The sequence below is a fragment of the Kitasatospora sp. NPDC096128 genome, from assembly GCF_040303105.1.
Taxonomy (GTDB): Bacteria; Actinomycetota; Actinomycetes; order Streptomycetales; family Streptomycetaceae; genus Kitasatospora.
The window spans coordinates 1-105,876 of sequence record NZ_JBEOSP010000032.1 but is presented as its reverse complement, the minus strand read 5'-3'; the positions used below and the strand labels follow the sequence as shown (position 1 = coordinate 105,876).

The window sequence follows — 105,876 nt, the reverse complement described above, 5'->3', positions numbered from 1 at the left end:
CGTCCCGGAGGAGCCCGACGAGGACCGGCCCGGCGACGGCCCGCGCAGCGAGGACGGCCGCCCCAAGCGCTTCGCCTACCCGCCTCAGCTGCCGGCCGTCCGACGCGTCCCACCTCCCGCCGACACCGGGGGAGTTGAGGCCAATGGCCGCCAGTCGTACGGAACGTGCGGGACGTGCGGGATTCGGCCCGCGGGCCGCCGCCACGCTCGGCGGCGTCGTGCTGTTCCGGCTCGGGCAGAGCCTGCCGCTGCCCGGCGTCGACCCGGTGGTCCTGCGGCGGGCCGCCGACCGCGTCCTGCCGGGCGACCAACTGCGCGGCCTGGTCGACCTGGTGACCGGGGGCGGGCTGTACCGGCTGGCGGTGCTCCCGTTCGGCGTCCTGGTGGTCTTCCTCGCCCGACCGCTCGTACTGGCCCTCACCCGGCTGCACCCCCGGCTCGCCGCGCTGCGCCCCGAGCACCTGGACGGCAGCCGCGCCGGGATGCGGCGGCTCGAAGCCCGGGCCACCCTGGCCCTCGGCCTGCTCGGCGGCCTGGCGCTCGGCCTCGCCGCCGACTCCGGCCGGCTGCTGCCGACCCCGGCGGCCGGGGACGGCGTGCTGCGGCTGCACGGCGCGCCCGCCGTCGCGGTGATCACCGGCTGCACCGCGGCCGGCGCGATGGCGGTGCTCCGGCTCGCCCGGTGGATGAGCCGGCGCGGCCTCGGCGACGGGGTGTCGGTGCTGCTGCTGGCCCAGGTGCTGGCCGTCCTGCCCGGCCAACTGTGGTCGGTGGAGGGGGAGTCCGGCCCGGGCGGCTACGCGCTGGTGCTCGCGGCGGTGCTGTTCGCCCTGGTGGCGACCAGCGCGCTGGTGATCGCCGGGCGCAAGGGCGAGCGGCGCGTCCCGGTCCAGTACGCGCGGCGGATGATGGGGGCGCGGTCGGGCCGGGAGCCGGGCTACCTGCCGTTGGTGCTCAGCCACCGCGGGTTCATCCCGGCGGTGGCCGCGGCCCTGTTGCTCGCGCCCTTCCCGCTGTCCCGGCTGCCGTACCTCGCACTCCTGTTCACGCTCACTGCCGTGGGCGCCGGGCTGGCCGTGGCGGCCGGGCGGTCCGTGGCGGCCGACGCGGACGCGCTGAAGCGTGCCGGGGGGTTCGTGCCCGGGATCCGGCCCGGCCGCCCGACCGTCGAGTTCCTGGACCACCTGCGCGGTCGGCTCGCCGTGGCGGAGGTGCTCGGCACCGGCCTGGCCGCCGTGCTGCCCACGCTCGCGCTGACCGCCGTCGACGCGGCCGACGGGTACGCGTTCAGCGGCGCGAGCCTGCTGGTGGCGGCCGGTACGGCGCTCGGCACGGTCGGCGGGTTCATGGCGGACGTCCAGCGGACGGTGGCGCTGCGCCGCTACGCCGAGTAGCTGACGTGATGTCAACCGGAGGTGTTCGAGCGCCTATCATCGCGCCATGGCCACCGCTGAGCTGATCCGCATCGTGTCCCGCTCCTCGCCCATGGCGCTCGCCCAGGTCGACCGGGTCCGCACCGAACTCGCCGTACTGCACCCGGGGTTGCGCACCGAGGTGGTGCCGGTCACCACCTCGGGCGACCGCTGGACCGGGGACCTCGCCGCCCTCGGCGGCAAGGGCGCGTTCACCAAGGAGGTGGACGCCGCGCTGCTCGCCGGGGAGGCCGACGTCGCCGTGCACTGCCTCAAGGACGTGCCCGCCGACCGCCCGCTGCCCGCCGGCACCGTCTTCGCCGCCTACCTGCGCCGCGACGACATCCGCGACGCGCTCGTCCACCCCGGCGGCCTGACCCTGGCCGAACTCCCGCCCGGCACCCGGATCGGCACCTCCTCCGTCCGCCGGATCGCCCAACTCGCAGCCTCCCACCCGCATCTGGAGTGCGTGCCGATCCGCGGCAACGCCAACAGCCGGCTCGCCAAGCTGGCCGCCGGGGACGTCGACGCGCTGCTGCTCGCCGTCTCCGGACTGGAGCGGATCGGCGAGCGGGCCAGGATCACCGAGGTCCTCCCGATCGAGGAGATGTGCCCGCCGATCGGCGCCGGGATCCTCGTGCTGCAGTGCCGCGAGGACGACGCCGCGACCATCGAGGCGGTCACCGGGCTCGGCCACCACGACACCTGGCGCGAGGCGGCGGCCGAGCGGATGTTCCTGCACGTGCTGCAGGGCCACTGCAACAGCCCGATCTCCGGCTTCGCCCGGGCCGAGGCGGACGGCCGGCTCTCGCTGCGCGGCCGGGTCTTCACCCCGGACGGCAAGCGGGTGCTGGACGCCCACGAGTGGGCGGGCGCGCTCACCCCGGAGGACCTCGGCACCTCCGTCGCCCTGGCGCTCAAGCGGCAGGGGGCGCACGAGCTGATCTCCTCGATCCCGCACTGAGGCCCGGCGCGGTCCCGCGTGCCCTGTGGATCTCGCGGCAGGGGTGGCGCCATCTCTTTGCCTTCGTGAACTGGCTCCGAAGACGTACGGCTGAGATGATTCCCCGTGCGGGGAAAAGCAGCTGACGTGTACTCAGCTGCCGTCGGCCCCGCGGACCGTGGAACGCGCACGCCGGGGGTGGACGTGGAGGCGTTGAGACCCACCGACCCGACGACGGTCGGCGGCCGCTACCGGCTGCTGGCCCGGCTCGGCAGCGGTGGGATGGGGGTCGTCTACCTCGGGCGCTCGCCCGGCGGGCGGCTGGTCGCGGTCAAGTGCGTGCACTGGGACCTCGCCACCGACCCCCGCTTCCGGCTCCGCTTCACCCAGGAGATGGAGGCCGCCCGGCGGGTCGGCGGCTTCCACACCGCCCAGGTGGTCGACGCCGATCCGGACGGCGACCCGCCCTGGCTGGTCACCGCCTACATCCCCGGCCCGTCCCTGGAGGCGGCCGTCGCCGCCCACGGCCCGCTGCCCGAACCCGTCCTGCGGGTGCTCGGCGCCGGGCTGGCCGAGGCCCTGGCGGCGATCCACGCGGTCGGGCTGGTCCACCGCGACCTCAAGCCCTCCAACGTCCTGCTCAGCGACGACGGCCCGCGGGTCATCGACTTCGGCATCGCCCGCGCCCTCGACGGCGCCTCGATCACCCGCACCCAGACCGTCATCGGCACTCCCGGCTACATGGCCCCCGAACAGATCGCGGGTGAGCCGCTCAGCCCCGCCTGCGACCTGTTCAGCCTCGGGCGGGTGCTCTGCCACGCCGCCGGCGGCGCCCCGTACGGGCACGGCGGCGACCCGCAGGTGCTGCTCTACCGGATCCTGCACACCGAGCCCGACCTCAGCGAGGTGCCCGAGGCGCTGCGCCCGCTGGTCGCCGCCTGTCTGTCCCGCCGCCCCGAGGACCGGCCCACCCCCGCCCAGCTGGTGGAGCGGCTCGGGCCGCCCGGGTACGACGGGCCGACCGGCTCCTGGCTGCCGGAGGCGCTGCGGGTGCGGCCCGCCGTCCCGGAGGCGCCGCTGGTCGCGCCCGGCCCGGGCCCCGGGGCGGTACCGCCCGGGCGGGTGCCGTCCACCCGGGTGCCGACCCTACTGGGCGCCGGCCCGTACGGCGCCGGCGGCTGGGCGCGCACCGAGCCCTCGGACGCGGTGGCCCGGCGGCGCCGGGCGCGGCGGCTCCGGATCGTGCTGCCGAGCGCGCTGGCGCTGGTCGCGGCCGCGGTGCTGGTGCCGGTGTACCTGCAGCACGACAAGGGCGGCGGCAGCGGGCTGGACAACGGCGGCTTCGTGGTCGCCAAGGACGACGGCGGCCCGCCGGACTGCGTGACCGGCGGCTCCACCGGCGGTTCGGGGGGCTCGGCCGGCTCCGGGGGCGACGCGAGCACCAACCAGGGCCCGCCCGCGGCGGTGCCGAACGGCACCCCGCACGCCTCCGGCCTGCTCACCCCGGCCGACCGGGACACCCTGACGCTGGGCCGCTCGCTGGTGCTCAGCTGGAACAAGGCCGGTGCGGTGACCAAGGTCTACACCCGGCACGGCACCCAGCCCTGGCAGGCCTCCGGCTGGCTCACCTCCGCCGACTGCACCTTCAAGCCCACCGAGGCCGGCGTCTACCAGTGGGCCGTGGTCGGCGCCAACGCCGCCGGCGGCAGCATCGGCAGCGGCTGGAGCGCCACCCGCTACCTCAACGTGCAGACGGAGCAGGACCAGGCGACCACCAACCCGGTCAAGTCCGCCCCCTCGGCCCCCATCCCGGTCTTCCCGAAGGACCAGCAGGTGGTCCCGGTGGGGAAGCCGGTCGAGTTCGACTGGGCGACCGCCGGCACCACCTCCACCGTGAACATCCTGACGCCGGGCGCCACCGACTGGGACCGCCTGCCCTGGCAGACCGCGCTGAGTACCACGTACACGCCGAAACTGCCCGGGGTGTACATCTGGACCGTCTTCACCTCGGGGCCGGGCGACTGCAGAGGCGGGCCGGTCGCCGGCGGGGGCTGCGTCAGCGGGGGGAGCGAGCAGCGGTACCTGGTCGTGCAGTGACGGCGCTCAGCCCGCGGTGCGCGCCCGGGCCACCCGCCGGACCACCGGTCCCAGCGCCAGCCCCGTCGCCGCCCCCAGGACGACCCCCTGCACCCCGTCCCAGACGTCCTGCACGTCACAGGCCCGCCCGATCGACGGCACCGCGTACTGCACCGCCGAGACCGCGAACGGCAGCACCGCCGCGCCCAGCAGCGCCGCCACCGCCCGCCGCCTGGTCCCGGCCAGGGCGGCGGCGAAGCCGACCGGGGCGTAGGTCGCCAGCTTGAGCTCGATGTGCCGCACGTGCAGCAGCTCGTGCGGCGAACGGGGCCGCGCCCCCTCGACGGTGCAGTGCCGCACGGCGTCCGCGGACAGTCGGAACGCCTCTGGCAGCAGCGTCGCCACGACGACCCCGCCGAGGCCGAGCAGCAGCAGGAAGCCCACCACCCAATGGGCCCGCAGCAGCCGCCCCACCTGCCGGTTCAGCAGCGCCGCCGGTACCAGCGAGAGCAGCAGTCCGGGCCAGAACATCGGCATCCCGCCGAGCACCGCACTGATCACGCCTCAAACGGACGCGCCGAACGTCCGTCCGGTTCTGGTGTCGGCCCGGCGGTCTCAGTGCCCTTCCAACAGGGGGAAGAGCCGGGTGACGGCGGCGACCGGGCGGGCCCCGGCGGGCCGGACGGCCGGGTCGGCCTCGCGGTCGCGGTAGCGCGCGAGGATCCGGCGCACCTCCTCGCCGACGGCGGCCATTTCGGCCGGGGTCAGGTGGACGACGGCGCTGAACGCCTCGTCCCGCTGCCACTCGGCGGGGGCCTCGCTGCGCCGGGCGAGCCAGCGCCGGTGGCTCTCGTCCTCCAGGCCCCGGGCCAGTTCGCCGAACTCGTCTTCTCGGGCGGGCGGTTCGGCCTGGGCTTCGGTCCGGGGGAGGCGCCAGGGACGGGCCCGGCCGTCGCCGGCCGGGGCCTCCTCGATCAGCCCGTAGCGGGCGAGCTGTCGCAGGTGGAAGGAGCACAGGCCGGAGCTGAGGCCGAGTCGGGCGGCCGCCTCGGTGGAGGTGAGGGTGCCGAGCTCGGCGAGCAGCTCCAGCAGGGCGGTGCGCACGGCGTGCTCGGCGAGGGCGCCGGATCTGACGAGGTGTTCGGTCACTTTGCAAAGTCTGCTACTTTGCAAAGCTGACAGCAAGTCCATCGAACGAGTCCATTGGACGAGTCCATCGAAGGGGAGCACCCGTGTCCGAGTTGCGCGAGCGTCCGACCGTCCTGCGGATCACCGAGGTGGGGGAGGAGATCCTCGGCCGCACCTGCCGCGCGGCCGGCGAGGAGGACTTCGGCAGCCCGGAACTGGCCCGGCTCGTCGACGACATGTTCGCCACCATGTACGTCGCCGACGGCTGCGGCCTCGCCGCCAACCAGGTGGACGTGGACCTGAGGCTGTTCGTCTACGACTGCACGGACGAGGACGGCGTCCGGCACGTCGGACACGTGCTCAACCCGGTGGTCGAGGACCAGGAGCCCGGCCGCCGACTGATCGAGGACATCGAGGGCTGCCTGTCCGTGCCCGGCGCCAACACCCGCCTCGCCCGCCCCGCCCGCGCGGTGGTGCACGGCGTCGACCAGCACGGCGAACCCGTGACGATCGAGGGCACCGGCTACTTCGCCCGCTGCCTCCAGCACGAGACCGACCACCTGAACGGGGGCCTCTACCTCGACCGGCTCTCCGCCCGCGACCGCAAGCGGATGTTGAAGCAGACCGCCGACCGCCGCGCGAAGGTCTTCGCCGAGCGCGCCGCCAGGGCCGCAAAGGCCGCCGAGGCCGCGATGGCCGCCGAGACCGCCGAGGCCGCGATGGCCGAAATAGGGTGACGCGATGACCGAACCCGCCCACCTCACCGCCGTCCGCGAGTCCTACGACACCGTCGCGGCCGACTACCTCCGCCGCGTCGTCCCGCCCGAGGGCATGGACCCGCTCTCGCGCGCGATGCTCGCCGCCTTCGCCGAGTTCCACCGGGTGCTCGCCCCCGGCGGGCACCTGCTGCTGGGCGGGCACACCGGCGACGAGGAGCCCCGGCCGAGTTCGGCGTACGGGCACCCGGTGACCTGGGCCTCCCACCTCGTCCCGGCCGGACGCCTGGTCGCGCTGCTGGCCGGGGCGGGGTTCACCGTCACCACCCGGCTGGAACAGGCCCGGCCGGAGCGTCCGGAGCGGGGGTACGTCAGCCTCCTGGCGCATGCGTAGATAGCCCTGCCGGGGGAGGGGGTTCGGCCGCGCGGTCGAGGTGGCGGCGGGGTGGCCGGGGCGAGGGTGGACCCATGCTGAAGAACATCCCCGTCGGTGACACCGAACGCCCCGTCCCCCGTTGGGCCCTGCGCTCGGCCAGAGCCCTCCCGCTCATCCTGCTGCCGCACTGCCTGTGGCGGCTGCCGTTCGCCTTCGACTTCTCGATGGGCACGGTCGACCCGAACCGCCCGCCCTACGTCTGGTGGGCCACTCCGTACGTGTTCGGGCTGAGCCTGATCACCGAGGCGCTTGCGCTGCTCACCCTGGGCCTGGTCAGCGGCTGGGGCGAGGTGTTCCCGCGCTGGGTGCCGTTCCTGCGGGGGCGCCGGGTGCCGCCGCTCGGGCCGCTCATCGCGACGCTGCTGGGCGGGCTGGTGCTGTTCGGGCTCTTCGGGCTCCAACCGCTGGCCTGGGCCGGGGTGTTGGATGAGGTCGGGTTCAGCAACGGCTGGTGGGAGGCACTGTGCCGGGTCTGCGTCAGCCCGGCCGCGCTCTGGGGTCCGATCACCATCGCCCTCGGCGTCGCCTACTACCGCCGTCGCACCGCTTGAGCGCCCGGTCGGCGCCTGCCTCAGCGCCTGCGCGGGAAGTCGGACCGGCCGGACTTCCCGCGCAGCCGCGCGTGCGTCAGTGCGTGAGTGCGTCGGCGCGTGAGTGCGTCGGCGCGTCGATGAGCCGGTGCGTCAGTGCGTCCGGTAGTACTCGCCGACCGCGGTGAAGGCCTCCTTCGGCTCCCAGGGCAGGCCGGGGAACCTGACGCCCGGGCGGTCCTCGTACACCTTGACGACACCGTAACTGGCCAGGTCGAGGTCCTCGCGCGGATCGCCGTCCGGGCGGTGGACGAAGTCGTACAGCGCGAAGGTGAACACGAAGGCGGCGTCGACCCCGCCCGCGTCGAAGGCCGCCAGCAGCTCGCGGACGTACCCGGCCTGGGCGGGCTCGTCGCGCTCGTACGCGCCGTCGAGGCGCACCGGGCCGTCGGCGTCCGACTCGACGATCTCCAGGCCGAGCGCGCCCCGGTCGCCCGCGCCCCGGTAGGTGGCGGAGCCGAACTCGGTGATGGCGACCGGCTTGCCCTGGCTGGTCAGGTCGCGGACGCCGTCGGCGAAGCGGTCGGCGATCTCGGCGGAGCGGTACAGGTCGAGGGAGATCAGGTCGAAGGGCGTCCAGTCGACCCGCTCCAGCGGGACGGCGGCGTAGGTGAGCGGCCCGTTGAAGTGCTCGCGGACGGTGGCCACCGCCTCGCCGAGGAAGGCGTTGACCCTGCCGCTGACCGTGCCGAGGTGCTTGCGCACCTCCTCCGGCCGGGCGAGCAGCGCGACCCGCTCGTCCGTGCTGTCGCCGGGCAGGAAGCCCGGGTTCATCAGGCTCAGTTCGGCGCCGGCCACGAACACCACCTCGGCCCCGCTCCGCCGCAGCCGCTCGGCGCGCTCGGCGCAGTCGGCGAACAGCCGCAGCATCTCCTCGGTGGTCAGCTCCAGCGGGTACGGGGAGAACCAGACCTCCAGCCCGAGCGCGGCGGCGTACCCGGCGGCGAGCTCGATCCGGTCCGGGTCGCCGCCCATGATCCGGACGGCGGTGCAGTGCAGCTCGTCGCGGATGATCCGCAGCTCGCGCTCGACGACCTTCGGGTCGAACAGCTTGCGAGAGTACGATCCGTTCCTGATGAATCCGGTGTCGTAGCTTATTCCCTTGGCGCGCATGGTCTCCTGCCTTCGGAGGATCGGAAACTTACGGTACGGCGAGTACCGTAGTTGCCCTCGGGGCGGGATGGCAAGTAAGCATGGGGGCGGTACGGGCGGCAGCGAGGGCGGAGCGGGAGCATGGCCGGGCAGACGCGGCGGCGCGGGGCGGCGCTGGAGGAGGCGATCCTGGCGGCCGCGGTCGCGGAGCTCACCGAGTCCGGGTACGCCGGGCTGACCATGGACCGGGTCGCCGCCCGTGCGGGCACCAACAAGAACGCCATCTACCGGCGCTGGCCGAACCGCCTCGCCCTGGGCGTCGCCGGCTACAAGCAGCTCGCCAAGGCCGCCCCGCTCCCCGACACCGGTGAACTGCGCGGCGATGTACTGGAGTTGCTGCGCCAGGCGAACCGGCACTGGAGCTCCCCGCTCGGCGGCGTGCTGCGCGACCTGCTGGCCGCCGCGGGCGGCGCGGGCGAGGTCCTGGCGCAGCTGCAGGACCAGTCCGGCGACGCCGCGGCCGCGCCCTGGCTCACCGTGCTCGGTCGGGCCGTCGCCCGCGGCGAGGCGGCGCCGGAGGTGCTGCACCCCCGGGTGGCGACGGTGGCGGTGGTGCTGCTGCGCAACGAGTTCGTCGTCCGGGGCGTACCGAGCGCGCCCGACGACGTGCTGGTGGAGATCGTCGACGAGGTATACCTGCCGCTGGTCCGGCGCCGGGGCACGCCCGGGTAGGGCGCCGCCCGGTCGGGGCCTGTCCGGTCGGGGCCTGTCCGGGGGGCGGCCCTCGGTCATTGCCGGACGGTCGTTGCCGGTCAGTCGTTGCCGGCGACCAGGGTGTCGGCGAGGCGGTCGGCGGCGGCCGCGTCCAGCGGGCCGTGGCCGAGCAGGAAGCGGTACCAGAACACCCCGTAGACCTGGTCCACGATCAGGTCCAGGTCGGCGTCGCCGGCCAGTTCGCCGCGCTCGCGGCCGCGGGCGAGGAGCTCGTGCAGCGCGCCGCGCCGGGTGGCGGTGAAGGTCTGCATCAGCTCGGCCAGGTGCGGGTCACGGGCGGCCTCGTGGACGAGGGTGCGCAGTGCGGAGGCGGTGGTGCTCTGCTGGGCGGCGTCGAAGGTGGTCCCGATGAAGGCGCGCAGGTCGGTGCGCAGGGCGCCGGTGTCCGGGTGGTCGCTGACGTCCTGGTCGGCGCGGTCGGTGAGGGCGTTCAGCAGGACGGCGCCCTTGGAGGGCCACCAGCGGTAGACGGTCTGCTTGCCGACGCCGGCCGCGCGGGCGATGGCGTCGATGGTGACGGGCGTGCCGTCGGATTCGGCGAGCAGCTGCAGTGCCGCGTCCAGGATCGCCCGGTGGGCCGCCTCGTTGCGGCGGCGGCCGGTGTGCGGCCGGGCGGCCTGGGGGTCGGTCTCGTTCATGGGTGAGGTCTCTTTCTTCCTGCCCGGTCCTTCTGCTCCCACTTGACAAGACTAGCAGTCTCGACAAGCATCATTACCGAAACCGTTGGTCTCGACAAGTTGCCGAATGCGCCGGAAGGGCCAGAACCATGAGCACTGCAACGAACCTCTTCACCGGACAGCGCGTCGTCGTGATGGGCGGCAGCTCGGGCATCGGCGAGGCGAGCGCCACCGCCTTCGCGGCCGACGGCGCCGAGGTCGTGGTCACCGGCCGTGACCGCGAGCGGCTGGACGCCGCCGTCGCCCGGATCGGCGGCAAGACCACCGGCCACCCGGTGGACGCGACCGACCGGGCCGCCGTCGCGGACTTCTTCGCCGGACTCGGCGCCGTCGACCACCTGGTGGTCGCGGTCAGCGGCGCGGCCGGCAGCGGCCCGTTCGCCCGGCTCGACCTGGCCGACCTCGCCACCGGCTTCAACGCCAAGTTCTGGCCGCAGGTGCAGGTCGTGCAGGCGGCCCTGCCGCACCTGCGCGCGGACGGCTCGATCACCCTGATCACCGCCGCCTCGGCCCGCGCCGCCATCCCCGGTACCGCCGGACTGGCCGCCATCAACGGCGCCCTGGAGGCGATGGTCCCGCCACTGGCCGTCGAGCTCGCCCCGCTGCGGGTCAACGCCGTCTCGCCCGGCGTCATCGACACCCCGTGGTGGGACCGCGTCCCCGCCGAGCAGCGCACCGCCCTCTTCGACGGATTGGCCGCCACCACCCCGGTCGGCCGGGTCGGCCGCCCCGAGGACGTCGCCCGGGCGATCCACATGCTCGCCGCCAACACCTTCGTCACCGGTGTGGTGCTCGACTGCACCGGCGGGGCCAACCTGCCGACCGGCCGCTGACCGCTGACCGCTGACCGCTGACCGCTGACCGCTGACCACCGCATGATGTGACGGCCCGGCCCGGCTCGGGAGCACCCCGGCCGGGCCGTCCCCACAGGTCGGGCCTAGGGTTCGAACATGAACGTACCCGCACTGATCCCGATCCGGCACGAGCCGGACTGGCGCACGGACACCATCGGCCGCTGGCAGGGTGGCCAGTTCCTCGCCTCGGCCGTGTGGGCCGAGGGTCGGCCGTACGCCGTGCTGCACCGCTTCGACCCGGCCGGCCGGCACCTGGAGTCGAGCATCCGGGCGGTCGGCACGGCGGCGGAGGCCCGTCGGCTGCTGGACGAGTGGCTGGACGCCCTGCCCGGCCGCGCATACGGGGACATCGCGATCGCGCAGTTCTCCGTGGAGGCCGACGGCGTGATCTTCGGCCTCGTCCTCGACGAGGACGAGGCCGAAGAGGACGAGGCCGGCGAGGAGGACGAGGGCCCCTGGGTCGAGCTCCGCCCCGACGGCCTCGGCTTCCACGCCCCCTGGGACGGCTGCTACGACACCTGAGCCGTCACCACCTCACCACGTCACCACTCCGCGACCCGGTAGTCCTTGAGGAACACTCCCGACACCGGGCGCCCGGCCTCGCCGCGCACGATCGGGTCGTACACCCGGGCCGCGCCGTCCACGATGTCCAGCGGGGTGCGGAAGCCCCGGGCGGCGATCCGGGTCTTCTTGGGCGCCGGGTTCTCGTCGGTGATCCAGCCGGTGTCGACGGCGCACATGTGCACGCCCTGCGGGGCGAGTTCGGCGGCGCTGGTGCGGGTGAGCATGTTGAGCGCGGCCTTGGCCATGTTGGTGTGGGGGTGGCGCGCGGTCTTGTTGCGGACGGCGAACCGGCCCTCCACCGCCGTGACGTTGATGATGTAGCGGGCGGGGTGCGGGGAGGCGAGCAGCAGCGGCAGCAGCCGGTCGCAGAGCAGCGCCGGGGCCAGCGCGTTGACCAGCTGGGTCTCCAGCAGCTCCGCCGGGTCGAGCGAACCGAGCGTGGCGGACCAGGAGTTGGCGGGCGCGAGGTCGGGCAGCAGTCCGGCCTCGTCGGTGAGGTCCAGCAGGGACCCGGCCCCGGAGGGGAGTTGGCCCGAGATGGCCGCCGGCCGGAATCCGGGCGCGTGGGTGATCGCCCGGCGCTCGGCGCCCGGCAGGGCCGCGGACTCGCCCGCCGCCAGCAGGGCGTAGGACTCCGGCGGGCGGCGCAGGGTCTGCGCCGCGTTGTTGACCAGGATGTCCAGCGGCCGGCCGTCGGCGCGCAACTGCTCGGTCAGACCGAGGACTTGACGCGGGTCGCGGAGGTCGATGCCGACCACGGTCAGTCGCTCCCACCACTGCCCGCTGCCCTCGGCGGCGCGGAAGCGGCGGACGGTGTCCTGGGGGAACCGGCTGGTGACGATCAGCTCGGCGCCGTCCCGCAGCAGCATCAGCGCGAGCTGGAAGCCGATCTTCACCCGTCCGCCGGTGAGCAGTGCCCGCCGCCCGCGCAGGTCGGTGGAGAGGTCGCGGCGGGCGGTGTTGTCGGCCGCGCAGTCCGGGCACAGCATGTGGTAGAAGCCGTCGACCCGGCGGTACTGCTGCTTGCAGACGTAGCACTTGCGCGGGACGAGCAGTTCGCCGACCGGCCCTCCGGCGGGGGCGAGCGGCGCGTCCTCGCGGCGCTGCCGGGCGCCGGTCGCGGTGGCGGCGAGCAGTTCGTCGTCGGCCTGCCGGACGGCCTCCTTGGCCTCCTGGCGGCGGCGCTTGCGGCTCTCCATCACGAAGGAGCTGAGCTGGCGCTCGGCGGCCAGCCGGGTGCGGTCGTGGGAGGGGAGGCCGCGCAGCCGGCCCAGGGTGCGGCTGAAGGCGCCGAGTTCCTCGGGGGTGAGGCCTGCCGCGCAGGCGGCTTCGCTGGTCGCGGTGTTGGTGGTCAGCTGTCTGTGGTCGTCCCGGACCGTCATGTCCGCCCCCTCGTTCCGTACAGGTGGGAGGGACTGTAGTTGACGGTCCGGGAGGATGGGATGCCAATTAATCCGGGCCGTCGGCCCGATGGCACGTCGTACCGTCAGCCCGCGTACCGGCCGAAGATCTTCGCGAACTCGTACGGCTGCTGCGGGATGTTGGTGCACTTGGCCAGTGAGCCGCCGGTGCAGGCGTTGGCGTCCCGGGTGGCGTCCCAGAAGGCGAGCAGGCCGAGGTGGTTCTGCTGGGCGAAGGTCACCAACTGCTGGGCGGCGGCCTGGTTGTAGATCTGGTGGTCGTCGTTCTCGCCGATCATCGGGGTGACCCCGACCATGGCCCACAGCTGGGCGTCGGTCTTCGCCGGGTAGAGCGACTTGAGCTGGCCGAAGGTCGCCTGGGCGGCCTGGACGGCGGCGTTGCCGTAGTCGCTGCCGGAGCGGTAGTAGTCCATCGCCATGATGTTGACCAGGTCGAGGTTCACCCCGGCGTCCCGGGCGGACTTGACGATGGCGACGCCCTCGCTGGTCAGGCCTTCGGGCAGGACGGGCAGGGTGAGCGAGACCTTGAGGCCGGGGTGGGCCTGCTGGAGTTTGGCGAGCGCGGCGGAGCGGCGGTCGTTGGAGGCGGTGTCGGCGATCGCCGCGCCCTCGATGTCGTAGTCGACGTAGCGCAGGTTGTAGGCGTTGACCACCGCGTCGTACTGGTTGAACAGTGAGTCCACCGAGGTGCAGGCGGCGGCGAGTTCGGTGCCACTGGCGCCGCCGAAGGAGAGCTTGACGTCGCCGCCGGCCGCGCGCAGCGCGTCGACCTGGTCCTTGGCCCAACCGCTGCGCGGGTCATAGGCGTTGAACCAGCTGGCCTTGCAGCCGACGCCGGTGACGAAGCCCATGGTGTAGCCCTTGACGGCGCCGGCCTTGGCCATGTCGGGCATGGAGGGGGTGGGCCAGGCGCCCATGTCGATGTACGGGGCGACGGGCAGGGCGACGTTCGGCGGCGGGGTGCTCGGGCCGCCGGTGGGTGTGCCGGTGGGCGATCCGGTGGGTGTTCCGGTCGGCGGGGTGGACGGGCCGCCCCCACCGGGGCCGGTGAGCGTGACGTCGTCGGCGAGGTAGGCGCCCTGCCCGTACCAGCCGTGCAGGTAGACGTTGACGCTGGTGGTGCTCGGCCCGGTGGTGAAACTGGCCGACAGCCGCTGCCAGTCGGCGCCGCCGGGGGTCCACACGGCCGGGTCGGTGACGCCGCTGCCGGTGGCGCCCAGGTAGACGTACTGGCCCTGCACCCAGGCGCTGAGGGTGTAGGTGGTGTCGGGCTGGACGCTCACGGTCTGGCCGCACTGGGCGGTGTCGCTCGCGCTCGCCGCCCCCTTGAGCGCGTAGCTGCCGCTGTGCGTGCCGGAATTGACGATGCTTCCGGTGCCGGCGGAACAGCTCCAGGGGTCGAGCGTGCCGCTCTCGAAGCCGCCGTTGGCGAGCAGGTCGGCGTCGGCCGCGCCGGCGTTCCCGGCGAGGGTGGCGAGGCCGCCGGCCGCGAGCACGGTGGCGGCGGCGAGGCTGAGCAGTTTGGTCCGGCCGGCGGGGCGGCGGAGGGTGGGGGCGTGCTGGGGCGCGCTGGGCATGGGGGTGCCTCTCGGGACGTGGGGCCGCCCGCGCCGCGAAGGGGGGGAGACGCGGGGCGGGCGGCAGCATGGGGGCTGGTCCGGTGCGGGAGGAGCGCGGTGCTGAGGATCAAACTGGACTAGACCAGCTGTGCACGTCAAGCACTTCCCGGCTTCCGGAAGCCTTCCGAGGGCAGGTTTTAGGGAGGGTTTAAGGACGGCCCGGCGGTCGGTCGGTCAGCCGCCGCAGCAGGACTTGCACTCCTTCACCCGGACGTCGTCGAGCACCGGCCCGAAGGGGCCCCGCACGGTGCTCTCGAAGGTCAGCGTGGTCGAGGAGTTGTACGCGACGAAGCTGAACTGCCGTCCGACGTAGCCCATGGCGGCGCGGGTCCTGCCGGTCACGTCGAAGGAGAAGTCCTGGAAGTCCTGTCCGTCGATCAGCACCCGGCCGGTCCGCAGGGCGGGTCCGCCGCCGGGGTTGCCGGCCAGCGCGTAGCTCACCGAGTAGGTGGCGCCGGGGGTCGTGGTGAAGGTCTGGGCGATGGTGCCGCTGTCGGCACCGTTGAGGTCCACCGACTGGTCGCCCTCGGCGGCCTGCCAGAAGCCCGCGCCGATCAGGTCGACGCTGCCCCTGGTGACCTGCCACGGGCCGATGCTCTGGCCGGCCACCGGCTCGGTGAAGCTGTTCGCCGGGATCTTGGGGGACTCGAAGCTGCCGTCGTCGAAGTGGCTGAACGTGCGCTTCCCGCCGGCCGCCTGGGCCGGGGCGGCGAGACTGGTGGTGGCCAGTGCGGTGGCGGCGGTGACGGCCAGGGCGAGCGCGGCGGCGCGGGTGCGCGAGAGCGACATGGGTTCCTCCCCGAGGTGGGTGGTGGCAGGCGACGTCCTCGGTCGCCTCCCGTGGTGGCGGGCCGGGTTGATCGGCCGCGGACAGAGCGTCGGCCGTCGCGGTGAGCCGTGCCAAGACCGGACCGGCGGCGCCCCGTGGCGCGGTGAGCCCGCCGCCGGGCCCCCGCGCGCCGGTTTGGCGGCGGGGACGTCCACCGGGCCCGGGCGGACCGCTCCGGGGGCGAACCACGGGGTCGACGGCCGGGTACGGGGGCCCGGTGGTGAAACCGGAGCCGCGCGCCCCGTTCGCGCCGCGCTGCGGTCCGATGACCGTACCGGGGCGGAGACTTGACCTCGAGTGCACTCCAAGGGGGAAGCTGGACGCGTTGATCCACTGCGGCACCACGGCACCACGGCAGGCCGGAACGCGGCAGGCCGGAACGTGGCAGGCCGCCACCAGAGATCGGAGCACCGTCATGCGCACCGCCTCGTTCGGCACCGACGGCCCCGAGGTCGGCGTCATCGGCCTCGGCTGCATGGGGATGACCCACGCCTACGACGTCCGGAGCCGGGACGACGAGAAGTCCGTCCGGGTGGTCCACCAGGCGCTGGAGCTCGGCGTCACCCTGATCGACACCGCCGACGTCTACGGCCCGTTCAGCAACGAGGAGGTGGTCGGCGCCGCGCTGTCCGGCCGGTACCGCGAGCGCGCCTTCCTCGCCACCAAGGTCGGCATCGTCCCGGGCGGAGGGGGCCAGCACGACCGCGACGGCAGCCCCGGGCACGTGCGCCGCTCGATCGACGACAGCCTGCGCCGGCTCGGCACCGACCACGTCGACCTCTACCAGCTGCACCGGGTCGACCCGGCCGTCCCGATCGAGGAGACCTGGGGCGCGCTCGCCGAGACCGTCCGGGCGGGCAAGGCCCGTCGGATCGGGCTCTCCGAGGTCGGCGTGGAGGAGATCCGGCGGGCCCAGGCGGTGCACCCGGTGGCCTCGGTGCAGTCCGAGCTCTCGCTGTGGACCCGGGACGTGCTGGCCGAGGTGCTGCCGTACACCGAGGAGCAGGGCATCGCCTTCCTCCCCTTCTCGCCGCTCGGCCGGGGCTTCCTGACCGGCAGCATCTCCTCCTTCGACGAGCTGCCCGAGGACGACTTCCGCCGCAACCTGCCGCGCTTCCAGCAGGACGCGCTGAAGGCGAACCTGGCGCTGGTCGCCAAGGTCCGGGAGATCGCCGAGCGGATCGGCGCCACCCCCGCGCGGGTCGCGCTGGCCTGGACGCTGGCGCAGGGCCGGTACGTCTTCCCGATCCCGGGCACCAAGACGCCGCGCTACCTGGAGGACAACGTGGGCGCGGCCGCGCTCGAGCTCTCGGCGGCCGACCTGGCCGAGCTGGACGCCCTGCCGGCCGCGACGGGCGGGCGGTACTGAGCCGTTCCGGAGGGTCCTACCGCTCCATGACCCAGACCAGCTGCCGCCCGGTCTCGCCCGGAGCCCGGACGGCGGCCTCGGCGACCCGGTCCAGCCGGTAGCCGAGCTTGCGCGGGACGGCCGCGCTGGCGCCGTTCGCCTGGTCGCAGCGGATCTCCACCCGGGCGATCCCGGGCAGCGCCAGCGCGGCCTCGGTCAGCGCCCCGGCCGCGGCGGTGGCGATGCCGCGGCCGACGTGCCGGGCCGCGACCCAGTAGCCGATCTCCAGCGCGCCCGGGCCGATCCGCCCGTGCAGCCCGAGGGCGGCGACCACCCGGCCGGGGGCCTCGGCCAGCTCGGCGAGGTACATGAAGTCCGTCCCGGCCTCCCAGGCGGCGGTGCCGGCCCGGGTCAGCTCGGCGGTCCGGGCCCTGCTGGGGGCTTCGCCGGCCCACTCCAGCCAGGGCCGCAGGTGCTCCAGGTTGTCGCGGACGGCCCGGTTCAGCGCCGGTGCGTGGGTGCTGCGGCGGCGGTGCAGCGCGAGGCCGCCGGGCAGCCGCAGCAGCTCGGGCGGCCGCCCGGTGGTCACCTCGGGTGCGGCCCGGACGGGCTCGCAGGACTGCGGCAGTGCGGGGCTCATGGCGGCGATTATGTCCTTGGCCAGGACCTGCCACATCCGGACGGGGGCGCATCCGGGCCCGCCGGTCGGCGGGGGAGCGAGCGGCGCGCCCCGGCGCGTCAGAGCCGGACCATCACCTCGTCGAGCTCCTTGCGCCGCAGGTCCGGCACGCGCGCGCCCTCGGCCGGGTAGCCGACCGGGATCACGTAGGCGGCGCGCTCCTCCGCCGGGCGCCCGCACACCTCGTTGAGGAACCGCATCGGGCTCGGCGTGTGGGTCAGCGTGGCCAGCCCGGCCTGGTGCAGCGAGGCCAGCAGCAGCCCGACCGCGATCCCCACCGACTCCTTGGTGTAGTACGGGCGCGGCGAGTCGGGGCCCTTGTGCACCTCGAAGACCACGATCACGGCCGGCGCGTCCTCCAGGAACGGCTTGTGCCAGTCGGTGCCGATCGGCGCCAGTGCGGCCAGCCACTCCTCGGACGCCCGGTGGCCGTAGAACTCCCGCTCCTCCGCCTCGGCGGCCTCGCGCAGCAGCCGCTTGCGCTCCGGGTCGGTGACCACCACGAAGCGCCAGGGCTGGACGTGGGCCCCGCTGGGCGCGGTGGCCGCGGTGCGGACGGCCCATTCGACCACCCCGTCGGGGATCGGCCGGGTGGAGTAGTCGCGGACGGTCCGGCGCTGCGCCATCACGTCGTGGAAGGCCTTGCTGCGGGCCTCGGCCTGGTGGGCCGGCACCGTCATCGGGGTGAGCGGGACGGTCGGGTACGGCGTCCCTGCCACTGCGCTGTCAACCATGGGCGACAGCACAGCACATGACGGCCGCTCCGGGAAGAGGTAGAGACCAATTCCCGGAGCGGCCGTCATGGCTGCGCGGCCGATCGCAGGCGGGGCGGGCGGGTGTTCCGGCGGCCGGGCCTACAGCTCGTGCACCCGGCCGTCCCGGACCTCGATCCGCCGGTTCACCGAGACCGTGTCCAGCATCCGCCGGTCGTGGGTGACCAGCAGCAGGGTGCCGGTGTACGAGCCGAGCGCGGACTCCAGCTGCTCGATCGCGGGCAGGTCCAGGTGGTTGGTGGGCTCGTCCAGCACCAGCAGGTTGACCCCGCGCGCCTGCAGCAGCGCCAGCGCGGCCCGGGTCCGCTCGCCGGGGGAGAGGGTGCCCGCCGGGCGCCTCACGTGCACCGCCTTGAGGCCGAACTTGGCCAGCAGGGTGCGCACCTCCTCCTCGGTGAGCTCCGGCACGGCGGCCGCGAAGGCGTCCGCCAGCGGCTCGCCACCCGAGAAGAGCCCGCGCGCCTGGTCCACCTCGCCGACCACCACACCGGAGCCCAGCACGGCGCTGCCGGAGTCGAGCGCGAGCCGGCCGAGCAGCGCCGCCAGCAGGGTGGACTTGCCCGCGCCGTTGGCCCCGGTGATCGCGACCCGGTCCGCCCAGTCGATCTGCAGGTCCACCGGGCCGAAGGCGAAGTCGCCGCGCTTGGCGGCGGCCCCGCGCAGGGTGGCCACCACCGAGCCGGAGCGCGGCGCGGCGGCGATCTCCATCCGCAGCTCCCACTCCTTGCGCGGCTCCTCGACCACGTCCAGCCGCTCGATCATCCGCTGGGTCTGCCGGGCCTTGGAGGCCTGCTTCTCGGTGGACTCGGTGCGCTTCGCCTTGGCGTTCTTGTCGTTGTCGCCGCTCTTGCGGCGGGCGTTGCGGACGCCGTGCTCCATCCAGTTGCGCTGCATCTGGGCCCGGGCCTCCAGCGAGGCCTTGGTGTCGGCGTACTCCTCGTAGTCCTCACGGGCGTGCCGACGGGCCACCGCCCGCTCCTCCAGGTACGCCTCGTAGCCGCCGCCGTACAGGTTGACCTGCTGCTGGTGCAGGTCCAGCTCCAGCACCTTGGTGACGGTGCGGGCCAGGAACTCGCGGTCGTGGCTGATCAGCACGGTGCCGGTGCGCAGGCCCTTGACGAAGGCCTCCAGCCGCTCCAGGCCGTCCAGGTCGAGGTCGTTGGTGGGCTCGTCCAGCAGGAACACGTCGTAGCGGGAGAGCAGCAGCGAGGCCAGGCCCGCGCGGGCGGCCTGGCCGCCGGAGAGCGCCGTCATCGGCAGGTCGAGGGAGACCTTCAGGCCGAGCGAGTCGGCCACCTCCTCGGCCCGTTCCTCCAGGTCGGCGCCGCCGAGGTCCAGCCAGCGGTCCAGGCTCGTCGCATAAGCATCGTCGGCGCCCGGGCGGCCCTCGACCAGGCCCTCGGTGGCCTCGTCCAGCTCGGCCTGGGCGGCCGCCACGCCGGTGCGCCGGGCCAGGAAGTCGCGCACCGACTCGCCCTCGCGCCGCTCCGGCTCCTGCGGCAGATGGCCGACGTTGGCGCTCGCCGGGCTGAGCCGCAGCGACCCGCCCTCCGGGGTGTCCAGGCCGGCCAGCAGCCGCAACAGGGTCGACTTGCCGGCGCCGTTCACGCCGACCAGGCCGATCACGTCACCGGGGGCGACGACCAGGTCCAGGCCGGTGAAGAGGGTGCGTTCGCCGTGGCCGGCGGCGAGGTCCTTGACTACGAGTGTGGCGCTCATGATGGAGCCGATTGTAGGAGGAGCGGGCCCCGAGCCGGAAAAGTCCGCGGGCCGGGGCCGCAGGCCGGAAACGCCTGCGGGCCGCGGGCCGGAAACGCCCGGGGGCCGCGGCTGTCGCAGCCGCGGCCCCCGGGATCACTCCTCAGCGCCTCACTTGGCCTTCTTGGAGAAGTAGTCGAACATGTGCGCCGCGACGTCCTCCAGGTAGGGGCCCGCCTCGTAGGTGTTGGCGCCGTTGCCGACGGAGGTGTCGCTGACCAGGGCCGGCTTGCCGTCCTTGGTGGCGTACCAGCCGCCGCCGCTGCTGCCGCCGGTCATGTTGCAGCCGATCATCAGCATCGCCGGGCGGCTCGGGTCACCGGGCTTCGCGGCCGGCTTGCCGCCGTCGCAGTGCTCCAGCTCGACGCCGTCGAACGGCTTGCCCTCCGGGAAGCCGTAGTTGGCGACGGAGGCGATCTGGTCGCGCGGGGCGTTGAACCACAGCGGCACGGAGCCGCCGACGGTCTCCTCCAGCGACTTGCCGTTCGGGTCGGGGTTGGCGACCTTGATGATGCCGAAGTCGTACTGGCTCCACGGGCCGCCCTTCTCCGGGTCGGCCTCCTGGGTCCACTGCGGGGAGACCATGCCGGCGGTCGCGCCCCACTCGCCGTACGGCTCGGCGTCGTCGAGCTTGGACTTCACCTTGTTGCCGTTGCTCAGCACGCCGTTGCTGTTGAAGGCCGGGGCGAAGGTGATGTCGGTGTAGTACTTGTTGCCCTTGCCGCCGTGCAGGCAGTGGCTCGCGGTCCACACCAGGTTGCTCTTGCCCGGGTTGGCCGGGTCGGAGACGACGGTGCCGGAGCACACGTAGTCGTCGTTGCCGTCCTTGAAGAAGATCTTGCCGTTGACGTGCATGTTCTTCGGGAACGGGTGCGCCACGGGCTTCGCGGCGACCACCGAGGGCAGCTGGTCCGGGCCGGTCGGCGGCTGGGCGGCGGTGGGCTGGGCCGGGGCCGCGCTGGTCGGCTGGGCGGTCGGCTGCGCGGTGGGCTGGGAGGGCGCCTGGGGCAGCGGCTTCGGCTTGGCGTTCAGCAGCTTCTGCAGGGTCCAGTAGCCCTTGGTCGCCGGGGTGATCACATTGGCCTGGGCCCACTTGTCCCAGTCCTCGAGCTTCCAGGTCTTCAGCTCTTCGATCGTCGGCAGCTTGATCGGGGCCGCGCCCGGCTTCCCGGAGGCGCTGGCCGCGACCGACGGCGCGGCGGTCTGGGCACCGGCCGGGTCGCTGTTGTCCGGACCGCAGCCGGTGGCGACCACCATGGTCAGCGCGGCGACGGAGGCGCCGAGGACGGCACGGCTCGGCCGGGATATCGGTGACATGAGTTCAAATCCCCCTGTTTGACTTCCGCCATACGGCCCGGTCCTCGGGTACGGCCGCCAGGGGCCGCAGGTATGGCAGGTGAGGAGTCTGCCATGCGGATAAGGAACTCCTTACACGCGGCCCCGGCCGGTACGAGGCTGTCACCGGATCGGCACCGGATCGGCACGGAGGCTTTGCCGTCACCGAATTCACCCCCGGGCTCGGCCCCGGCCGGAGCAGCCGGAGCGAGCGGCCGCGTTAATCGGTTGCACGCGTCCGGCGGGGCTCCTAGCGTGGTTCGCGTCATCCGCCAGACAAGGAGAAGGCCGTTGCTCTACTGAGGTCCCGGGACACCGCCCCCGCCACGCAGGCCCCGCTGCCGCAGCCCTGATTGCTGCCGCAGTTGTCGTCCCTGCCGCGTGGCGTGCGAGTGTGCGACCTCAGTCACGGCCCCGTGGCGCGTCATCGCGCCGTCCCGTCCTCCGGCCGTCCCGGTCCGCACCCGCGGTGTCTCCCCGTGTTGCTCATCACCCCTTCAGCAACCACCCGGGAGGCCTTGCATGGCACAACCCACCACCGCCGTCCTCTGCACCGAGCTCGCGTTCGAGTGGCCCGACGGCAAAACCGTCCTGGACGACTTCCACCTCGCCGTCGGCCCCGGCCGCACCGGACTGATCGGCCTCAACGGGGCCGGCAAGTCCACCCTGCTGAGGCTGATCGCCGGCGAACTCACCCCCACCGGCGGCACCGTCCGGGTCGCGGGCGAACTCGGCTACCTGCCGCAGGGCCTCACCCTCGAAACCGACCTGCGAGTCGACGAGGCGCTCGGCATCCGGGCCGCCCGGGAGGCCCTGCACGCCATCGAGTCGGGCGACACCGACCAGCGGCACTTCGACGCCCTCGGTGACGACTGGGACGTCGAGGAGCGCGCCCGCGCCACCCTCGACCGGCTCGGCCTGCAGCGCCTCGGCCTCGACCGCACCACCGGCGAACTCTCCGGTGGCGAGGCCGTGTTGCTGCGGCTGGCCGCCCTGCTGCTGCGCCGCCCCGACGTGCTGCTGCTCGACGAACCCACCAACAACCTCGACCGGGCCGCCCGCGAGCGGCTCTACGAGACGGTGGCGGGCTGGCAGGGCGTCATGGTGATCGTCAGCCACGACCGCGAACTGCTCCGGCACGTCGACCAGATCGCCGACCTCCGGGACGGCGGGGTCACCTGGTACGGCGGCAACTTCGACGCCTACGAGCGCACCCTCGCGGCCCAGCAGGAGACGGCCGAGCGGCTGCTGCGCAACGCCGAGGCCGACGTCCAGCGCCAGAAGCGGGACTTGGTCGACGCCCGCACCAGGCTGGACCGCAGCGCCAGCTACGGCAAGAAGCGCTCGGTCACCCGCAACGACCCGCACATCTTCGCCGGGATGCTCAAGCGCAAGGGCCAGGAGACGGCGGGCCGGCTCACCGGCATGCACGCCGAGCGCCTGGAAGAGGCCAAGGCCCGGCTCACCGCCGCAGAGGAGGCGGTGCGCGACGACGCCGAGATCCGGATCGACCTGCCGCGCACCGCGGTGCCGGCCGGGCGCACCGTGCTCACCCTGCAGAAGGTCCGGCTGCCCTTCGGTGCCACCGTCGACCTCGACCTGCGCGGCCCCGAGCGGATCGCCCTGGTCGGGCGCAACGGCTCCGGCAAGACCACGCTGCTGCGCACCATCGCGGGCGAACTCTCCCCATTGGAGGGGCAGATCACCACGCCGGAGGGGCTGCGCCACCTGCCGCAGCGGCTCGACCTGCTGGACGACGGACTCACCATCGTGGAGAACGTCAAGCGGTTCGCCCCCGCCGCCGGGGACAACGCGATCCGCGCCCGGCTCGCCCGCTTCCTGTTCCGGGGCGCCCGGGCCGAACAGCAGGTCGGCACGCTGTCCGGCGGCGAGCGGTTCCGGGCGACACTGGCCGCCCTGCTGTTGGCCGACCCGCCGCCGCAGCTGCTGCTGCTCGACGAGCCGACCAACAACCTGGACCTCGCCAGCGTCCGCCAGCTCACCCAGGCGCTGGCCGCCTACCAGGGCGCGCTGATCGTGGTCAGCCACGACCTGCCGTTCCTGCGCGGCCTGGGGCTGACCAGGTGGCTGGAGCTGGACGGCGAACTGAGGGCGGTGGATCCGATGTAGGGCTTACCGCCGCAGGTCACCCCCGGCGTCCCGGGCGAGCACCCGGCGGGCCGTGCTCAGGGCGGAGTCCTTGAGTGCGGCCAGCTCCTCGGGGCTGTAGACCGGGGTCCGGAGGTCCGGTGCGATGCCCGGGCCGTCGAAGGTGCTGCCACTGCGGGTGAGGTACTCCTCGTTCGGTAGGACCACCGCGAAGTCCGGCGAGAGGGGCTTGATCAGGACGTCCGAGAAGACGCCCTGGGTGTTCTCGCCGATCCGGGTCACGTGCGGGGAGCGGCCCATCAGCGCCTGGGTGAAGGTCTCCGCCGCGCTGGCCGAGATCGAGGAGGTGAGCAGGGCCACCGGCCCGGTGAAGTGCTCGCCGTCCGAGGGCTCCACGGGGACGGGCACCGGCCGGGTGAACTTCGCCGGGTCGGCCGGGTCGTTGCGCGCCACCTTCCGGTAGGCGAGGTACGGGCGGTCGGTGAGCCGGGCGGCGATGTGCAGCCCGAGCGCGTCCGAGCCGCCGCCGTTCAGCCGGACGTCGAGCACCAGTGCGGTGAGCCCGTCCGGATCGGCGAACAGGGCGTCCAACGCCTTGTCCAGCTCGGCGACCTGGCTGCGGTAGTCGCCGTCGGTGTAGCCGTCGAAGCTGCCCACCCGCAGGTAGCCGACGTCGTCGGGAAGCCGGCCCACGCCGAGCTTCCCGCCGGCGAAGAGCTGCTCGGGGCCGGTGAGCTGGGCGGCGACGGCCTCTCCGGCCCGGGTGGTCAGCTCCTTGGTGCGCACCGTCGAGCCGGGCCGCCGCCCGCCGAACACCCCGGTCGGCTGCCCGTCGACGATCCGGGCCAGCCCGGTGTGGGCGTCGCCGAGCGGCCGGAGCATGTCGACGAGGACCTCCTGCAACTGCTCGGTGGTCGTCGCCGGGGTGATCCGTCGTCGCTGCTCGTCCCGGACGGCGCGCCAGTCGATCCCCTTGGCGGCGAAGAAGGGGTAGTTCTCCGCGAAGTCCTCCCAGAACCGGTCGAAGACCGCGAGCGGGTCGTTCGGTGCCGGGGTGGTGCACAGCGCCGGCAGCGCGGGGATCCGGTTCAGGTTCTTGGTGCCGACCCCGCCCTCCTCGCGGTCGACCAGCCGGTCGCGGCCCTTCGGGGTGAGGGTCACCGCGTTGGTGCCCATGACGTAGCGGACGGTGCCGTCCGGCCCGGGCGGGCCGGCCTGTGTCGCGGTGATCCAGCCGGGCACGCAGCTGTGCGCGGTCACGTCGTAGGTGGTCAGTCGGCCCCCGTCGATGGCGACCACCGTGCCGTAGCCGTCCATCCGCCAGACGCCCGTCAGCGGACCTCCCGGCCGCCCCTCGGCGGCCGCCGTGCCCGCCGCCGTCCCGGTCACCGTCCCGATCACCGTCGCGAGCGCCACCGTCGTCGCCAGCCCCCTCGTGGTGGCCGCAGCCCTGCCGATCTTCCGGTGCCTCATGTCCGGCCTCCGCCGACCGTGTTCCATCCTCGGCCTCCGTCGAGCTTCCGGCCTCCCCCGCGGAACCCCTCCGCCGCCGTGCTCCCGACGCTACGGGCGCCCGGGCCGCCGGGGCGTCATCCGACGCGCCGCCCCCGTACCCTCCTCCGGGCGTACTCGCACACCAGGCCGAACCGTCTCGGGAGGGATGGACGGCAAACCCTTTTGACGGCGGGTGGAAATCCGTCACGGCCCTGCCAACTGCCGTGCACTGCAGTACCATCGGCGACATGCCTGCGCTCAACATCGAGTACACGGAGCACGAACTCGCCGCGATCCGCGAGGCCGCCGCCGCGGACGGCAAGAGCGTGAAGGCGTACGTCCACGACCTCAGCGTGCGGGAGCAGCAGCGGCGGGTGTTCGTGGACCACGCGGTGGCGTTCTGGAAGGACCACCGGGCGGAGTTCGACACCGCGTTCCCGGAGGACGCCCCCGCGGCGTGAGGCGCCTGAGGCGGGTGGACCCGGTGTGGTGTCCGGGCCGCAGGGGCACGGCCCGGCGGGCGGCGAGGACGTGACGCTGCTGCACGTCGACCTGCGCTGGCTGCTCGACGTGCAGGAACGGGCCTCCCCGGAGGACCTCAGCGTGCGGGACTACTCGGCGCTGCAGGCCGCCGTGGCCCGGCACCGGGTGAACACCGCCCAGCTCGGCCACGACGCGGACCCGGCCTGGTGCGCGGCCACCCTGATGCACACCATCGTGCTGCTGCGCCCGCTCCCGGTGCGCAACAACCTGTACGCCTGCATGACGACGGCCGCGTACATGCACGCGGCCGGGGAGGGCATCGACCCGCCGTACGGCGCGCTGGTCGAGCTGGCCCGGGACGTCGCCGAGGGCCGGGCGGACGTGTACGCGGCGGCCGACCGGATCCGCTCCTGGCGGATCTGAGGCCGGCCGCGACTGCCTACGCCTACGCCTGCTCCTGCTCCTGTGCCTCTGCCTGCGCCTCGGCCCGGGCGGGCCTCAACCTGTCCGCGACCAGCGTTCCCAGCCGGTCCAGCCCGACGACGGCGGCGCCGAGTACCACGAACTCGACCGTCAGCTGGGCGATCTGGCCCCAGACGTAGCCGTAGCCCTTGGTGGTCGGGTCGAAGAAGAAGTACGGGTAGGGCCTCGGGAAGTCGGCGAACAGCGCGTTGCGGCCGAGCACGATCGCCGCGTAGCCGAGCGGGAAGGCCAGCCACAGCGGGAGGTCCTTCCAGGCCGACGCGTTGCGCGGCTTGAGCACCAGCCAGTCGACCAGCACCATCACCGGTGTGACGTAGTGCAGGAAGAAGGAGGACCAGTGCGCCAGCCGGTCCGGCCCGCCGACCAGTCCGGGCAGCGGGCTGGCGCCGTGCTGGAGCAGGATGTGCGAGACCAGTCCGGTGATCAGGATGTACAGCGTGGCGGCCCCGCGCAGCCGGGGTGCGGGCGCGTCCACGGTGTCGCGTTGGAGCATCCAGTACACCGCGCCGATGAAGTAGCCGAGCACGATGACGTTGCTCTGCACGGTGAAGTACACGAGCGACGCGTCCCCGAGGGTCAGTCCGAGACCCGCGGAGAGCACGATGCCCGCGCGCCACCACAGTGCGGGACGGGTCCGGACGGTCATGCGGCCACCAGTTCGTTCCAGGCGATACGGGAGGTATCGGGCAGATGAGCGGAATGTCGCACTCTACTCCGTAGTACCCACCGATGGAACTCGTGAACGAACTCCCGCTGCGGAACCGCCGCGGCTCCGCGTCGGAACCGCTGCGGACCCGTCGCGGAACCCCGGCCCGTCAGCTCGGCAGGACGAACCCCGACTCGTACGCCGCGATCACCGCCTGGGTCCGGTCCCGGGCGCCCAGCTTGGCCAGCACGCTGCCGACGTGGGTCTTCACCGTCTCCTGGCTCACCACCAACTGCCGTGCGATCTCCCCGTTGTTGAGCCCGGTGGCCATCAACCGCAGCACCTGGCCCTCTCGTTCGGTGAGCCGCCCGATCGGCCCCCGGCCCGCGGCGGCCTCCCGTCGGCCGTCCGCGCCGTGCCGCAGCGCGAGTTCGCGCACCGCCGCCGGGAACAGCAGCGAGTCCCCGCGCGCGACCAGCCGCACCGCCTGCACCATCTCCTCCGCCCGCGCCCGCTTCAGCAGGAACCCGGCCGCGCCCGCGCGCAGCGCGTCGTACACATGGTCGTCGTGCTCGAAGGTGGTGACCACCAGGATCCGCGGCGGCTCGGCCATCCCGCCGACCAGCTGCTCGGTGGCCCGGATCCCGTCGATGCCGGGCATCCGGACGTCCATCAGCACCACGTCCGGGCGCAGTTCGCGCACCAGCGGGACGACCTCGGCGCCGTCGGCGGCCTCGCCGACCACGGAGAGGTCCGGTTCGGCGTCGATCACCACCCGCAGGCCCATCCGGACCAGCCGCTCGTCGTCCGCGATCACCACGCGGATGGGCTCGTTCCCCGAGCCGTTGCCGTCGTTCATCCCCCGGTCCCTCCCAGCGGCAGCCACACGGCCAGCCGCCACGTCGTTCCGTCCTCGTCCGGCCCCACGGTGCTTCCGCCGCGCAGGGCCGTCGCCCGTTCCCCGATCCCGCGCAGCCCGCGCCCGCCGCCCGGGCGGCTCGGGCGGGCCGGGCCCAGCGGGTTGGTCAGTTCGATCTCCAGTCGGCCCGTGTCCAGCCCGACCCGCAGTCCCGCCGGGGCCGGCCCGGCGTGCCGCAGCACATTGGTCAGGCCCTCCTGCACGATCCGGTACGCCTCGCGGGAGACCTCGGCGGGCAGCGTGCCCAGGCCGGGCGCCAGCTCGGCGTCCACCGTCACGCCGGTGCGGGCGAGTTGGCGCAGCAGGTCGTCCAGCCCGGCCAGCGTGGGCCCGGCCGGACCGGCGGCGCCGTCCTCCTCCTCGCGCAACAGCCCCAGCACGGTGTCCAGTTCGGCGACGGCCCCGCGCGCGGTCTCCTCGATCGCGCGCAGCGCCTCCTCGGCGAAGTCCGGGTCGGTGCGCAGCACCCGGGCGGCCGCCGAGGCCTGGATGCCGACCGCGCTGAGCGCGTGCCCGACCGAGTCGTGCAGCTCCCGGGCCAGCCGGTTGCGCTGGGCGAGCACGGTGGCCCGCCGTTCGGCGGCGGCCAGCCGCTCCTCCGGGGTCGGGCCCAGCAGCCTCGGTGCCCAGCGGGCCAGCAGTGCGCCGCAGCCGGCGTTGCTGCCGACGATCAGCAGCAGGACGGCCAGGCCCAGCGCGGGGCCGGTGAACACCCAGTCGGGGAAACGATCCGTCCAGTAGCCGGCGAGGTCCTCGGAGCCGAGGAGGCCGAACAACAGCACCACCGAGAAGGGTGCCCCGGCCAGCGTCATCCCGGCGACTACCCCGCCGGCGAACAGGTGCAGCACGAAGAAGAGCGAGGTGCGCCACCGGGCCGCCCAGGACCGGGACGGCCCGGTGGCCAGCTCCTCCGGCCTGGCCACCGCGCACAGTGCCCGGGCGGCCGCGCCCTCCAGTCCCCGTACGGTCGGCACCAGGGCGGTGATCGCGGCCATCGGCAGCGAGGTGAACAACCCCAGGAGTTGCAGCAGGACTTGGCGCGTGTGCCCCTGGTTCGGGTTGAGCGCCCCGAGTGCGACCACCGACAGCAGGTAGTAGGGCATGAGCAGCGCGCCGCCCAGCACCAGATGCACCCAGCGCAGTCGGGCCCGCCGCCCGAACAACGCCTCTCCCGCCCGCCGGATCCGCCCGCCCCCCGTGCTCACCCGGGTGACTCTACGTCAGCGCTGCCGGGCCCGGCTCCCCGTTCGGTCAGGGCCACCGCGCCCGCGGCCAGCGTCAGGACCCCGGCGGTGAACTGCCCGGCCTCCACCAGGGCCAGGAACCCCGGCACGGCCCGCGGCAGGTCCGGCACCGTCGTCGAGGTCCCGAACGCCACCAGCAGGAAGCCGCCCCAGCCGAACAGCGAGCCCGCGCCGGTCCAGGCCACCAGCAGCGGCAGCCGCAGCCGGCGCCGCGGCCCGATCCGGAAGACCAGCACCAGCAGGGCCAGTGCGGTGGCGACCGCCGTCACCGCGGTCGCCGCGTCCATCGTGACCAGTGACCGGTTGTACTCCTCGGCCATCCGCAGCGGCAGCCCCACCCGCCCGCCCGCCGCCCAGTACGCCCGGGCCGCCGCGACCCCCAGTGCGATCAGCGCGGCCACCACGGCGAAGGCCCGCTGCACATTGCGGGTGGGGGAGTCGGGCAGGTCGCCGATCCGGCCGCGCAGCAGGCCCGCCCAGCGTCGGCGGGCGTACAGCGTGAACGCGGTGAACAGGGCGGCGCCCTGCACCCCGAAGCCGCCGTAGACCACGGCGTACACCCACCCCGCCAGGCCGTCGTCGGCCTGCTGCGCCGGTGTCCGGTGCTCCGCGCCGAGCACCAGCGAGCCGAGCAGGTCCAGCGGGACCACCACCATGATCGTCCCGAGCAGCCCGCTCGCCACCCACATCGGGACCGCCACCAGCCCGGCGGGCAGCCGCCGCCCCCACGGCCGGACGAAGGCGAGCGCGAGCAGCAGCGCGATCACGTCCATGCCGAAGGTGAGGAGGTTGAGCGTCCACAGGCCGTCCAGCGCCTTCGCGTCGCGCGCGCCCACGTGGGAGCCGGCCAGCCACAGCAGCTTCAGCGTCAGATAGGGCACCGTGGCGGCCATCGCGATTCCGGCCGCCACCCCCCGCACCACGTCTTCTTTGTGCCTCATGCCCCCTACGCTGCCGCCGCGGCCCGGCTCCCGGCCTCCGCCCCGGGGGCGATCCCGCTCCCTCCTGCGGGGGATCTTCGGGTCCTGCCCGGCCGGGGGCGCGCGGCGGGAGTCGTCGGACCGGCCTCAGGCCATCCGGTGGATCAGCCGGTCCTCGTGGTCCACCCGCCCGTCCGGGTCCGCCACCAGCCCGAGCCGACCGGCCAGTCGGCGGGACGGCAGGTTGTCCGCCCTGATCAGCGCCGTCACCGGAATCCCGGGGAAGCGCGGCAGCGCCTCCGCCATCGCCGCCCGGCACGCCTCGGCCGCGTACCCCTTGCCCCAGGCGGACGGCCGGAACCGGTAGTACAGGTTGAACACCGACTCCCCGTCCAGCGTGTGCAGGAACAGCCCGGCCACCCCGATGATCAGCTCCGGCTCCTCCCGGGTCGACACCATGCAGTACCCCACGCCGTCCCGCGGCCAGTCCGCCACGAACCCGGCGAGCTGCTTCCGCGCCTGCGCGATGTCCCGCTGGGGCCCGTCCGGGTTGTACCGGTTGGTCTCCGGATCCCCGTGGATCGCGAACATCGCCTCGGCGTCCCCCTCCTGCGGCCGGCTCAGCACCAGCCGCTCCGAGACGGCGACGACGGTGCGACCGCCGGTGGTTCGGGTGGCGGGCCGGTCGGTGGCGGGCCGGTCGGTGGGCAGCTCGGCGGGCAGGTCGGTGGCGGTCATGACGGTTCCCCCTGTCGTGCGTAATGGTCCGAATGCACGATAGGCCATTACGCCGACATGTGCCCGTCCGTTGTCGCGCGAGAGCCGGGCCCGTCGCCGCCGAGGTCTTGTTACCGACGGGTCGCTTCCCTATCATCGCGAGTGTTACAGCTTTACTGTCAAACCCCGAAGGGTTCTGCAGCCAGTGCGTGACACGAGCAGTCCGACGGCCGGTGGACGCAGTCCGGGCCCGTTGGCGGGTGTGCGGGTGGTCGAGCTCGCCGGGATCGGTCCGGGGCCGTTCGCGGCCATGCTCCTGGGCGACCTCGGGGCGGACGTGGTGCGGGTGGACCGCCCGGACCCCTCGCCGCTCGGAACGGATCCGGCGTACGACCTCACCAACCGGAACAAGCGGTCGGTGCTGGTCGACCTCAAGTCGCCCGAGGGGCCCGGCCTGGTGCTGGACCTGGTCGAGCGGGCCGATCTGCTGATCGAGGGCTACCGGCCGGGCGTGGCCGAGCGGCTCGGGGTCGGCCCGGAGGCGTGCCTCGCGCGCAATCCGGCCCTGGTGTACGGGCGGATGACCGGGTGGGGCCAGCAGGGTCCGCGGGCCGCCACCGCCGGGCACGACCTCGGGTACGCGGCGGTGGCCGGGGTGCTCGGGCTGGTCGCCGGGCCGGGCGGGGCCGACGCGCCGCCCGGGATCCCGGCCAACCTGCTCGGCGACTACGCGGGCGGCTCGCTCTACCTGGTGGTCGGCCTGCTCGCCGGTCTGCACCACGCCCGCGCCACCGGCGCCGGCCAGGTGGTCGACGCCGCGATCGTGGACGGCGCGGCACACCTCGGCAGCATGCTGTGGGGCCTGCTCGCGGCCGGCCACTGGCAGGACCGCCGGGGCGTCAACCTGCTGGACGGCGGCGCTCCGTTCTACGCGGTCTACCGGGCCGCCGACGGCGGGCACCTCGCGGTGGGCGCCCTGGAGCCCCGGTTCTACGCCGAGTTCGCCCGGCTGCTGGAGCTCGGCCCGGACGCGCCCGGCCAGTACGACCTCGCCCGCTGGCCCGAACTGCGCGCCCTGATCGCCGCCCGGTTCGCGACCCGGAGCCGGGGGGAGTGGGAGGCCGTCTTCGCGGGCTCGGACGCCTGCGTGGAGCCGGTGCTGACGATGCGTCAAGCCGCTGATGAGGAACACCTGTTGGCGCGTGGAACGTACGTCGAGGTGGACGGTGTGACCCAGCCCGCCCCCGCCCCGCGCTTCTCCGCCACCCCCGGGGCGCTGCGCCGCCCGCCGGCCCGGCCGGGCGCGGACACCGCCGAGGTGGCCCGGGACTGGGGCGTTCCGCTGCCCGGCTCCGAGGTCGCCGACGCCGAGGTCACCGACGCCGAGGTCGCCGACGCCGACGCCGACGCCGACGTCGAGGCCGTGGGCTCCGGCACCGGCTCCGGCTCCGGCACCGAATCATCCGACCCCGCGACAGAACAAGGGGAGTAGCGTTGCAGCGCGAGATCTTCACCGAGCAGCACGAGGACTTCCGGGCCACCGTGAAGGCCTTCCTCGCCAAGGAGGTGCTGCCGCACTACGACCGCTGGGAGAAGGCCGGCATCGTCGACCGCTCGGTCTGGCTGGCGGCCGGCCGACAGGGCCTGCTGGGCATCGCCGTGCCGGAGGAGTTCGGCGGCGGTGGCGCCCCCGACTTCCGCTACGCCGCCGTGGTGGCCGAGGAGTTCGCCAGGGCCGGCGCCTCCGGGCTGGCGATCGGGCTGCACAACGACATCATCGGCCCGTACCTCACCTCACTCGCCACCGAGGAGCAGAAGCGGCGCTGGCTGCCGGGCTTCTGCAGTGGCGAACTGATCACCGCGATCGCGATGACCGAGCCCGGGACCGGCTCCGACCTCCAGGGCATCCGCACCCAGGCGGTGGACCGGGGCGACCACTTCCTGCTCAACGGCGCCAAGACCTTCATCTCCAACGGCATCCTGGCCGACCTGGTCATCGTGGTCGCCCGGACCACGCCCGAGGGCGGCTCACACGGGCTGAGCCTGCTCGCCGTCGAGCGCGGCACGCCGGGCTTCGAGCGCGGCCGCAACCTCGACAAGATCGGCCAGAAGGCCCAGGACACCGCGGAGTTGTTCTTCGAGGACGTCCGGGTGCCGAAGGAGAACCTGCTCGGCGAGCTCAACGGCGGCTTCGTCCACCTGATGCAGAACCTCGCCCAGGAGCGGCTCACCATCGCCGCGGCGGCGATCGCCGGCGCCGAGCACCTGGTCGAGATCACCACCGACTACGTCAAGCAGCGCGAGGCCTTCGGCCGTCCGCTGGCCAAGCTCCAGCACGTCCGCTTCGAGATCGCCGAACTGGCCACCGAGTGCGCGATCACCCGGACCTTCGTCGACCGCTGCATCACCGAGCACAACCGCTACGCACTCACCCCGGCCGACGCCTCGATGGCCAAGTGGTGGGCCACCGAACTGCAGAAGCGCACCGCCGACCGCTGCCTCCAACTCCACGGCGGATACGGCTACATGAGCGAATTCCCGGTCGCCCGGGCGTTCACCGACGGCCGGATCCAGACGATCTACGGCGGTACCACCGAGATCATGAAGGAGATCGTCGGCCGCTCCATCCTCGACTGAGCCTCCCCCCGGCGTCCGGCCTCCGCAGGACCCTCAGGAACCCCCCTGCCCCGAAAGGCATCCCCATCGTGACCACCGAAGCGTACGTCTACGACGCGATCCGCACCCCGCGCGGCCGCGGCAAGGCCACCGGCTCGCTGCACGGCACCAAGCCGATCGACCTGGTCGTCGGCCTGATCCACGAGATCCGCCGCCGCTACCCCGAGTTGGACCCGGCCGCGATCGACGACATCGTGCTCGGCGTGGTCAGCCCGATCGGCGACCAGGGCTCCGACATCGCCCGGATCGCCGCCATCGCGGCCGGCCTGCCCGACACGGTGGCCGGCGTCCAGGAGAACCGCTTCTGCGCCTCGGGCCTGGAGGCCGTCAACCTGGCTGCCGCCAAGGTCCGTTCGGGCTGGGAGGACCTGATCCTGGCCGGCGGCGTGGAGTCGATGTCCCGGGTCAAGATGGCCTCCGACGGCGGCGCCTGGTTCGCCGACCCGATGACCTCGTACGAGACGAACTTCGCCCCGCAGGGCATCGGCGCCGACCTCATCGCCACCATCGGGGGCTTCTCCCGCACCGACGTGGACGCCTTCGCCGCCGAGTCCCAGGCGCGCGCCGCCAAGGCCCAGGCGGACGGCCTGTTCGACCGCTCGGTCGTCCCGGTGCGCGACCGCAACGGCCTGGTCGTGCTGGAGCGCGACGAGTTCATCCGCCCCGGCACCACCGTCGAGACCCTGGCCGGCCTCAAGCCGTCCTTCGCCGCGATCGGTGAGGCCGGCGGCTTCGACGCCGTCGCCCTGCAGAAGTACCACTGGGTGGAGGCCATCGACCACGTCCACCACGCGGGCAACTCCTCCGGCATCGTGGACGGCGCCGCCCTCGTCGCGATCGGCAACCGCGAGGTCGGCGAGCGGTACGGGCTGCGCCCGCGCGCCCGGATCGTCTCCGCCGCCGTCTCCGGCTCCGAGCCGACCATCATGCTCACCGGCCCCGCCCCGGCCACCCGCAAGGCGCTCGCCAAGGCCGGGCTCACCGCCGCCGACATCGACCTGGTCGAGATCAACGAGGCCTTCGCGGCGGTCGCCCTGCGCTTCATCGGCGAACTCGGCTTCCGGCACGACCAGGTCAACGTCAACGGCGGTGCGATCGCCCTCGGTCACCCGCTCGGCGCCACCGGCGCGATGCTGCTCGGCACCGTCGTCGACGAGCTGGAGCGGCGCGACCTGCGCTACGGCCTGATCACCCTGTGCGTGGGCGGCGGCATGGGCGTCGCCACCATCGTCGAGCGCGTCTGACCCCCCTTCCTGACTCCCTCCCACTCTCCCCGGTAGACCTGGAGACCCTGAACTCATGAGCGACACCACCACCATCCGCTGGGAGCAGGACCAGGACGGCGTGGTCACCCTCGTCCTCGACGACCCCACCCAGTCCGTCAACACCATGAACGAGGCCTTCACGGCCGACTTCGAGGCCGTGGTCGACCGGCTGGCCGACCTCGGCGACGCGTTGCGCGGCGTGGTGGTCACCTCCGGCAAGAAGACCTTCTTCGCCGGGGGAGACCTGCGCATGCTCTCCGCCGCCCGCCCCGAGGACGCCGAGGCCGTCTTCGAGAAGTCCATGCGGATCAAGCGCTCGCTGCGCAAGCTGGAGACCCTGGGCAAGCCGGTCGTCGCCGCCGTCAACGGCAGTGCGCTCGGCGGCGGCCTGGAGATCGCCCTCGCCTGCCACCACCGGATCGCGCTGGACACCCCCGCCAGCCGGATCGGCCTGCCCGAGGTCACCCTCGGCCTGCTCCCGGGCGGCGGCGGCGTGGTCCGCACGGTGCGGCTGTTCGGCATCACCGACGCCCTGCTGAAGTTCCTGCTGCAGGGCCGCCAGTACCGCCCCGGGCAGGCGCTGGAGCACGGCCTGGTGCACGAACTGGTCGACACGCCCGAGGAGTTGACCGCCCGCGCGAAGGCCTGGATCGAAGCCAACCCGACCGCCGTCCAGCCCTGGGACGTCAAGGGCTACAAGATCCCCGGCGGCACCCCCGCCACCCCCGCCTTCGCCGCCAACCTGCCCGCCTTCCCGGCCAACCTGCGCAAGCAGCTGAACGGCGCGCCCTACCCGGCCCCGCGCAACGTGCTGGCCACCGCGGTGGAGAGCAGCCAGGTCGACGTCGACACCGCGATGGTGATCGAGGCTCGCTACTTCACCGAGCTGGCCTGCGGGCAGACCAGCAAGAACATGATCCAGGCGCTGTTCTTCGACATGCAGGCGGTCAACTCCGGCGCCGGGCGGCCCCAGGGGATCGAGAAGCGGCCGGTCCGCAAGGTCGCGGTGCTCGGCGCCGGGATGATGGGCGCGGGCATCGCCTACGCCTGCGCCAAGGCCGGCATCGACGTCGTGCTCAAGGACGTCAGCGCCGAGGCCGCCGAGCGCGGAAAGGCCTACTCCGAGGGCCTGTTGAACAAGGCCATCGCCCGCGGCCGCTCCACCGAGGCCAAGCGCGACGCCCTGCTCGCCAGGATCACCGCCACCTCCGACACCGCCGACCTGGCGGGCTGCGACGCGGTGATCGAGGCCGTCTTCGAGAACACCGAGCTCAAGCACAAGGTGTTCCAGGAGATCGAGGGCGTGGTCGCCCCCGACGCGCTGCTCTGCTCCAACACTTCCACCCTGCCGATCGGCGTGCTCGCCGAAGGCGTCCAGCGCACCGGCGACTTCATCGGCCTGCACTTCTTCTCGCCGGTCGACAAGATGCGCCTGGTCGAGATCATCCGCGGCCCGCAGACCGGCGACGAGGCGCTCGCCCGCGCCTTCGACCTGGTCCGGCAGATCGACAAGACCCCGATCGTGGTCAACGACTCCCGCGGCTTCTTCACCTCGCGGGTGATCGGCCAGTTCCTCAACGAGGGCGTCGCCATGGTCGGCGAGGGCATCCACCCGGCCTCCGTCGAGCAGGCCGCCGCCCAGGCGGGCTACCCCGCCAAGGTGCTCTCCCTGATGGACGAGCTCACCCTCACCCTGCCCCGCAAGATCCGCGACGAGTACCGGCTCGCGGTCGAGGCCGCCGGCGGCACCTGGACCCCGCACCCGGCGGACGCGGTGGTGGACCGGATGGTCGACGAGTTCGGCCGCCCCGGGCGCAGCGGCGGCGCGGGCTTCTACGAGTACGGCGAGGACGGCAAGCGCGGCCGGCTCTGGCCGGGGCTGCTGGAGCACTTCTCCGTTGCCGGCGACCCCTCCGAGGTCCCGTTCGAGGACCTCAAGGAGCGGATGCTGTTCAGCGAGGCCATCGACTCGGTGCGCTGCCTGGAGGAGGGCGTGCTGACCTCGGTCGCCGACGCCAACGTGGGCTCGATCCTGGGCATCGGCTTCCCGGCCTGGACCGGCGGCGTCTTCCAGTACATCAACGGCTACGAGGGCGGCCCGGCCGGCTTCGCGGCCCGCGCCCGCGAACTCGCCGCCGCGTACGGCGAGCGGTTCGCGCCCCCGGCCCTGCTGGAGCGGATCGCGGCGGAGGGGCGGACCTTCACCGACTGACGTCCGCTGACTGGCCCGGGTGCCGGGTGGGGCCGTGCGCGCGAGGGCGCGACCCCACCCGGCACCTGCTAGTCGCCGGGCTCCTCGCCCGATTCCTCGCTCGCTTCCTCGCCCAGCTCGTCGCCCAGCTCGTCGCCCAATTCCTCGCGCAAGGAGCGTTGGAACGCGGTGACCAGCGCCTGCGCCACCATCGGCTGGATGTGGTCGGTCAGCTCCTTCATCCGGGCCAGCTCCGCCGGATCCGGCTCGCTCTCCCGGTACGGCTTCCACACCGTCTCCCGGAACAACCGCTGCAACTCCCGTGCCGTCGCCCGGCTGTGTTCCACCACCACCGCGCGGGCGGCCAGCAGCGTCTCCAACGGGATCGGCACGTCCAGGATCCGCACGCCCAGCGGCAGCAGGCCCGGATCCGCCCGGAACACCTCGGGGTCGGCCGTGCGCTCCAGCGCGCCCATTGCGACCAGGCGTTCCACCTGCTCCTCCGACAGCCCCCGGCCGGCCCGCCGCTCCAACTGCGCCCGGCCCACCTCCTCGGGCGTCTCCGGCGTCCAGGACGCCACCAGCGCCCGGTGGATCGCCAGGCCCAGCGGGGTGCTGTCCTCCGGCAGCCGGGCCAGGTACCGCTCGATCGCGGCCAGGGTCAGCCCCTGCCGCTGCAACTCCTCGATCAGCCCCAGCCGGTCCAGGTGAGCCGCCCCGTAGAGGCCCACTCGCCGCGGACCCAGCTCCGGCGGCGGCAGCAGCCCCTTCGTACCGTAGAACCGCACCGTCCGCACCGTCACCCCGGCCCGCGCCGCCAACTCGTCCACCGTCAGCCGCACCTCACCCACCCCGGCGCCGTGCTCCCCCATCTACTGCCTCCCGCGCTGGCACACTCCTGCTGTGACAGCAGCAGTGTGACAGTGCGGTGCGATCAGGTCCATCGGATGCGGGCCGGGCGGGGCCGGGAACGGGCGAACCGGCACGCGCCCCGGTGTCCGGGGTCGTGCCGGTTCGGCCGGCCGTGGTCCGATCGTCAGCCGTCAGCCGTCAGCCGTCAGCCGTCAGCCGTCAGCGGGAGGCGGGCTCGGCGAGGGCGGCGTGGTGGCGGCGGGTGACTTCGGGGTGGGCTCGGGTATAGCCCTTCCACTCGTTGAAGCCGAAGTCGGCGAAGAGCGGGTTGGCCGGGTCTTCGGTGGCGCCGGGGGCGTGGTGGGCCAGCGGGAAGTCGAGCGGCTCGATGTGGGCGTCGAGGCGGGGGTTGTAGAAGAACGGGACCGAGTAGCGCTCGCGGGCTCCGGGCGGGCTGACCACGCGGTGGCTGGTCGCCTTGAGGTATCCGTCGGTGGCCACCTCCAGCAGCTCGCCGAGGTTGACCACGAAGGCGCCCTCGAGCGGCGGGACGTCCAGGAAGGTGCCGTCCGGGCGCTCGACCTGGAGACCGCCGACGGTGTCCTGGAGGAGCAGGGTGATGAACCCGTAGTCCTTGTGGGCGCCGACGCCCTGGCCGGAGCCGTCCGGTGCGGTGCCGGGGTAGCGGACCAGCTTGAGCCGCAGGTGGGGGTGGCCCGCGAAGGCCTCGTCGTAGAAGTCGGGGCGGGCGCCGATCGAGGCGAGCAGCTCGTGCAGCAGGCGGCGGGCGACCGCGCCGAGGTGGTCGATCCAGCCGAGCGCGGCGGTGCGCAGCTCGGGCAGCGCGGTCGGCCACTGGTTGGGGCCCTCCAGCCACCAGTACGGGGGCTCGCCGCTGCCGGGGGTGTGCGGGGGCAGCTCGGCGCCGATGTCCAGCTGGTCGCGCCAGTCCTGGCTGCCGCCGGTGCGCTCGTCGCCGGTGCGGGTGTAGCCGCGGTAGTGGGGGGAGTTGAGGTTGCTCACGGAGAGCCGGTCGGCCTCGGGGAGGGAGAAGAAGGCGCGCATGGCTCCGGTGAGCGCGGCCGTCTCCTCCGGGGTGATGCCGTGCCCGATGAGCTGGAAGAAGCCGACGCCGGTGGCGGCGGTGCGGAGCTCGTCGTGCAGCCGGCGGCGGTCCTCGGGGCTGCCGTCGGCGAGCGAGAGGTCGATCACCGGGAGGGCCTCGGGGTGCGCCTCGGGGTGCGCCTCGGAGGTGGAGCCGGTTCCGGATATGGGGGTGTGCTGCTGGGGCATGTGTGACATCCGCTGGTCTCGTCCCGGCTGGTCCCGGTGGTCGACCAGGGGTGGTCGGAGCCGCGCCTGGTGCGGCGGGTGCTCCGGTAGCCGGGAGGTGGTGGCGGCCGTTCGGGGGCTGCCGTGAGGGTGGGTGGCGCGAGGTTCAGCCGGAGCGTCGACAGGACATGCTCGTCACGCGGAGCAGGTCCACGTGGCGGCGGCGAACAAGGATGAGCACCTCACCAGGGTAGAGGACCCGTTCGCCGGCGGGCGAGCCCCCCTACCGCGGAAGGCTGCCCCCCACTTGTCCGAGCCCTGTCAAAGCTGCGCGCCTCCCGGGCTGTCGAGGCGCTCAGTCGTTGTTGAGGTAGGCCAGCACGGCCAGGACCCGGCGGTTGTCGTCGTCGGAGGGCTGGAGGTCGAGCCGGACGAAGATCGACGCGGTGTGCTTGGCGACCGCCCGCTCGGTGATCACCAGTTGCTGGGCGATCGCCGCGTTCGAGCGGCCCTCGGCCATCAGCGCCAGGACCTGCCGTTCGCGCGGGGAGAGGGTGGAGACCGGGCCGGCCGAGGAGTTGTGGGTGAGCAGCCGGGTGATCACCTCCGGGTCCATGGCCGTACCGCCCTGGGCGACCCGCTGGACGGCGTCGAGGAACTGGGAGCCGTCCAGCACGCGGTCCTTGAGCAGGTAGCCGATCCCGCCGGAGCTGCCGGCCAGCAGCTCGCGTGCGTAGAGCTGCTCCACGAACTGCGAGAGCACCAGCACCGGCAGGCCCGGGTGGGCCTGTCGGGCCGCGAGCGCCGCGCGCAGCCCCTCGTCCGTGAAGCTCGGCGGCAGCCGCACGTCGACCACGGCGATGTCGGGCCGGTCCGCGGCGATCGCGGCGAGCAGCTGCTCACCGTCCTCGACCGCTGCGGTGACCTTCATGCCGTTGGCCTCCAGCAGCCGGGTCAGCCCGTCCCGGAGAAGGAAGAGGTCTTCGGCGATGACAACGCGCACGGGATCTCCAGGTTCACGATGGTCGGCCCACCGGACGGACTGCTGATCGCGAGCACCCCGTCGAAGGCGGCCAGTCGGCGTTCGGTTCCGCTGAGGCCGGTGCCCCGGGACGGGTCTGCGCCTCCGCGCCCGTCGTCGGTGACCGATATCCGCAGCAGCCCGTCACTGTGCCCTATCTCGATCCACACGTGCGAGGCCCCGGCGTGTTTCACCACGTTGGCCAGCAGCTCGGTGACCGCGAAGTAGGCGGCCGACTCCACCGGCGCCGGAGCCCGGCCGGGCAGGCCCCCGGTGAAGGTGACCGGCAGCGGCAGGTCCAGTGCGGTCGCCTCCACCGCGTCGGCCAGGCCGCGGTCGGCCAGCACCGGCGGGTGGATGCCCCGGACCAAGTCCCGCAGTTCGCCGAGCGCCTTGACCGAGGACGTTCTGGCCTCGGCCAGTAGCGGCCCGAGGGCGTCCGGGTCGTGCTTCACCTGCTCGGCGACGGTCAGCAGCATGCCCAGTGCCACCAGCCGGGCCTGTGCCCCGTCATGGAGGTCCCGTTCGATTCGGCGCAGCTCGGCCGCCCCGGCGTCGATGGTGTCCGCCCTGGTGCGCGCCAGATGGCTGACCTGGCGGGTGAGTTCGGTCCGCCGGGAGGGTCCGAGCAGGGACCTCGCCGCCCGCTCGTGCACCCGCAGGACGGGCGGCGCCGCCCACAGGAGCGCGAACGGCGCCACCCAGAAGCCCATGCCGTAGACGACCACCAGCGGGAACAGTAGCCCGTTCCGGCCGAAGATCTCCATGGCGATCGGCGTCAGCACCACGATCGCGGCCGTGAACAGCACGGCGAACCCGGTGAGGAACGCCCAGGTGAGGTCCCGCCAGGTCGCCGGGTCGGTCAGCCAGCCGCCCGCCGACAGCCGCTGCCAGGCGCCGACCCCCTCGGCCGGGCGGCGGTACGGCGCCGGGATCGGCCGCCCGGTCCACCGCTCGACGACCCGCCGGCTCTCGGTGGCGATCCAGCGCGCACCGAACAGCCCGAGCACCACCAGTGACGGTGCCAGCCAGAGCGAGACGGACCGGCCGCCGGGCGCGGCGCCGCCGTACAGGTGGGTCGCCGTCACCGCGAGCGCGCCCGGGGCGAACAGCACGGCCCCCACCGCCCGGCCGGAGCCGCCGGTGGCCCAGCAGAGCGCCCAGAGGGCGACCGGCCCCAGCGGCACCGTCAGGATCAGCGGCCCGCCGAGCCCCGAGTGCCCCGACTCCTCGGGGCCGAACAGCGCGGCACCCAGGAGGACCGGCCCCGCCAGCAGCGAGATCAGCCCCGTCACGGCCATTGTCGCCACGTACCACGCGCGCACGCCGTCCGCGCAGGCCCGGCCCATCCTCCGGGGCACCCCGGTGATCACCTCTGCCTTCATGCCGCTCCCCCTCTCGGTCCTGAGCACCCGTCAAGGCGCCCTAAGCCTCGGCCTCGGAGCCCTGCGGGCGTCCGTTCCGATCTGTCGCGGAGTCAGTCTGCCCCGGGTGATCGTCCGACGCTCTAGGCCTGAACACCCAGTTCGGGGTGTATCTGGATACACCCCCTGGACGCCGCCTAGACGGCTGTCAGGGCCCGGCCGCGGATTCGTAGCGTGATGTTCCGTCAGCCGGTCCGGGCTTTCCGGAGCCGGACCCCGAACCGTGGAGGGCCCGTGAACGCGCCGATCATCAGGATCCGCGGCGTCAGCAAGACGTACGACCGATCCGACGCCGCCCGCCCCGCCCTGGCCGGGCTCGACCTCGAGGTGCGGGCCGGCGAGGCGGTGGCCGTGCTCGGCCGCTCGGGCAGTGGCAAGTCCACCCTGCTGAACCTGATCGCCGGCCTCGACCGCCCGAGCGAGGGCGGCGTCGAGGTGGACGGCGTGGCCGTCCACGAGCTCGGCGAGGCCGCGCTGGCCGAGTACCGGCGGGCGCGGATCGGCATGGTGTTCCAGTTCTTCAACCTGCTGGACGACCTGAACGTCGAGGACAACGTGCTGCTCCCGGCCCAGCTCGCCGGGCTGCGCCGGGAGGCGGCCCGGGCCCGGGCCGGGGAGCTGCTGGAGCGGCTCGGGGTGGCCCGGCACGCCAAGGCCTTCCCCGGCCGGCTCTCCGGCGGTGAGCGCCAGCGTGTCGCGGTGGCCCGGGCGCTGATGAACCGTCCGCCGCTGCTGCTGGCCGACGAACCGACCGGGGCGCTGGACACCGCCTCCGCCGCCGACGTCCGAGAGCTGCTCCGCGGGCTCAACGCCGAGGGGCAGACGATCCTGCTGGTCACCCATGACACCGCGCTCGCCGAGGCCTGTGCCGACCGGACGATCGAACTGCTCGACGGCCGCCTGGTCCGGGACACGGCCGACGCGTCGCTGCCCGGTCGCCGGAGCGGGGTGGGCGCATGAGTGCGATGGGCAAGGTGGTCCGGGCGGGGGTGGGCCGCAAGCGGGTGCAGACCCTGGTGATGGTGCTCACCACGATGATGTCCGTGACGGCGTGCATCCTCGCCCTCGGGCTGGTGGTCGCCGCCCAGGGCCCGTACGAACGCGCCTTCACCGACCAGCACGGCGCTCACCTCAACGTGCTGTACGACCGGACGAAGGCGAGCCCCGCCCAACTCGCCGCGGCCGCGCAGGCACCAGGGGTGACGGCCTCGGCGGGCCCGTACCCGGCGGTCACCCTCCAGCCCCGGGTCGGCCAGGACACCAAGATCCCGCCGGCTGGCAGCCTGCTGCCGCCGATGACGCTGGTCGGCCGGGCCCAGGGCGGCCCGATGGACGGCCTGCGGATCACCATGGGCCGTTGGATCGCGGGCCCCGGCGAGGTGGTGTTCCTGAACGGGCACTCCCCGCTGGCGGTGGGCGACACGGCGCAGTTCCCCGACCTGCCCGGGCACCCGACGCTCAAGGTGGTCGGCCTGGCCGACTCGGTCTCCTGGAGCGCGGACGGCTGGGTCGCCCCCGAGCAGGTGGCGGGGCTGACGGCGCCCGGCACCACGCCCGCCGCCCAGTACCTCTACCGCTTCGCCCACGCGGGCAGTGACGCCGAGGTGGACGCCGACCACGCGGCGATCGCCGCCGCGGTGCCGAGCGGTGCGGTCACCAAGGCGACCACCTACCGGCCCGCCCGGGCGGAGGCCAACCGGACGGCGTCGACCTTCGTCCCGTTCGTCACGGCTTTCGGGGTGCTCGGCCTGGCCATGTCGGTGCTGATCATCGGTGTCGTGGTCAGCGGCGCCGTGAGCGCCGCCACCCGGCGGATCGGCATCCTCAAGGCCTTGGGCTTCACCCCGGCCCAGGTGGCGCGCGCCTACGTCGGCCAGGCGTTGATCCCCGCCGGGGTCGGCACCGCGCTCGGCGTGCTCGGAGGCAACCTGCTGTCCGTACCGGTGCTGGGCGTGGCCCACAGAGCTCTGCGCGGCGGTCTGCTCGGCATCCCCGTCTGGGTGGACGTGGTGGTCGCGGTGGCGGCCCTGGGCGCGGTGGCCGGCACCGCGCTGGTGCCGGCGCTGCGGGCGGGACGGCTGCGCACGGTCGAGGCGCTCGCGGTCGGCCGGACGGCACCGGGCGCCAAGCGGGCCACCGCCGAGGGCGCGGCGGGCCGGGCCGGCCTGGCGGGCCTGCTGTCCGCGGCGCAGAACCTGATCGGCCGCCTGCCGGTGCCCCGGGCCCTCAGCCTCGGGCTGGCCTCCCCGTTGAACCGGCCGGGCCGATCGGCCACCACCGCCGCCGCGGTGGTGCTCGGCACGGCCGGAGTCACTCTCTGCGTCGGACTGACGCTCTCACTGGGGTCGATCCAGGACGGCCTGGCGGCCGACCGCGCGGGCAAGGTCCTGGTCCAGGTCCCGATCGACGGCTCCGTACCGGTCGACCACGTGGACGAGGCGGCCGTGGTGAAGGCGATCGAGTCCCGTCCCGGGACCAGGGCCTGGTACAGCAGCGCGCCCGCCACGGCCACCGTGGCCGGGGCCACCGATCGCTACGAACTGGTCGCGTTCGCCGGCGACAGCTCCTGGAGCGGCTTCCAACTGGTCACGGGCCACTGGTTCCACGGCGCCGGCGAGACGGTGGTCAGCGCGGCCTTCCTCCAGGCCAACCAGAAGAAGGTCGGAGACACCGTCACCCTCACCGACCAAGGGCGCACCTCCCCGGCGAAGATCACCGGGGAGGTCATGACCACCCAGGACGTGGTGTTCGTGGACCGCGCCTCGCTGGAGCCGCTCGGGGGAGCGATCCACGCCGAAGCGGTCGCCTTCCACATCGACCTCACCTCGGGCACCGCGGCGTCGTCCTACGCCGACGGACTCGACGCGGTGGTGAAGCCGATGGGTCTGAGCGCCGATCCCGGTGGGGACCGCCTCAACATCGTGGTGCTGGCGATGAACACCCTGGCGGGCACGCTCACCCTGTTGCTCTCGGTGGTCGCGGGGCTCGGGGTGCTCAATACCGTGCTGCTGGACACCCGGGAACGGGTGCACGACCTGGGGGTGTTCAAGGCCCTCGGGATGTCGCCCCGGCAGACCGTCGGCATGGTGCTCACCTCCGTCTGCGGTAGCGGGTTGGTGGCCGGGCTGATCGGGGTCCCGATCGGGATCGGGGTGCACCACCTGGTGATGCCGGCGATGGCCCGCGCCGCCGGGGTCGGGGTGCCGGACGAGGACCTCACGGTGTTCGCCCCGTCGGTGGTGGGGCCGCTGATACTCGGCGGCGTGGCGCTGGCACTGCTCGGTGCCCTCCTGCCGGCCACCTGGGCCGCCCGCACCCGGACGGTCACGGCGCTGCGGACGGAGTGACGGGGAGGGAGAAGGAGTTGCACCCCGGAGTCCCCCCGTGCCCCCGGGACGGGCTCAGCTCCTTCCCACCCCACCGCCCCCGCCGCTCTGCCCCCCCCCGCCGCTCTGCCCTCTGCGGTTCCGCCCCCACGGGTCCGGAGCCTCAGGTCCGAGCCCGGCTCAGGAAAGCCGAGCCGCCGCGTACGCCTCCATGGCAGCGCGCTGGTAGGCGGCCAGTCCCGATGCGATGGCCTCGTACGCGGCCCTCCACTGCCCGTTCTCCGTGCACGAGCGCGCGATGGCGAGGTACTCCTCCAGGGCAACGGTCCGGAGCCCGTTGAGCAGCTGGTACTCCTCGTCGATCATGTGCTGAGCGGGCTCGGCGTCGGCCGGGTGGCCGGAGGCCATCAGCTCCGCCAGGCGGACCATCCGCGCGGTCCGCTCGCGCTGTCCGGCCTCGATCTCGGCCGGGGTCATCCCGGCGGTGGCCTGCCGGGCCGCCTCGGTGTGCTCGGGGAAGTCACGCAGGCTGACGTCGATGTCGGCGGGCTGGATTCCCTCGAACAGGTTCTCGGGTCGGTTGATGCTGATCATGGGTGTGCCGTCCGTCCGGGAGCGTTCCAGGTCGGTGATCGTGCGCGAGACGGTGGTGGCCAGGGCGTCGAGCCGGTCGCGCTCGGCGACCAGTCGGCGGTGGTGGCTTCGGAGGGACTCCAGTTCGTCGACTTGGGCATCGATGATCCGGGAGATCTCGGCCAGCCCCACGCCCAGCGCCCGCAGCACGAGGATCTGCTGCAACTGCAGCAACTGCCCTTCCTCGTAGTAGCGGTGGCCGTTGGATCCGATCCAGGCCGGAGGCAGCAGCCCGATTTCGTCGTAGTGCCGCAGGGTTCGGGCGGTCACGCCCGACATCCGGGCGACGTCCGCGATCGGCCAGGCCACTGGTCGGCTCCTCTCTCGGGGCTCCCGCCCCACGTCCTCGACGTGCACGTTCACTCGACCGGGGCCGGTTCCTCCGGCCCTGGTCAGGACCGTAGAAGCTGCCGCTGCGGCAACCGCAAGCCCGGACTTTACGTCCTGTCCCCGCCTTGCGCCGAAGGCCCCGCCCCCACGCGCCGGTTCACGCCTCGGCCAACCACCCCAGGGACTACCGGTACCGGTACCGGTCCGGGTACGGGCAGAGCCCGGCCGAGGCTCCCCCCGATCAGCGCGCCAGCGTCGGTGGCTGCCGCTTCGCCTCCGGCAGCCCCTCCAGCAGTCCGAGCGACTCCGCGTCCCCGGCTGTCCGTTCGGCCTGGTCCTGGTAGCTCGCCGAGTCGCCGCGCGCGTTCCGTTCCGCACCTGCCGGGTAGGCGTTCCCCGCAGCGCGGTCCATGATTCGTACTCCCTTTCTCCCGAACGGATTTGGCGCAGCCTTGGCCGTGCCTTTGCCTTCCGCTGTACGGGTGCTGACCCGCCGCTCGCGAGAGTGGGCCCACCGGAGAAACGGGCGCCCGGAGAGCGGCCGACCCGCGCACCCGGGGAACGGTCGCCCGGCGGACGAACCGCCGGGCGAGTCCTTGACTCCCTCTCGCAGGAGGCCCGATGAAGTCCACGTTCCGTACCCGCGCCGTGCTCGGCACCGCCGCCGTGGTGGTCGCCGTCGGGACCTTCACCGCCGGGGTCGGGGCGGCCCAGGCGGGGGAGGAGCGGAACCGGCGCGGCAAGGCCTCCGAGCGCGAGATCGCCGCGCTCTTCGACCAGTGGAACGCGGCGCTGCAGACCAGCGATGCCGGGAAGGTCGCCGACCGCTACGCCCCGGACGCGGTGCTGCTGCCCACCGCCTCGCCGGTGATCCGCACCGACCGGGCCGGGATCGTCGACTACTTCGAGCACTTCCTGGCGAAGAAGCCGCGCGGCGAGAAGGTCCGGTCGGTGATAAACGTCCTGGGCGCCACCTCGGCGATCGACGCGGGCCTCTACCGCTTCTACCTCACCGACCCGAAGGCCGGCGAGACCAAGCCGGTCGAGGCCCGCTACAGCTACGAATACGAGAAGCGCGGCGGCAAGTGGCTGATCGTCAACCACCATTCCTCGGTGCTGCCCGCCGTGGGTTGAGCGGTGCCGGTCGGGAGCCGTGGGCGCTGCGCAGCGTGATCCGCACGCAGAGCCCGCCACCGGGCGCGTCCGTGAGGGCCGCGCTGCCGCCGTCGTCGGTCACCAGCAATACGCGCACGGGGCACCCTGTTGACCTGCGCCGTACGCTCGAACACCGCCACCGGCCAGGACCCCGCCCGAGACCTCGCCACCCACCCCGGTCATCGGTCCGCTACCGGCTCCGACCGGCGGTGTGCCCCGGCTGCCAGTCCAGTCCCGGGTTCGGGCGCGGACGGACGGTGTGCAGCAGCGCGGTGCCCGACCAGACCACCACGGTCAGCAGCGCGTAGAACAGCAGCAGCGCCCAGAACGGCGTGGTGGACAGGCTCCGGTCCTCGAACCGGCACCACGCGTCCGGCGGGAGCCAGGAGGCGCCCGTCTCCAGCAGCCGCCCGCCGCCCGACACCAGGCCGCGCTCGCAGCGCTCCCCGTAGTCCAGCGACCGCACGTACAGCAGGCCGTACAACGTGCCCGCCGAGGCGAGGGAGAGGCCGGCACCGATGCCGAGGAGCATCGCCCGTCTTCGCCCGGCCGCCGTACGGATGTTCGTCACCGGGGCAGCGTACCGGCGCGACGGCCCGGTCGCGGGCGGATCCTGCCCCGGACACAACACCGGAACGGGTACGCGCCCCGCCCCGCCCCGTCGGCAGTCGGCCCCGCTCCGCCGACGACCCGCCCCGCCCCGCCGGCAGTCGGGCCCCGCCCCGCCGGTCACCCGAGCAGGCCGCCCAGGTGCCCGTCCTCGGCGAGCAGCCGCCAGGAGCGGCCAGGTGAGGCGAAGGCCTCCGGGTCGACGCCCTCGACCAGCCGGTCCACCACGGTGCTCAGCAGCGACTGCGGGTCGAACACCGCCCAGGTGTCCCGGCCCCGGCCGTGCTCCCAGCGCTCCCACTCGGCGTGCAGCCGCTCGTACGTCCACAGGGCGTAGAGCAGGGCGGTCAGGTCGCGGTTGAGGTAGGCCTCGGGCTGGCCGTCGTCGTACCAGTCGGGCAGTTCGAGCCGGCCGGTGGCGCCGTCGAGGGCGATGGTGAGGTCGGTCGGCCAGTCGCCGAGCGCGAGGTAGTTCCGCTGGTACGGGCGCTCCTCCTCGCCGTCGAAGTACTCGGGGTACGCCTCCGCCATGGTGACCAGCGGTTCCTCGCACACTCCGAACATCGCCCCGCCGAGCGGCAGTCCGATCTCGGTCAGCAGCCGCCGGGTCGGCTCGTGGGTCAGGGCGGCGGGCAGCGCCTCCGGTCGGAACCGGTGGATCCGGCCCGCGCCGCCGTCCTCGTCGGTCAGCGCCGCCAGCTCGGCCACCAGCTCGGTGCCGACCCGGTACGCGGGGCCGCCCGGGCCGCCGGGCAGCGCGCCCCAGCCCAGGGCCCGGACCAGCAGGGCCGTCCCCCAGTGCGCGGGCGTGGGGCCGCCGTCGAACAGCCCGGGGTCGATCTCCCGCATCCGCTGCTCGGCCTGGGCCGTCACCTCGGCCACTACCGCGGGCCCGCGCCGTCCGTCCAGCGCCTCCGGGCGCCGGGCGGCCTCGCCCACCGCCTCCACCTCCCGCACCAGCGCGGCCAGCGCGGGCAGGCCGGAGGCCAGCCGGTCCCGTCGGGGGCCGCCGTTGCCGAGGAACACCTCGCCGGTGGTCCCGTCCAGCAGCACCAGGTCGCCGAGGGCGGCGAAGGGGGTGCAGTAGTCCGTCTCTCCGAGGACGAAGAGCCGTTCCGCCCCGGCAGCCGGGAAGGCCTTCAGCGAGCCTTCATCGAGCACCCGGAAGTCCAGGAACGCCCCGGCCGACGGCAGCCCCTCCCGCACCAGGAACTCCCGGCTCCCCTGGTGCACCACGCCGCCCGGAACTCCGGCCTCCCGCACACTTCCCACCTGCCCCGCCCTTCCCCGTTCCGCCCCTGACCCACCCGACCCTAGCGGGCCGACCCGACAGTGCCACGGGGGTTTCCCTGCCGACGGCAGCCGCCGCCCCGGAGCGGTGCCTACGACACCGCCACCTCGTCCACGCTCACCTCGTCCACGTTCCACCGCTCCGGCAGGTCCGCGTCGCAGAAGACGCAGACGTAGTGCCCCTCCCGGACGATGCCGCACTGCCCGCACCGGGTGCAGCGCCGGAACGCCACCGCCTGGGTGAAGCCGCCCGGGTGCGGCAGCCCCAGCTGGTCGAGGGCGGCGGCGACGGCGGGCCAGGAGACGACGTCCGGGCAGTAGCCGGTGGAGAGGTTGCTGACCGTCCCGACCTCCCAGCCCCCGCCGCCCGACCGCCGGAACCCGATCTCCCCGGCGCTCAGCACCGGCTCCCCGCCCGCGCAGGCCACGTGCTCGCTGCGGCGCGGGGCGAGTCGCAGCGCGCCGCCCAGGTCGACCACGAAGGTGAACGGCTCCGCGAACTCCGCCGCCGCCCGCCCGTCCGCCCAGGAGACGAACCCGGCCGCCGTCCGTACCGGTCGGCCGACCGCCGTCCGCGCTGGTCGCCCGACCGGACCCGGATCGCCGGAGGCCGTCGCCCACTCCCACAGCTCCGGCGGCCCCACGTACCGGTACGCCCGTCCGAAGCCTGCCTCGACCTCCGCGGCGACACCCAGTTCACCCAGCCGCACCCGCCACCACGCCATCTCGACGGCCGTCCCGCTCAGCCCGAACTCCCGCAGCTCGTCCAGCAGTTCACGCGCCGAGCGGAGCGGTGTCCGGCCCCCGTCACGCAGCAGCCGCAGCACCGCCACCGGATCGCCGAGCGGCCCGGCGAGCCGCAGCCGGGCTGGGCCGTGCACGGCCAGCAGCGCCGCCCGGAGGTCCCTCGGCATCGCCTCCGAATCCTCGGAGCCCGAGTGCTCGCACAAGTGCAGGTCGCAGGACGGGCAGTGGAGGTCGGAGTCCCACCACAGCTCCCGCCCGCGGTGCAGGAACTGGCCGGCATTCCGGACGGCGGGACCTCCGCACGGCACGCACCGTGCGGCCGTCCTGACACCTTGATCCGTGCCCGGCACCGCACGGATCTCCGGGAGGCGGGCCGGTTCCGCCTCCGTACTCAAGCGAGCCCACCCGCCTCGCGGGCCGCCCGCTCCACCCGGTCGTGGTGGTCCTGCCACCAAGTCGCGTCTCCGGGAGCCGCGTTGGCGCCGTCGGAGCGCTGGCCGACAGCGCCGTCGATGAGTTCGCGGACCAGGTCGGCGTGGCCGGCGTGCCGGTGGGTCTCGGCGATCAGGTGGACGAGCACCCGGTGCAGGGTCTGCTGCGGGCGGTCGCCGAACGGGAGCCGGCCGACGGCGTCCAGCGGCAGCGCCTCGATGGTGGCGTCCGAGTGCGCCCAGACCCGGCGGTAGCGCCCGATGACCTCCTCGGTGCTCTCCTCGGCCCTGGCCCACAGGTCGCCGTTCGGCTCGTCGGTGCCGATGAACCACAGCGGGGTCGGTTCGGGGAAGGGGCGCCCGAAGGTCTCGCCGAGGTACAGCGCCTCGGCCCCGGTGACGTGTTTGACAAGGCCCAGCAGGTTGGTTCCGGTGGGCGTGAGCGGGCGCCGGAGGTCGTACTCGGAGAGGCCGTCCAGCTTCCACAGCAGGGCGTCGCGGGCGTCTTGGACGTAGATCCGGAGGTCGTGTTTGTCGTCGTTCACCGTCATGGGATCAGTCTGTTGACCGCCGGGAACCTGTCCACCGGTTTTGGGTCCCGGTGGCCCCCGCCTTGGTCCCCGTCCTGGTTCCCGGCGGTCCACCGGGCGTTGCCGCCGGTCAGCGTACGACGTCGAAGACCTGCTTCTGCAGGCCGTTGCTGTAGACCTCGTGCTCGACCAGCCGCAGCTTCTGGGCGTCCTTGTCCGTGGCGCTGAACAGGCGCTTGCCCGCGCCGAGCAGCAGCGGGTAGACGAGCAGGTGGTAGCGGTCGATCAGGCCGGCGTCCGAGAGGCTGTGGTTCAGGGCGGCGCTGCCGTGGAGGAGGATCGGGCCGCCCTCGGTCTCCTTCAGGGCGGCGACCTGGTCGACGGTGCGCAGGATCGTGGTCTCGCCCCAGTTCGGGACCAGGTCGTCCTCGGTGAGGGTGGTGGAGACGACGTACTTCGGCAGCGTCTTGTAGCGGGCGAACTCCGGCATGTCCGGCCACACCGGGCTGAAAGCCTGGTAGCTGACCCGGCCCATCAGCATCGCGGTGGCCTCCTCCTGCTCCCGCCCCTTGATCTCGTAGGCCTCGGGGACGAACTCGACGTTCTTGAAGGTCCATCCGGAGTTGCGGTAGCCGGGTTCGCCGCCGGGGGCCTCGACGACGCCGTCGAGCGAGACGAAGGCGGTGCTGATCAGGGTGCGCATGAGTGGTTCCTCGGTTCTTGTGGGTCTGCGGTTCTCGTGGGCGTGCGGAAATCGGGAGGCCGGGATGCCGGGAAGGTCGCGCTGCCGGGGCCGGGGCCCGGGGGCCGGGACGGACGATGCGTGCGCGTCAGACGAGGAGTCCGGCCAGCCACTGCTGCCAGGCGGCTTCGGCCCCGTCCGTCGCGGGCCCGAAGAGGTGGTGGAACATCAGCACCGTTCCCGCGCCGTGGTGGAAGGTGTAGAGCCCGTCGGCGGTGCGGAGTTCGAAGCGTTCGTCGTCCGCCCAGACCACTTCCCCGTCCAGCGCCGGCAGCCCGGCCGGTTCGGCGTGGGCCCGGGCACCCGCGGTGACCGGCAGCGGCAGTGACAGCGCGCGGGCGAGGAGGCCGCGGATCTCCGGGCCCGGGCGCCCGGCTGCCGGGGCCGCGGCGAAGACGGGGGCGCCGGTGCGGCCGGGGAAGTGGGCGAGGTACTGGCCGAGGGTGTGCAGGTGGAACGGCCAGCCGCGGCGCAGCGCGTCGTACTCGTCCTGCCAGTCGTCGCCGAGCAGGCCGCTGTGGACGACGCGGAGTACGGTGCTGCCGCCGTCCCGCCCTTCGACCAGGTACTCGAAGGCCATGAACCGGCCGTCCTCGGCGGTGGCGGTGCGGGTGGCGAGGCGCTTGCCGGGCTCGTAGGCGGTGACGACCGCCTCGGCGCGGTGGCCGCCGGTCTCCATGGTGGCGGTCCCGCCCTCGCGCGGGTCGAGTTCGTTGCGGCCCATGAACCAGGAGTCGATGCCCGGGCCGGTGGCGATGGCCTCCCAGACCTGTTCCGGGCTCGCCGGGAGGGTCGTCTCCAGTTCGATCTCGAAGGGGTGGGTCATTTCTCGTTCTCCTGATCGGGTTCGGGCGCGGCAGCTGCCACGGCACCCACAGCCCCCGGAGCCGGAGCCGAGGGGATCTGGTGCAGCCCGACGACCACCCGGTGGCTGCGGCCCCCGGGGGCGGACTCGTCGTGGTAGCGGCTGACCAGGGTGGCCACGGCCAGGGACAGCTCCTCGGCGAAGGCCGTCCGGTCGGCGGCGGAGGCGAAGCGGACCTGGGCGTCGATGCCGAAGGTGGCGACCCGCCGCTTGGCCCGGGAAGCGCCGGTGAGCAGGGCCCCGACCTCCTGCACCAGCCGGGAGCCCAGGGCGAGCAGCCAGCGGGCGGAGAGCTGGTCGGGGGAGCGGGAGGGGTCCGGGCTCACGGCGGCCAGGACGCTGGGGGAGATCACGTAGGAGGCGGCGGTGGCGCGGTACACCCGTTCGGTGACGTTGCCCTTGCGCCGTTCCTCGGCGAGTTCGACGAGTCCGTGCCGTTCCAGTTCCTTCAGGTGGTAGTTGACCTTCTGTCGGGGCAGGCCCAGCCGGGTGGCCAGCATGGCGGCCGAGCCGGGGTCGGCGAGGGCGGCGAGGATCCGGGACCGGATCGGGTCCAGGGAGGCCTCGGCTGCGGCGGGTTCTTCGATCACGGCGATGTCCAGCACCGTTCCAGCATCCGACCGACAAAAAAATTTGTCAAGGAAAAAAGGGTTGTCGGTCACCCGATCGGCCCCGGGGATCGCCCGGTCGGCCCCGGGGGCGCGTGTTCGGCGCATCCGACCCGGGATGCCGCCACAGCGATGAGCGGCTGAGGGGGAGGCAGCCCCCCTCAGCCGCTCGGCTCACCGGATCGTCCGGTCGTGCTTCACGGTCGGCCGAGACGGTCGGCCGAAACGGTCGGCCGAGACGATCAGCCGAAGATGTTGTCCCGGTCGGTGGCCATGCGCACCTGGTTCGGGTGCCAGGTGATCCAGTCGGTGTAGTGCGCCAGCGCGCCCCGGGTCGTGGCGTCGTCCTGGTAGTCGTCCACGTCGTGCCCGAGGATGATGCCGTCGACGCCGGTCCGCGACAGCAGGGACGCCATGCAGTTGGTGGAGTTGCCGCTGTCGTTGAGGGTGAACGCCATGACGCCGCCGAGTTGCCGGCCGCCGTGGCCGCCGTCGCCGCGGTCGCGGTAGGAGGTGTCGGTGCTGAACGGCCCGGTCGCGCAGCCGAGCGCGAGGTTCGCCGCGCCCCGGTCGGTGAAGCGGCGCAGCTGCGGGATGTTCGTCGCGTCGAACAGGCTCTGGGTCCTGCTCAGGGAGTCGTTGGCGGCGAACAGGCCCTCCATGCCGTTGCCCGCGACGTCGTTGGCGACCTGGGTCCACTGGGCGTTGCCCTCGTCGCCGCTCATCTCGAAGACGACGGCGATGCCGTTGCTCGTGAGCTGGTGCGCCAGATCGAGCAGTTGGTCGACCGCGAAGCTGCCACCGCTCCAGGCGTTCTTGACGTCGATCCAGACGAAGGTGATGTTCTTGTGGTCGTTCTTCGCGGCGATGATCCTGCCGGCGAGGTCCTGGAACCGGGGTGCGGAGCCGGAGGCCGGAACGTCGCCGTCGTGGGCCCACCAGGCGACGCCGCTGTTCGAGGGCATGCCCCACCAGGCGTCGGCCTCGATCGCGTTGTAGCCGGCGGCCAGTGCCGGGTAGACCTGGCCCGGGTCGTTGAGGTTGTGGGCGATGGCGTAGATGGGGCGGGAGGACACGGAGGCCTGCTGGAAGCTGACGTTCTGGGCGGGGCTGCTGTTGCAGCGGTAGTACTGGACCGCCTGCCCGTTGGCGAAGTTCCTGTTCGGTACGTCCACACAGCCGGGGGAGCCGTAGCTGGACAGTTCCAGGGGGCTGCCCACGGTCTCGTTCGTGAAGATCCAGCGCTGTGCATCGCTGCCGTTGCACGGCCACAGCTGGATCCTGGCGCCGTCGGTGTGGTTGTTGTTCTGCAGGTCCAGGCACTTGCCGGAGGCGGCGTTGTAGAACGCGACGCCTGGACGCCCGTCGGGGTATTCGCGGGAGAGCCACTTCTGGGCGCCGGAGCCGTTGCAGTCGTAGATCTGGACCTGCGCACCATCCGCCGTGGAACTCCCGGCCACCTCAAGGCACTTGTTGTTGCTGAAGGTGATCGTGGATTCCTGGTCGGTGACCGTGGTGACGGCCTGTGCGGGGGGCGACGGAGCTGCGAGTGTGGCGCACACGGCCAGGGCCGGCAGGCCCAGCCAGGTGCCGACGCGTGATCGTCTGTTCATGGGCCCGAATGCTGTCGGCGCCCGGTAAACGCGGGATCAATAAATCAATGAGGGCCCGCTGGATCCCGCGGGAACGCACAGCCTCCGCCGGAGCGGGACCACGGAGCGTGACGGGTGGGGGCGATGAAGTGGACTTGAATCTTTGCGAACGAATGTTCGATCCTGGGGCTGTGCCCGTTTTCGAACCCGCTTTCGAATCCATCGCCGAGCAGCCCGGCCGCCCCGCGCTGCGGCCGGTGGCGCTCCCGGCTGCCGTGCCCGCGCCCGAGGGCGGTCGGTCGGTCGCGGGCCGCGGGCTGGTACCGGTGGCACCCGCCCTGCGCGAGGTGCTGCCGGACGGCGGGCTGCGGCGCGGGACGGCGGTGTCGGTGGCGGGCGGGGACGCCGGACTGCTGCTGGCCCTGGCCGCCGGGGTCCGGGAGGCCGGGGGCGGCTGGGCGGCCGCGGTCGGGCTGCCGGACCTGGGCCTCGCCGCCGCCGAGGGGTACGGGCTGGACCTGCGCCGCCTGCTGGTCGCCGACGACCCGGGGCCGCACTGGCCCGAGGTGGTGTCGGTGCTGGCCGGCGCGGTCGAACTGATCATGCTGCGTCCGGACGGGCCGGTGCCGCCGAAGCTGGCCACCCGACTGGCCGCCGTGCTGCGGCGCAGCGGCTGCGTGCTGCTGGTGGCCGGGCCGTGGCCGGGGGCGGTGCTGCGGCTGGAGGTGCGGTCCGGGCGCTGGTTCGGGCTGGGGGACGGCTACGGGCAGCTCGCCGGGCGCCAGGTGGAGGTGGTGGCCGAGGGGCGGGGCTCGGCGGTGCGCGGCCGGACGGCCCGGCTCTGGCTGCCGGACGAGCACGGCGCGGTGCGCCCGCTCCGGGAGCACCGGGAGCAGCCGCAGCCCCTGGCGGAGCCGACGGGACAGCCGGCCCCCGCGGCGCTCCCGGAGCTCGTGGCGGCGGTGGTGTGACGTGGACGTGGACGTGGCGACGACACCCGACGGCGGCCGGACCCCCAGGGTGCTGGTGGTCTGGTGCCCGGACTGGCCGGTGGTGGCCGTCACCGGCGACGACCCGGTGGCGGTGACCGAGGGTGGCCGGATCCTCGCCTGCTCGGCGGGTGCCCGGGCCGCCGGGGTGCGGCAGGGGCAGCGGCTCAAGCTGGCTCAGCGGCTCTGCCCGGAACTGGAACTGCGCGACCGCGACCCGGAGGCGGAGACCCGCCGCTTCGAACCGGTGGTCGCGGCGGTCGAGGCGTTCACGCCCCGGGTGGAGGTGATCCGCCCGGGCCTGTGCGCCATTCCGGTGAAGGGCCCGGGCCGCTACTTCGGCGGCGAGGAGGCGCTCGCGGCCCTGGTCGGCACGGCGGTGGCGAACGCCCTCGGGCGGCCGCCCGTCCCGGACGCCGTCCCCGGCGCGATGGCGCTGCCCGCCGCGTCCACCGCACCCGCTGTGCCCGCTGTGCCCGCCGCGTCCGCCGTGCCCGCCGCGTCCGCCGCGTCCGCCGTGCCCGCCGCGTCCGCCGTGCCCACTGAGCCCACTGAGCCCACTGAGCCCACTGAGCCCACTGAGCCCGCCGCGTCCGCCGTGCCCGCCGCGTCCGCCGAGCCCGCCGTCGAACCGGCCACACCCACCACCCCCCACGCCCGGATCGGCGTCGCCGACGGCCTGTTCGCCGCCGTGCTCGCCGCCCGCGCCGGGGTGCTGGTGCCCGCCGGTCGCACGGCGGAGTTCCTCGCCCCGTACCCGGTGGCCGCACTGGGCGACGAGGCGCTGGCCGAGCTGCTCGGGCGGCTCGGCCTGCCCACCGTCGGGGCCTTTGCCGCGCTGCCGCCCGAGGCGGTCGCGGACCGCTTCGGCCCGACCGGCGCGGTCGCGCACCGGCTGGCCCGCGGCCTGCAGCCGCGCCCGCTGGTGCCGCGCGACGAGGAGCCGGACCTCGCCGTCGAGCAGCGCTTCGACCCGCCGGAGCCGCTGGCCGAGCCGCTGGTGTTCGTCGCCCGCACGCTGGCCGAGCAGCTGCACCAGCGGCTGTCCGGGGCCGGGCTGACCTGCCGCCGGGTGGCGGTCGAGGTGGCCTGCGCGGACGGCCGGACGGTCTCGCGGCTGTGGCGGCACGAGGGTCGGCTGTCCGCCACGGCGCTGGCCGAGCGGGTCCGCTGGCAGCTCCAGGCCTGGCAGGGCATGGGCACCTTCGCCACCGCTCAAGGCGATCGAGAGGGCTTCGCCCTGCTCCGCCTCGTCCCCGACGGCCTCTCTCCGGACCAGGGCCGCCAGCTCGCCCTGTGGGGCCAGGCCGTCGCGGACGACCGGGTGGAGCGCGCGGTGGCCCGGGTGCAGGCGGTGCTCGGGCATGCCGGGCTGCGCCGGATCGAGTCGGCGGGCGGCCGCGGCCCGGGCGAGCAGCAGGTCCGGGTGCCGTGGGGCGAACCGTACGAGGCGCCGGTCGCTGCGGACGCGCCCTGGCCGGGGCGGCTGGCGGAGCGGGCCGCGGACCTCTGGCCGGCCGTGGTGCTGCGCGAGCCGGCGCCGGTACGGGTGCTGGACGAGGCCGGGCGACCGGTCACGGTGGACGGCCGGGCGGGGGTGTCGGGCCGGCCGGCCCTGGTCGTGGTCCGGGGCCGCGAGGAGCGGGTGGCGGGCTGGACCGGGCCCTGGCCGGCGGTCGAGTACTGGTGGGACCAGTCGCTCGCCCGCCGCCGGGCGCGGTTCCAGATGGTGGTGGACGGCGGTCGGGCGCTGCTGCTCACCGTGGAGGGGGGTGCGTGGTACCTGGAGGCCGGCTACGACTAGCGGCCGTCCGGGACCCGGAGGAAAGGGGGGGAGCAGGACCGGAACGAGAACGACGAAGGCAACCCCCGATGGGCTTCACCAGCCACCCCACCCTCCCCTGGAGCGAACTGCACCGCCGGCTGACCGGCTCCGCGCCGGACCGCACGGTCGTCCCGCTGCGCCGCCCTGCCTCGGAAGCTCCCACCGGGAAAGCCCCCACCGAGAAAACCCCCGCCTCGGAAGCCCCCGCCGAGAAAGCTCCCACCGGGGAAGCCCCCACCGAGAAGGGCGCCCCCGGCGAACCCTGGGCCGAACTGCACGTCCACTCCGCCTTCAGCTTCCTGGACGGCGCCAGCGACCCGGAGGACCTGGTCGCCGAGGCGGCCCGGCTGGGCGTGGAGACCCTGGCGATCACCGACCACGACGGCCTGTACGGCGCCGTCCGGCTCGCCGAGGCGGCCCGGGGGACGGGCGTGGCCACCGCGTTCGGCGCCGAACTGACGATCCGTCACAACAGTGAGGGTGTCGAGCACCTGCTGGTCCTGGCCCGCGACCCGGCCGGCTACCGCCGGCTGTCCGCCGCGATCGCCGCCGCCCAACTGGCCGGTGGTGCCAAGGGCCGCCCGGCGTACGACTTCGCGACGCTCGCCGAGGCGCACGACGGCCACTGGGCGGTGCTCACCGGCTGCCGCCTCGGCCGGGTCCCGGCCGGCCTCGCCACCGGCGAGGCGGAGCGCCGACTCCGCACCCTCACCGAGGCGTTCGGCCGCGAGAACGTGTACGTCGAGCTGATCGACCAGTGGCAGCCCGGCGACGACCGGCGCAACGACGCCCTCGCCGCGCTCGCCGGAGAACTGCGGCTGCCCGTCATCGCCTCCACCAACGCTCACCACGCCGGCCCCGCCCAGGGCCGCCTCGCCCAGAGCCTGGCGGCCCTCCACGAGCGCCGCACGCTCCAGGAGGCGGCCGGCTGGACGCGGGCGTCCGGCACCGCGCACCTGCGCTCGGGCCGGGAGATGGCCGCCCGACTGGCCCGCTTCCCCGGCGTGCAGCGGGCCACCGCCGAACTCGGTCGGGCCTGCGCCTTCGACTTCGCCAGGCTGGACCCGGAACTGCCCGGCTACCCCGTCCCCGACGGGGAGACCGAGATCGGCCACCTGCGCGCCCTGGTCGCGGCCGGCGGCCCGGCCCGGTTCGGCCCCGGCAACGCCGCCGCCCGCCGCCAGCTCGCCAAGGAGCTGGACGTGATCGAGGACCTCGACCTGGCCGGCTACTTCCTGATCGTGCACGACATCGTGGACTTCTGCCGCAGCCAGGACATCTGGTGCCAGGGCCGCGGCTCGGCCGCCAACTCGGCGGTCTGCTACGCCCTCGGGATCACCGCCGTCGACCCGATCCACTACAAGCTGCTGTTCGAACGCTTCCTCTCCACCGCCCGGGACGGCCCGCCCGACATCGACCTGGACATCGAGAACCGCCGCCGCGAGGAGGTCATCCAGTACGTCTACCGCCGCTACGGGCGCGAGCACGCCGCCCAGGTCGCCAACGTGATCACCTACCGCCCCCGGCTGGCGATCCGCGACGCGGCCAGGGTGCTCGGCTACCCGCAGGGCCAGGTGGACGCCTTCAGCCGGCAGGCCGACTTCCGTTCCGCCCCCGGCGCGGACGCCGTCATCCCCGCCGACGTGCTCTCGCTCGCCGCCCAACTCCACGGTCTGCCACGTCACCTGGGCATCCACTCGGGCGGCATGGTGCTCACCAGGGAGCCGATCGGGGAGATCTGCCCGACCGAGTGGGCCCGGATGCCCGGGCGCTCCGTCCTGCAGTGGGACAAGGAGTCCACCGCCGGTGCCGGGCTGGTGAAGATCGACCTGCTCGGCCTCGGCATGCTCGCCGCGCTGCACGACGCCTGCGACCTGATCGAGCGGCACCACGGCCTGCGCTACGACCTGGCCGGCATCCCGGACGACGACAAGGGCGTGTACGCGATGCTGCGCCGGGCCGACACCGTCGGCGTCTTCCAGGTCGAGTCCCGGGCGCAGATGGCCACCCTGCCCAGGCTCAAGCCGGACCACTTCTACGACCTGGTGGTCGAGGTCGCGCTGATCCGCCCCGGCCCGATCCAGGGCGGCTCCGTCCACCCGTACCTGCGCCGGCGCGCCGGGGCGGAGCCGCCCGGCTGCCCGCACCCGCTGATGGAGAACGCCCTCGGCAAGACCCTCGGGGTGCCGCTGTTCCAGGAGCAGATGATGCAACTCGCCATCGACTGCGCCGGGTTCACCCCCGCCGAGGCCGACCGGCTGCGCCAGGCGATGGGTGCCAAGCGCTCCCACGAGCGGGTCGCCCGGCTGCGCGACCGGCTGCTCACCGGGATGGCCGAGCGCGGCATCCCGGCCGAGGTCGCCGAGGACGTCTACGGCAAGATCGAGGCCTTCTCCAACTACGGCTTCCCGGAGAGCCACGCGATCAGCTTCGCCTACCTGGTGTACGCCAGCGCCTGGCTCAAGCACCACTTCCCGGCGGCCTTCACCTGCGCCCTGCTGGCCAACCAGCCGATGGGTTTCTACTCGCCGCTCAGCCTGGTCGCGGACGTCCGGCGGCACGGTGTGCGGGTGCGCGGGGTGGACGTCAATGCCAGCGGGCCCCGCCCCACCCTGGAGCCGTACCGGGGTCCGACCCCGGTGCCGCCGCTGACCGCCGGCCGCCCCCAACCGGCCATCCGGCTCGGCCTGGAGACGGTGCGCGGCATCGGCACCCCGCAGGCCGAGGCGATCGCGGCCGGGCAGCCGTACGACGACCTGGAGGACTTTGCCCGCCGCACCGGCCTGCCCGCACCCGCCCTGGAGGCGCTGGCGACGGCCGGCGCCTTCGACTGCTTCGGACTGACGAGACGTCAGGCACTGTGGGCGGCAGGCGCGTTCGCCGGGATATCGGCCGAACTGCTCCCCGGCACCACGCCCGGCACCGAGGCGCCGGAGCTGCCGGGGATGAGCCCGGTCGAGGAGACCATCGCCGACCTGTGGGCCACCGGCACCTCCGCCACCAGCCACCCGCTCCAGCACCTGCGCGCCCACCTGGACCGCGGCGGCGCACTCAGCGCCGCCCAACTCCCGGACGTGCCACCGGGAACGGCGGTGGTGGTCGGCGGCCTGGTCACCCACCGCCAGCGGCCGCCGACGGCCGGCGGGGTGCTCTTCCTCAGCCTGGAGGACGAGACCGGTCTGATCAACGTGATCTGCAACCGCCCGGTCTGGGAGTCCCAGCGCCGCACCGCCCTGGACCGGGCCGGTCTGCTGGTGCACGGCCACATCGAACGCGACCGCGGCGCCACCAACCTGATCGCCACCCGCCTCACCCCGCTCCGGATCGGCCTCTGACTCTTCGGTCCGCTCAGCGCGGGTAGCCGATCTCCGCGAGGTCCTCGGCCAGTTCCGCCGGGTCCGTCGTTGCGCACCCAGCTCACTTCCTCGCCGGGCGCCCAGTGGCAGTTGAAGGTGTGGTAGCGCGGCCCCCAGTCACCCGGGCTGAGGATCACGTCCAGCACGGCGAGGGCCCGGCAACGGTCGCGCAACTCCGGGGCGGCGGGCAGACGGCCCAGCAGGTCGTTCATACCCACCATTGAACCCCGGCGCTCCGACACTCAGTCGGGGTAGCGCACGAGTCCGCTCAGGTCCAGGTCGAAGTCGAACGGAGCGGGGATCCGCATGCTGTCGCGGAACTTGCGGTCGTGCCGCGCGTGGTAGCGGTCGTGGCTCGGTTCGCAGAACAGCGTGACCGTGCCCTCCCGCGGATCGACGATCAGGTAGAGCGGGACGCGCATCACCGCGTAGTCGCGGAGCTTGTCCACCCAGTCGTTCCCCGCATTGGACGGCGAGACCACCTCGATCGCGATGAGGGCCTCTTCGGCGGGGGTGCTGTTGCCCGGCCGGGCCAGGGAGGCGATCGGAAGATAGGTCAGATCGGGGTTGCGTGACTTCGTCACGTCGGGGGTGGTCAGCGGACTGTAGCCGCTGAAGATGTAGCCGTCCGGGGCGTGCTGCTCGAACTGCCGCTGGACGAGTACGAGGTTCAGCTGGTGGATACCGGTGGGGGTGCCGTGCATGACCAGCGTGTCGCCGGACCATTCGACGCGGACACCGTCGGGGGCCGTGCGCAGCACCTCCTCCACGAAGTCGCGGTGTCGCTCGTAGAAGCTCATGGTGCCCTACCTGGTCTGTGCGTTCGGCCGAATCGCAGTCTATGCACAGACCAGGCGGTGGCCGTTCAGGCGCCGGAGGCCGGTCGCCGCCCCTTGCCGGGCGGGCCGGCGAAGGTCTGGGCGATCGGGAGCCAGGCGGTGGCGGTGGGGCCGGTGGCGGTGAGGGTGAGGTCGTCGCGGTGGCGGCGCTGGGTGACCAGCAGGCAGAAGTCCAGGGCCGGGCCGGTCACCACGTCCGTGGCGTCGGCCGGGCCGAAGGTCCACGAGCCGCCGTCGGGCGCGGTCAGTTCGAGTCGGACCGGGGTCTCCGGCGCGGGCAGGCCGTGTGCGGCGAAGGCGAAGCCGAGGGTGCGCAGGCCCAGGTGGGCGATGTGCCGCAGCCGGGCGGTGGGTTCCCGGGTCACGCCGAGCGCGTCGGCGACGTCCTGGCCGTGCGCCCAGGTCTCCATCAGCCGGGCTGTGACCATCGAGGCGGGCTTCATCGGCGGGCCGAACCAGGGCAGCCGGACGTCGGCGGGGGCGGCGGTCAGAGCGGCCAGCACCTCCTCCCGGCCGGCCCGCCAGCGGGCGAGCAGGGCGGCGGGTTCGGCGGCCGCCCCATCCCGGGCCCCTTCCTCGACCGGGTCGGCCCCGGCGGCCAGCAGCTCGGTGAAGTGGCCGCCGAGCGAGGCGGTGAAGCCCTCGGGGTCGCGGGTGGCCAGCGCCGTCCAGTCGTCGGTCCAGGCCAGGTGGGCGATCTGGTGGGCGACCGTCCAGCCCTCGGCCGGGGTGGGCCCGGCCCAGCCCGCGGCCGGCAGCTCGGCCACCAGCGCGTCCAGGACGGCGCTCTCGGCCCGCAGGTCGGCCAGCAGGCCGAACAGGACGTCGCCCGGGGCGCCCGGGGCGCCCGGGGCGGCCGGGGGGTTCGGTTCGGTCATCGACTCTTTCCTCCGGTCAGGGCAGCTGCTACTCGTCGGTAGCCCGCGGCCGCACCCTACGCCCCGCCCGGCGCCGGCGCCCGCCACTCCGCGGAACACGCACGTCAGGACTCTCGCCTCCGGCCGCACCGCATGTGACAATTCCGCGGTGACCACGGCCGCGGACCCCCTCACTTCCGTGCCGAACGGCGCCCCCGACGACCCCGGACTCGCCGCCCGCGCCGCCGAGCTGGTGCGGCGCGCCGTGCTCGGCGACCTCGCCCGCCGGGTGGTGGCCGAGTGCGGCGCCGATGTCGGCCTGGTCGGCGTGCCCGAGCCGCTGCCCGGCAGCCGCCCCGGCACCGAGGGCATGGTGCTGCGCCACTGGGCGGGCACCCGGGCGGACCTGCTGCACGACGTGCCCGTCCCGGCCGGACTCGGCCTGGGCGGCCGGGCGCTCGCCGAGCGTGCGCCCACCTGGGTGCCCGACTACCGTGCGGCCACGACCATTTCGCACCACTACGACGCGGCCGTGGCCGCCGAGGACCTGTACGCGATGCTCACCGTCCCGCTGCTGGACGGCGACACCGTGCACGGCGTCGTGTACGCCTCGCTGCGCACCGTCGTGCCGTTCGGGGACGTCCGGATCTCGGCCGTCGGCAAGCTGGCGGCGACGGCCACCCGGGCGCTCGCGGGAGCCGCCGCCTGGAGCCGGCAACAGCCGGACCGTCCGGACCGTCCGGACCGTCCGGACCGTCCGGACCGTCCGGACCGTCCGGGGGATCCGGAGGGGCCCCGACCGGTCACCCCGGCACGGCCGTTGACCCGGCGCGAGCACGAGGTGCTGCGCTGGGCGGCGACCGGCCGGACCAACCCGGAGATCGCCGCCCACCTGGGCCTGACCTGCAACACCGTGACCGGCTATCTCAAGTCCGCGATGCACAAGCTCGGGGTCCGCAACCGGACCGAACTCGCCCTCGCGGCCCGCGCCTCGGGCCTCGTCGGCTGACTCGGCCCTAGGCGGTTGACTCGGGCCTCGTCGGCTGACCGTGGAGGTCGGCAGAGGTCAGTTGACCTGGCGCTCCCGCCCGCTCCAGTAGGGCTCGCGCAGCCGGAACTTCTGCAGCTTCCCGGTGGCCGTGCGCGGCAGCTCGGCCCGGAACTCCACCGAGGTGGGCGACTTGTAGCCGGCCAGCCGCTGCTTGCAGTGCGCGATCAACTCCGCCTCGGTGACGGCCGCCCGGCCCTCCCTGAGCACCACCAGCGCCTTGACCGTCTCGCCCCACTTCTCGTGCGGCACCCCGATCACCGCGACCTCGGCGACCGCCGGGTGGCCGTACAGGCAGTCCTCCACCTCGATCGAGGAGACGTTCTCCCCGCCGCTGATGATGACGTCCTTCTTCCGGTCCGAGATGGTCAGTTGGCCGTCGGTGAGGACGCCGCCGTCGCCGGTGTGGAACCATTCGTCCCGCAGCGCCTCGGCGGTGGCCTCCGGCTGCTGCCAGTAGCCGTCCAGCACGGTGTTGGAGCGCACCAGCACCTCGCCGGAGGGGTCCACTCGCAGCTGGGTGCCGAGCGCGGGGGCGCCGGCCTGCACCAGCTTCTCGGCCCGTTCGGCGGCCGGCAGGGCGTCCCACTCGGCGCGTGAGCGGTTGACGGTGACGATCGGCGCGGTCTCGGTCAGGCCGTAGAGCTGCATGAACTCCCAGCCCAGCTGCTCCTCGACCTGCTGCACCACCGAGGTCGGCGGCGGCGCGCCGGCCACGATCATCCGCACCTTGTCCCGGCCGGGCACCGGGCCGTCCCAGTCGGCGGCCGCGTCCAGCACCATCTGCACCACGGCGGGCGCACCGGACAGGAAGGTCACCCCGTGCCGCTCGACCCGGCGCAGGATCTCGGCGCCGTCCACCTTGCGCAGCACGATGTGCCGGGCGCCGAGCCCGGTGAGCGAGAACGGCAGGCCCCAGCCGTTGGCGTGGAACATCGGCAGGGTGTGCAGGTACACGTCCCGGTCGTTCGCGCCGTAGTGCAGGCCCATCAGTGTCGCGTTCAGCCACACGTTGCGGTGGGTGAGCTGAACGCCCTTGGGGCGAGCGGTGGTTCCGCTGGTGTAGTTGATGGTCGCGGTGTCGTTCTCGGAGACCGCGTACCGGCGGGGCGCGCGGGCGAAGTCGTACAGCAGGGCGTCGCTGTCCGCGCCGAGCACGAACTTGTGCTTGGCCACCACCCCGTCCAGGGCGTCGGCGAGTTCGGGGTCGACCAGCAGCACGGAGGCGCCGCTCTGCTCGACGATGTACGCGACCTCCTCGGCCCGCAGCCGGAAGTTCACCGGCACCAGCACCCGGCCGTACCCGCTCACCCCGAAGAAGGAGGTGAGCAGTCGGGCCGAGTTGTGCGAGACGACCGCGACCCGCTCGCCCGGTCCGACCCCGAGCCGGTCCAGCCCGGCGGCCTGGGCCCGGGCGAGTTCGGCGATCCGCCGGTAGCTCAGCTCGCCCCAGGATTCGGCCGGTTGCACCGGCTCGTCGACGATGCCGACCCGGTCGCCGTAGACCAGCTCGGCCCGGTCGAGGAAGTCCATCACGGAGAGTGGAATCTGCATGCGCCCACTGTCCTATCCCGCGCGCCCGCTGCACACCCCCGATCGGGGGTGTCACCCGTTCGAACGCGGGCGCGCGGCCGTCGTTCGCAGCCGCTCGGCCGTCGTCAGCGCCGCGAGCAGCCGGTCCCGGGCCTCGGTCTGGGCGGCGATCCGGCGTTCCAGCGCCGCCAGCCGGTCCCGGACGACCCCCAGCACCCGCTCGGACGGCGGCCTGGACAGCACGTCCCCGTCCAGGCAGCTGAGCAGGGGCCGGAGGTCCTCCATGGTGAGCCCGGCGGCGACCAGGGCGCGGATGTTGCGGACCCGCGGGACCGCCGAATCCGGGTACTCCCGGTAGCCGTTGGCCGCCCGCTCGGAGTCGATCAGCCCGGCCTGTTCGTAGTGCCGCAGCGCCCGGGCCGTACTGCCCGTCCGCCGTGCCAGTTCCCCGATCCGCACCGCCGCCCCGCCCGTCCGTCCCTCAGGCCACCAACGCGCCCCCGTCCACGGACAAGACTACGCCGGTCACGAACGACGCCTGCGGCGAGGCGAGTTGGGTGATCGCCCAGGCCACCTCGGCGGGCCGGCCGATCCGGCGCAGCGGGGTGATCCCCACCTGCCACTCGCGGATCGCCGCCGACTGCTCGGGGCTGAAGCCGGAGTGCTCGCCGATCGGGGTGTCGATCGCTCCGGGGGCCACCGCGACCACCCGGATGCCGCGCGGGGCCAGCTCGACCGCCCAGCTGCGGGTGATCGTCTCCAGGGCCGCCTTGCCCGCCGCGTACACCGAGTTGTTCGGCCAGCCGCGCTGTCCGATGGCCGTGCTGACGTTGACCACCACACCCCGGTGGGCGGCCAGGGCGGGCACCGCGGCCTGCCCGAGCAGCACCGGGGCGATCAGGTTGGTGGCCAGCAGCGTTTCGATGCCGGGCCGGTCGAACTCGCCGAGGGCGTGCCCGCTCCGCACGATGCCGGCGTTGTTCACCAGTACGTCGAGCCGCCCGTACCGCTCCAGGGCCGTTCCGACGATCGTCTCCGGGGCGTCCGGTCCGGTGACGTCCGCGACCAGCGGCTCGATCAGCCCAGGGTGCGCAGCCGCCGTCTCCGCCAGCGGCCCGGGGCGCCGCCCGACCGCCACCACCCGGGCGCCCCCGGCCGCGAAGGCCCGCGCGGTCTCCCGCCCGATCCCCGTCCCGGCCCCGGTGACCACCACGACCCGACCCGCTCCCGCTGCTTCGTTCTCTTCGCTCATGGGAGAAGCCTCCGACCCTGCCGCCAGCGTCAAGGTCAAGCCGCAACCGTCGAGCAGTGGGTGTTCGTCCGTCAGGAAGATCGCGAGGAAGTCGCGAAGCGGTTCCGAACCCAGGGGGAGAGCACCCATGAGCCACCATCGACCCGACCCGGCGTCGACCGCCTTCCCGAGGGCGGACGGCCTGCTGCTGCGCCCCTTCGAGGACGCGGACGCACCGGCCCTGATCGAGGCCTACCGGGACGAGACGCTGCGCCGCCGCACCCGGAACGCGGTGCACGACGCCGAACAGGCCGCGCGCTGGCTGGCCGTGCAGCACGAGGGCCGGGCGAGCGGCACTCGGTACGCCTTCGCCGTCCTCGAGGCCGGCGGGCTGGTCGGCAACGTGGTGCTCAAGCGCGGTGCCGCGGGCGGGGACCGGGCCGAGGTCGGCTACTGGACGGCGGCCGCGGCGCGCGGCCGGGGCGTGGCGCCGCGCGCGGTGGAAGCGCTCACCGTCTGGGCCTTCGAGGCCTTCGCCGGGGACGGCCTGGTCCGGATCGACCTGCTGCACGAGGGGGACAACGACGCCTCCTGCCGGGTCGCGGAGAAGAGCGGCTACGCGTTCACGGAGATCGTCCCGGCCTTTCCGCCGTACCCGATGGACGGTCACCGGCACTCCCGGAAAAGGCTGGACGCGTCCGAAGGGCACGGGTCAGAGTAGGCGAATGGCTTCTCTGGTACGTCATGTGACGATCGACTGCGCGGACCCGTTCGGGCTCGCGGACTTCTGGGCGAAGGTGCTGGACGGCACGGTCTCCGAGGACGACAACCCGGGCGATCCGGAGGCGCTGGTGAAGTCGGCCGGTGCCGATCTGCTCTTCATCCAGGTGCCCGAGGGCAAGACGGTGAAGAACCGGGTCCACCTGGACCTCCAGCCGCAGGACCGCAGCCGCGACGAGGAGGTCGAGCGCCTGCTCGCCCTGGGCGCCACGGTGGTGTCGGACCAGCGCCGCCCGGACGGCACCGGCTGGGTCACCATGGCCGACCCGGAGGGCAACGAGCTGTGCGTCGAGCGCAGCCGGGCCGAGCGCATCGCCACCGGCGCGTCCTGAGCCCGGCAGCCTGGCAGCCCGGCAGCCGGCAGCCCGGTAGCCACGCGGCCCGGTTGCCGGTAGCCCGGTAGCCCGGTAGCCACGCGGCCCGGTTGCCCCGTAGCCCGGCGGCACGGCCGCCCGCCGAGGTCCACCCGGACCTGGGCGGGCGGCCGTTCCCACTTCCGTCCGATAATCGAACTGTCTGAGGTCAGCGCGGCCGGTAAGGCCGGTGGGACCAGCGAGCCACCCCTCCGAGCGACCAGGCAGGTAACCCCATGGCCAGAATCGCCGTGATCGGCGCCAACGGCAGCATCGGCAGCGCCGTCGTCGCGGAGGCGGCGGCCCGCGGGCACGAAGTCACCGCGGTGGTCCGGGACCCGGGCCGCTACCGCGGCGCGGCCGCCACCGTGGAGCGCGGCGACGTGCTGGACCCGGCCGACGTGGCCCGGGTCGCGGCCGGCCGGGACGTCCTGGTGAGCGCCGTGGGCGGCGGCGACGGCCCGGGCCACCTGGCGCTGATCGAGCCCGCCGCCCGCTCGCTGGTCGAGGGCCTGCGGACGCTCGCCGAGGCTGCGCCCCGGCTGGTCGCGGTCGGCGGCGCGGGCAGCCTGGAGACCGCGCGGGGCGTGCGGCTCTGGGACGCTCCGGGCCTGCCGGAGCCGATCCTGCAGATCATGCACGCCCACGGCGAGGCGCTGGACTACTACCGGACCGTCTCCGACGTCCGCTGGACGGTGCTCAGCCCGGCCGCCGAGATCGGCCCGGGGGAGCGGACCGGCCACTACCGGACGGGCCTGGAGCAGCTGCTCACCGACGCCGAGGGGCGCAGTCGGATCTCGGTGCCGGACTACGCGGTCGCCCTGGTCGACGAGATCGAGCAGCCCGAACACATCGGCGAGCGCTTCACCTGCTGCTCGCTGTGACGGGGCGGGCGCGCGCCGGGCTCACCCGTTCAGCCCAGCTGGATCGACCGCTTGGCCAGCCCCATCCAGAACCCGTCGATCACGCTGCGCTGGCTGCCGAGGTCGGCCTCGCCGGCGCCCAGGGTGACGAACAGCGGGGCGAAGTGCTCGGTGCGCGGGTGGGCGAGCCGCCCGGCCGGGGCCTTGTGCTCGAAGTCGAGCAGCGCGTCCAGGTCGTGGGCGTCCAGGGCGCGCCGGCCCCAGTCGTCGAACTCGGCCATCACCGAGCTGATCCGGCCGTCCCTGCTGAGCGCCCGCAGGTTGTGGGTGAAGAAGCCGCTGCCGATGATCAGCACGCCCTCGTCGCGCAGCGGGGCGAGCCGGCGGCCGATCTCCAGCAGGCGCTGCGGGTCCAGTGTGGGCAGGGAGATCTGCAGCACCGGGACGTCGGCCTCCGGGAACATCTCCACCAGCGGCACGTACGCGCCGTGGTCGAGCCCGCGGTCGGGGATGTCCTGGACGGGCGTGCCGGGGGCTCGCAGCAGCTTGCGCACGCGCTCGGCCAGCTCGGGCGCGCCGGGGGCGGCGTACCGGACGGTGTAGTAGTGCTCGGGGAAGCCCCAGAAGTCGTAGACCAGCGGGACGGTGGTGACGGCGCCGAGGGCCAGCGGGGCCTCCTCCCAGTGGGCGGAGACCATCAGGACGGCCTTGGGTCGCGGCAGGTCGGCGGCCCAGGCGGCCAGCTGGCCCGGCCAGACCGGGTCGTCGGCGAGCGGCGGCGCGCCGTGCGACAGGTACAGGGCGGGCATGCGCTCGGGGGCCGCGGTGCTCATGACGTCCTCCTCAAGGGAACGAGGGTGAGTAGTTCAAATTTGAACCTCTACCTCGGGACGGTACACCTTCGTTCGAATTTGAACAACGGGAGTAGGCTTCGCACCATGTCCTCACTGAACGAACCCCGCTGGCTCGACCAGGACGAGATGGCCGCCTGGCGGGGCTTCGTCGTCGCGAGCAACCTGCTCAACCGGCGGCTGGAGCGCCAGCTCAAGGACGACTCCGGCCTCTCCCACCAGCAGTACGAGATCCTGGTGCACCTCTCCGCCGCCCCCGGCGACTCGCTGCGGATGACCGAACTCGCCGACAAGCTGGTCACCTCCAAGAGCGGTCTGACCTACCAGGTCACCCAACTGGAGCGGATGGGCCTGGTCGGCCGCCGCTCCTGCCCCAGCGACGTGCGCGGCGTGATCGCCGAACTCACCGAGCAGGGGCGGGAGGCGCTGCGCCGGGCCGCCCCCGGGCACGTCGCCCTGGTGCGCGAGCTGCTGATCGACGTGCTCACCCGCGAGCAGCTCGCCGTCCTCGCCGAGGGCCTCGGCGCGGTCAGCGCCCGCCTCCGCCAGGACGAGACCCCCTAACCGTCGCCCAGTGCGGCCGCCCGCTCCCGCAGCAGCTCCCGCTCCCGCTCGTTGCGGGTCAGCCCCGCCGCCCGCTCGAACTCCGCCCGCGCCTCGGCCCTGCGCCCCAGCCGGGCCAGCAGATCGCCCCGCACGCTCGGCAGCAGGTGGTAGTCGCGCAGCGCCGGCTCGGCCACCAACGCGTCCACCAACTCCAGTGCGGCGGCGGGCCCCTGGGCCATAGAAACGGCCACCGCCCGGTTCAGCGCCACCACCGGCGAGGGCGTCAGCACCAGCAGCCGCCCGTAGAGTGCGGCGATCGTCGCCCAGTCGGTGTCCTCGTACCGCCGCGCCCGGGCGTGGCAGGCGGCGATCGCGGCCTGCACCGAGTACGGCCCGCTGCCCGCCCGCTGGAACGCCTCGAAGCCGCGCCGGATCAGCAGCCCGTCCCAGCGCGCCCGGTTCTGCTCCGCCAGCAGCACCGGCCGCCCGTCCGGCCCGGTGCGCGCGGCCGTCCGGGAGGCCTGGAACTCCAGCAGCGCGGCCAGCCCGTGCGCCTCCGGCTCGCCCGGCACCAGCGCGGCCAGCACCCGGGCCAGCCGCAGCGCGTCCTCGCACAGCTGCGGGCGGAGCAGGTCGTCCCCGGCGGTGGCCGAGTAGCCCTCGTTGAAGATCAGGTAGACGACCTCCAGCACCGAGGACAGCCGCCGCGCCCGGTCCTCCCCGTACGGCACCTCGAACGGGACCCCGGCCTTGGCCAGCGTCCGCTTGGCCCGGACGATCCGCTGCGCCACCGTCGGCTCCGGCACCAGGAAGGCGCGGGCGATCTCCGGGGTGGTCAGCCCGCCCAGCAGCCGCAGGGTGAGCGCGATCCGGGCCGGTGCCGACAGCACCGGGTGGCAGGCGGTGAAGATCAGCCGCAGCAGGTCGTCGTCGATGGACTCCGGGTCGGCCGGATCCACCGGCTCCGGCGTCGGCACGTCCTCCGACGACCGCCCCACCTCGGCGAGTTTGCGGGCGTAGACCTCCCGGCGGCGCACCAGGTCGATCGCCCGCCGCTTGGCGGTGGCCGTCAGCCAGGCGCCCGGGTTGTCCGGCACGCCGTCGCGCGGCCACTGCTCCAGCGCGGCCACCAGCGCGTCCTGCGCCAACTCCTCGGCCAGGCCGACGTCCCGGACGATCCGCGCGGCCGCGGCGATGATCCGCGCGGACTCGATCCGGAACACCGCCTCGACGACCGCCGTCGCCTCCCTCTCCGTCACGGCCACCCATCAGAGCAGCCCCCGCGGCGGGAGGCAACCGGGGGGCGTGTCCTGCGGGTCCCTGCCTGATCCGACGGAACCCACGGGACACGCCCGGGCGCCACGACCCCTTCCCCTCCTGCTACTTCGGGGGCTGCGGCATCTCTTCGATCTGCCGGACCTCCGCCTCGACCGGCCAGTGCACCGGGTGGGTCCGCAGGAAGCGGCGGGTCCACTCCAGCGCCTCCGCCTTGTCCTTGCACTGCAGGATGGCGTAGCCGCCGACGACCTCCTTGGTCTCGGTGAACGGCCCGTCGGTGTAGCCGATCTTCCCGTCGGTCCAGCTCACCCGGGTGCCCTGGGCGGTCGGGGTCAGCCCGGCGGTCTCCAGCATCACCCCGGCCTTGGTGATCTCCTCGAACAGTGCCCCCATCCGCTGCTCGAACCCCGGGTCGGGCTCCCAGCCGTCCCGGGCGTCCTCGTCGATCCGGATCAGCGTCATGAAGCGCGGCATGGTGACTCCTCGGTCCTGCGGGCGGGGCCGTTCCCCGCCGCTCACCCCTGCGTCGATCGGGTCGGCGCCGGATCGACACCCGTCGCGAAAGAATTTTTCGCCGGTTCCCGGGAGCGGGGTTCGCGGGGTGGGCCGTCCGTGGTCGAATGATTCGAACGCGGAAGCGATGGAGGGGAGACGGAATGCTCGGGGACATTCTCGACGTGGTGGCGACGGCTCTGGAGCCGCTCTGGGGAACGGGGACGGGGGCGCGGACGCCGACGCACGAACAGCTCCTCAAGGCGGGGCGGGTGCTGGTCTTCGAGGGCTGCGTCATCGGCCCCCGCCCGTACTGCCGCCCCGAACCGGCCTTCCTGCACCTCTCGCGCAGCGCGCTCGCGATCTCGCCGGTCCGTGGGACCGACGCGCGGGCCCGCCACCTGCCGGTCGACGAGCTGGAGCTGGTCGAGGTGCGCAGGTGGCGCAAGGGCGACCCGGAGGCGGTCAAGAGGCACTGGGACGTCATCGAGTGCCGGGACGGCGCGGACACCGTCCTGATCGGCTTCGAGCTGTTCTACACGGCCTACGTCCGCCAGGCGCTTCAGCTCGACGACACGGTCTGACCCGCCGCCCCCGCCCCGGGCGCCCCGGCCCCCGCCGGCTGCCCGCCCCGAACCCGCTACCCGCCCAGGCCCGCCTTCGGCCGCAGCTCCGGCGGCAGCGGCTGCGCCCCGGAGAGGTGGACGGCGGTGCCGCGGGCCTGTTCGAAGGCCGCCACCGGGTCGTCCCCGTCGGTCCACGGGTGGCAGCCGCAGTACGGTCCGATCGCGCGGAACTGCTCCAGGGCGAGGTCGTGCAGTCCGGCCCGGCCGGTGTACGCGGCGAGCAGGTGCCGCAGCTCGGTCAGCTGCCGGTGGTCCGGCCGGACCAGTGCCAGCGAGGCGGCCGTCTGCCGCAGTCGGCGCCGGGTGTCCTCGCTGGTCAGGGTGCCGAGCCTGTCGCGCAGCTGGAGCTCGTACAGTGCGTGCAGGTAGAGCCCGCCCAGCGGGCTGCCGGCCGGGGCCGCGTCCAGGGCCCGCTCGGCGAAGGCCAGCATCTCGCGGTCCGAGCCGAACCACTTGGCGCACCAGTACTGCAGGCCCTGGAGGTGGCCCGCGTAGTGGAACGGCGCCCGCTGGACGAGCCCGCTCCACAGCTCCTCGAACTGCGCGGGCTGGTACCGGGCGCCGCGCGCGGCGGTGACCATGACCACCCAGGGCGCCGGGTTCGCCGGGTCGAGCAGCGAGGCCCGCTTCGCCGCCTCGATCGCGGCGGGCAGCATCGCCCGGAAGGCGTTCATGGCCTCCTCGGGCACCTCGTGGGCGTAGCCGCTGCCGCGGACCTCCCAGGCGGCGTGCACCATCCGGTTGGCCTCCAGGGCGGCGGCGTCGCAGTTGTCCGGGTCGGCCGCGCGCCAGGCCTTGAGCCAGGCGCCGTCCTCGTCGGCGATCGCGTCCAGCAGCTCCAGCCGGGTCCAGCGTTCGTCCCAGTCCGGTCCGGCGGCGGCCACGTACTCGGCCGCGTGCCGCCAGTTGCCGGCCCAGGCCGCGTCGGCGACGGCCTGTGACTCCTTGCGCTGGTGCGGGGCGGGCGGCGGGCCGGCCCGTTCGGGGTCGAGCCGCTCGCGCGGGACGAGTCCGTAGGCCGCGGCGTCGAAGTCGGTCCGGGCCCAGGCGGTGGCCCGGGCGGCCTTGGCCTTCCGGGCCCTGGTCACGGCGGCGGAGATCGCGACCGCCAGCACGATGATGATCAGATGTGTCACGGCGGAGCATCATCCCTGGTCGTGCCGGGTGCGGGCAACGCGCCCCGGGCGCGCGGGCACGGCGGCCGGTCGCACCGGCAAAACCGCTGGCCAGAGGCGGCTTTCCGTGCCAACATGCCCCATATGGGGACGATTCTGCACGGCACCCTGGTCACCCTCCGCCCGGCGACCGCCGACGACATCCCGGCGCTGGTGGCGATCCGCAGCACGCCCGAGGTGTTCGCCCGCTGGCGGGGTGGTGACGACCTGGTCGACGAGGTCGCGCGGGACTTGGAAGCGCCCGAGACCGAGACCTTCGCGATCGATGTGGGCGGCCGGGTGGTCGGCGCCGTGCAGTGGTACGCCGAGAACGACGACGAGTACCGGCACGCCGGGATGGACATCTTCCTTGATCCCTCGGTGCACGGCCTGGGCCTGGGCACCGACGCCGTGCGCACCATGGCCCGGCACCTGGTGCACGACCACCACTACCACCGGCTGGTGATCGACCCGGCCGCCGACAACCTGGCCGCGATCCGCTGCTACACCAAGGTCGGCTTCCGCCCGGTCGGCACCATGCGCCAGTACGAGCGCGGCTCCGACGGCACCTGGCACGACAATCTGCTGATGGACCTGCTCGCGGACGAACTGTCGGACGGCTGACGGTCGTTCACCGGACCCTCGGTGCCGGGTGCCAGGGTGTACAGACATCTTGTCATCCAACCGTTCTGACCTGTACAGACACCTCGCCGCCACGGGAGCGATCGGAACTGATCGCCTGGCGTTCTTCCCGACGTACCGAGCAGTAGCTAGCGTTCCCCCGCCAATCACCGGCGGCCGGTCACCCCCGGTCCGTCCGGAACCCCACCGGTTGACGGATCCCCAGGAGAACGCCCATGCTCTCGCGCCGCACGGCCACCGCCCTCACCTCGGCGGCCGCCGCCGCACTGCTGCTCGGCGGCACCGCCCCGAGCGCCTCCGCGACCACCACCGCGGCGAGCCCCACCTCGCTGTCCGTCTTCGCGTTCAACGTCGACCTCGGCACTGCGATCGTCGACAGGACCCAGAACGAGCAGGCCGCCCGCCGCACCCCGGTGATCGAGCGGATCGTCCGGCAGCACAACGCCGACGTGGTCGTCCTGGACGAGCAGTTCAACAACAGCTCGACCGCCGACATCAACGCCAAGCTCGCCGACCTCTACCCGTACCGCACCCCGGTGGTCGGCGGGGTCTGCTCCGGCGGCGGCTGGACGGGCGTCAGCGGCAACTGCTCCAACTCGTGGTTCGTCATCAACGGCGGCACGATGATCCTCTCCAAGTACCCGATCACCGCCCAGTACGCCCACGTGTTCAGCAACTCCACCTACGGCACCTGGGACTACCACGCCAACAAGGGCGCGGCGCTGGTGCAGGTGAACAAGAACGGCACCACCGCCTGGGTGGTCGGCACCCACCTCCAGGCCGACGAGGCCGACACCTCCACCGACACCACCCAGTCCACCCGGCTCGGCCAGCTCGCCGAGATCCGCGCCTGGGTCGACGGCATCGTGGGCAGCGGCGCGCCGGTGCTGATCGGCGGCGACCTCAACGTCGAGTACTTCCACGGCCAGGCCCGCGGTGACTACGCCAACGCCCAGAACGCGGTCAACGGCGTCCTCGGCACCCCGGCCACCGACCCGAACCAGGCCCGCACCACCATGGACTGCCCGGTCTCCGCCTGGTGCCAGTACATGGCGGGCGTGGAGACCTTCCCGACCGACTACCGGGACGACCTGGACTACATCGGCTACCTCAACGCCCCGGGCCGCCCGGTGCCGACCTCGATGTCCGACGTGAAGATCGACATCGACCCGCAGGCCGGCTGGACGCCGGGGCAGCTGGACACCAACGCGCCCAGCGACCACTACCCGGTCGAGGCCACCTTCCAGCTCAACTGACCGAAGGCCTGACTGTTGCTCCGACGAGCCGGCCGGGGTTCCGGACCCGGAGCCGGCGGGTGGGCCAACCGGTCAGCCGGCCGGGCAGCCGCAGGAGCGCCGCACCACCAGCCGGGCCGGGAAGGTCCGGGCCCCGGCGGCGCGGCGCTCCGCCCCGCCGAGCACCAGGTCCACCGCGGACCGCGCCATCTCGTCCTGCGCGGTGGTGACGGTGGTCAGCGCCGGCCCGGCGATCACCGCCTCGGCGATGTCGTCGAAACCGGCCACCGCGAGGTCCTCCGGCACCCGGATGCCCAGGTCGTCGGCGGCCCGCAGCAGGCCGATCGCCTGGTCGTCCGTCGCGCAGAACACGGCGGACGGCCGGTCGGGCCGACTCAGCAGGGTGAGCGCCTCGGCGTGCGCCCGGACCCGGTCGAAGGGGGCCGGGGTGAGCCGCCCGTCGGTGGACAGTCCGGCGTCCGCCAGTGCCGCGGCCCAGCCGGCCGTCCGCCCGGTGACCGGGTCGAGCGGGCTGAGCGCCAGGGTGCCGCCGAAGCAGTGCACCTCGGCGTGGCCGTGGTCGAGCAGGTGGCGGACCACCTCGCGGGCACCGCCCTCGTCGTCCGCCACCACGGCCACGCCGTCGGCGCTCTCCGTGCGGTGGTGCAGCAGCACGACCGGGGTGCCGTCGGCCGAGTCGAAGCCGGTCAGCCCGGGAGCGGCCGGGTCCTGGGTGACCAGGATCAGCCCGTCCACCTGCATTCCGAGGAAGGCCCGGATGTAGTGCGCCTCGCGTTCGTCGGCGTAGTCGGAGTTGCCGATCAGCAGCAGCCGGCCGTGTTCGGTGGCGGCCTGCTCCACGGCGTGGGCGAGCCCGGCGAAGAAGGGCTGGCGGGCGTCCGGCACGACCATCCCGAGCAGGTCGGTCCGGCGCCGGGCCATCGCCTGGGCGACCCGGTTGGGCCGGTAGCCGAGCTCCTCCACCGCCGCGAGCACCCGGGCCCGGGTGGCCGGTGCCACCGGCCTCGGCCCGTCGTTGATCACATAACTCACGACCGCTGTGGACGTCCCCGCCACCCGCGCCACATCGTCCCGTGTCACCCTCGCCATGACGAATGAGCCTACACAGCACCTCCGACCAGCGTGTTTTCCGCGACCGGAGGAGGCTCCGACCGGCCCGCCCCGGTTGCGGCACAGGTGGTACCGTGCCGACGCTGGCGGGACGGGCGGCATCGGGTGCCGCCGCCGCCGACCGTGGGAGCAGGTCGATGAGCACGCCGCCGCACCGCAGGACCGTCCGGCCCCTGCGCCCGACCACCCGGCCCAAGGTCCGCATCCACGCCCGGGTGCGCACCGTGAGCGCCACCAGGCCGAAGGTCCGGCCCTGGCGGGCGTACGCCGTGCTGGTGACGATCGCGCTGTTCGTGGCCGCCGGGCTGCTGCTCTACTCCGACGAGCGCTCCACCCGCGGTCGGGCCCAGGAGGTGGGCGTCGACCACTCGGCGGACTTCCTGGAGGTCGACGTGGTGCTCCAGCGGGTCGACGCGGCCGCCCAGACGGTCGCTGCCAAGATCCTGGTCGTGCCGCACGGCGCCCTGGGGACGTCCGGCATCCAGCAGATCCCGGCGCAGGACGTGGCGTTGGAGACCACCTCGCTGGAGCAGACCGTGCTCAGGTACCAGGCCGGCCAGCCGATCCCCTCCAGCCCGGTGTCGTTCAGCCTGCTGGAGGGGCGGGTCACCGACTACCCCTTCGACGGCTACCGCGTTCAGGTCGGCTTCCGGGCCACCGTCGGGGGGCGGCCGGTCCCGGTGACGATCGGGATCCAGGAGGTCGACCCGTTCTTCGCCTTCACCCAGGGGGAGCGGGAGACCGACGGCCTCGGCATCGCCGTCACCGAGCAGATCAGCCGCTCGCGCAGCACCTACATCCTGGCCTGGTTCATGATGGCGGCGATGTGGGCGCTGGCGCTGTCCGTCCTGGTGGCGGCCTGGCTGATCGTCCGGCAGCGGCGCGGGATCGTCTGGCCGGCCCTGAGCTGGATGGCGGCCACCCTGTTCGCCCTGGTCGGCATGCGCAACGCCGCGCCCGGCAGCCCGCCGATCGGCTCGCTGCTGGACTACGCGGCGTTCTTCTGGGCGGAACTGCTGATCGCGGTGGGCCTGACCATGGTCGTGGTGCGCGGCGCCCGGATCGAGGGCGCCCACCGGCCCGCGACGTAAGGCCTGTCCGGCGGGCCGTCTCCCGGATTCCGTCGCGGACCTGGCACGGAATCCGGGGGCGGGCTCCGGGCCCCGTGGGGCGGCTCCCCGGGCGCGGGTCGGCACACGTGGTCCTCAGTACACGTACTCCGCGCAGACCTCCGCGGCGAGCCGCAGGGCGTGCTCCGCGCGCGGACCGCGCAGTGCCAGCAGGGTCTGGGCGAGCGCGTCCACCGCGGCCAGGTGGGCCAGCCGGCTGGCCGTGGTCTCCAGGCCGAAGACCAGGTCCTGCCCGCCCGCGACCAGGACGCAGCTCGCCGTCTCGGTGAGGGGCGAGCGGGCGTAGCTGGTGAGCGCCAGGACCTCGGCCCCGGCGGCGCGGGCGGCGCGGGCGGCGGCCACCACGCTGTGGGTGGCGCCGGTGTGGCTGACGGCCAGGCAGACGGCGCCCGGGGGGAGCGCGGCGGCCACCAGCTGGGCGGTCATCGAGTCGGCCGGGGCGTCCACCGGCAGACCGAGTGCGCGCAGCCGGTAGGCGATGTCCAGCGCCACCGCGCCGGACAGCCCGGCGCCGACCAGGAGCACCCGGGGGGCGTCGTTCAGCAGCTCGGCCGCGGCCCGCAGGTCGTCCGGCCCGAGCGTGGCGGTGATGCCCTCCAGGGCCGCCCGGGCGGCGCGCAGGGTGTCGGCGAGCGCCTTGGCGGCCGGGTCGTCGGCGTCCGCGGCCGGCTCCGCGGCGGGGGCCGCCGGGGCGTGCCGGGCGGCGGCGATCTTCAGCTCCTGGAAGCCGCGGAAGCCGAGCCGCTGGCAGGCCCGGACCACCGAGGAGGGGGCCGTCCCGGCCAGCGTCGCCACGTCGCTGACGCTGAGGTGCACCAGCTCGGTGCCGCGGTCCAGCACCACCTGGGCGACCCTCGCCTCGGTGCCGCGCAGCTCGCCGAGCCGGGCCCGGATCTGCGCGGCCAGCTGGGATTCCAGGGGCGTGAAAAATTCGGAACGTTCTTCCATGGATCTAGGGTAGCGTGGAATCTAGTTCCAGGGCCCCGGAAATCCGGCCGGCCGATCGGGAGGGGAGCTTCGCCATGTCAGAAACCGGAGCGGCCGTGCCGCTGGCGGTGCTCACGGCCGCGGTGCTGCACGCCGTGTGGAACGGCCTGGCGCACCGGATACCGGACAAGATGGTCGGCTTCGCGCTGATCAACCTGACGTACACCGCCTGCGCGGTGGTGCTGGTCGCGGTCAACCCGCTGCCGGACGCCGCCGCCTGGCCGTACCTGTTGGCCTCCACGGTGGTCCAGACGGTCTCGACGGTCCTGCTGCTGCGGGCTTACCAGCTGGGCGACTTCGGGCAGATGTACCCGATCGCCCGTGGTTCGGCGCCGTTGCTGGTCGCGCTGCTGTCGGTCACCGTGCTCGGCCAGCAGCTGGGGGCGGGCGAGCTGGTGGGCGTAGTGGTGATCTCCTGCGGGCTGATCGGGCTGGCCTTCGCCCAGGGCATACCCGGGCGGGCGCAGCTGCCCGCTCTCACGGCTGCCGCCGGCACCGGGGCGATGATCGCCGGGTACACGGTGCTGGACGGCAGCGGCGTCCGGCACGCGGGTACCGTCGGCGGGTACGTGGCCTGGCTGTTCCTGCTCCAGGGGCCGGCGCTGGTCGCGGTGGTCTGGGCCCGGCGCGGCCGCACCCTGCTCACCGGGGCGCGCGGGGTGCTGTCGGTCGGGATCCTCGGCGGGGTGCTCTCACTGACGGCCTACGGCCTGGTGGTCTGGGCGCAGTCCCGGGGCAACCTGGCGACGGTCGCGGCGCTGCGCGAGACCAGCATTGTGATCGCCGCGCTGATCGCCACCGTGGTGTTCCGTGAGCGCCTCGGACGGCTGCGGCTGGCCGCCGCGCTCACCGTCCTCGGCGGGATCGCCGTCCTGGAACTCGCCCGCCCCTGAGCTCTTGAGTGGTGAGCCCCGGTTCCCGTGAGCCCGGGTGCCCGTGAGCCCAGGTGCCCGTGAGCCCAGGTGCCCGTGAGCCCTGGAGCCCAGGCCTCAGGCGGCGTCCGGCACGATCACGGTCAGCGAGGTCTCCAGAAGTTCGAAGCCCAGGGCCTCGTAGACCCGGCGGGCCGGGTTGCCCTCGGAGACCACCAGGTGCACGTCGGCGAGTCCGCGCCCGGCGGCGTCCGCGACCGCCCGGCGCAGCAGGTCGGCGCCGAGGCCGCGGTAGCCGCGCCGCGGGTGGCGGAACACCTCGGCGACCCAGGGCAGGCCGTCGCGGTCGGTCAGCACGGCGGCGCCGACCACGTGGTCCTCGGTGTCCACGGCGAGCAGGCTGGACGGCAGCACCGGGCCGATGGCCTCCCCGGCCAGCAGTGGGCCGATCCGCTCGGCGAGGGCCCGGGCGTCGTCACCGGCGAAGTGGTCCACGTGCGTCGGGTCGAAGGCGGCCCGCCAGGACTCCAGCATCGCCTCGGGCGAGCGGTCGCAGGGCACCGCCCGCAGCCCCTCGCGCAGCGGCGCCCCGGCCCAGTCGGCGGGCGGGGGGTCGGCGCGCAGGTCCCGCCGGAAGGTGTGGGCGTGGCGCAGGGCCGTCGCGCCCCGGTCCAGCAGCCGCTGCCCGAGTTCCGGGCTGCCGGAGACCACCCAGCCGGGCAGTTCGGCGCGGATGTACGCGGCGGCGTCCGCCGAGTCGTCCAGCACCTCCAGCAGATCGGCCCAGGGGCGCCCCTCCCGCTCGCCGAGCTGGTACCGCAGCACCGGTGTGCCGACGCGGTCGTACCTGATCACCCAGTCCGTTTCGGGCATGGCCCACCCCACTTCGCGCGATCGTTCGTCGGCGGCCCATGCTCGCCAGAACCAGGAACCCGGCGCAACGGGTTTTCCGGCAGCGGTCCTTGAGACGGCGGACAGCCCCTCAGTCCACCGCTGCTCAGCCCACCACGGCCGCCCGGACGCAGAGCACGTCCGGCAGGTGGGAGACCAGCAGCGACCAGGTCTCGCCCTCGTCGCGGCTGCCGTACACGTCGCCGGTCCGGTTGCCGAAGTAGATCCCGGCCGGGTCGGCGTCGTCGGTGCGCAGGGCGTCGCGCAGCACGATGCCGTAGTGGTCCTCGCCGGGCAGCCCGGCGGCCAGCTGCTGCCAGCTGGTGCCGCCGTCGGTGGTGCGGAAGACCCGGCAGCGGCGCCCGGGCGGGATCCGGTCGTCCGAGCCGCCGAGCGGGAACAGGTAGGCGGTGTCGCCCCGGCGCGGGTGGGCGGCGACGGCGAAGCCGAACTCGGCGGGCAGGCCGTCCGCGATGGAGCGCCAGCTCTCGCCCCAGTCGTCGCTCCGGTAGACCCCGCCGTGGTTCTGCAGGTAGAGCCGGTCGAGGTGGACCGGGTCCGGGGCGATCTTGTGCACGCACTGGCCGAACTCGGGGTACTGGCGCTCCTCGGGGAAGAACTCGGCGCGCAGACCGGTGTTGGCGGGCGCCCAGGTGTCGCCGCCGTCCTTGCTGCGGTAGACGCCGCCGCTGGAGACGGCGACCAGCAGCCGCTGCGGGTCGCGCGGGTCGGTGAGGACGGTGTGCAGGCCCTGGCCGCCGTAGCCGGCGCCCCACTCGGACCGCTGGGGGTGGTTCCAGAGCGGTTCGACCAGGGCGAAGCTCTCGCCGCCGTCGGTGGAGCGGAACAGTGCGGCGGGTTCGGTGCCCGCGTAGACCACCCCGGGGGCCTCCGGCCCGGCGGGCTGGAGCTGCCAGACCCGGGTGAGCGAGGCGCCGGTGGACTCGGGGAAGCGGATCGCCGGCCGGGACGGCTCGTTCCAGGTGGCGCCGAGGTCGTCGGAGCGCCACACCGAGGGGCCCCAGTGGCTGCTGTCGGCGCCGACCAGCAGTCTGGTGCGGCCGTCGCGGCGGTCGATCGAGACGGAGTAGATCGCGTTCATCGGGAAGTGCGGCCCGCTGAACTCCCAGTCCAGCCGGTCGCGGCTGCGGCCGAGAAAGAGGCCCTTCTCGGTTCCGACGGCCAACAGCACCTCGGTCATGCCTCACACCACCTGATCACGAAGTCGGCCCCCCGGGACGGCCCCCGGGGCGCGGCGGAGGCGCCCCTCCGCCCAGTGTCCCGCCGTCCACCGGTGGTCACATCTCGCCGCGCCGCGCCCGGCCGAGGGGCCGGGCTCACCCCGGAGAGCCGGGCTCACCCCCGGCAGCCCTCCAGCAGCCGCAGCCACACCTCGCTGATCGTCGGGTAGGCCGGGACGGCGTGCCAGAGCCGGTCGATCGGCACCTCGCCCACCACCGCGACGGTCGCCGAGTGCAGCAGTTCGGCGACGGCCGGGCCGACCAGGCAGGCGCCGATGATCACCTCCCGGTCCAGGTCGTAGACCACCCGGGCACGGCCGCGGTAGCCGTCGGCGTAGAGCGAGGCCCCGGCGACGTTGCCGATCTCCTGGCCGACGGCCTTGACCCGCAGCCCGAGCCGTTCAGCCTCGGCCAGCGGCAGGCCGACGGCCGCGACCTCGGGCTGGGTGAACACCACCTGCGGTGCTCCGGCGAGGTCGGCGGACGCGGAGTGCGCGCCCCAGCGCGAGGTGTCCAGCGCGCGCCCCTGGGCGCGGGCGGCGATCACCGCGCCGGTGATCCGGGCCTGGTACTTGCCCTGGTGGGTGAGCAGCGCCCGGTGGTTGACGTCCCCGGCGGCGTACAGCCACTCGCCGTCCACGCCCAGCACCGTGCAGCTGTCGTCCACGTCCAGCCAGTCGCCCGGCCGCAGTCCGACCTGCTCCAGCCCGATGTCGGCGGTGCGCGGGGCCCGGCCGGTCGCGTAGAGCACCTCGTCGGCGGTCAGCCGATCGTCGCCGGAGAGCGTCAGCACCACCGGTCCGGTGGCCCCGGCCCGCTCCAGCGCCGTCACCTCGGTGCCGAAGCGGAGGTCCACGCCGGCCTCCCGCAGCCCCTCCGCGACCAACTCGCCGGCGAAGGGCTCCATCCGCGGCAGCAGCGCGTCGCCGCGCACCAGCAGCACCACCTCGGAGCCGAGCGCCCGCCAGGCGGTGGCCATCTCGACGCCGACCACCCCGCCGCCGACCACTGCCAGCCGCCCGGGGACGGTCGGCGAGCCGGTCGCCTCCCGGTTGGTCCACGGGTGCGCCTCGGCCAGCCCGGGCACGGTGGCCGGCAGCACCGGGCGGCTGCCGGTGCACACGGCGACGGCGTGCCGGGCGGTGAGCACCCGCTCGGTGCCGTCCTCCGCCTCCACCGTGACCGTCCGCACGCCCGCCAGTCGGCCGTGGCCGCGGACCAGCGCGATGCCGGTGTCCCGCAGCCACTGCACCTGACCGTCGTCCTTCCAGTGCGAGGTGAAGGAGTCCCGGCGGGCCAGCACCGCCGCCGCGTCCAGCCGGCCGCCGCCCACCGCCTCCCGGGCGCCGCCCACCCCGCGGGCGTCGGCCAGCGCGGCGGCCGGGCGCAGCAGCGCCTTGCTCGGCATGCAGGCCCAGTACGAGCACTCGCCGCCGACCAGTTCGGCCTCCACGATCACCGTGCGCAGACCCGCGGCGACCGTCCGGTCGGCCACGTTCTCGCCGGTCGGTCCGGCGCCCAGGACGATGACGTCGTACTCCTCGGCGGTGCTGCTGGTCATGTCCGTCCTCCGTGGTCTCGCGGGCCTCACGCGGTCCCGCCCGGGTCGGCCGCTCCGGGCGGCGCCGCAGGCGTGGGCCCATCCTGCGACGCGGACGGGCCCGCGCGCGGGCGAACACGCCAACCGTGATCAGATTGCCGCGAGTTCCGCGAGCAGCGCGGCCGTGTCGGCCGGGCGGGAGAACATCGGCCAGTGCCCGGTGGGCAGTTCGCGCAGCTCCCAGTTCGGCCCGTCCATCCCGACGAACCACGGGTGGCCGGCCGCGATCATCTCCCGCACCCGGTCGAGCGGGAAGGAGCAGGAGACCAGGGCCTGCGGCAGGGCGGCTCCGGCGCCGGTCAGCCGGAGCCGGTCCCGGTACGCGCCGGCGGGGTGCGGGGTGACCCGCGCGCCGACCCGGGCCAGGGTGGCCTCGTCCAGGCCCTCGATGCTGGCGCCGTCGGCGGCGATCACGTCCCAGGGCGGCATCGGCAGGCGGCCGTCGACCACCGAGGCGTCGGCGGCCTCGCGGTAGTCGGGCTGCCAGAGGTCGTACAGCGAACCGCCGTCCACCACCGGGCCGCTGTCCAGGTACACCACCCGCCGGATCCGCTCGGGCAGCCGGTCCGCGACCCCGCCGACCGGGGCGCTGGCGCCGCTGTGCGCGACCAGCACCACGTCCCACAGGTCCTCGCGCAGCAGCCGGCCGGCCAGGTCCGCGATGTGCTCCTCCAGCCCGAAGTCGCCCTGCTCGCCCGCCCGTTCGGCGAGCCCGGGCAGGCTCACCGGGTGGACCTCGTGCCCGGCCGCGCGCAGCGGCGCGGCCACCTCGTCCCAGGCCCAGGCGCCGAGCCAGAATCCGGGAACCAGTACGAACGTGCTCATGGTGGACCGTCCTTCCAGGGCGGGGAACTCCGTCACCGGCGACTCCAGGAGCGAATCCGGGCGGAACCCGCCCGGATTCCCCGGCCCGGAAGGAGCATCCCCGTGGAACACCCGGTCAGCCGTGTGCTCGCTCTGCTGGAGCTGCTCCAGACCCACCCGAGTCGCCGGCATGACCGGGCCCGGGGAGCAATGCCCCCGGGCCCGGCACGTCCGTCCGCTCGGCGTGGGGCGTACGGCTCAGGCCTGGCCCCCGGCCGCCTGCTCCTTCGCCACCTTGCGCTTGACCTCGGTCATGTCCAGCTCGCGGGCCTGGCCGATCAAGTCCTCGAACACCGGCTCCGGCAGCGCGCCGGCCTGGGAGAAGACGAGCACGCCCTCGCGGATGATGGCCAGCGTCGGGATCGACTGGATGCCGAACGCGGCGGCCAGCTCCTGCTGGGCCTCGGTGTCGACCTTGGCGAAGACCAGGTCCGGGTGGCGTTCCGCGGCCTTCTCGTACACCGGGGCGAACTGGCGGCACGGCCCGCACCACCCCGCCCAGAAGTCGATGAAGACGAAGTCCTTGCCCTCCGGGCCGGGGACGATGTCGTCGAAGTTCTCCTTGGTCAGCTCGACCATGTTGCTCATCTCGCGGATCCTTCCCTTCCGAAGGTGCCGGTACGGATCATGCGCCCGCGACAACGGTGATGCCCGCCGGGGTATTCCGGCCCGGCCCGGCATTGAGCACGCGGCCGCCACCGTCCGTACAGAGGATTGTCCAGTCCGTCCACCGACGCGGGAGGCTCCCCATGCGCAGCACCACACCCCGCACCCGCCGGGCCGCCGTGCTCGCCGCCTCCGGCCTCGCCGCGGCGGCCCTGATCGCCGGCTGCGGGTCGTCCGGATCGAGCAAGTCGAGCCCGCCCAGCCCGCCCAGCACACCGAGCAGCCCGGCCGCCCCGGCCGCCGCCACCCTGCGGACCGCCGTCGACCCCAAGCTCGGCACGATCGTCACCGACAGCGCGGGCTTCACGCTCTACCGCTTCGACCAGGACAAGAACAACCCCTCGGACTCCTACTGCAACGGTAACTGCGCGAGCCTCTGGCCGCCCGAGCGCGCCAACGGCGACGTGACCGTCAAGGGCATCGACAGCAAGCTGGTCGGGTCCTTCACCCGTGACGACGGCACCAAGCAGGTCACCGTCAACGGCTGGCCGGTCTACCGCTACTCGCCGGACGCCAAGCCCGGCGACACCAAGGGCGAGGGCGTGGCCGGCCAGTGGTTCGCGGTGACCCCGACCGGCGGCAAGGCGATGCCGGGCACCACCTCGGCGCCCAGCAGCCCGGCGCCGGCCAACCCCACCCCGGCACCTGCCGAGCCCACCCCGGCGCCCAGCACGCCGGGCTACTGACCGAGGTCGCTGACCTCTGCCGATCACTTGCCCACTGCCGATCACCGCCCTCGACCGGGAGGCCCGGGTGCGCAACCATGAAGTGGTGACCGAGCACCCCGTCGGCGGCCCCTCCCCGCACGGCACGGGGGCCGCGGACGAGGAGCTGATGCGGGCCCTGTACCGCGAGCACGCCGGTCCGCTGTTCGGCTTCGTGCTCCACCTGGTCGCCGGGGACCGGCAGCGCGCCGAGGACGTCGTCCAGGAGACGCTGGTCCGGGCCTGGCGCAACATCCACCGGCTCGACCCGCAGGCCGGCTCGCTGCGGCCCTGGCTGGTCACCGTCGCCCGCCGGATCGTCATCGACGACCACCGCAGCGCCGCGGCCCGCCCGCGCGAGGTGGACGCGGCGGCCCTGGAGCAGTTGCCCGCCGAGGACGAGATCGACCGGGCCCTGCGGATGATGACCGTCGCGGACTCGCTCGCCGACCTCTCGCCCGCCCACCGGGAGATCATCGTCGAGACCTACCTGAAGGGCCGCACCGCCAAGGAGGCGGCCGCCGCCCTCGGCATCCCGGCCGGGACCGTCCGGTCGAGGGTGTTCTACGCACTGCGCTCGCTCAGGCTGGCGCTGGAGGAACGGGGAGTGACATCGTGACCGAGCGGCCCGATCGCGGCCCCGGCCCGTCCGGCGGCCCCGAGCACCTGGACGTCGGAGCGTACGTCCTCGGCCTGCTGGAGCCCGCCGAGCGCGCCGCCTTCGAACGCCATCTTGCGGACTGCCCGCAGTGCGTCGGGCAGGTGGGGCAACTCGGCTTCGTCGAACCGCTGTTGGCCGACTACGCGAGCTCGGCGCGGGCGGCCGGGCTGGACCCGGCCGAACCCGCGCCGGCCCCGGACGGGCAGCTCCTGGACCGGCTCGTCGCCGAGGTCACGTCCGGCCGGCGGCGGGGCCGGGTGCGGCGGCTGGTGCTCGCCCTGGCCGCGACCGCGATGGTCGCGGCGGGCCCGGCCGTGACGGCCGCGGTGCTCACCGCCGACACGACGCCCGCCGTGGTCGCCGTCGCCGAGCAGTTCAGCGCCGCCGACCCGGCCACCGGCGCCAAGGCCACCGTCGGCGTCGACGGCAAGACCTGGGGCAGCCAGATCAGCCTGCAACTCTCCGGCGTGCAGGGCCCGTTGACCTGCCGCCTGATCGCCGTCGCGCACAACGGCGAGCACCAGACGGTCACCACCTGGAACGTCCCGCCGGACGGCTACGGCGAACCCGGCGCCTCGGGCGTGCTGCGCATCGCCGGCGGTGCGGCCATGCAGCCCGGCGACATCGACCACTTCGAGGTCCGGGTCCAGAACACCGACGCCCTGCTGGTCTCCGTCCCCACGCACCACGCCTGACGGAAACCGGGCTCAGGACGGCGGCAGGCGCGGCACCTCGTGCGCGACCAGCCGCTCGACCCGGGCCGTGCCCAGGTGGGCGGGCCAGTGCGGGTTGGGTCCGCCGTTGTTGGTCATGTGCTCCCGGCGCCAGATGCTCCCGATGCCGATGGGCGGGGCCGGTTCGAAGGTGTGCGGCCGGCCGCACGGGCACGGCACCAGCACCCGGGAGCAGGAGCGGCACAGTTCGGCCCGGTCGTGGCCGGTCGACACCCTCGCTGCGGGCCCCTCCTCCCCGCAGGCCGGGCAGCCGGGCAGTTCGGCCCCGTCCATCAGCGCGTTCTGCCGCCGGACGTAGTCGGGCAGGCTCAACGCCGGGTGCAGGAAGGGATCGTGGCCCCCGCGCAGGTGGGCTGAGCCCCGCCAGGACAGGTTCCACCACACCGGCGGCGCCGGCCTTCGACTGCTCCGCTTCTGCACCTTGCGCTGCGCCGCGTACTCCTCCGCCCGGGCCAGCCACAGCGTCCGGGCCTCGTGCAGTTCCTCCACCGCCCGCCCCAGCGACTCCGGGTCGGCAAGCAGCAGCCGGGGGATGCGGGCGCGGACGGTGAGGTGGTGGTAGGTGGCGTGGAAGCCGTACGGGGCGAAGAGGGTGAGGCAGGTGCGCAGGGCGCGGTGGCGGCGGAACAGCGGGACGGTGGCGTCGTGGACGAGCGCGCGGTGGGTCAGGAAGCTGGTCACGGCGAAGGCTCCAGCACCAGGAACCCGTACGGATCGAAGGTGCCCGTCGGCCAGAGCGCGAAGTCCTCGTCGGGGGCGTCCATCTCCAGGACGGGCTGCATCGATATCACCCGGCGATGATGACGCAGGCCCGCGCCGCCTGACCAGCGGATCACGCCGCGTCCGCCGCGATCGACGCCAGCACCCGCCCGCAGCGCCGGGCGAAGGCGGCCTGGAGGAGCGGGAACAGCGGCCCGGCCAGCCGGGCCCACCAGGCGACCGGCCGGGTGAACGCGGTGACGCCGAACCAGACCGTCCCGTCGGGCGCGAGTTCGACCAGGAAGGTCTCCTCGCCCCGACCGAGGTGCCCGTGCCTGCTCCCGTACGTGAAGCCGTACCGGTCCGGGCCGTCGTCGGCGGCCAGCACCCGGTTGGGCGCGCCCGCCCGCAGCGGGCCGACGCCGATCGCGCAGCGCACGGCGACGCCGGGGGCCGCCTGCTCGGCCTCGGCGTCGATCCGGACGCCGGCCAGTCGGTGCATCCGCCAGCCGAGCAGCGCGGCCCCGGCGACCTCCAGGGCGGCGCGGCCGTGGCCGATCGGTGCCCGGTACCGCAGGTGGCGGTAGCCGGCGGGCAGTTCGCCGGTTCCGCCGGTACGGCTGGCGCCCTGTTCGGGGTAGCTGTAGTCGTTCATCGGGCGTCCTCCGCGACGGTGATCCGGCGCCAGGCGAGGAGCGCGCAGAGGGCGAAGCCGAGCGCGTTGCCGAGGCCGTGGGTGGCGGCCATCCAGGCCAGAGTGGGGTGGGGGAGTCCGGCGGCCCGGCCGAGTGCCCACCACAGGGCGAGCAGCATGGTGAGCGCGAGCACGGCCGAGGAGACGGCGAGCAGCCGGGCGGTGACCGGGTCGGCCGCGCGGGGGCGCAGTTCGCGCCAGCCGACCAGGCCGACCAGCCACATCCCGGTGCTCAGCACGACGGCTCCGGCGAACTGCCACCAGTTGCCGAGGAAGTACCCGGCGAGCACCAGCAGGGTGCCGGCCGGGACGCTGAGCGCCGCGCAGCGGGCCGCTGCCGAGCCGGGCGCCGAGGTGCGGCAGACCAGCCCGGCGATCAGGGCGGCGGTGAACCCGGCGTAGTGGAAGTGCGGGACGGTCAGTGCCAGGATGTGCGGCTCGAAGCCGAACAGCGGGTAGCCGGAGCGCTCGGCGACCAGCGCGACCCCGGCCACCGAGGGCGCGGCGAGCGCGGTCAGCACGGCGATCTCGGCGGAGGCGAGCGAGCGGGTCCGGGCCAGCCGCCGGGGTGCGTGCAGGGCGACGGCCAGGGTGCCGAGGGCGTAGACGGCCGCGGTGCCGGTGGCCAGGCCGCCGCGCGGCAGCCAGAGCGAGAGCGCCCCGGGGACGGCGGCGAGCGGCCACAGCCGGCGGATCCGGGCCAGCCCGGGTTCGTCGATCAGGGCCAGGCCGAGTGGCAGGACGGCGCCCATGCCGAGCAGGACCAGCAGGTCGACCAGTTCGGTCGTGCCCTTGCCCATGGCCGGCACACCCCCTCTTGAACGCGTTCAATTACCCTTCGCCGACGACTCTACGTCGCCGAGTTGAACATGTTCAACTCGGCGACGGTCCGGCTGGCCTGGTGTTCACGCTGGGTGCGGCGCACTCTGGAGGAGTAACCGATGGAGGTGATCCGCCATGCAGACTCTGGTCGGTTGGCACATCGAGATGGAGTTCCGTGAGGAGGGCCCGCGGACGTCCGCGGCCGCCCTGCTCAGACTCGGCGACGGGAGCGAACTGCGCGCCCACGGCTACAGCAGCCGCCACCCCTCCGATCCGGAACAGCTGCGGGTGGGCGAGGAGATCGCGGGCGCGCGCGCACTCAACGAACTCGCCTCGCAGCTCCTCACCAAGGCCCACGGCGAGATCCAGGACGTCAGCCCGGTCCCGACCCACCCGCTGTCGTGACCGCCCCGCACCCGGACGGCGACCGGGCCGGACGGGACCCGAACCGGCCGCGCATCCCGCTGATCTGCCCGCGCTGCGGGCACGAACAGCGGGTCGTCCCCGGCGGCCCCGAGCGGGCGGTCAGGGTCGTGCACCTGGGGACCGGCCGGGAGGCCTGCGAGCCCGGGGACCTGGCCCTGGCACCGGACGACGGGGACTGATCCGCGACGCCCCCTCGGCCGGAGCGCCGGACAGCGCCGAGCGCCGGGCCCCGTCGCCACGGGTCCCGGCACTCGACGGGCTCGCACTCGGCGGACTCGCGGTTACGGAGGCGCCGGTCAGTTGACGCAGTACGTCCCCGGCGGCCGCCACTCCGGCCCGACCAGCCGCTGCTCCAGCTCGTTCGGCGTGATCCGGATCCCGACCGTGCCCGCCAGCCCGACCCGGAACCGGCTGCGGGCCAGCGCGAGCAGTGCCGTCAGGCCGTACTTGTTGATCAGCGAGGTGCGGTAGCGCGCGGTCGCGTCGGCGTCGCAGAGCCGTGCGCGGGCCGGGAGTTGTCGGCCGGTGGGGCGCCCGTGGGCGTCGCAGGGGCCGATCAGCACCCGGGGGTGGCGGCGGATCCGTTCGGCCTCGCCGGAGTGGGCCGGGGTCCAGACGCCGAGCGCCCGGCCGTCCGGGACCACCCACAGCTGGGAGTCCAGCCGGCTGCCGTCGTCGCCGAAGGTGGTCAGCAGGAGGTATCTGCTGTCGGCGAGCTGGTCGGTTCGGTCGTGCATGATCTCCTCCCTCTCCCAAGGGGCGGGGTCAGTGGTGACCATGGCCCTCGGCCCCGGTGATCTCACCGTGCTCGCGGTACTCCTCGGCGGTGGGCGCGGCGACCCGGGCGTGTTCGCCGTGGAACCCGCGGGACAGCCGGACCCGGGTGCGGGTGAGCACACCCGCCGGCCGGGCCACTCCATTCTCGTCCACCGCGGCCGGCAGTTCGAGGGGGCGGGGCTGCTCGTGCGCGGTGAGCCGGTGCAGTTCGGCGGGCGCGAGCCCGGCGTGCACCTCGGTGAACTCGCCGTGCGGCAGCCGGGTGATGACGCCGGTCTCCCGCCCGTGCAGCACCTTGTCGCGGTCCCGCCGCTGCAGGCCGAGGCACCAGCGCTTGGTGATGGTGAAGACGGCCACCGGGACGACGAAGAAGCCGATCCGCACCGCGTAGGTGATGGCGTTGAGCGACAGGTGCAGATGGGTGGCGATGAGGTCGTTGCCGCCGCCCGCGAGCATCACCAGGTAGACGCTGATCCAGGCCGCGCCGAGGGCGGTGCGTACGGGCGCGTTGCGCGGCCGGTCGAGCAGGTGGTGCTCCCGGCCGTCGTCGGTCACCCAGCTCTCGATGAACGGGTAGACCGCGATCGCGCCGAGGATCACCGGGAACAGGGTGAACGGGACCAGCACTCCGAGGTTGAGGGTGTGCCCCCACAGGCTGACCTCCCAGCCGGGCATCACCCGGATCAGGCCCTCGGCGAAGCCCATGTACCAGTCGGGTTGGGCGTCGGTGGAGACCTGGTCCGGCCGGTACGGGCCGTACGCCCAGATCGGGTTGATCGTGGCGATCGCGGACATCAGCGCGACGATCCCGAAGACCAGGAAGAAGAACCCGCCGGCCTTGGCCAGGTACACCGGCATCAGCGGCATCCCGACGACGTTCTTCTCGGTCCTGCCCGGGCCGGCCCACTGGGTGTGCTTGTGGTGGAAGACCAGGATCACGTGCGCCACCAGCAGTCCGAGCATGATGCCGGGGACGAGCAGCACGTGGATGGTGAAGAACCTCGGGATGATGTCGTGCCCGGGGAACTCGCCGCCGAACAGGAACATCTGGAGGTACGTGCCGACCAGCGGCACGGCCAGCAGCACGCCCTCGATGAACCGGATGCCGGTGCCGGAGAGCAGGTCGTCCGGGAGCGAGTAGCCGAAGAAGCCGTCCAGCATGCCGAGGAACAGCAGCAGGAAGCCGAACACCCAGTTGATCTCACGCGGCTTGCGGAACGCGCCGGTGAAGAACACCCGCATCATGTGCACGAACATGGCCGCGACGAAGACGATCGCCGACCAGTGGTGGATCTGCCGGATCAGCAGGCCGCCGCGCACCTCGAAGCTGATGTCCACGGTGGAGGCGTAGGCCTCGGACATCCGGATGCCCTTGAGCGGGACGTACGAGCCGTTGTAGACCACCTCGGCCATCGACGGCTTGAAGAACAGGGTCAGCCAGACACCGGTCAGGATGATGATCAGGAAGGTGTAGAGGCAGATCTCGCCCAGCATGAAGGACCAGTGGTCCGGGAAGATCTTGCGCAGGTTGGTCCTGGCCAGGGTGTAGATCCCCAGTCGGCCGTCCGCCCAGTCGGCGGCCCGCCGCCCCCGTCCTGGGCTCTGATTCCGGGTCATGTGTACGCACCTCGGTCCGAAGGAAACGGGGATAGTTCCCCGTTTCGCACTGGGGCCACCATACCGGGGACTGATCCCCACTTCTATCGGAGGGCTGCCCGGCCGCCGCCCGCACAACGCGAGCGGCCCGTCCGGTGTCCTCACAGGACACCGGACGGGCCGCGTACGCACCCGCGCCACCCGGGACGGGCGGCACCCCCGTGGGGGCCGAGGGTCAGTGCACCAGCACCGGCACCTCATCGCTCTTCGCCGCACCCGAGCCGGCACCCGCGGTGTCCGGGCGACCGGCGTTGATGAAGGTGAAGGCGACGGCGGCGGCTGCCACCAGGATCCCGAAGGACACCCAGATCGCGGTCGAGAAGCCGTGCACCATGCCCTGGAACTGCAGGGCCTTGCCGGCCTCCGGCGTGGCGGCGGCGGCCATGGCCGCGTGGTGCGAGGTCATCCAGGCGGTGGTGGCGCTGGCCGCGATGGTGTTCAGCAGCGCGGTGCCGATGGCGCCGCCGACCTGCTGCGAGGTGTTGACCATGGCCGAGGCCACGCCCGCGTCACGCGGCTGGACGCCGTAGGTCGCGAGGCTCATCGCCGGCATGAAGGCGGTGCCCATGCCGAGGCCCATCAGGACCAGGCCGGGCAGGATCAGCGCCGGGTAGGAGGTGTCCAGGCCGATGTGGGTCAGCAGGAACATGCCGACCGAGGCGGTCAGGAAGCCGGGCGCCATCAGGTAGCGCGCCGGGATGCGGGTCATCAGCCGGGCGCCGATCTGGGTCGAGCCGGTGATCATGCCCGCCACCATCGGCAGGAACGCGACGCCGGTCAGCACCGGGCTGTAGCCGCGCACGACCTGCAGGTAGTAGGTCAGGAAGAGGAACAGCCCGAACATGCCGATCACGGCCATGCCCAGCGACAGGTAGACCCCGCCCCGGTTGCGGTTCAGCACCACGCGCAGCGGCAGCAGCGGGGCGGCGACCGCGCGCTCCACGATCACGAAGGCGGCCAGCAGCACGACGGCCGCGGCGAACAGCGCCAGGGTGCTGCCGGCCGTCCAGCCGCTGGACTCGGCGCGGGTGAAGCCGTACACCAGCGAGACCAGGCCGGTGGTCACCAGCACCACGCCGGGGATGTCCAGCTTGTTGCGGTTGCGGCCGCCGACGGGCTCGGTGATCACCAGGACGGCGCCGGCGATGGCCGCGATGGCGAACGGGATGTTGACGTAGAAGGTCCAGCGCCAGTTCAGGTACTCGGTCAGCGCGCCGCCGAGGATCAGGCCGATGGCGCCACCGCCACCGGCGATCGCCCCGTAGATGCCGAAGGCCTTGGCGCGCTCCTTGGCCTCGGTGAAGGTCACGGCGAGCAGCGACAGCGCGGCCGGGGCGAGCAGTGCGCCGAACACGCCCTGGAGGGCGCGGGCGCCTAGCAGCATCGTGGTGTTGACCGCGGCGCCGCCGAGCGCGGAGGCGAGCGCGAAGCCGGTCAGGCCGACGATGAAGGTCCGCTTGCGGCCCCAGAGGTCCGCGATCCGGCCGCCGAACAGCAGCAGACCGCCGAAGGCCAGCGCGTAGGCGGTGATCACCCACTGGCGGTTGCCGTCGGATATGCCCAGGTCGGTCTGGGCGGACGGCAGGGCGATGTTCACGATGGTGGCGTCGAGGACGACCATCAGCTGGGCGAGGCCGATGAAGATCAGCGCCTTCCAGCGCCGGGGATCGGGGATCGTCGCCTGGGGGGCGTCGGTTTGAGACACGGGGGTACCCATTTCACGGTGCGTGGTGTGCAAGAACGGTCGACTGCCGTACGGGAACGGCAGGTTGCCGTACGGGTGCGAGGGCGCGCGGATGCGTCCGGAAACGGCGCCGGTCAGTCGCGCGGAAGCGGGGTGCGGGTGGAGCGGATCAGGGGTGGATCAGGGTCGGATCAGTGGTGAAGTCCAGGTGGTCGGTCAGTGCCGAGGGCGGAAGTCCTCGAAGGTCGCGGCCCGGCCGGGCAGCGTCGAGCGCGCCGGAGTGCGCAGGCCGTCCAGGAACAGCTGCAGGTGGCGGTGGACGAACTCGTCGAGCAGCCCGCAGGAAGTGCCCGGCAGCGGCCGGGTCAGCTGGCTCATCGCGACGAAGAGGTCCCCGTGGTCGACGTCCGGCCGGAGCTCTCCGGTGGCCCGGGCGCGCTCCATCAGTCCGCTCACGGCGGACCGCATGCGTTCCCGGGTCTCGGTCAGCTCCGGGTCGTCCGGATCGACGGTACTGGTGAAGAGGGCGCAGAGCCCGCCGACCTTCTCCGCCACGGTCGCGTGCACGAACCGCTGCAGAGCCTCGAACGGGCCGCCGCCCACTCCCGCGTCCGCTTCGGCCGTCGCCGTCTCGGCGAGGGTCAGGATGCGGGTCTTGACGAGCAGCGCCACTTCCTGGATCAGCGCCGTGCGGTCCGGGAAGTTCCGGTACAGCGTGGCGTTGCCGACCCCCGCCCGCTTCGCGATCTCGTCCAGCGGCACCTCGGCACCGTGCTCGACGAACGCGTCCCGGGCCGCCAGCACGATCCGCTCCCGGTTCCGGCTCGCGTCCGCACGCAGCTTCGGCGTGCGCACACTCCCCGCGGAACGGGCCGGCGCTGCGGCGACGGTGGTCATGGCGACTGCTCCTCCAGGATACCGGGGAAGTTCTCCCCGCTTTCTCCAACGTACTCGGAAACGGGGAATCTGTCCCCGCAATTTCCTCCCCCGGTGTGACCTGCGTCACATGGTGGCACGTGACGGGTGTGGTCGGTACCGTCTGAAGCCAGATGCCCCGTAACCACCTGCCGGTGTGCTCGTTCCCCCGGAGGGTGCCTAGGCGAAGGAGCAAAGCCCGTGACCGCGATCTCCGACCGCCCACAGATGCTGCCCGAGCAGTTCGAGGAATTCGCTCGCCGGCTGGCCGCGACCGCTGAAGGCGTACGGCCGGAGTTCATCAACGGGAAGCTGGGGGTCAAGCCCGTGCCGGACGGCGACCACGGCCGCATCATTCAGTGGCTGCTCCGCATCTGCATCCAGACCCGACCGGAGCTGTACCTGCATGACCAAGGCCTCAAGGTGCAGGGCTACCGAGGCGGATTCGCCCGTCCGGACGGCACGCTGGCCGACGCCGATGCCTTTGTCGGCCAAGGGGACTGGGCCACTGCCGATCAGGTGCTCATGGTCGCGGAGGTCACATCGTTCGACTCGGACACGGACCGCCGCGACCGGATCGAGAAGCCCCGTGCCTACGCCGAGACCGGCATCCCCGTCTATCTGCTGATCGACCGGGACTCCGCCGAGGTCATCGTGCACAGCCGGCCCGACGGTGTCCGCTACGAGAGTGTCCAGACCCTTCCGTTCGGCAGGACCGTCCACCTGCCCGACCCGGTCGGGATCTCCCTGGACACCGAACCGCTGAAGAACTGGCTGCGCTGAGCCCGGCCATGTCTTCCCGGACGGGCTACCCCCGCCGCCCTAGGCTGTGGGCGTCCCGGGCGGCCGGTGGGCCGTGGGAGTCGGGAGGGGCCCGGCGGCCGGGTGGGCGAGGAGGTCCGCTATGGGCAGCGAGGAGACGACCGCCAGGGTGCGCTGCGTGGCGGCCGTTCCGTGCTGGGTGAGCCTGATGGCCCGGGACCTGGAGGTCGCCAAGGGGTTCTACGGCCCGCTGCTCGATTGGGAGTTCGAGCCCGGGCCGGAGCGCTTCGGCCCGTACGTGCACGCGGTGGCCGGCGGGGAGGCGGTGGCCGGGCTGGGGGTGGCGGGCCTCGGGGCGGTGCCGCTCGCCTGGACCAGCTACTTCGGCACGGAGAGCGCCGACGCCGCCGCCGACGCGGTGCGCGAGCGCGGTGCGACCCTGGCGGTCGGCCCGCTGGCCTTCGACGCCGGGCGGGTGGCCTTCGCGGCGGACCCGGTCGGGGCGGTGTTCGGCATCTGGGAGGGCCCGCTGGGCCGGGCCCGGAGGCTGGACCTGCCGGGCGCGCCGGTCTGGATCGAGCTGCGCACCCCGGACCCGTTCGCGGCGGCACTGTTCTACGGCGAGGTGTTCCGCTGGGACGGCCGCGACCCCGAGCGCTTCGAGGTCCGCTGGGAGCACGACCGGGTGGTGCTGCGCGCGGAGGGCCACAGCGTCGCGGCGCTGGCCAAGGAGCAGGCGGGCGGCCCGGCGGGCCCGCCGCCGCACTGGGAGGTGTCCTTCGCCGTCCCGGACGCCGACCGGGCGCTGGCGCGGGCCGTGGAGCTGGGCGGGGCGGGGATCGGCCCGGTCTTCGAATCCCCGTACGGCCGGGTGGCCCGGCTGCGGGACGGTGAGGGCGCCCGCTTCGCTGTGATCAGCCCGAAGGGCTGAGCGGTCGGCGGCCTCGGTTCGGCGGGCTGGGCGGCCTCAGCCCGGCGGGTCCGGCGGGCCCGGCGGGCCTGGGGGTTCGACGTCCGCCCGCTGCGCCCGGAGCCGTTCGCCGAGCGCCGCGCGGGTCGCCGCGGGCAGGGCCTTGCGCGCGGCCGGGAAGAGCACCTCCTCCTCGCCGGTGAGGTGCCGCCGGAGGGTGTCGGCGAGACCGCGCAGCAGGGTGTCGAAGGCCGGGTCGCCCGGGCCGACTCCCTGCAGGTCGGCGAGGTACTGCCCGATCGCGAGGTGGTCGTGGATGCTGCTGAACACCAGCGTCCCGCCGTCGGGCGCGTCGTGCTGGACGAGCGGGAAGAGGTGTTCCTCCTCGGCGGCGCAGTGGCTGAACAGCAGGTCGGTCAGCCTGGTCACCAGCTCGCCGCGCTCGGCCGAACCGGCCGGTGCGCTCTCGGCGCGGTCGAGCAGCTCGGTGGCCGCCTTGTGGTCGACGGTGAACTCGCCGAGGATGTCCGGCCTGCGGCTCATGGCGCTCCGCCTTTCGTCCGGGATCAGGACTCGCCCCCCGTACTGTCCAGTATCCGGCGCCGCCGCCCGGAACCGGCGGTCCGGGCCGCCGCCGTGCGCGGGCACCGCGTGGGCGGCGCGCGGATTCCGTTCGGCCGCCCCGTTCAGCCGCCGTCCCGCCGCCCGGTGAGGGCCAGCAGCCGGGTCTGCGGGCCGGCGTCCTCGGGCACCGGTACCGGCGGGTCGAACAGCCCGCTGCCGGAGAGGTCGCCGTAGCCGCCGATCTCGCCGAGTGCGAAGTCCACCAGGGCGGCCGGCAGCCGGGTGCGGGTGCCGATGCCCTCGGCGAGGTCCCAGGTGTGGACGACCAGGTCGGTGGTGAGCTGGTCCAGGTAGTACTGCCCGGAGACGTCCGCGAAGGAGAGGTGGACGGTGAGTCCGGTGGCGCCGGGCACCTCCCAGGCCTGCCGGGCGGCTTCGGCGGCGGAGGTCCAGGCGGCGACCGGGTCGTCGCCGAGCACGTCGCCGTCGTAGCGGCCGCCGACCTCGGCGATGGTGGCGCCCATCAGCAGGTCGGGGACCCAGAGCTGTTCGCCGGTGAGGTGGTTGACCAGGTCGCGGACCGTCCAGTCGGCGCACGGGGTGGGGGAGTCCCAGCGGCCGGGGGTGATCAGCCGGACCCGTTCGTCGAAGGCGGCGAGCGCCTCGGGGTAGGGCGTGCCGGGCCGGGTGGCCCGCTGGTGTTGCCTGCGGTGAGCCATGTCTCCACCCTGCCCCGGCCCAGGTGGGGCTCGCGAGTCGTTCATGGACCGCTTGTTCATGGACTGCCAGTTGTTCAAATTCGAACTCCAAGGTACGGTCGGAGAGCGGCCGGTTGAAGGTTGAACAAAAGGCGTGGTGTGCCCCGCCCCGCCCGGCCGCATCACCACACACCCCTACGACCGACCCCGATCGATGGAGACGCGCATGCCGAGCAGCAGCCCGAGCACGACCGCCGCCACCAGTCCCACCGGCCCCGCCGCCCGTACCGCGCGGGACGGCTCCGGGTCCGCGACGACCTCCCCGCACGCCTACGACGCCGGACTCCTGCTCCTGCGCCTGGTGCTCGGCCTCACCATGGCCGCGCACGGCAGTCAGAAGCTGTTCGGCTGGTTCGGGGGCGGCGGGATCGACGGCACCGGCCACTTCTTCACGATGAGCGGCTACCCGGCCGGGAACGCCATGGCCGTGGTCGCCGGCCTGACCGAGGTCCTGGGCGGACTCGGCCTCGCCGTCGGCCTGTTGACCCCGCTGGCGGGCGCCGCGGTCGTCGGCACGATGGTCAACGCGATCGCCGTCACCTGGGGCGGCGGCTTCTTCCTCCCGAAGGGCAACGAGTACGAGCTGCTGCTGACGGCGGGCGCCGCCGCCCTGGCGCTCACCGGTCCGGGTCGCTATGCGGCGGACCGCTTCCTGCCCGTGCTGAAGGCGCACCGCCTGGCGTACGGCGCGGTCGCCCTGGTGGTCGGCCTGGCCACGGCCGGGGTGATCCTGCTGCTGCGCAAGTAGCCCGGTGCCGCCGTCGGCGGCCCAACCAGCCTGCGAAGAGGCCGTGGTGACGAATCGTCACCACGGTCTGCTTCGGCTTCTACGCCCAGCAGGGCTTCACCGGGGTGAGCGTCACCAGCCGGTTCTGATCCACCGGGGAGCCGCGTCCACGTCTTGACGAGTCGTGTCCACGCGAGGACCGGCCTCCGCCGAGGACCCCGCCCCGGAGCGCCCGAGCGCTCCGGGGCGGCGTCACGCGCCGATCCGCACCAGTGCCAGGGTGATGTTGTCCGGCCCGCCCGCCTCGACGGCCGCCCGCCACAGCTCGAAGGCGGCCTTGCCGTCGGCCCGGTCGGAGGGTCCGTCCGCACGGGCGAGCAGTCCGGCGAGCTCCTCGTCCGGCACCGGGTCGGTCAGTCCGTCGCTGCACACCAGGTAGCGGTCGCCGGCGGCGAGCGGTACGACCCGGACGTGCGGTTCGACGAAGGTGAGCCCGAGCGAGCCGCCCAGGGTCTGGGTGACCACCGAAGTGGTGCGCCGACCGGGCGGCAGCGGCGGGCTGTCGTCCACGCTCACCCGTTCCAGGCCCACCCCGTCCGGCCCGTCGCCGGTGATCCGGTAGACCCGGCTGTCGCCGACGTTGAAGACCACGGCCCGGTCGGGCAGCAGCACCAGCCCGGCGACGGTGGTGCCCATCGCGGCCAGCTCCGGCTCCCCGGCGGCGGCCGCGTAGACCGCCCGGTTGCAGTCCTGCAGCTCCTCCCGGACGGCCTCCTCGCCGTCCAGTCCGCCCCCGGTCGCGGCGAGTCGCCGGGCGACCAGGGCGCTGGCCACCTCGCCGCCGGGGTGGCCGCCGAGGCCGTCGGTGACGGCGACCACGCAGGGCGGGCCGAGCGGGAAGAGCAGGGTCTGCGGGTTGGTGGTCACGGTGGCGCAGAGCGTCCACGGGCCGACCGTGAGGCTGTCCTCGTTGTGCTCGCGCACCAGGCCCTCGTGGCTCAGCGCGCTCACCGCGATGTACGGCGCCATCGTCGGCCGCCTCCCGTGCTCGGACCCCGCTTTCCATTGTCGTTGGGAATACCGAGCCGCACCCTCGTGCTAATGTGGTTGAAAGTTGAACGACATGGCCCCCTCTGGAGTGTGGTGAGCAGCATGCAGTTCGGAATCTTCACCGTCGGCGACGTCACCCCTGACCCGACCACCGGCCGCACCCCGAGCGAGCACGAGCGGATCAAGGCGATGGTGGCCATCGCGCGCAAGGCCGAGGAGGTCGGCCTGGACGTCTTCGCGACCGGCGAGCACCACAACCCGCCGTTCGTCCCGTCCTCGCCGACGACCATGCTCGGCTACATCGCCGCGCAGACGGACCGCATCATCCTCTCGACCTCGACCACGCTGATCACCACCAACGACCCGGTGAAGATCGCCGAGGACTTCGCGATGCTCCAGCACCTGGCCGACGGCCGGGTGGACCTCATGATGGGCCGCGGCAACACCGGCCCGGTCTACCCGTGGTTCGGCAAGGACATCCGCCAGGGCATCCCGCTCGCGATCGAGAACTACGCGCTGCTGCACCAGCTGTGGCGCGAGGAGGTCGTCGACTGGCAGGGCCGCTTCCGCACCCCGCTGCAGTCCTTCACCTCCACCCCGCGCCCGCTGGACGACGTGCCGCCGTTCGTCTGGCACGGCTCGATCCGCAGCCCGGAGATCGCCGAGCAGGCCGCCTACTACGGCGACGGCTTCTTCGCGAACAACATCTTCTGGCCCAAGGAGCACTTCCAGAAGCTGATCGAGCTCTACCGCGAGCGCTACGCCCACTACGGCCACGGCACCCCCGAGCAGGCGGTCGTCGGCCTCGGCGGGCAGGTGTTCATGCGGAAGAACTCCCAGGACGCGGTTCGCGAGTTCCGCCCGTACTTCGACAACGCGCCGGTGTACGGGCACGGGCCCTCGCTGGAGGAGTTCACCGAGCAGACCCCGCTGACCGTGGGCAGCCCGCAGGAGGTCATCGAGAAGACGCTGACCTTCCGCGAGACCTTCGGCGACTACCAGCGCCAGCTGTTCCTGATGGACCACGCCGGCCTGCCGCTGAAGACCGTGCTGGAGCAGCTGGACCTGCTGGGCGAGGAGGTCCTGCCGGTGCTGCGCGAGGAGTTCGCCAAGGGCCGTCCGGCCGAGGTCCCGGACGGGCCGACCCACGCCGCGCTGGTCGCGGCCCGCGACGAGAAGACCCTGGAGGTGGCCGAGTGAGCGCGTTCAAGCTGGCCGTGGTGAGCGCCGGGCTGAGCAAGCCGTCCTCGACCCGACTGCTGGCCGACCGGCTCGCCGAGTCGACCGTGCGCCGGCTCGCCCTGGAGGGGCGGGAGGCCGAGGTCACCGTGATCGAGCTGCGCGACCTCGCCGTGGACATCGCCAACAACTTCGTCACCGGCTTCCCGGCCGCCGCGCTGCGCGGGGCGATCGAGTCGGTGACGGGGGCGGACGCGGTGATCGCGGTGACGCCGATCTTCACCGCCTCCTACAGCGGCCTGTTCAAGTCCTTCTTCGACCTGATCGACCACGACGCGCTCACCGGCAAGCCGGTGCTGATCGCCGCCACCGGCGGCACGCCCCGGCACTCGCTCGCCCTGGAGCACGCCGTCCGGCCGCTGTTCAGCTACCTGCGCGCGGTGGTGCTGCCGACCGCCGTGTACGCCGCCACCGACGACTGGGGCACGGCGGGCGACGCGCTCACCGACGGCCTGCCGGGCCGGATCGACCGCGCGGCGGGCGAGCTGGCGGCCCTGCTGGCCGGGCGCACCCCGGCGGCGGGGGCCGCGCTGCCGGAGCAGGTGGTCCCGTTCGCCGAGCAACTGGCGGCGCTGCGCGGATAGGGCTGCGCGGATCGGGCCTCCGCGACTCACCCGAACGGCCCCGTCGGAGCACCTCCGGCGGGGCTGTCCGGCTGCTCGCCGACCGCGCCGAATGGTCCACTATGCGATGTAATCATTGGCATGATCAGATTAGGGCTGGTTCGTTCCACTCTGCGTACACCCCCGCGACGGCGCCCGTGGTGAGCCGACCCGAACCCCAGGCCGTCCTCTCGCCGCTGACCAGCGCGGCGGTCTTCCTGGTCCTCACCGTCGAACCCGGCGGCGAGGACACCGTCCGCGCCCTGCTGCCCGAACTCGCCGGGCTGCGCCGGGGCGTCGGCTTCCGGGCCCCCGAGGGCGGCCTCACCTGCGTCACCGGCATCGGCTCCGAGCTCTGGGACCGGCTCTTCACCGGCCCCCGCCCGGCCGGCCTCCACCCCTTCCAGGAGGTGGCCGGCCCCCGCCACCGCGCCCCGGCCACCCCTGGCGACCTGCTGCTGCACCTGCGGGCCGACCGGATGGACCTCTGCTTCGAACTCGCGACCCGCCTCGTCGACCGGCTCACCGGGGCGGCCACCGTGGCCGACTCCGTGCAGGGCTTCAAGTACTTCGACGACCGCGACCTGCTCGGCTTCGTCGACGGCACCGAGAACCCCGAGGGCCGGGCGGCCGAGAACGCCGCCGTGGTGGGGGAGGAGGACCGGGACTTCGCCGGCGGCAGCTACGTCATCGTCCAGAAGTACCTCCACGACCTGGACAAGTGGAACGCGCTGAGCGTCGAGCAGCAGGAGGGGGCCGTCGGCCGCACCAAGCTCGCCGACATCGAGCTCGCGGACGAGGTCAAACCCGCCGACTCGCACGTGGCCCTCACCGTGATCACCGGCCCGGACGGCACCGAGCAGAAGATCGTCCGCTTCAACATGCCCTTCGGCTCCTTCGGGGGCGGAGGCGAGTTCGGCACCTACTTCATCGGCTACGCGCGCGACCCCGGGGTGACCGAGGAGATGCTGCGCAACATGTTCCTCGGCCGGCCGCCCGGCACCACCGACCGGCTGCTCGAGTTCTCCACCGCCGTCACCGGCTCGCTGTTCTTCGTCCCGGCCGCAGGCCTCCTGGCCTCCCCGCCCCCGGCCTCCCCGCCCCCGGTCTCCCCGCCCCCGGCCTCGGCGGCGCCCCCCGAGCCTGCCCCGGCCCGCCCGGACGGCTCCCTCGGCATCGGCAGCCTCAAGCCGACCGTCTGAAACGGCCGGCCTCCCGAACAGGACCCGAACCATGGACAACCTGCACCGCGACCTCGCCCCCGTCTCCGCCGCCGCCTGGGAGGAGATCGAGGAGGAGGCCCGGCAGACCTTCAAGCTGCACATCGCCGGCCGCCGGGTGGTCGACCTCGACGGCCCGGACGGCCCCACCCTGGCCGCCGTCGGCACCGGCCACCTGACCGCGCTCGAACCGCCCCTCGACGGCGTCCAGGCCCACGCCCGCGCCAGCCGCCCGGTGGTCGAACTGCGCGTCCCCTTCACCGTCAGCCGGTCCGCCGTCGACGACGTCGAACGCGGCTCCCGCGACAGCGACTGGCAGCCCGTCAAGGCCGCCGCCCGCACCCTCGCCCTGGCCGAGGACCGCGCCGTCTTCGAGGGCTACCCCGCCGCCGCGATCGAGGGCATCCGCTCCGGCGCCGCCAACCCACCGGTCCAACTCCCCGCCGACGTCCGCGAATACCCCGAAGCCGTCAGCCGCGCCCTCACCGCCCTCCGTCTCGCCGGCGTCGGCGGCCCCTACTCCCTCCTCCTCGGCGCCGAGGCCTTCACCGCCGTCAACGAAACCAGCGACCACGGCTACCCCGTCCACAACCACCTCGCCCGCCTCCTCGACGGGGAACTCATCTGGGCCCCCGCCATCGAAGGCGCCCTCCTCCTCTCCACCCGCGGCGGTGACTTCGAACTCCACCTCGGCCAGGACGTCAGCGTCGGCTACCTCTCCCACACCGCCGGCACCGTCGCTCTCTACCTCCAGGAGTCCCTCACCGCCCGCGTCTTCACCCCCGAAGCCGCCGTCCCGCTGACCGCCCCCTGACCCGTGGCATCCGCGACCGGGGGGCCCGTGCCCACCGCACCGGCCCCGCGGTGACGGATCACGCGCATTCAGCTGACTATCTGTCATGTCGCGTGGTATCAGTGATGCTCGGACGAATTCGGCGAGCGCTTCGGCTGCCTCCGTCCATCGTTCGTCCATCGCCTGACGGGTAGGGGGAGTCAGTGGAGCCGGACCGGATCGGGCCACCGCGAGTTCGACGTCCCCGGCGGTCCGGCAGCGTCCGGTGAGTGCGGCGGGCGGCGCTCACGGGCCGCGCTTCACGACACACAACTCCCTTGCTGGGAGGGGGTTCGTCGGCGCGGCCGTCCAGGCCGGAGAGATCCACGGCCTGACCGTCTACGGACAGCTCCCCGGCTCGTCCACCGCCGGTCCGTCTCTTCCGGTGCCCCGGCAGCTTCCCCCCGTGCCGCGTCGACTGCTCGGACGAACCGACGATCTCGCCCATCTGGACCGCAAGTTGGGCGAGGCGGTCGGGCCGGTCGACCTGACCGTGGTGCTCACCGGGCCCGCCGGGGTGGGGAAGACCGCCCTCGGCGTCCACTGGCTGCGCCGTCACTCCGACCGCTTCCCGGACGGCCAGCTCTTCGCCGACCTGCGGGCGCATGCCCCCGGTGGGCCGGCGGATCCCGCCGAGGTACTGGCGGGCTTCCTGCGCGCCTTCGGCATCGCGCCGGTGCCGCGCGGCCTCGCCGAGGGCGCAGCGCTCTGGCGCTCGCTCGCCGCCGAGCGCCGGATCTCCGTCCTGCTCGACGACGCCTGCACCGACGCCCAGATCAGCTCGCTGCTGCCCGGCTCGGAGCACGCGGTGGTCGTGGTCACCAGCCGCCGCCGGCTCACCCGGCTCGACACGGACGGCGCCCTGTTCCGGCCGGTCGACCTGCTGTCGGACGAGGCCTCGGTGCAGTTGCTCGCCCAGCGGGTCGGCGTCGAGCGGGTGGCCCGCGAACCGGCCGCCGCGGCGTTGGTGGTGGAGCGTTGCGGCCGGCTCCCGCTGGCTGTCTGCCTCGCCGCCGCCCGGATCACCGCCCGGCCCGCGCAGTCGCTGCTCCGTACCACGGAGGCCATCGGCGACGAGTCCGGGCGGCTCGCCGCGCTCGATGGCGGGGGAGAGGGCGTGCGGCACGCCCTGGACGCCTCCGTCGCCACGCTGGGGGAGGGCGCTGTCCGGTTGTACCGGCTGCTCGGACTCCTGCGGTTCCCGCTCTTCACCCTGGACGTCGTCCGGGTGCTCGGCGACCTGGAACGGGCCGAGGCCGCGCAGTTGCTCGACCGACTGATCGACATCCACCTGCTGGAGGAGACGGCGGACGGCTTCCGCTTCCACGGCCTTGTGAAGCTGCACGCCCGGGCGCTCGGCGACGAGATCCGCGACCGGCCCGAAGGGCGGGCCGCCGTCGACCGCGTCCTCGACTGGTACCTGGCCGCCACCACGGCCGCGGAGGCCCTGCTGACTCCGAGCCACCGCACCCTGCGCCGCGACTTCGCCGCCGGAACGGCGGCCGAAGGGTTCGCCGACGAAGCGGCGGCGGTCGACTGGCTGGACGCGGAGACCGAGCGGCTCGCCGAGGCCGTCCGCTGGGCGGCCGACACCGGTCGCGCGGCCACCGCCTGGCAGCTGGTCGATGCCATGTGGCCACTCTTCCTGCAACTGCGTCCCGTTCCGCTGTGGGTCGAGGCGCACCGGATCGGCCGGGTGGCCGCCCGGTCGGTCGGCCACCGCGACGGCGAGCTGCGGATGCTCACCTCCGGCGGCGCCGGTCTGCGCAACGTCGGCCGGGAAGCGGAGGCCGCCGAGTGGTACGCCGAGGCCCTCCACCTGGCCCGCGCGTCCAGTGACGCGCTCGCCGAGGCCGACGCCCTCTACGGCCTCGGCGAGACCCACCGTGCGGCGGGCCGGTTCGCCGAGGCGGCGGACTGCCTGCGCCGGACGGCCGACATCCGTGCGGCCCGCGGCTACCGGCGGGGTACGGCGCTGGCCCGACTCGCCCTCGGCGGCGTCATGTTGGAGGACGGCCGCGCCGCCGCGGCCGTCCCGGTCATCACCGGCGCCCACCGGGACCTCGCCGCTCTTCCCACCGCGTACGAGGCCGCCCGCGCACTCGCCTTCCTCGGCCGGGCGCATACTCTCCTCGGCGCCCACGAGGAGGCCCGGCACTGCTTCGCGGAGGCGCTCGCGGTGTTCCGCGCGGGCCGGGCGAGGCGCTGGGAGGCCCGTGTCCTCGAACTCATCGGCGACCTCGCCCGAGCCCGCGGCGATCTCGCCGAGGCGGCCGCCCGCTGGCGCGAGTCCCTCGCCCTCTATCAGGCCCTGGAGGCCCCCGACACCGCCCGGGTCGCCGCTGCCGTGGCCCTCGACGCGCCGACCCCGCCATCGTCGGCCGTGGGCCACAGCGGCGCGGGCAGTGGCAGCGTGGGCGGCACGGGCGGGTGAGCGGGCTCGTCCAGGCCGAGGACACGGTAGAGCAGCCGACGCATCCGGAGGTCGAACCCACCGGGCTCCGAGCTGATCCGGGCCGCGATCGCCGCGTGATCGTCCCGCCGGTACCACTCGGCGGCGTGGGCGAGCTGGGCGGCGAGCGGGTGGTGCGGGCTGAGCGCCGGCGCGGTGCGGGCGAGCCGCGCGCCGGGCGAGCGCGGGTTGATGCCCTGCTGCGGGTAGGCGGCGAGCAGGATCGGCGCGCCGGTCATGGTGCCGTAGAGGGTGACCGAGCCGTGGTCGCCGATGACGAAGTCGGCGGCGACCAGCAGCGGGCGCCAGTCCTCCTCCGGCCCGAGCACGCTGAGCGCCCCGCGTGTGGTGGCGCTCACCCGCGCACGGACGGCCCGGGGGCCGTGCGCGGCGGCCACGTTGGGGTGGACCAGCAGCGCGGTGCGGTGGCCGTGGTGGGGCAGCTCGGCATCCAGCCGCGGCAGTACGGTGTCGAGCCGCGCGAACAGCGAACCGCTGCCCCAGGTGGAGCAGAGCAGCACCAGCCGTTCGCCGGGCCGTAGCCCGAGTGCGGCCCGGTAGCGCTCCCGGTCGGGGAGCGCGGCGGCGATCCGGTCGTGGTCGGCGTCGCCCACGACCTCGGCGATCGCCAGCGCCTCCGGGCATCCGCGACCGAGCTCGGTGCGGTCCTCCTCGTGCGCGAGCGCGTACGCGACGGGTACCAGCCGTCCCTTCCACACGACGTACTCGGGCCCGAGCCCGGCGACGGTCCGTCCGGCCCCGACGCCCGTCGGTGACAGCTTGTTGTGCCCCACTCCGTGGGTCAGCCGGACCGTCGGGCCGTCCACCTGCTCCAGCCCTTGCGAACCTGCGGCGAGGACCAGGTCGAACCTCCGGCGGACGGCCTCCGCCCAGGGCAGCACGTCGCCGCCGAGCCGCCGGACGTGAGCCGCCGCACCCCGGTTGAACATGTGCGGTGCCACCGTGAACCGGACCCGTACCCGCGGGTCGGCGTCGAGGAGTGCGTGGACGTCGCGCAGCCGTTGGCCGTAGACCGTCGTGTGTACGACCACCAGTGCCTCCACCGACGTCATGTCCCCCCTCCCCTCCTCAGTGCCGATCCTCCGTCGGGGCCCGGATCGGCAGGGCCGGCGGCGTGCTCGGGCATTCTGGTGCACTCCGGCACGGCCTGGGACACCGGGTAGGGTACTGAGTGCCTTTACCAGGGGTACTGAGTGCCGTATTCTCTCCATGGAGCCTCTGATGCCAGTCGAAGACAGCCGACCCGGCATGCCGGTCCAGGTGGCGCTTGCGGCACGCGGGCCGCGGCCGGGCCGGGCTTGGCACTCAGTACCCTCGGCCTGACCTGAGGCCATGGATCCAGTGCATCCGTGCACCCGTGACAGGAGAAACCGCTCATGAGCTTGAGGATCGTCGTCTGTGTGAAGTACGTGCCGGACGCGACGGGTGACCGTCGTTTCGCGGACGACCACACCACGGACCGGGAGGGTGTGGACGGCCTCCTGTCGGA

At 73.8% G+C, this 105,876-nt stretch carries 103 protein-coding genes and 2 pseudogenes; 47 read left to right on the top strand and 58 right to left on the bottom strand.

Annotated features, from left to right (window positions below; genetic code table 11):
* The first annotated feature begins 143 nt into the window (after positions 1–143).
* The 3 genes from ABTY61_RS29890 to ABTY61_RS29880 all read left to right on the top strand — a co-directional run bounded on the left by ABTY61_RS29890 (position 144) and on the right by ABTY61_RS29880 (position 4,452).
* Positions 144–1,394 (top strand): hypothetical protein, encoded by a 1,251-nt coding sequence (locus ABTY61_RS29890; RefSeq protein WP_350508225.1) that lies wholly within the window; start codon positions 144–146, stop codon positions 1,392–1,394.
* A gap of 46 nt (positions 1,395–1,440) precedes the next feature.
* Positions 1,441–2,376 (top strand): hydroxymethylbilane synthase, encoded by a 936-nt coding sequence (gene hemC, locus ABTY61_RS29885; protein WP_350508224.1) that lies wholly within the window; start codon positions 1,441–1,443, stop codon positions 2,374–2,376.
* A gap of 126 nt (positions 2,377–2,502) precedes the next feature.
* A complete protein-coding gene (locus ABTY61_RS29880) occupies positions 2,503–4,452 on the top strand; it encodes a serine/threonine-protein kinase (RefSeq protein ID WP_350508223.1) in 1,950 nt (649 codons plus the stop codon).
* 6 nt (positions 4,453–4,458) lie between these two features.
* On the opposite strand, the gene ABTY61_RS29875 is transcribed toward ABTY61_RS29880, so the two are convergent.
* Together ABTY61_RS29875 and ABTY61_RS29870 are read right to left on the bottom strand one after the other, a co-directional pair.
* Positions 4,459–4,992: a hypothetical protein gene (locus tag ABTY61_RS29875; protein WP_350508222.1), complete on the bottom strand. Its 534-nt coding sequence runs from the start codon at positions 4,990–4,992 to the stop codon at positions 4,459–4,461.
* Between the two features lie 54 nt (positions 4,993–5,046).
* Positions 5,047–5,580, bottom strand: coding sequence for a helix-turn-helix domain-containing protein (locus tag ABTY61_RS29870; protein ID WP_350508221.1), 534 nt, complete (start codon positions 5,578–5,580; stop codon positions 5,047–5,049).
* An 83-nt stretch (positions 5,581–5,663) separates the two neighbouring features.
* Here ABTY61_RS29870 and def point away from each other — a divergent pair, with 83 nt between their 5' ends.
* The 3 genes from def (at position 5,664) to ABTY61_RS29855 (ending at position 7,262) form a co-directional block, all read left to right on the top strand.
* On the top strand, positions 5,664–6,296 hold the full coding sequence (def, locus tag ABTY61_RS29865; protein ID WP_350508220.1) for a peptide deformylase: 633 nt from the start codon (positions 5,664–5,666) through the stop codon (positions 6,294–6,296).
* A gap of 4 nt (positions 6,297–6,300) precedes the next feature.
* Positions 6,301–6,669: a hypothetical protein gene (locus ABTY61_RS29860; protein WP_350508219.1), complete on the top strand. Its 369-nt coding sequence runs from the start codon at positions 6,301–6,303 to the stop codon at positions 6,667–6,669.
* 74 nt (positions 6,670–6,743) lie between these two features.
* Complete coding sequence (locus ABTY61_RS29855; protein WP_350508218.1) at positions 6,744–7,262, top strand: hypothetical protein; 519 nt, start codon at positions 6,744–6,746, stop codon at positions 7,260–7,262.
* Between the two features lie 132 nt (positions 7,263–7,394).
* Here the strand turns inward: ABTY61_RS29855 and ABTY61_RS29850 are convergent, their stop codons facing one another.
* Positions 7,395–8,414 carry a glycoside hydrolase family 113 protein gene (locus ABTY61_RS29850; RefSeq protein WP_350508217.1) on the bottom strand — a complete coding sequence of 340 codons (1,020 nt, stop codon included), beginning with the start codon at positions 8,412–8,414 and terminating at the stop codon, positions 7,395–7,397.
* Between the two features lie 120 nt (positions 8,415–8,534).
* Here ABTY61_RS29850 and ABTY61_RS29845 point away from each other — a divergent pair, with 120 nt between their 5' ends.
* Complete coding sequence (locus ABTY61_RS29845) at positions 8,535–9,125, top strand: TetR/AcrR family transcriptional regulator (protein WP_350508216.1); 591 nt, start codon at positions 8,535–8,537, stop codon at positions 9,123–9,125.
* 80 nt (positions 9,126–9,205) lie between these two features.
* Here the strand turns inward: ABTY61_RS29845 and ABTY61_RS29840 are convergent, their stop codons facing one another.
* Positions 9,206–9,805 (bottom strand): TetR/AcrR family transcriptional regulator, encoded by a 600-nt coding sequence (locus tag ABTY61_RS29840; RefSeq protein WP_350508215.1) that lies wholly within the window; start codon positions 9,803–9,805, stop codon positions 9,206–9,208.
* 128 nt (positions 9,806–9,933) lie between these two features.
* On the opposite strand from ABTY61_RS29840, the gene ABTY61_RS29835 reads away from it, so the two are divergent.
* Both ABTY61_RS29835 and ABTY61_RS29830 read left to right on the top strand, forming a co-directional pair.
* Positions 9,934–10,677 carry an SDR family oxidoreductase gene (locus ABTY61_RS29835; RefSeq protein ID WP_350508214.1) on the top strand — a complete coding sequence of 248 codons (744 nt, stop codon included), beginning with the start codon at positions 9,934–9,936 and terminating at the stop codon, positions 10,675–10,677.
* A 117-nt stretch (positions 10,678–10,794) separates the two neighbouring features.
* A complete protein-coding gene (locus tag ABTY61_RS29830; protein WP_350508213.1) occupies positions 10,795–11,220 on the top strand; it encodes a hypothetical protein in 426 nt (141 codons plus the stop codon).
* A gap of 20 nt (positions 11,221–11,240) precedes the next feature.
* On the opposite strand, the gene ABTY61_RS29825 is transcribed toward ABTY61_RS29830, so the two are convergent.
* From ABTY61_RS29825 to ABTY61_RS29815, 3 genes are all read right to left on the bottom strand, one after another.
* On the bottom strand, positions 11,241–12,644 hold the full coding sequence (locus ABTY61_RS29825; protein ID WP_350508212.1) for an SDR family oxidoreductase: 1,404 nt from the start codon (positions 12,642–12,644) through the stop codon (positions 11,241–11,243).
* Positions 12,645–12,748: 104 nt separating this feature from the next.
* Positions 12,749–14,260, bottom strand: a complete 1,512-nt coding sequence (locus ABTY61_RS29820; RefSeq protein ID WP_350508211.1) for a carbohydrate binding domain-containing protein — start codon at positions 14,258–14,260, stop codon at positions 12,749–12,751.
* 216 nt (positions 14,261–14,476) lie between these two features.
* A complete protein-coding gene (locus ABTY61_RS29815; protein ID WP_350508210.1) occupies positions 14,477–15,091 on the bottom strand; it encodes a choice-of-anchor C family protein in 615 nt (204 codons plus the stop codon).
* A gap of 455 nt (positions 15,092–15,546) precedes the next feature.
* Here ABTY61_RS29815 and ABTY61_RS29810 point away from each other — a divergent pair, with 455 nt between their 5' ends.
* Positions 15,547–16,500: an aldo/keto reductase gene (locus tag ABTY61_RS29810; RefSeq protein ID WP_350508209.1), complete on the top strand. Its 954-nt coding sequence runs from the start codon at positions 15,547–15,549 to the stop codon at positions 16,498–16,500.
* A 16-nt stretch (positions 16,501–16,516) separates the two neighbouring features.
* Here the strand turns inward: ABTY61_RS29810 and ABTY61_RS29805 are convergent, their stop codons facing one another.
* The 4 genes from ABTY61_RS29805 to ABTY61_RS29790 form a co-directional block, all read right to left on the bottom strand.
* A complete protein-coding gene (locus tag ABTY61_RS29805; RefSeq protein ID WP_350508208.1) occupies positions 16,517–17,119 on the bottom strand; it encodes a GNAT family N-acetyltransferase in 603 nt (200 codons plus the stop codon).
* Positions 17,120–17,217: 98 nt separating this feature from the next.
* On the bottom strand, positions 17,218–17,892 hold the full coding sequence (locus ABTY61_RS29800) for a nitroreductase family protein (protein WP_350508207.1): 675 nt from the start codon (positions 17,890–17,892) through the stop codon (positions 17,218–17,220).
* A 120-nt stretch (positions 17,893–18,012) separates the two neighbouring features.
* A complete protein-coding gene (locus ABTY61_RS29795; RefSeq protein ID WP_350508206.1) occupies positions 18,013–19,650 on the bottom strand; it encodes an ABC-F family ATP-binding cassette domain-containing protein in 1,638 nt (545 codons plus the stop codon).
* 150 nt (positions 19,651–19,800) lie between these two features.
* Positions 19,801–21,006 (bottom strand): trypsin-like serine peptidase, encoded by a 1,206-nt coding sequence (locus ABTY61_RS29790; RefSeq protein WP_350508205.1) that lies wholly within the window; start codon positions 21,004–21,006, stop codon positions 19,801–19,803.
* Between the two features lie 540 nt (positions 21,007–21,546).
* On the opposite strand from ABTY61_RS29790, the gene ABTY61_RS29785 reads away from it, so the two are divergent.
* On the top strand, positions 21,547–23,154 hold the full coding sequence (locus ABTY61_RS29785) for an ABC-F family ATP-binding cassette domain-containing protein (protein WP_350508204.1): 1,608 nt from the start codon (positions 21,547–21,549) through the stop codon (positions 23,152–23,154).
* A 3-nt stretch (positions 23,155–23,157) separates the two neighbouring features.
* Here ABTY61_RS29785 and ABTY61_RS29780 read toward each other — a convergent pair whose 3' ends face one another.
* On the bottom strand, positions 23,158–24,606 hold the full coding sequence (locus tag ABTY61_RS29780; protein ID WP_350508203.1) for a S41 family peptidase: 1,449 nt from the start codon (positions 24,604–24,606) through the stop codon (positions 23,158–23,160).
* Positions 24,607–24,875: 269 nt separating this feature from the next.
* On the opposite strand from ABTY61_RS29780, the gene ABTY61_RS29775 reads away from it, so the two are divergent.
* Together ABTY61_RS29775 and ABTY61_RS29770 are read left to right on the top strand one after the other, a co-directional pair.
* Positions 24,876–25,088 carry a hypothetical protein gene (locus ABTY61_RS29775; RefSeq protein ID WP_350508202.1) on the top strand — a complete coding sequence of 71 codons (213 nt, stop codon included), beginning with the start codon at positions 24,876–24,878 and terminating at the stop codon, positions 25,086–25,088.
* Between the two features lie 28 nt (positions 25,089–25,116).
* Positions 25,117–25,533 carry a toxin Doc gene (locus tag ABTY61_RS29770; RefSeq protein ID WP_350508201.1) on the top strand — a complete coding sequence of 139 codons (417 nt, stop codon included), beginning with the start codon at positions 25,117–25,119 and terminating at the stop codon, positions 25,531–25,533.
* A 22-nt stretch (positions 25,534–25,555) separates the two neighbouring features.
* Here the strand turns inward: ABTY61_RS29770 and ABTY61_RS29765 are convergent, their stop codons facing one another.
* From ABTY61_RS29765 to ABTY61_RS29745, 5 genes are all read right to left on the bottom strand, one after another.
* The gene (locus ABTY61_RS29765; protein WP_350508200.1) at positions 25,556–26,239 is read right to left on the bottom strand and encodes a Pr6Pr family membrane protein; all 684 of its coding nucleotides are present in this window, start codon (positions 26,237–26,239) and stop codon (positions 25,556–25,558) included.
* 169 nt (positions 26,240–26,408) lie between these two features.
* Positions 26,409–27,098: a response regulator gene (locus tag ABTY61_RS29760; protein ID WP_350508199.1), complete on the bottom strand. Its 690-nt coding sequence runs from the start codon at positions 27,096–27,098 to the stop codon at positions 26,409–26,411.
* The gene (locus ABTY61_RS29755) at positions 27,095–28,363 is read right to left on the bottom strand and encodes a sensor histidine kinase (protein ID WP_350508198.1); all 1,269 of its coding nucleotides are present in this window, start codon (positions 28,361–28,363) and stop codon (positions 27,095–27,097) included. The genes ABTY61_RS29760 and ABTY61_RS29755 overlap by 4 nt, the downstream gene beginning before the upstream one ends.
* A complete protein-coding gene (locus ABTY61_RS29750; RefSeq protein ID WP_350508197.1) occupies positions 28,360–29,343 on the bottom strand; it encodes a hypothetical protein in 984 nt (327 codons plus the stop codon). Before ABTY61_RS29750 ends, ABTY61_RS29755 begins: the two co-directional genes overlap by 4 nt.
* A 126-nt stretch (positions 29,344–29,469) precedes the next feature.
* Positions 29,470–30,060: a GNAT family N-acetyltransferase gene (locus tag ABTY61_RS29745; protein ID WP_350508196.1), complete on the bottom strand. Its 591-nt coding sequence runs from the start codon at positions 30,058–30,060 to the stop codon at positions 29,470–29,472.
* A gap of 184 nt (positions 30,061–30,244) precedes the next feature.
* Between ABTY61_RS29745 and ABTY61_RS29740 the strand changes: the two genes are divergently transcribed.
* The 4 genes from ABTY61_RS29740 to ABTY61_RS29725 all read left to right on the top strand — a co-directional run bounded on the left by ABTY61_RS29740 (position 30,245) and on the right by ABTY61_RS29725 (position 36,192).
* Complete coding sequence (locus tag ABTY61_RS29740; RefSeq protein ID WP_350508195.1) at positions 30,245–31,531, top strand: CaiB/BaiF CoA transferase family protein; 1,287 nt, start codon at positions 30,245–30,247, stop codon at positions 31,529–31,531.
* A 2-nt stretch (positions 31,532–31,533) separates the two neighbouring features.
* Positions 31,534–32,676: an acyl-CoA dehydrogenase family protein gene (locus tag ABTY61_RS29735; protein ID WP_350508194.1), complete on the top strand. Its 1,143-nt coding sequence runs from the start codon at positions 31,534–31,536 to the stop codon at positions 32,674–32,676.
* Between the two features lie 68 nt (positions 32,677–32,744).
* Entirely contained in the window at positions 32,745–33,959 is a 1,215-nt protein-coding gene (locus tag ABTY61_RS29730) for an acetyl-CoA C-acetyltransferase (RefSeq protein WP_350508193.1), read from the top strand.
* A gap of 55 nt (positions 33,960–34,014) precedes the next feature.
* Positions 34,015–36,192 (top strand): 3-hydroxyacyl-CoA dehydrogenase NAD-binding domain-containing protein, encoded by a 2,178-nt coding sequence (locus ABTY61_RS29725; RefSeq protein WP_350508192.1) that lies wholly within the window; start codon positions 34,015–34,017, stop codon positions 36,190–36,192.
* A gap of 68 nt (positions 36,193–36,260) precedes the next feature.
* Here the strand turns inward: ABTY61_RS29725 and ABTY61_RS29720 are convergent, their stop codons facing one another.
* From ABTY61_RS29720 to ABTY61_RS29705, 4 genes are all read right to left on the bottom strand, one after another.
* Complete coding sequence (locus ABTY61_RS29720) at positions 36,261–37,043, bottom strand: MerR family transcriptional regulator (protein ID WP_350508191.1); 783 nt, start codon at positions 37,041–37,043, stop codon at positions 36,261–36,263.
* Between the two features lie 199 nt (positions 37,044–37,242).
* Positions 37,243–38,316, bottom strand: a complete 1,074-nt coding sequence (locus ABTY61_RS29715) for an isopenicillin N synthase family dioxygenase (RefSeq protein ID WP_350508190.1) — start codon at positions 38,314–38,316, stop codon at positions 37,243–37,245.
* 334 nt (positions 38,317–38,650) lie between these two features.
* Positions 38,651–39,298: a response regulator gene (locus ABTY61_RS29710; protein ID WP_350508189.1), complete on the bottom strand. Its 648-nt coding sequence runs from the start codon at positions 39,296–39,298 to the stop codon at positions 38,651–38,653.
* Positions 39,250–40,701: a sensor histidine kinase gene (locus ABTY61_RS29705; protein WP_350508188.1), complete on the bottom strand. Its 1,452-nt coding sequence runs from the start codon at positions 40,699–40,701 to the stop codon at positions 39,250–39,252. Before ABTY61_RS29705 ends, ABTY61_RS29710 begins: the two co-directional genes overlap by 49 nt.
* Positions 40,702–40,974: 273 nt before the next feature.
* Between ABTY61_RS29705 and ABTY61_RS29700 the strand changes: the two genes are divergently transcribed.
* Positions 40,975–41,700, top strand: coding sequence for an ABC transporter ATP-binding protein (locus ABTY61_RS29700; protein WP_502895453.1), 726 nt, complete (start codon positions 40,975–40,977; stop codon positions 41,698–41,700).
* A complete protein-coding gene (locus ABTY61_RS29695; protein WP_350508187.1) occupies positions 41,697–44,087 on the top strand; it encodes an FtsX-like permease family protein in 2,391 nt (796 codons plus the stop codon). The genes ABTY61_RS29700 and ABTY61_RS29695 overlap by 4 nt, the downstream gene beginning before the upstream one ends.
* A 159-nt stretch (positions 44,088–44,246) precedes the next feature.
* Here the strand turns inward: ABTY61_RS29695 and ABTY61_RS29690 are convergent, their stop codons facing one another.
* On the bottom strand, positions 44,247–45,008 hold the full coding sequence (locus tag ABTY61_RS29690; RefSeq protein WP_350508186.1) for a MerR family transcriptional regulator: 762 nt from the start codon (positions 45,006–45,008) through the stop codon (positions 44,247–44,249).
* A gap of 262 nt (positions 45,009–45,270) precedes the next feature.
* Complete coding sequence (locus ABTY61_RS29685) at positions 45,271–45,441, bottom strand: hypothetical protein (RefSeq protein WP_350508185.1); 171 nt, start codon at positions 45,439–45,441, stop codon at positions 45,271–45,273.
* Positions 45,442–45,650: 209 nt separating this feature from the next.
* On the opposite strand from ABTY61_RS29685, the gene ABTY61_RS29680 reads away from it, so the two are divergent.
* Positions 45,651–46,163 (top strand): SgcJ/EcaC family oxidoreductase, encoded by a 513-nt coding sequence (locus tag ABTY61_RS29680; RefSeq protein ID WP_350508184.1) that lies wholly within the window; start codon positions 45,651–45,653, stop codon positions 46,161–46,163.
* Between the two features lie 211 nt (positions 46,164–46,374).
* Here ABTY61_RS29680 and ABTY61_RS29675 read toward each other — a convergent pair whose 3' ends face one another.
* The 8 genes from ABTY61_RS29675 to ABTY61_RS29640 form a co-directional block, all read right to left on the bottom strand.
* Positions 46,375–46,755 (bottom strand): hypothetical protein, encoded by a 381-nt coding sequence (locus ABTY61_RS29675; protein WP_350508183.1) that lies wholly within the window; start codon positions 46,753–46,755, stop codon positions 46,375–46,377.
* A gap of 158 nt (positions 46,756–46,913) precedes the next feature.
* On the bottom strand, positions 46,914–48,056 hold the full coding sequence (locus tag ABTY61_RS29670; RefSeq protein ID WP_350508182.1) for an SUKH-4 family immunity protein: 1,143 nt from the start codon (positions 48,054–48,056) through the stop codon (positions 46,914–46,916).
* 119 nt (positions 48,057–48,175) lie between these two features.
* Positions 48,176–48,997 (bottom strand): hypothetical protein, encoded by an 822-nt coding sequence (locus ABTY61_RS29665; protein WP_350508181.1) that lies wholly within the window; start codon positions 48,995–48,997, stop codon positions 48,176–48,178.
* A 224-nt stretch (positions 48,998–49,221) separates the two neighbouring features.
* Positions 49,222–49,812: a DinB family protein gene (locus tag ABTY61_RS29660; RefSeq protein WP_350508180.1), complete on the bottom strand. Its 591-nt coding sequence runs from the start codon at positions 49,810–49,812 to the stop codon at positions 49,222–49,224.
* 109 nt (positions 49,813–49,921) lie between these two features.
* Entirely contained in the window at positions 49,922–50,494 is a 573-nt protein-coding gene (locus ABTY61_RS29655) for a dihydrofolate reductase family protein (RefSeq protein ID WP_350508179.1), read from the bottom strand.
* A 127-nt stretch (positions 50,495–50,621) separates the two neighbouring features.
* The gene (locus tag ABTY61_RS29650) at positions 50,622–51,359 is read right to left on the bottom strand and encodes an SRPBCC family protein (protein ID WP_350508178.1); all 738 of its coding nucleotides are present in this window, start codon (positions 51,357–51,359) and stop codon (positions 50,622–50,624) included.
* Positions 51,356–52,003 carry an ArsR/SmtB family transcription factor gene (locus ABTY61_RS29645; protein WP_350508177.1) on the bottom strand — a complete coding sequence of 216 codons (648 nt, stop codon included), beginning with the start codon at positions 52,001–52,003 and terminating at the stop codon, positions 51,356–51,358. Before ABTY61_RS29645 ends, ABTY61_RS29650 begins: the two co-directional genes overlap by 4 nt.
* 245 nt (positions 52,004–52,248) lie before the next feature.
* Positions 52,249–53,619, bottom strand: a complete 1,371-nt coding sequence (locus ABTY61_RS29640; protein ID WP_350508176.1) for an RICIN domain-containing protein — start codon at positions 53,617–53,619, stop codon at positions 52,249–52,251.
* 170 nt (positions 53,620–53,789) lie between these two features.
* On the opposite strand from ABTY61_RS29640, the gene imuA' reads away from it, so the two are divergent.
* The 3 genes from imuA' (at position 53,790) to ABTY61_RS29625 (ending at position 59,747) form a co-directional block, all read left to right on the top strand.
* Positions 53,790–54,569, top strand: a complete 780-nt coding sequence (gene imuA' / locus ABTY61_RS29635) for a DnaE2-dependent mutagenesis accessory factor ImuA' (protein ID WP_350508175.1) — start codon at positions 53,790–53,792, stop codon at positions 54,567–54,569.
* A 13-nt stretch (positions 54,570–54,582) separates the two neighbouring features.
* The gene (locus ABTY61_RS29630; RefSeq protein ID WP_350508174.1) at positions 54,583–56,391 is read left to right on the top strand and encodes a DNA polymerase Y family protein; all 1,809 of its coding nucleotides are present in this window, start codon (positions 54,583–54,585) and stop codon (positions 56,389–56,391) included.
* 68 nt (positions 56,392–56,459) lie between these two features.
* Complete coding sequence (locus ABTY61_RS29625) at positions 56,460–59,747, top strand: error-prone DNA polymerase (protein ID WP_350508173.1); 3,288 nt, start codon at positions 56,460–56,462, stop codon at positions 59,745–59,747.
* Positions 59,748–60,010: 263 nt separating this feature from the next.
* On the opposite strand, the gene ABTY61_RS29620 is transcribed toward ABTY61_RS29625, so the two are convergent.
* Together ABTY61_RS29620 and ABTY61_RS29615 are read right to left on the bottom strand one after the other, a co-directional pair.
* On the bottom strand, positions 60,011–60,568 hold the full coding sequence (locus tag ABTY61_RS29620) for a Uma2 family endonuclease (RefSeq protein ID WP_350508172.1): 558 nt from the start codon (positions 60,566–60,568) through the stop codon (positions 60,011–60,013).
* 65 nt (positions 60,569–60,633) lie between these two features.
* Positions 60,634–61,485, bottom strand: coding sequence for a TIGR03084 family metal-binding protein (locus ABTY61_RS29615; protein WP_350508171.1), 852 nt, complete (start codon positions 61,483–61,485; stop codon positions 60,634–60,636).
* A gap of 148 nt (positions 61,486–61,633) precedes the next feature.
* On the opposite strand from ABTY61_RS29615, the gene ABTY61_RS29610 reads away from it, so the two are divergent.
* Positions 61,634–62,473, top strand: a complete 840-nt coding sequence (locus tag ABTY61_RS29610) for a LuxR C-terminal-related transcriptional regulator (RefSeq protein WP_350508170.1) — start codon at positions 61,634–61,636, stop codon at positions 62,471–62,473.
* A 57-nt stretch (positions 62,474–62,530) separates the two neighbouring features.
* Here ABTY61_RS29610 and ABTY61_RS29605 read toward each other — a convergent pair whose 3' ends face one another.
* The 3 genes from ABTY61_RS29605 to ABTY61_RS29595 are packed head-to-tail and all read right to left on the bottom strand — an operon-like array spanning position 62,531 to position 65,297.
* Positions 62,531–64,066, bottom strand: coding sequence for an AMP-binding protein (locus ABTY61_RS29605; RefSeq protein ID WP_350508169.1), 1,536 nt, complete (start codon positions 64,064–64,066; stop codon positions 62,531–62,533).
* A gap of 51 nt (positions 64,067–64,117) precedes the next feature.
* Complete coding sequence (locus tag ABTY61_RS29600) at positions 64,118–64,504, bottom strand: MerR family transcriptional regulator (RefSeq protein ID WP_350508168.1); 387 nt, start codon at positions 64,502–64,504, stop codon at positions 64,118–64,120.
* Between the two features lie 22 nt (positions 64,505–64,526).
* A complete protein-coding gene (locus ABTY61_RS29595; RefSeq protein WP_350508167.1) occupies positions 64,527–65,297 on the bottom strand; it encodes an SDR family NAD(P)-dependent oxidoreductase in 771 nt (256 codons plus the stop codon).
* Positions 65,298–65,424: 127 nt separating this feature from the next.
* On the opposite strand from ABTY61_RS29595, the gene ABTY61_RS29590 reads away from it, so the two are divergent.
* From ABTY61_RS29590 to ABTY61_RS29580, 3 genes are all read left to right on the top strand, one after another.
* A complete protein-coding gene (locus tag ABTY61_RS29590; protein ID WP_350508166.1) occupies positions 65,425–65,997 on the top strand; it encodes a GNAT family N-acetyltransferase in 573 nt (190 codons plus the stop codon).
* A gap of 4 nt (positions 65,998–66,001) precedes the next feature.
* Positions 66,002–66,388 (top strand): VOC family protein, encoded by a 387-nt coding sequence (locus ABTY61_RS29585; protein ID WP_350508165.1) that lies wholly within the window; start codon positions 66,002–66,004, stop codon positions 66,386–66,388.
* A 257-nt stretch (positions 66,389–66,645) separates the two neighbouring features.
* Positions 66,646–67,293: an NAD(P)-dependent oxidoreductase gene (locus tag ABTY61_RS29580; protein WP_350508164.1), complete on the top strand. Its 648-nt coding sequence runs from the start codon at positions 66,646–66,648 to the stop codon at positions 67,291–67,293.
* Between the two features lie 29 nt (positions 67,294–67,322).
* On the opposite strand, the gene ABTY61_RS29575 is transcribed toward ABTY61_RS29580, so the two are convergent.
* Complete coding sequence (locus ABTY61_RS29575; protein WP_350508163.1) at positions 67,323–68,105, bottom strand: dioxygenase family protein; 783 nt, start codon at positions 68,103–68,105, stop codon at positions 67,323–67,325.
* 114 nt (positions 68,106–68,219) lie between these two features.
* Here ABTY61_RS29575 and ABTY61_RS29570 point away from each other — a divergent pair, with 114 nt between their 5' ends.
* Positions 68,220–68,687 carry a MarR family winged helix-turn-helix transcriptional regulator gene (locus tag ABTY61_RS29570; protein WP_350508228.1) on the top strand — a complete coding sequence of 156 codons (468 nt, stop codon included), beginning with the start codon at positions 68,220–68,222 and terminating at the stop codon, positions 68,685–68,687.
* Here the strand turns inward: ABTY61_RS29570 and ABTY61_RS29565 are convergent.
* Together ABTY61_RS29565 and ABTY61_RS29560 are read right to left on the bottom strand one after the other, a co-directional pair.
* On the bottom strand, positions 68,684–69,934 hold the full coding sequence (locus ABTY61_RS29565; RefSeq protein ID WP_350508162.1) for an RNA polymerase sigma factor: 1,251 nt from the start codon (positions 69,932–69,934) through the stop codon (positions 68,684–68,686). The two genes, ABTY61_RS29570 and ABTY61_RS29565, sit on opposite strands and share 4 nt — an antisense overlap.
* Positions 69,935–70,049: 115 nt before the next feature.
* Complete coding sequence (locus tag ABTY61_RS29560; protein ID WP_350508161.1) at positions 70,050–70,421, bottom strand: YciI family protein; 372 nt, start codon at positions 70,419–70,421, stop codon at positions 70,050–70,052.
* 182 nt (positions 70,422–70,603) lie between these two features.
* Here ABTY61_RS29560 and ABTY61_RS29555 point away from each other — a divergent pair, with 182 nt between their 5' ends.
* Entirely contained in the window at positions 70,604–71,023 is a 420-nt protein-coding gene (locus ABTY61_RS29555) for a hypothetical protein (RefSeq protein ID WP_350508160.1), read from the top strand.
* A 56-nt stretch (positions 71,024–71,079) separates the two neighbouring features.
* Here the strand turns inward: ABTY61_RS29555 and ABTY61_RS29550 are convergent, their stop codons facing one another.
* On the bottom strand, positions 71,080–72,201 hold the full coding sequence (locus ABTY61_RS29550; RefSeq protein ID WP_350508159.1) for a hypothetical protein: 1,122 nt from the start codon (positions 72,199–72,201) through the stop codon (positions 71,080–71,082).
* A gap of 123 nt (positions 72,202–72,324) precedes the next feature.
* Between ABTY61_RS29550 and ABTY61_RS29545 the strand changes: the two genes are divergently transcribed.
* Together ABTY61_RS29545 and ABTY61_RS29540 are read left to right on the top strand one after the other, a co-directional pair.
* Entirely contained in the window at positions 72,325–72,843 is a 519-nt protein-coding gene (locus ABTY61_RS29545) for a GNAT family N-acetyltransferase (protein WP_350508158.1), read from the top strand.
* Positions 72,844–73,076: 233 nt separating this feature from the next.
* Positions 73,077–74,117, top strand: coding sequence for an endonuclease/exonuclease/phosphatase family protein (locus ABTY61_RS29540; RefSeq protein ID WP_350508157.1), 1,041 nt, complete (start codon positions 73,077–73,079; stop codon positions 74,115–74,117).
* 72 nt (positions 74,118–74,189) lie between these two features.
* Here ABTY61_RS29540 and ABTY61_RS29535 read toward each other — a convergent pair whose 3' ends face one another.
* Positions 74,190–75,206 (bottom strand): LacI family DNA-binding transcriptional regulator, encoded by a 1,017-nt coding sequence (locus ABTY61_RS29535; protein WP_350508156.1) that lies wholly within the window; start codon positions 75,204–75,206, stop codon positions 74,190–74,192.
* A gap of 158 nt (positions 75,207–75,364) precedes the next feature.
* Between ABTY61_RS29535 and ABTY61_RS29530 the strand changes: the two genes are divergently transcribed.
* Positions 75,365–76,318: a DUF8686 domain-containing protein gene (locus ABTY61_RS29530; protein WP_350508155.1), complete on the top strand. Its 954-nt coding sequence runs from the start codon at positions 75,365–75,367 to the stop codon at positions 76,316–76,318.
* 114 nt (positions 76,319–76,432) lie between these two features.
* Here the strand turns inward: ABTY61_RS29530 and ABTY61_RS29525 are convergent, their stop codons facing one another.
* Entirely contained in the window at positions 76,433–77,305 is an 873-nt protein-coding gene (locus tag ABTY61_RS29525) for a MurR/RpiR family transcriptional regulator (protein WP_350508154.1), read from the bottom strand.
* 74 nt (positions 77,306–77,379) lie between these two features.
* On the opposite strand from ABTY61_RS29525, the gene ABTY61_RS29520 reads away from it, so the two are divergent.
* The gene (locus ABTY61_RS29520; RefSeq protein WP_350508153.1) at positions 77,380–78,237 is read left to right on the top strand and encodes an EamA family transporter; all 858 of its coding nucleotides are present in this window, start codon (positions 77,380–77,382) and stop codon (positions 78,235–78,237) included.
* 96 nt (positions 78,238–78,333) lie between these two features.
* Here the strand turns inward: ABTY61_RS29520 and ABTY61_RS29515 are convergent, their stop codons facing one another.
* From ABTY61_RS29515 to ABTY61_RS29495, 5 genes are all read right to left on the bottom strand, one after another.
* Entirely contained in the window at positions 78,334–79,089 is a 756-nt protein-coding gene (locus tag ABTY61_RS29515; protein ID WP_350508152.1) for a GNAT family N-acetyltransferase, read from the bottom strand.
* Positions 79,090–79,213: 124 nt separating this feature from the next.
* Positions 79,214–80,308 (bottom strand): WD40/YVTN/BNR-like repeat-containing protein, encoded by a 1,095-nt coding sequence (locus ABTY61_RS29510; protein WP_350508151.1) that lies wholly within the window; start codon positions 80,306–80,308, stop codon positions 79,214–79,216.
* A gap of 155 nt (positions 80,309–80,463) precedes the next feature.
* The gene (locus ABTY61_RS29505) at positions 80,464–81,909 is read right to left on the bottom strand and encodes a dihydrolipoyl dehydrogenase family protein (RefSeq protein ID WP_350508150.1); all 1,446 of its coding nucleotides are present in this window, start codon (positions 81,907–81,909) and stop codon (positions 80,464–80,466) included.
* Positions 81,910–82,038: 129 nt separating this feature from the next.
* Positions 82,039–82,773 (bottom strand): alpha/beta hydrolase, encoded by a 735-nt coding sequence (locus tag ABTY61_RS29500; protein ID WP_350508149.1) that lies wholly within the window; start codon positions 82,771–82,773, stop codon positions 82,039–82,041.
* A gap of 237 nt (positions 82,774–83,010) precedes the next feature.
* Positions 83,011–83,493 (bottom strand): thioredoxin family protein, encoded by a 483-nt coding sequence (locus tag ABTY61_RS29495; protein WP_350508227.1) that lies wholly within the window; start codon positions 83,491–83,493, stop codon positions 83,011–83,013.
* Between the two features lie 68 nt (positions 83,494–83,561).
* Here ABTY61_RS29495 and ABTY61_RS29490 point away from each other — a divergent pair, with 68 nt between their 5' ends.
* From ABTY61_RS29490 to ABTY61_RS29480, 3 genes are all read left to right on the top strand, one after another.
* On the top strand, positions 83,562–84,164 hold the full coding sequence (locus tag ABTY61_RS29490; protein WP_350508148.1) for a COG4315 family predicted lipoprotein: 603 nt from the start codon (positions 83,562–83,564) through the stop codon (positions 84,162–84,164).
* 148 nt (positions 84,165–84,312) lie between these two features.
* Entirely contained in the window at positions 84,313–84,801 is a 489-nt protein-coding gene (locus ABTY61_RS29485) for a sigma-70 family RNA polymerase sigma factor (RefSeq protein WP_502895454.1), read from the top strand.
* Positions 84,798–85,538 carry a zf-HC2 domain-containing protein gene (locus ABTY61_RS29480; RefSeq protein WP_350508147.1) on the top strand — a complete coding sequence of 247 codons (741 nt, stop codon included), beginning with the start codon at positions 84,798–84,800 and terminating at the stop codon, positions 85,536–85,538. Before ABTY61_RS29485 ends, ABTY61_RS29480 begins: the two co-directional genes overlap by 4 nt.
* A 12-nt stretch (positions 85,539–85,550) precedes the next feature.
* Here ABTY61_RS29480 and ABTY61_RS29475 read toward each other — a convergent pair whose 3' ends face one another.
* The 3 genes from ABTY61_RS29475 to ABTY61_RS29465 all read right to left on the bottom strand — a co-directional run bounded on the left by ABTY61_RS29475 (position 85,551) and on the right by ABTY61_RS29465 (position 87,770).
* Positions 85,551–86,258, bottom strand: a complete 708-nt coding sequence (locus ABTY61_RS29475) for a hypothetical protein (RefSeq protein WP_350508146.1) — start codon at positions 86,256–86,258, stop codon at positions 85,551–85,553.
* A 151-nt stretch (positions 86,259–86,409) separates the two neighbouring features.
* Positions 86,410–86,931 carry a DUF1990 domain-containing protein gene (locus ABTY61_RS29470; RefSeq protein WP_350508145.1) on the bottom strand — a complete coding sequence of 174 codons (522 nt, stop codon included), beginning with the start codon at positions 86,929–86,931 and terminating at the stop codon, positions 86,410–86,412.
* On the bottom strand, positions 86,928–87,770 hold the full coding sequence (locus tag ABTY61_RS29465; protein ID WP_350508144.1) for a YndJ family protein: 843 nt from the start codon (positions 87,768–87,770) through the stop codon (positions 86,928–86,930). The genes ABTY61_RS29470 and ABTY61_RS29465 overlap by 4 nt, the downstream gene beginning before the upstream one ends.
* 157 nt (positions 87,771–87,927) lie before the next feature.
* Between ABTY61_RS29465 and ABTY61_RS29460 the strand changes: the two genes are divergently transcribed.
* Both ABTY61_RS29460 and ABTY61_RS29455 read left to right on the top strand, forming a co-directional pair.
* Positions 87,928–88,197 (top strand): DUF1876 domain-containing protein, encoded by a 270-nt coding sequence (locus ABTY61_RS29460; protein WP_350508143.1) that lies wholly within the window; start codon positions 87,928–87,930, stop codon positions 88,195–88,197.
* A complete protein-coding gene (locus ABTY61_RS29455) occupies positions 88,194–88,397 on the top strand; it encodes a hypothetical protein (protein ID WP_350508142.1) in 204 nt (67 codons plus the stop codon). Before ABTY61_RS29460 ends, ABTY61_RS29455 begins: the two co-directional genes overlap by 4 nt.
* Before the next feature lie 117 nt (positions 88,398–88,514).
* On the opposite strand, the gene ABTY61_RS29450 is transcribed toward ABTY61_RS29455, so the two are convergent.
* The 4 genes from ABTY61_RS29450 to ABTY61_RS29435 form a co-directional block, all read right to left on the bottom strand.
* Positions 88,515–88,955: a PPOX class F420-dependent oxidoreductase gene (locus tag ABTY61_RS29450; RefSeq protein ID WP_350508141.1), complete on the bottom strand. Its 441-nt coding sequence runs from the start codon at positions 88,953–88,955 to the stop codon at positions 88,515–88,517.
* Between the two features lie 28 nt (positions 88,956–88,983).
* A complete protein-coding gene (gene qcrB / locus ABTY61_RS29445; RefSeq protein ID WP_350508140.1) occupies positions 88,984–90,612 on the bottom strand; it encodes a cytochrome bc1 complex cytochrome b subunit in 1,629 nt (542 codons plus the stop codon).
* Between the two features lie 214 nt (positions 90,613–90,826).
* Positions 90,827–92,368, bottom strand: coding sequence for an MFS transporter (locus ABTY61_RS29440; RefSeq protein WP_350508139.1), 1,542 nt, complete (start codon positions 92,366–92,368; stop codon positions 90,827–90,829).
* Between the two features lie 183 nt (positions 92,369–92,551).
* Positions 92,552–93,232 (bottom strand): TetR/AcrR family transcriptional regulator, encoded by a 681-nt coding sequence (locus ABTY61_RS29435; protein ID WP_350508138.1) that lies wholly within the window; start codon positions 93,230–93,232, stop codon positions 92,552–92,554.
* A gap of 219 nt (positions 93,233–93,451) precedes the next feature.
* Between ABTY61_RS29435 and ABTY61_RS29430 the strand changes: the two genes are divergently transcribed.
* Together ABTY61_RS29430 and ABTY61_RS29425 are read left to right on the top strand one after the other, a co-directional pair.
* Entirely contained in the window at positions 93,452–94,033 is a 582-nt protein-coding gene (locus ABTY61_RS29430) for a Uma2 family endonuclease (protein WP_350508137.1), read from the top strand.
* 121 nt (positions 94,034–94,154) lie between these two features.
* Complete coding sequence (locus ABTY61_RS29425) at positions 94,155–94,943, top strand: VOC family protein (RefSeq protein WP_350508136.1); 789 nt, start codon at positions 94,155–94,157, stop codon at positions 94,941–94,943.
* Between the two features lie 36 nt (positions 94,944–94,979).
* Here ABTY61_RS29425 and ABTY61_RS29420 read toward each other — a convergent pair whose 3' ends face one another.
* Complete coding sequence (locus ABTY61_RS29420; RefSeq protein ID WP_350508135.1) at positions 94,980–95,465, bottom strand: hemerythrin domain-containing protein; 486 nt, start codon at positions 95,463–95,465, stop codon at positions 94,980–94,982.
* A gap of 143 nt (positions 95,466–95,608) precedes the next feature.
* A complete protein-coding gene (locus ABTY61_RS29415) occupies positions 95,609–96,205 on the bottom strand; it encodes a TIGR03086 family metal-binding protein (protein ID WP_350508134.1) in 597 nt (198 codons plus the stop codon).
* Between the two features lie 205 nt (positions 96,206–96,410).
* Between ABTY61_RS29415 and ABTY61_RS29410 the strand changes: the two genes are divergently transcribed.
* Positions 96,411–96,992, top strand: a complete 582-nt coding sequence (locus ABTY61_RS29410; protein ID WP_350508133.1) for a DoxX family membrane protein — start codon at positions 96,411–96,413, stop codon at positions 96,990–96,992.
* A 231-nt stretch (positions 96,993–97,223) separates the two neighbouring features.
* Here the strand turns inward: ABTY61_RS29410 and ABTY61_RS29405 are convergent, their stop codons facing one another.
* The gene (locus tag ABTY61_RS29405; RefSeq protein ID WP_350508132.1) at positions 97,224–98,000 is read right to left on the bottom strand and encodes a PP2C family protein-serine/threonine phosphatase; all 777 of its coding nucleotides are present in this window, start codon (positions 97,998–98,000) and stop codon (positions 97,224–97,226) included.
* Positions 98,001–98,123: 123 nt separating this feature from the next.
* Between ABTY61_RS29405 and ABTY61_RS29400 the strand changes: the two genes are divergently transcribed.
* The 5 genes and pseudogenes from ABTY61_RS29400 to ABTY61_RS29380 all read left to right on the top strand — a co-directional run.
* Positions 98,124–99,221 (top strand): LLM class flavin-dependent oxidoreductase, encoded by a 1,098-nt coding sequence (locus ABTY61_RS29400; RefSeq protein WP_350508131.1) that lies wholly within the window; start codon positions 98,124–98,126, stop codon positions 99,219–99,221.
* Complete coding sequence (locus ABTY61_RS29395) at positions 99,218–99,844, top strand: FMN reductase (RefSeq protein ID WP_350508130.1); 627 nt, start codon at positions 99,218–99,220, stop codon at positions 99,842–99,844. The genes ABTY61_RS29400 and ABTY61_RS29395 overlap by 4 nt, the downstream gene beginning before the upstream one ends.
* Positions 99,845–99,945: 101 nt before the next feature.
* Positions 99,946–101,064 carry a Dyp-type peroxidase gene (locus ABTY61_RS29390; RefSeq protein WP_350508129.1) on the top strand — a complete coding sequence of 373 codons (1,119 nt, stop codon included), beginning with the start codon at positions 99,946–99,948 and terminating at the stop codon, positions 101,062–101,064.
* Between the two features lie 31 nt (positions 101,065–101,095).
* The gene (locus ABTY61_RS29385; RefSeq protein WP_350508128.1) at positions 101,096–101,896 is read left to right on the top strand and encodes a family 1 encapsulin nanocompartment shell protein; all 801 of its coding nucleotides are present in this window, start codon (positions 101,096–101,098) and stop codon (positions 101,894–101,896) included.
* Positions 101,897–103,544: 1,648 nt separating this feature from the next.
* A pseudogene (locus ABTY61_RS29380) lies at positions 103,545–104,165 on the top strand (tetratricopeptide repeat protein); the annotation flags it as partial.
* 53 nt (positions 104,166–104,218) lie between these two features.
* On the opposite strand, the gene ABTY61_RS29375 reads toward ABTY61_RS29380, so the two are convergent.
* Positions 104,219–105,439, bottom strand: coding sequence for a hypothetical protein (locus tag ABTY61_RS29375; RefSeq protein ID WP_350508127.1), 1,221 nt, complete (start codon positions 105,437–105,439; stop codon positions 104,219–104,221).
* A gap of 324 nt (positions 105,440–105,763) precedes the next feature.
* Between ABTY61_RS29375 and ABTY61_RS29370 the strand changes: the two are divergent.
* Positions 105,764–105,876, top strand: a pseudogene (locus ABTY61_RS29370) (electron transfer flavoprotein subunit beta); the annotation flags it as partial.

What these genes read in the sequence shown, in the direction of transcription:
- ABTY61_RS29450 (WP_350508141.1), bottom strand. Translation starts at nt 88,955, where the DNA reads ATGCACGACCGAACCGACCAGCTCGCCGACAGCAGATACCTCCTGCTG.
- ABTY61_RS29640 (WP_350508176.1), bottom strand. Translation starts at nt 53,619, where the DNA reads ATGAACAGACGATCACGCGTCGGCACCTGGCTGGGCCTGCCGGCCCTG.
- ABTY61_RS29660 (WP_350508180.1), bottom strand. Translation starts at nt 49,812, where the DNA reads ATGACGGTGAACGACGACAAACACGACCTCCGGATCTACGTCCAAGAC.
- ABTY61_RS29515 (WP_350508152.1), bottom strand. Translation starts at nt 79,089, where the DNA reads ATGCCCGAAACGGACTGGGTGATCAGGTACGACCGCGTCGGCACACCG.
- qcrB (WP_350508140.1), bottom strand. Translation starts at nt 90,612, where the DNA reads ATGACCCGGAATCAGAGCCCAGGACGGGGGCGGCGGGCCGCCGACTGG.
- ABTY61_RS29580 (WP_350508164.1), top strand. Translation starts at nt 66,646, where the DNA reads ATGGCCAGAATCGCCGTGATCGGCGCCAACGGCAGCATCGGCAGCGCC.
- ABTY61_RS29465 (WP_350508144.1), bottom strand. Translation starts at nt 87,770, where the DNA reads ATGGGCAAGGGCACGACCGAACTGGTCGACCTGCTGGTCCTGCTCGGC.
- ABTY61_RS29575 (WP_350508163.1), bottom strand. Translation starts at nt 68,105, where the DNA reads ATGAGCACCGCGGCCCCCGAGCGCATGCCCGCCCTGTACCTGTCGCAC.
- ABTY61_RS29790 (WP_350508205.1), bottom strand. Translation starts at nt 21,006, where the DNA reads ATGTCACCGATATCCCGGCCGAGCCGTGCCGTCCTCGGCGCCTCCGTC.
- ABTY61_RS29855 (WP_350508218.1), top strand. Translation starts at nt 6,744, where the DNA reads ATGCTGAAGAACATCCCCGTCGGTGACACCGAACGCCCCGTCCCCCGT.
- ABTY61_RS29860 (WP_350508219.1), top strand. Translation starts at nt 6,301, where the DNA reads ATGACCGAACCCGCCCACCTCACCGCCGTCCGCGAGTCCTACGACACC.
- ABTY61_RS29495 (WP_350508227.1), bottom strand. Translation starts at nt 83,493, where the DNA reads ATGCCGGGCCGGGCCGGAATACCCCGGCGGGCATCACCGTTGTCGCGG.
- ABTY61_RS29750 (WP_350508197.1), bottom strand. Translation starts at nt 29,343, where the DNA reads ATGAGGCACAAAGAAGACGTGGTGCGGGGGGTGGCGGCCGGAATCGCG.
- ABTY61_RS29685 (WP_350508185.1), bottom strand. Translation starts at nt 45,441, where the DNA reads ATGGACCGCGCTGCGGGGAACGCCTACCCGGCAGGTGCGGAACGGAAC.
- ABTY61_RS29525 (WP_350508154.1), bottom strand. Translation starts at nt 77,305, where the DNA reads ATGGAAGAACGTTCCGAATTTTTCACGCCCCTGGAATCCCAGCTGGCC.
- ABTY61_RS29620 (WP_350508172.1), bottom strand. Translation starts at nt 60,568, where the DNA reads ATGAGCTTCTACGAGCGACACCGCGACTTCGTGGAGGAGGTGCTGCGC.
- ABTY61_RS29505 (WP_350508150.1), bottom strand. Translation starts at nt 81,909, where the DNA reads ATGACCAGCAGCACCGCCGAGGAGTACGACGTCATCGTCCTGGGCGCC.
- ABTY61_RS29535 (WP_350508156.1), bottom strand. Translation starts at nt 75,206, where the DNA reads ATGGCGAGGGTGACACGGGACGATGTGGCGCGGGTGGCGGGGACGTCC.
- ABTY61_RS29545 (WP_350508158.1), top strand. Translation starts at nt 72,325, where the DNA reads ATGGGGACGATTCTGCACGGCACCCTGGTCACCCTCCGCCCGGCGACC.
- hemC (WP_350508224.1), top strand. Translation starts at nt 1,441, where the DNA reads ATGGCCACCGCTGAGCTGATCCGCATCGTGTCCCGCTCCTCGCCCATG.
- ABTY61_RS29375 (WP_350508127.1), bottom strand. Translation starts at nt 105,439, where the DNA reads ATGACGTCGGTGGAGGCACTGGTGGTCGTACACACGACGGTCTACGGC.
- ABTY61_RS29830 (WP_350508213.1), top strand. Translation starts at nt 10,795, where the DNA reads ATGAACGTACCCGCACTGATCCCGATCCGGCACGAGCCGGACTGGCGC.
- ABTY61_RS29765 (WP_350508200.1), bottom strand. Translation starts at nt 26,239, where the DNA reads ATGACCGTCCGGACCCGTCCCGCACTGTGGTGGCGCGCGGGCATCGTG.
- ABTY61_RS29555 (WP_350508160.1), top strand. Translation starts at nt 70,604, where the DNA reads ATGCTCGGGGACATTCTCGACGTGGTGGCGACGGCTCTGGAGCCGCTC.
- ABTY61_RS29440 (WP_350508139.1), bottom strand. Translation starts at nt 92,368, where the DNA reads ATGGGTACCCCCGTGTCTCAAACCGACGCCCCCCAGGCGACGATCCCC.
- ABTY61_RS29655 (WP_350508179.1), bottom strand. Translation starts at nt 50,494, where the DNA reads ATGCGCACCCTGATCAGCACCGCCTTCGTCTCGCTCGACGGCGTCGTC.
- ABTY61_RS29385 (WP_350508128.1), top strand. Translation starts at nt 101,096, where the DNA reads ATGGACAACCTGCACCGCGACCTCGCCCCCGTCTCCGCCGCCGCCTGG.
- ABTY61_RS29665 (WP_350508181.1), bottom strand. Translation starts at nt 48,997, where the DNA reads ATGCCGAGGGACCTCCGGGCGGCGCTGCTGGCCGTGCACGGCCCAGCC.
- ABTY61_RS29850 (WP_350508217.1), bottom strand. Translation starts at nt 8,414, where the DNA reads ATGCGCGCCAAGGGAATAAGCTACGACACCGGATTCATCAGGAACGGA.
- ABTY61_RS29715 (WP_350508190.1), bottom strand. Translation starts at nt 38,316, where the DNA reads ATGCCCCAGCAGCACACCCCCATATCCGGAACCGGCTCCACCTCCGAG.
- ABTY61_RS29595 (WP_350508167.1), bottom strand. Translation starts at nt 65,297, where the DNA reads ATGAGCGAAGAGAACGAAGCAGCGGGAGCGGGTCGGGTCGTGGTGGTC.
- ABTY61_RS29400 (WP_350508131.1), top strand. Translation starts at nt 98,124, where the DNA reads ATGCAGTTCGGAATCTTCACCGTCGGCGACGTCACCCCTGACCCGACC.
- ABTY61_RS29775 (WP_350508202.1), top strand. Translation starts at nt 24,876, where the DNA reads ATGCCTGCGCTCAACATCGAGTACACGGAGCACGAACTCGCCGCGATC.
- ABTY61_RS29720 (WP_350508191.1), bottom strand. Translation starts at nt 37,043, where the DNA reads ATGGGGGAGCACGGCGCCGGGGTGGGTGAGGTGCGGCTGACGGTGGAC.
- ABTY61_RS29780 (WP_350508203.1), bottom strand. Translation starts at nt 24,606, where the DNA reads ATGAGGCACCGGAAGATCGGCAGGGCTGCGGCCACCACGAGGGGGCTG.
- ABTY61_RS29625 (WP_350508173.1), top strand. Translation starts at nt 56,460, where the DNA reads ATGGGCTTCACCAGCCACCCCACCCTCCCCTGGAGCGAACTGCACCGC.
- ABTY61_RS29530 (WP_350508155.1), top strand. Translation starts at nt 75,365, where the DNA reads ATGAGCACGCCGCCGCACCGCAGGACCGTCCGGCCCCTGCGCCCGACC.
- ABTY61_RS29590 (WP_350508166.1), top strand. Translation starts at nt 65,425, where the DNA reads ATGAGCCACCATCGACCCGACCCGGCGTCGACCGCCTTCCCGAGGGCG.
- ABTY61_RS29745 (WP_350508196.1), bottom strand. Translation starts at nt 30,060, where the DNA reads ATGACCGCCACCGACCTGCCCGCCGAGCTGCCCACCGACCGGCCCGCC.
- ABTY61_RS29615 (WP_350508171.1), bottom strand. Translation starts at nt 61,485, where the DNA reads ATGACCGAACCGAACCCCCCGGCCGCCCCGGGCGCCCCGGGCGCCCCG.
- ABTY61_RS29415 (WP_350508134.1), bottom strand. Translation starts at nt 96,205, where the DNA reads ATGGCTCACCGCAGGCAACACCAGCGGGCCACCCGGCCCGGCACGCCC.
- ABTY61_RS29425 (WP_350508136.1), top strand. Translation starts at nt 94,155, where the DNA reads ATGGGCAGCGAGGAGACGACCGCCAGGGTGCGCTGCGTGGCGGCCGTT.
- ABTY61_RS29470 (WP_350508145.1), bottom strand. Translation starts at nt 86,931, where the DNA reads ATGAACGACTACAGCTACCCCGAACAGGGCGCCAGCCGTACCGGCGGA.
- ABTY61_RS29810 (WP_350508209.1), top strand. Translation starts at nt 15,547, where the DNA reads ATGCGCACCGCCTCGTTCGGCACCGACGGCCCCGAGGTCGGCGTCATC.
- ABTY61_RS29410 (WP_350508133.1), top strand. Translation starts at nt 96,411, where the DNA reads ATGCCGAGCAGCAGCCCGAGCACGACCGCCGCCACCAGTCCCACCGGC.
- ABTY61_RS29420 (WP_350508135.1), bottom strand. Translation starts at nt 95,465, where the DNA reads ATGAGCCGCAGGCCGGACATCCTCGGCGAGTTCACCGTCGACCACAAG.
- ABTY61_RS29815 (WP_350508210.1), bottom strand. Translation starts at nt 15,091, where the DNA reads ATGTCGCTCTCGCGCACCCGCGCCGCCGCGCTCGCCCTGGCCGTCACC.
- ABTY61_RS29800 (WP_350508207.1), bottom strand. Translation starts at nt 17,892, where the DNA reads ATGGTTGACAGCGCAGTGGCAGGGACGCCGTACCCGACCGTCCCGCTC.
- ABTY61_RS29490 (WP_350508148.1), top strand. Translation starts at nt 83,562, where the DNA reads ATGCGCAGCACCACACCCCGCACCCGCCGGGCCGCCGTGCTCGCCGCC.
- ABTY61_RS29795 (WP_350508206.1), bottom strand. Translation starts at nt 19,650, where the DNA reads ATGAGCGCCACACTCGTAGTCAAGGACCTCGCCGCCGGCCACGGCGAA.
- ABTY61_RS29760 (WP_350508199.1), bottom strand. Translation starts at nt 27,098, where the DNA reads ATGAACGACGGCAACGGCTCGGGGAACGAGCCCATCCGCGTGGTGATC.
- ABTY61_RS29785 (WP_350508204.1), top strand. Translation starts at nt 21,547, where the DNA reads ATGGCACAACCCACCACCGCCGTCCTCTGCACCGAGCTCGCGTTCGAG.
- ABTY61_RS29705 (WP_350508188.1), bottom strand. Translation starts at nt 40,701, where the DNA reads ATGAAGGCAGAGGTGATCACCGGGGTGCCCCGGAGGATGGGCCGGGCC.
- ABTY61_RS29560 (WP_350508161.1), bottom strand. Translation starts at nt 70,421, where the DNA reads ATGCCGCGCTTCATGACGCTGATCCGGATCGACGAGGACGCCCGGGAC.
- ABTY61_RS29585 (WP_350508165.1), top strand. Translation starts at nt 66,002, where the DNA reads ATGGCTTCTCTGGTACGTCATGTGACGATCGACTGCGCGGACCCGTTC.
- ABTY61_RS29510 (WP_350508151.1), bottom strand. Translation starts at nt 80,308, where the DNA reads ATGACCGAGGTGCTGTTGGCCGTCGGAACCGAGAAGGGCCTCTTTCTC.
- ABTY61_RS29825 (WP_350508212.1), bottom strand. Translation starts at nt 12,644, where the DNA reads ATGACGGTCCGGGACGACCACAGACAGCTGACCACCAACACCGCGACC.
- ABTY61_RS29435 (WP_350508138.1), bottom strand. Translation starts at nt 93,232, where the DNA reads ATGACCACCGTCGCCGCAGCGCCGGCCCGTTCCGCGGGGAGTGTGCGC.
- ABTY61_RS29485 (WP_502895454.1), top strand. Translation starts at nt 84,313, where the DNA reads ATGCGGGCCCTGTACCGCGAGCACGCCGGTCCGCTGTTCGGCTTCGTG.
- ABTY61_RS29650 (WP_350508178.1), bottom strand. Translation starts at nt 51,359, where the DNA reads ATGACCCACCCCTTCGAGATCGAACTGGAGACGACCCTCCCGGCGAGC.
- ABTY61_RS29695 (WP_350508187.1), top strand. Translation starts at nt 41,697, where the DNA reads ATGAGTGCGATGGGCAAGGTGGTCCGGGCGGGGGTGGGCCGCAAGCGG.
- ABTY61_RS29725 (WP_350508192.1), top strand. Translation starts at nt 34,015, where the DNA reads ATGAGCGACACCACCACCATCCGCTGGGAGCAGGACCAGGACGGCGTG.
- ABTY61_RS29845 (WP_350508216.1), top strand. Translation starts at nt 8,535, where the DNA reads ATGGCCGGGCAGACGCGGCGGCGCGGGGCGGCGCTGGAGGAGGCGATC.
- ABTY61_RS29500 (WP_350508149.1), bottom strand. Translation starts at nt 82,773, where the DNA reads ATGAGCACGTTCGTACTGGTTCCCGGATTCTGGCTCGGCGCCTGGGCC.
- ABTY61_RS29390 (WP_350508129.1), top strand. Translation starts at nt 99,946, where the DNA reads ATGCGATGTAATCATTGGCATGATCAGATTAGGGCTGGTTCGTTCCAC.
- ABTY61_RS29890 (WP_350508225.1), top strand. Translation starts at nt 144, where the DNA reads ATGGCCGCCAGTCGTACGGAACGTGCGGGACGTGCGGGATTCGGCCCG.
- ABTY61_RS29605 (WP_350508169.1), bottom strand. Translation starts at nt 64,066, where the DNA reads ATGCAGATTCCACTCTCCGTGATGGACTTCCTCGACCGGGCCGAGCTG.
- ABTY61_RS29405 (WP_350508132.1), bottom strand. Translation starts at nt 98,000, where the DNA reads ATGGCGCCGTACATCGCGGTGAGCGCGCTGAGCCACGAGGGCCTGGTG.
- ABTY61_RS29805 (WP_350508208.1), bottom strand. Translation starts at nt 17,119, where the DNA reads ATGAGCCCCGCACTGCCGCAGTCCTGCGAGCCCGTCCGGGCCGCACCC.
- ABTY61_RS29680 (WP_350508184.1), top strand. Translation starts at nt 45,651, where the DNA reads ATGAAGTCCACGTTCCGTACCCGCGCCGTGCTCGGCACCGCCGCCGTG.
- ABTY61_RS29520 (WP_350508153.1), top strand. Translation starts at nt 77,380, where the DNA reads ATGTCAGAAACCGGAGCGGCCGTGCCGCTGGCGGTGCTCACGGCCGCG.
- ABTY61_RS29840 (WP_350508215.1), bottom strand. Translation starts at nt 9,805, where the DNA reads ATGAACGAGACCGACCCCCAGGCCGCCCGGCCGCACACCGGCCGCCGC.
- ABTY61_RS29835 (WP_350508214.1), top strand. Translation starts at nt 9,934, where the DNA reads ATGAGCACTGCAACGAACCTCTTCACCGGACAGCGCGTCGTCGTGATG.
- ABTY61_RS29460 (WP_350508143.1), top strand. Translation starts at nt 87,928, where the DNA reads ATGCAGACTCTGGTCGGTTGGCACATCGAGATGGAGTTCCGTGAGGAG.
- ABTY61_RS29820 (WP_350508211.1), bottom strand. Translation starts at nt 14,260, where the DNA reads ATGCCCAGCGCGCCCCAGCACGCCCCCACCCTCCGCCGCCCCGCCGGC.
- ABTY61_RS29540 (WP_350508157.1), top strand. Translation starts at nt 73,077, where the DNA reads ATGCTCTCGCGCCGCACGGCCACCGCCCTCACCTCGGCGGCCGCCGCC.